Below are 114,692 nucleotides of genomic sequence, written 5' to 3'. Positions count from 1 at the left end.
GCATGGTTTACTGGAAGCTCTGGAGCAGTTAGGACGTTATTATCATGAAGGTGTTCTGGTTCAAAAAGATATTGAGCGTGCCATCCTGTATCTTCGTGAAGCGGCCTCTTCTGGGAATTTACCGGCGCAAAGACGATTTGCAGAAATTTTGTTAGCGGATAAGGGTAGTCCATATGACTACGAAAAAGCCTACCATTGGCTGCATAATGCGGTAACCTCAACTGAAAGTATCCATCGGGATATCGAGCAAAAGCTGACAAAGTTGGCTGAAAGAATGCCACCGTCGGTTGTTGAAAAAGCAAAAAGGCCACTGGAATAAGTGGCTTTTTCAATTTTTTACTTAGCTATTTAGCACTTAAGACAAGCGGTTGCGAAAATCTTCGTAACTAAATTGTCGCACACAATCAAACTGACCACTTTCCCGCAATATACCAATAGCCGGGTGCTGAACGCCGTTAAAAAACGATGTTTTCACCATGGTGTAATGCATCATATCTTCAAAGATTAAGCGGTCACCAACGGCTAACGGCTGATCAAAGCTGTATTCACCGATAACATCACCGGCTAAACAGCTGTTACCGCCCAGGCGATAACTGAACTTCTTCTCTGCGGGTAAACCGGCCCCGGTTATAGCCGGCCGGTAAGGCATTTCCAGTACGTCCGGCATATGAGCCGTAGCTGAAATGTCTAATAAAGCGATTTGCCCTTGATTCTCAACAATATCCACCACTTCGCAGACTAACGGGCCGGTTTGCCAGGCAACCGCAGAACCCGGTTCAAGTATCACTTGCAGATCATAGGTTTCGCGTAAACGCTTTAACTGTTTTATCAGGTGCTCAACGTCATAACCGGTGCGGGTCATTAAATGTCCGCCACCCAGGTTCAGCCATTTCATTTGCTTTAACTGCTCACCAAAACGGCTTTCAACAGCGTTCAGGGTGCGTTCCAGAGCAAAAGAATCGCACTCGCATAGATTATGCACGTGCAGACCTTCAACCCCGGTTAAGTCGTGTTGTTTAAGTTCGCTGGCGCGAATACCCAGGCGAGAACCCGGTGCACTGGGTTCATAAAGCTCGGTTTCGGCTTCCTGATGCTCCGGGTTAATACGCAGACCAATAGAAACACCAGCTTTAACGACTTGTTCACGGTACTTATGCCATTGTGAAATACTGTTAAAGGACAAGTGATTGACCAGTGGTACTAACTGGTCAATATCATCCTGTTTATACGCTGGTGCATAAGCATGAACCTCACGCGCAAACTCCTGAGCCGCTAATTTTGCTTCCCAGACAGAGCTGGCCGTACAGCCTTTAAGATACTGGCGAATTAACGGGAAAGTTGACCACATGGCGTAGCCCTTCAGCGCCAGAATAATATTAGCACCACTTTGCTCTTGTACCTTTTGCATCAGCTCCAGGTTTTTTCGCAGTAGCTTCTCGTCCAGCACATAGCAGGGCGACGGAATTTCCGGCGATGTATATTGACTCATGTGTTATCTTCTCTGTTACTTGCCGAATGGCTTATCGCATTCCATTACTTGCCATGGCAAGCCATATTTGCTCAGCCGTTCCATGAACTCGTCCGGGTTAAATTGCTCCATATTCCAGACACCTGGCTCCATCCATTTACCCTGTAACATTAACGACGCGCCAATCATTGCCGGCACACCGGTAGTGTAAGACACGGCCTGAGCGCCAACTTCATCGTTGGTTTGGGCGTGGTCCGTGTTGTTGTAAATGAAGATGGTTTTTTCCTGCCCGTCTTTCATGCCTGTAACGTAAGTACCAATACAGGTTTTGCCGGTGTAACCCTCAGCCAGAGAACCCGGGTTTGGTAATACGGCTTTCAGAAATTCTAATGGCACAATTTGCTGACCTTCAAACTCAACCGGCTGAATAGACGTCATGCCAACGTTTTCAAGGACACGCAAATGCGTCAGGTACTGCTCGCCAAAAGTCATCCAGAAACGCGCGCGTTTAATGGTCGGGAAGTGCTTAACCAATGATTCCAGCTCTTCGTGGAAAAGCAGGTAGGAAGGGCGTACTCCAACATTTGGGTAGTCTAGATCTTTACGCACGCTGATAGGGTCAGTTTCATGCCATTCGCCATTTTCCCAGTACTTACCTTTTTGGGTAATTTCCCGGATATTAATTTCCGGATTAAAATTAGTCGCAAACGCCTGACCGTGGTCACCACCGTTACAGTCAACAATGTCCAGATAATGCACTTCGTCAAAGTAATGTTTAGCGGCATAGGCGGTAAAGACGTTGGTAACGCCCGGATCAAAACCCGCACCCAATAACGCCATTAAACCTTTTTCTTTAAAGCGTTCCTGATAAGCCCACTGCCATGAGTACTCAAATTTGGCTTCGTCTTTTGGCTCGTAGTTAGCGGTATCCAGGTAATGTACGCCGGTTTCCAGGCAAGCGTCCATGATAGGTAAATCCTGGTACGGAAGCGCAACGTTAATAACCAGTGACGGGTTAATGCCCCGAATAAGCTCAGCAACTTCGGCTGAGTCATCAGCATCGACCTGGTAAACACTGACAACGCGATCTTTGCCGGCTTTTTCCTGCAGCGCCTGACATTTTGACAGCGTACGACTGGCTAAGTGAATTTCAGAAAATACGTCGGGTAAACCGGCACATTTTTGTACAACCACGCCAGCAACACCGCCGGCACCAATAATGAGTACTTTAGACATGAATGCTATCCTTTACAGAAAACTTTTAACGATTAAAATTGCTGCGAAAGATAGCATATTTTTCTGAAATCATCATTCAGAAGCGTTGCTTTGTACAGCCTCTGAATTCATACCTAAATACTGTTGTAAGAACGCCCAGTTTTCGGCCTGTTGTTCTATGCGCATCCAGGTAGGGGTGCCTGCGCCGTGACCGGCACGCGTTTCTACATTTAACCAGATAGGTTGATCACAACTTTGGTCACGTTGCAGTGTTGCTGCAAATTTGTAGCTGTGCCAGGGAACTACGCGGTTGTCGTGAGTCCCGGTGGTAATGAGCGTGGCCGGGTAACAGGTGTCGATCTGGGTATTGTGAACCGGCGAGTACGCATAGAGGTTTTTGAACTGCTCTTTATTTTCACTCAAACCAAACTCACTACTCCAGCCACGCGCGTTGGCACTGGGCAGATGATAGCGCAGCATATCCAGTACACCGACAGCAGGCAGTGCAGCGGCGAACAGCTCAGGGCGCTGGGTCATGGTCGCACCAACCAGTAATCCGCCGTTACTGCGCCCTTGAATTGCCAGCTTGTCCTTATTGGTGTAGTTGTTGTTTATTAGCCATTCTGCGGCGGCAATAAAGTCATCAAATACGTTTTGCTTTTTCTCTTTCGTGCCTTGCTGGTGCCACATTTGACCAAACTCCCCGCCACCACGAAGGTTTGGAATAGCTAAGACACCTCCCATTTGCAGCCAGACCACGCGAGTTGTATCGAAGTCAGGGGTGATAGAAATATTGAAGCCACCATAGCCGTATAAAAGCGTGGGGTTTTGACCGTTCAGTTCAATGTCCTTGTGGTGTACTAAAAACATCGGAACTTCGGTGCTGTCAGCACTATTGTATACTACCTGCTCAGTGGTGTACGGCTCCAGGTTGGCGGGTACTTTGGTTTCATACCATAGCGTTGTGCGCTGTTGTTCAGCTTGATACCGATAAACTTTTCCCGGCTCGGTAAAGCCCTTGAAAGTAAAGAATGTGTCGGGTGCTTTGCTGCTGCCCCTGAAGCCCTCAACAGAGCCAATACCGGGTAATGCCAGCTCTTGCAGCATAGTGCCGTCAATATCAAAAATAGCCACTCGAGAGCGGGCTGACTGCAAATAGTGAGCAACTAGTTGTCCGTTTATGGCGTTCACTTCTTTTAATGTATGAGTTTTAGCGGCAATGACTTCTGTCCAGTTTTCAACTGCCGGCTGTTTTGGGTCAACGGCAATAACGCGCCCGGTTGCTGCTTCATTAGTGGTTTTAAAGTAAAGCTGCTTTTTGTGGCTGGTGACGTATTGGTAGTGGTCGTCCCAACCTGTGAACAAACCTTCAAATGAGGCATTCTCTTGTGCTAGCGGGCGAATATATACCGCATTGGCGTCATAGCCTTTAAACACATCAATTAACAGGTACTGACCGTCGTCTGATACTTTGGCGTAGGGGTTCCAGTCTGGTTTATTATCAAAAGCGAAGATGAGTTGGTCGTCACTTTGCTCAGTGCCCAGTTTGTGGAAGTAGACGCTAACCGGTTTGGAGTCATCAAAACGGCCATCTTCGAGCTGCGGATAACGGCTGTAATAAAAACCGCGCTCATTTGGAAGCCATGCTACGTCAGTGAACTTAACACCTTTAATAATATCGGTAGTGTCTTTTCCTGACTGAATATGACGGACTTTTATTTCCGTCCAGTCGCTACCGGCATCTGATGTAGCGTAGGCAATATATTGCGCCTTGGGGGAAACACGAATGCGGGCTAATGAAACGGTTCCGTCATCACTGAGTGTGTTGGGGTTAATAAGCACATCGGGGGCGCTGTTTAAGTCCGTCTTTGTATAAAGAACGGCCTGATTCTGTAAGCCGTCGTTAGAGAAATAAAAGTACCTATCTGCATAGCGAAACGGCGTACTGACTTTTTCGTAATTCCATAACGTTGTCATGCGGTTTTTAATGTCCGCAAATGCAGGAAGTTTTTGTAATGCAGGGGTTGATAACTGGTTTTGTGCATCAACCCAGTTTTTAACCTCTTTGTTATCCTGCTCTAACCAACGGTAAGGGTCGTTAACTTGAGTGTCGTGATAGTCATCCTTTTGGTCGACAGTTTTTGTTTCTGGATAAGGGCCTTTCGGCGGCTTCTCGTCAGGTTCAAAAGAGCTGCACGCACTCAGTATCAACACCGTTGCACAAACAATAAAAGCGGAATAACGCGTCATGGTAATGGGGTTCTGTTGAGGTTCTGTGCTGATGATAGAAATTTGCTGATAAAACGACAAGGCTCATTACTGCAGTGACCGTACTTCTTTACAGAGATTTTCATTTGCCTGGCGCTGTGATTTCCCGCCCCAATAATGACCGAGGTGCTTTAGGGTAGTGTCCGGTTGGCACAGTAAGTTTGTCAGAGGGTGCTCTTTATGCTGCCAATAAAACCATTGTGCCAAAGCAAAATGAGCAGCATCGAAAGGAACTGCTTTAGCCACGTAGGATTCAATGATAGCAGTTCTGACACTACCCAGTGGCTCAGTTGAGTCTAGTGCTTCTTTACCTTTTGATAACCACTGCAGTTGTTGTTGGCCCCATAAATTGAGTAACTGGCATTGCTCATTAACTGAGGGGGAAAGAGAGTAAACATAGATGGCGGCAGGGCGTGCTGATACGCTATCAATACGACTGCTGAAGCGCCAGGGCAGGTAATTGTTTTGTCTCCAAAAGTTATCTAACTGCGATGACCAGGCGAAACTGGTCCCGAGCATTTGGTAGTTGTGTTTTTTTGCCCATAACGAAACGTCGGTCAGTAGCTTTGAACCTGCTTTATGGCGCCTTTTGTTTTCAGGCACGGCAATACGACCTACTCGCAGCCACCGTAAATCCATAGCCCATTCTTGTTGAAGAAAGTAACCAATAGCCTGCGGTAACAGATTTCCTTTTGGCCTCCGTCTGCCAAGCTTAATTTCTTCTTTTAGCGGCGAGTTGACAGGGCCCTCGCTCATCAGCCATGCAACCGCAATCACTTTACCGCGTTCACATTGGTAGGCGAGTCTATGAGCAGGTTCGGTCAGCAGCAGGTTAAGATCATTAGGGCTGCTTTGATAGTGAGCGTTGAGCAAAAGCTGGAAGCATTGTTGTAGCAGATTCTCATCAAGCTCAGAAGCGGGTTTAATAAAGGTCCCTGTTGTTGAGTCTGATGAAGCTGTTACGGCTTGTTCATGCAGAAGGAAGGTTTCCGTCAACCATTGCTCTAACGGGTCATTGACAGGCCAGCGTAGTGGCTGTGTTAATTGGTGCACACTTACCTGCGGTAAATTTTTTTTCGCCCAGTCGGTAAAATGAACAGCGAAACCCCGACCACAGCCCTCGTAACCAGCGACCGTTGTTGCAAGTAGCCAGGGCGTGAATTTTTCGCACAACTTTTCAGTTGCCCACAGCGGTAAACCGGCCGCTTCATCAATAATTAATTGAATATCAGGGTTATCCGGTTTCTGCAGTAATTTGTCCCAGGCAACGAATCGGGATTCTGGTGCTTGTTGCAGCAGAACTTTGGCATTGGCTTTTCGCGGCGCCGTTACAATAATAGTTTGCTGATCTTTGGTGTTGGCGAGAGCCTGTCCCAGTAAGGTACTTTTACCGCGCCCGCGCTCAGCTGTGATGATGTGTGTTGTTGCTTGTTGGGCTTTATCGTGTCGGGTCTTATTCAGTCTCTGTAAAATGGCTTGCTGCTCATTGGTAAGGTGCGGTGTCGTTTCAGACCCCTCTGTTTTTACAAGCATTTGCGGAGGGCGGTCATTCACCTTATTGTGATAAACCTCAGTGGTAAAATCTGCCATGCGCTGGCTCATCGGATTGTCTTCACGGGGGAGTAAGATAGATAGCAGACCGCCTGCCATTACGGTTCCGCAAAGTGCGGCAATGGCGTCGGCATGCAAACTTTCATTACAATCTATAAAGACCTGTTCAAACTCATGTCCCAGATAGTCGCGGTAACGTGAAAGTGCGGCGTCCGCTTGTTTATCGGTGTCTGATAAATAGATAGAAAGGTCAGAGCGAGCCTGGCAGTGTTGCCGCCAAAGGCTCGCAGTTTGCAGCAGTTCAAGTTTTCGGTAACCGCTGCGTTTTAGCATATTAGAAAATAGAGATTGCGAAGAACTTAGTTAGCACCGTATTAAGAAAGACTGCTGCTAATATCAATGGAATAAAGGTGCTAATGGATAAGCGCACATACTTAGCCAATAGTGTGTTCGGGTATCCCGGGTTCCCTTCGGCAAGCTCTGCATCCAGATTTTTACGGCGCCAGTGGAAGCTGACAAACAAGCAAATCAATAAGCCATTCAGTGGCAAAATAGTATCGTAAAAAACGTCATAAATGACATCAAAAACCGATTTAGGCGTGTCTGCGTAGAATGTAAACTCGGTAAAGGCCGGAACGAATCCAAAAGACGTGGCGGCAATAAGGGTTAAAACAGTAACGGCTAATCCCATAAAAAGCAGGGCTTTTTTACGGCTGATTTTAGCCTGTTCGATAACCGCTGCGGTCGGAACTTCAAGAATAGAAACCAATGAAGTAATGGCTGCAATAAAGGTCAGCAGGAAAAAGACCGTAGCAGCAATACTGGCGCCGATATAACCGACAACCCCTTCCAGGGCGATAAAGATTTGGGGGAAGAATGAAAAGATCATACTGACCGATGAGTCACTCAGCGAGTCTGGATTGGTATTCGGGTTAATAGCGAATATTGCCGGAAGCGTCATTAAACCGGCGGTAAAGGCGACCGCGGTATCCGTTAATGCGACCAATTTACCGGAAGTGACAATGTCATCACGGCGGCTAAAGTAAGAGCCATAAGTGATCAAAATGCCCATACCCAGCGACAGCGAAAAGAATGCTTGTGACAAAGCACCGTTTATCACTGAGCCGTCAATTTTTGAAAAGTCGGGGACTAAATAAAACTCCAGTCCGAGTACTGCGTTATCCAGAGAAAGGACAAAAATTACCAGCAAAATAAGCATGATAAACAAAGCTGGCATGAGGAACTTGGCGGCCTTTTCTATTCCCTGTCGGACGCCACCAATTAATATTACGTTGATGATGATAGTGACGGCCACAAGAAAGCCGACAAAACCGTAGTCGTTAACAAACTGCGAAAAGTATTCCGGGTTGGCAAGCATATCGAGATTGCCGATGATTGAATGCCATAGATAACCCAAAATCCAAACCGTGATGACCATGTAGAAAACGGCGATCATGAACGGCGTAATAACAGCCAGTAAGCCAGCAATATGCCAACCGTTATTCTTTGGCGCTAATGCTCTGTAAGAACCTAAAGGGTTTTTTTGAGCACGGCGGCCCAAACCCATTTCGGCGAGCATGACCGGAATGCAGATAAAAACAACGAACAACGCATAGATGATTAAAAACGCACCACCACCATTCTTGGTTGCAGCGACAGGGAAACCAACCAGGTTACCAATACCGACGGCAGAACCTGCCGCCGCTAATATGAAGCCAATCTTAGAGCTAAATTGATCGCGTTGTTCGCTCATTCTGAACCTTCTTTTTGGTTATTGTTTTAACGCTTTTAAAGCGCTGCTGTTCAGCAAATTTCAGCAATCCTAGCAAGGCGGCAATTTAACGGCAAGCGAGGAATGGCTGTTTGTGCGGCAGAATGCGGGAAATTTGGCCTGGAAACAAAAAATATTTTAACATTCATTACAATTGTAATATTGGAATTTGTTAGAAATAATATAACCTTTTTATAACTCAGTTTTAACACGCTGGTGAATACAGGGAATTTAGCTCTCTGGAACAGATTGGCGTCTTTTTACCAGCGTGTTTTCTTTTGCTGAATGTTCCCACTGTTGCATCTCAAAAAGCCTCGAAACACAACGCCTAAACGGGAAAGCCAGTTGTTTGGCCTGATAAAGTTTATCGATGTCGGTTTCTGCGGTAATCATCAGCAGACACCTGCGGTCATAACACTCGTCAACTAATGCAATAAAACGCCGTGCTTCGTTATCTAGCCGGCTGACAATATTTTCTTGATGTTCGCGCTGATAGGTTTCTTCAACGCCGTGTACCAGTTCTTTGTCGGGTAAATAAGTGAACGCAGGAACATGGTGCACAGCAATGGCAGAATATGTATTGGCTAATTCCATATAGTCACGTTGGCTTCTTGGGCCTGAGCAGAGTGCCATAAAGTCGAAGCCAATGACGCTATCATTTCGCCATAGGCAGTGAACCTGCCGGTTCATAACCGTAACAGACGATAATGGTTTGGTTTTGCCAAACTGCTTTTCGGCAACCGAGCGTAACTGTTTTAGCTCTCCGTGCTTCAGGTAATAAGGCCAGTCTGTGTTTTTGAGGCGTCGATAATCAATGCCGAAACCTAAATCCAGGCACTCGCACTCTTTATTCAGTAAATCTATCGTGGGTTCAAATCGGTGACGCGCCAAGCCCCCTTTGTAAAGTTCATCCGGCGGTGCATTTGAGGTTGTGACTAAGCTGACACCTTGGTGAAACAGTTGTTCCCAAAGGCGCGCTAAAATCATGGCATCACCGATGTCTTCAACAAAAAATTCATCAAGACAAATAATAGAGTAGCGACGAGCCCAGAATTCGGCTATGACCTGCATGGGGTCGGTTTCCCCTTGGTATTGGTTAAGTTCCTGATGGATCCTGGCCATAAAATGGTGGTAGTGCAGTCGTATCGCCTGACTTTTGGGGAGACGTTGATAGAACATGTCCATCAATAAAGTTTTGCCCCGGCCGACCGGGCCGAACAGATAAAGGCTTTCTACTTTGTTGCCCCGGGCAAGTTCATTCAGCCGCTGCTGCAGGGCCTGTACAGCAAGGTGTTGATAGTCATCGGCTTGCAGTACACCAGAGCGAAGCTGTTGGTTATAGGTTTCTTGCATGACTCGATTATCGTGAAAGGTCATAATAAAAAAAAGCCGACTGGGGAAGTCGGCCAAAGTTGCTGTGAACAGCCATTAATACATAGTGCTATAAAGCTTTCTACGATAGATTGCAGCCAGCGGATCACCGTCAGGCAAAGCGTTAATAATGTCCAGTGCATATTTTTTTGCGTCGGTAAAATTAACGTCTCTATTCAGTACGGTGAAAACCAATTGCAGTGCTTCTTCATCGCGGTGCGCTTCGTGAAACTTAAGAGCCAGCTGTAGCTTTAAAGCTAAATCATTGGGTTGACTGTTGACTTGCTCTTGCAGTGCTCTTAGTTCCGGCGAGTCAGCAGCATCCTCCGCTAACTCAAATTTACCTTTGATGCGTTGATAATCGCTGTCGTGCTCCACCATAGGAATTTTAGCAATGAGCTCTTTAGCCTGATCAAGTCGGCCGGCGTCCACCGAGGCTTCGGCTAAAAGTTTCAGCGCCTGCATATTGTTGCTATCAATATCGTAGGCCTGTTTGACCAGGGTATAGGCCTGATTGGCATCGCCTTCAGCCATTGCTGTCTGAGCCTGCTGAATTAAGTCATCTGATGGGCTTGGCAGGTGCTTATCAAGAATTTCCCGAATTTCACCTTCGGTTTTCACTCCGCCGAAACTGTCAACCGGCTGACCGTCTTTGAAAAAGGCGACAGTAGGTAAACTGCGAATACCAAACTGTCCGGCCAGCTCCTGTTGTTCATCACAGTTTATTTTAGCCAGAATAACTTGGTTACTGTACTGCGAGGCCAGTTTTTCAAGTACTGGCATCAACTGTTTGCAAGGCTCACACCAATCTGCCCAAAAATCGATAATAACCAGTTTTTCTTTTGAACCTTCCAGCAAAACCTGCTGGAAATTTTGCAAGTCAACGTTAACGATATTGGATTCGGACATTAGCTATGTGTGCTCCTGTTACTGTTTAATCATTTTAATTCTGGTTACCAAGGATATGCAGACACGAGCTCGGAATTTCAATGGCTAATGACTAAACCAGGACAAGATTTTGTCTTTAAATTTGCTGTAAGGCGGGTAACGCAAAGCAACATCAAACCGGAAACTGCGTTTCATTATCGGCTTTAGGTGGCTAAATGTATCAAAGCCCCATTTGCCATGATAACGACCCATACCGCTTTGACCGACACCGCCAAAAGGCATTTCATCATTGAGCATAAACATGAGTGTGTCGTTGTAACAAACATTACCGGCAGACACTTGCTGGGTAAACAAATCGAGCAGTCGCGGGTTGTTACTAAAAACGTAAAGCGCCAGTGGTTTTGGATGACAATGAATTTTTTCAATAGCATCTGCTGCCGACTTAATGGTTAACACCGGAAGTATTGGGCCAAAAATTTCTTCCTGCATCAAAGCACTATTGTTTTTTACGCCATCCACTATGGTGGGCGCAATGTAACACTCGTTTTTGTCAGAATCGCCGCCGACAACCACGTCTTCGTCTTCCAGCATTTGTGTCAGACGCTGCCAGTGATTTTGGTGAATGATTCTGCCATAACCATCGCTTTGCTGAGGATCTTTACCGTAAAAATTAATTAACTCCTGCTTCATTGCTGCAATGAGTTGTTCTTTAATACTGTCTTCTGCCAGTACATAATCCGGGGCTATACAGGTTTGGCCGGCATTGAGAAATTTACCCCAGACAATACGACGGGCCGCGACCTGAATCGGTGCATCAGCTAAAACGACAGCCGGACTTTTGCCGCCGAGCTCGAGCGTAACCGGCGTTAAATTTTCAGCGGCAGCGGCCATAATTGCTTTGGCTGCTTGTTCACCGCCGGTATAAAAAATATGGTCAAAAGGCAGTGCGGTAAGTTGTTGTGACTCAGTGACTGCTCCGGTGACTATTTTTATCGCCGAATTATCCAGGTAGTCGGGCAACTGGCGTGCGAGTAAGTCGGCTGTTGCTGTGGCGTGTTCAGAAGGTTTTATTACCGCACAATTGCCAGCGGCAATGGCAGCAATTAACGGCGCAAGCAGTAACTGTAAGGGATAGTTCCACGCACCTAAAATTAATATAGTCCCCAAAGGTTCAGGAACTAACTGACTGTTAGCGGGCCAGGCCAGTAAAGGGTTACTGACTGTTCGAGCTTTGTTCCATTTCGGCAAAGCTTTAATGGTCTGTTTAATGTCGCTTTGCAGAAATTGTAATTCGGTTAAGCGGGCTTCACTAGGGTGTTTGTTGAGGTCACTTTTGAGTGCTTTTAACAACGACTTTTCATTTTCGGTGAGAAAACGCTGAAGCTGCTCAAGCTGATTTGAACGCCACGACAGCGGACGGGTGAGCCCGCTGTCAAAATGGCTTTTTAATTGTTTGAGTGTCTTTTCAAACGGGTTCATTCAAGTCCGCCAATGGTAGTCGTTTTCAATTCCAGATACTCGTCAATACCATATTTGGAACCTTCACGGCCAACACCCGACTCCTTAATACCGCCAAACGGATTGTAAGCATGTGAGATGCCGCCCGTGTTAACACCCACCATGCCGTATTCAAGCGCTTCACTCACGCGGAAAATACGAGCGGTATCTTTCGCTGCAAAATATGACGCCAGTCCAAACGGTGTATTGTTGGCTTTTTCTATGCCTTCTTCTTCTGTTTCAAAGGTGTTGATAGCAACCACTGGTCCAAAAATTTCCTCGGCACTGATATCCATTTCCTCGGTAACGCCAGTCACGACCGTTGGGGCGTAGAAGAGATCACCCAGTTCGGTCATGACTGAACCACCGGTTACTATGGTTGCACCATCAGATTTAGCCGCAAGAACCAAGCGTTGAACTTTATCAACCGCGTCCTGATCGATAAGCGGACCTAAATCGACATTGTCTTCTGTGCCCGGTCCTACTTTTAAAGCTTTAACTTTACTGACTAAAGCATTGGTGAATTTTTCAGCGACGGACTGCTGCACCAGCACTCTGTTTGCCGATACACAGGTCTGCCCGCCATTGCGGAACTTGCAGGCAATTAACTGCTCAGCGGCCTGTTCAACATCAGCATCGTCAAAGACAATAAACGGCGCGTTGCCGCCAAGTTCAAGTGATAACTTGGTGATGTGCTCAGAACATTGTTGCATCAAAATTTTGCCAACGCCGGTAGAGCCGGTAAAAGATAGTTTACGAACCTGAGGTGACGTGGCTAAACGTTTGCCGACGGTTTTCGCATCGCTGGTTGGAATGATATTAATGACGCCATCGGGAATGCCGACTTCGCTGGCCAGTTGCGCCAAAGCAAGACTGGAAAGCGGGGTCAATTGTGGCGGCTTAACCACGATAGTGCACCCTGCCGCTAATGCTGGCGCAATTTTGCGGGTGATCATGGCATTGGGAAAGTTCCAGGGAGTAACAGCGGCACAAACGCCAACAGGCTCTTTGGTAACCAAAACCTTCTTGCTGCTATCGGTTAGCGGTAGAACATCACCATTGATGCGCTCTGCTTCTCCGGCAAACCAGTCCACAAAACTGGCTCCGTATTCAACTTCGCCCACTGCCTCGGCAACGGGTTTGCCTTGTTCGGCACTCATTAATTCGCCCAGCGCCTGCTTGTTTTCCATCATGGCTTCGTACCAGTTACGCAGTAACAGTGCACGTTCGCGGGCCGTGGTTCTGCGCCATTTTTGCAACGCCGTTTCGGCACTATTAATGGCGCGTTGAGTTAGGTCGTCGTCAGCGTCGGCAACTTCGGCTAATACTTCGCCGGTTGCGGGGTTAGTCACTGAGAAACGGTTGTCTGTTGGAACCCAGTGACCGTCAATAAAGCAGTCGTTCATGGTCAACGATGACATAGAATGTGCTGACATAATGCCTCCAAATTTGAGAATAACTCTATTAATGTAGGCAATATAAGCAGGAATGGTTCAATTTTTTCGATAATTTTGACGGAATTATCGGTGTTTGATGAAAAAAACTCAAATGCGTTGCTTTTCAGATAAAAAAAAGTATAATTCGCGGTTCCTCAAGGAACACCGCATAACTGATGAGGCAGCGGTCACCCTTGATTCGTGGGGTTGCAGCGCCTGATTTCAGTCCAGCCAGTTTAGAGACTGAACACTGATTCCTGTTGCCGGGCCATACCCCTTTTTTGTTGTGTTTGCCAATGGGCAAACGGGAATAAAGTGAGATAAATATGTCAGATATCCAACCGGGTCTGTCGTTTAACGACATGGCTCTACCCAGTTCTGTGCTTGAACAATTAAACGAAATGCAGTTTCTAACGCCGACTCCTATTCAGTTGCAAGCTATTCCGGCCTTGCTTGACGGTCAGGATGTACTGGGCGAAGCTCAGACCGGTACTGGTAAAACCGCTGCGTTTGGCTTACCTGCACTGGCAAAAATTGATGCATCGGTTAAACAAACTCAGGTACTTGTGGTTACCCCAACTCGTGAGCTGGCTATTCAGGTAGCTGAAGCGCTGGAAGGTTTTGCTGCGAAAATGCGTGGCGTTGGTGTCGCAACTGTTTACGGTGGTGCACCATTTGGACCTCAGGTTAAAGCGTTGAAACAGGGCACCTCGATTGTCGTCGGTACTCCGGGTCGCCTAATCGATTTATTAAATAAAAATGTTCTGCAGCTGGATGGTTTGAAAGTTGGTGTTCTGGATGAAGCCGACGAAATGCTGAACATGGGCTTTGTTGAAGATATCGAAACCATACTGAAAGCTGTGCCGGGTCATGCGCAACGCGCATTATTCTCAGCAACCATGCCAAATGCGATTCGTAAACTGGCAAAAACCTTCCTGAAAGATCCGCTGAACATTCAGATTGAAGCCATTGCCCGCGAAAAAGCGACCATTAAGCAGAAAGCCTGGAAAGTCCAGGGAATGACTAAAATGACTGCGCTTACGCGCTTATTAGAAGTGACGCCTTATCAGCGTGCGTTAATTTTCGTACGTACCCGTCAGGACACCATGGATGTGGCTGAGCTTCTGCAACGTAACGGCTTTAAAGCGGCGCCATTAAGTGGTGATTTAAACCAGGCTCAGCGTGAGCAGACGGTCAGTCAGTTACGCAGCGGACACATTGAAATTCTGGTCGGAACCGATGTGGTTGCCCGTGGTTTAGACGTTCCTGAAATTACGCATGTTATTAACTACGACTTACCGAGTGACACTGAATCATACGTGCACCGTATTGGGCGTACAGGCCGCGCAGGTCGTTCAGGCGAAGCCATTTTGTTCTTCCGTGCAAAAGAGCGTCATTTGTTACGTCATTATGAGCGCTTAACCAATGCACCGGTTGAGTTTTTTGACGTGCCAAACGCAAATGAATTAAGCAAGTATCGTCAGCAGCAATTACTGGAAAAACTGCAAGCATCATTGGCTCCGGAAACCGCGAGCGCTGATAAACCTAAGTTAGAGAAATTGTTAGCCCAGTGGCTGGAGCAGTCAGAGTTAAATGCTGAAGAAATTGCATTAGCGTTATTGGCTCAGCATAACGAACAGCGTCCATTGTTCCTGAAAGAAGACCGTCAGGTACGTGAAGCACGCAGCGAGCGTAGCGAACGTTCTGGTCGTAATGAACGCAGTGAGCGTGGTGATAAGCGCAAACCTCGTGCAGAGCGCACCACGAGCCGTGCGGCAGACGTAGACTTTGAAACCTACAAAATTCAGGTAGGCCGTGAGCATGGTGCTCGTCCGGGGGATATCGTTGGCGCTATTGCTAACGAAGCTTCAATGGACAGCAAGTATATTGGTCAAATTCAGTTATTTGATAATCACTCTTTGGTGCAACTGCCAAAAGGTATGCCAAAAGACATTGTGCATGTACTGAAAAAAGCCCGCGTGCGCCAGCAGCCAATGGGTATTGAGCTAAGTGATGAGCAAGTTAAACGAGCACCGCGTCCACCGCGTGACCGTGATGCCCGAGGCGGTCCTAAGCGCAACTCCGGTAAAGGTGCTGCGCGCCGCTTTAATTAATTAGCGCTTCTTAATTCGGCCGGATGATCAACCCTGATCATCTGGTCGATGTTATAGCCCCATTGATGAGCCTTTGCTAAAGCGTAATCTATATCTTCCTGTGCAACGTCCGGCGTTCGGGATAATAACCAAAAATACTCGTGTGAATCACTAGTGACTATTGCCAGTTGATAATTATCATCTAACCAACTGACATAATACCCACCATAAAAAGGCCAAAAGAAAGTGACCTGATAGGCGGCTTTCATATTCTCAACCGGCTCAGCCAGACCAATAGCGGTCTGCCATTCTTCATCTTTAGTATGATAACCGCGGTTTGTGACCTCTAATGTACCATCACCGTTTAAACGGTATTCCGCTGTAACACTTTGTAAGCCTTCTTCAAAACTGTGTGGCATGCGCGCAATTTCGTACCACTTGCCTAAGTAACGCTCGGCGTCAAAGTCTTCAACAACCCCGGCAACCGGTGTTGGTTGCGAATTACAGGCACTGAGGAGAAACGTAAAAAGTAATGACAGGATCCATTTATTCATTTTTTTCTCTCTATAATTCATTAATACCATTCAAGTAAGTTTCTGCTTGCTCTATGAGCGCTTGCTGCTGTTCTTTGGTCTTTTTGTTCCAGACCTGATACATCATGCTCATTCGATGATTATTTTTAAAGTTCTGTTTATGACGTTCGATAAAGTGCCAGTATAAGCTATTGAAAGGGCAGGCTTTATCTCCGGTCTTTTTCTTGGGGTCATAATAACAGCTTTTACAATAATGCCCCATTTTCTGCATATAGTTAGCACTGGCAATGTATGGCTTTGTGGCAATTAGGCCGCCGTCAGCGTACTGACTCATGCCTCGGGTGTTGGGCATTTCCACCCATTCAATCGCATCAATATAGATACCGAGATACCAGTCGTCCAACGCATCCGGTGAAACCCCTGCCAGTAATGCAAAATTTCCTGTCACCATTAGCCGCTGTATGTGATGCGCGTAAGCATAGTCTAAAGACTGCTTAATAGAATGATGCAGGCAGTTCATCTTGGTCTCTGCGGTCCAGTAGAATTCCGGTAAAGCACGGTTGTGGTCAAGTTCATTAAGGTTTTTATAGCCCGGCATATAGGCCCAGTAAATGCCTCGCACAAACTCGCGCCAGCCGATAATTTGCCGGCAAAATCCTTCTATCTGAGCGAGTGAAATGTCGTCCTGATTGTCAGACCAGGTATTAATCGCCGCTCTGACCACTTCCAGCGGGTGCAGCATTTTAGTGTTTAGCGAAAAGGAGAGCCTGGAATGATATAAGCTCCAGTGTGTTTCATTAAACGCATCCGCTGTAGCCATGGTGTCCTGATAACGACCAAAATCAGGCAAACCGAACTGACAAAAATGCTCAAGCAACTGCTTTGACTGTTGACGGTTTACTGGCCATAGCAGTCGCGTTGGGTCTGCTTTTCCCATTGTTTTGACATCGCATTTTTTCAATAAAGCGTCGATGTCTGATAGATCATTGGAAAACACCAGTGGCGGCTCTACTTGCTGGGTAACAGGAATTTTCTTCTGGTTCTCTTTATCGTAATTCCATTTACCACCTTCGGGTTTTCCCGAATTCATCAGAATATCGTATTGCTTACGTACCTGCCGGTAGAATGTCTCCATCAGGTAGTTTTTATGGTCGGGGAAATATTCATTTAATGAGTTACGGCCGGTAAGAAAGTGCTCGGTATCAAACCATTTTACAGTAATGTTATTGGCCCCGGCCCAACTCTTAATTTGGTGATCCAGCCGATATTCGTCGGGTTGCTGACACTCCAGAAGCGGACCATCGTGTTGCTCAATGATACGCTGAAGATTCTGTGTCAGGCTCTGCTGATTATTACTGTCATCAAGTTTAATGTAATGAATGCGGTGTCCGGCAGAATCTAATGCTTTAGCAAAGGCTCGCATTGCGGCAAAAAAGGCTAAAACCTTCTGTCGGTGATGAACGACATAGTCGGTTTCTTGTTTGAGCTCCATCATAACATAAAGCACGCCGGGGTCCTTCTGCCTGAACCAGGAGTGTTTGGGATTGAGTTGATCGCCCAGTATTAAACGCACGGTATGCATGGTCATGGTCACTAAAAGTTAAAGACATACAAGCAAGATACGCTCATTTGGACAATTCAGATCGGCATACCTAAATGAGTTAAAATATGGCATGATGCGCGGTAGTTTAAGATCCAGGAGTAATTATGAGTCAGGTTGCAGATAACGGCGGTTCTTCAGAGCAAAAAACAGTCAATGTAATTTGCATTAAATGGGGTAAAAAGTACGGCGCAGATTACGTCAATACTTTGCATTCTATGGTCAGTCGGCATCTCAGTCGACCCTTCCGCTTTGTGTGTTTTACCGATGACTTTGACGGCATTAATGACGACATCGAAGTAAAAGCCATTCCCAAAATTGGTTTTAAAGATTTTGATGAGCAAGTGCCGTGGAGCAAAGGTCACGGCTGGTTAAAGCTAACCTGTTTTGCAAAGCCCTTGTATGATCTGGAGGGGCCGACGCTGTTCCTGGATTTAGATATTATTATTGTTGGTAGCCTGGACGAGTTCTTTGAGCCGGAAGGTGACTTCATGGTGATTAAAGAGTGGGACAAATCAGACGCTACCGGTAATACCTCAGTGTTCCGTTTTAATATTGGTGCGCATGAGGACGCTTTAGAGCATTTGAAGAAGGACCCGGAAGCGGCTACAGCTGAAGTACGGAATGAACAAGAGTACATTACTCACTTCGTCGACCGTCAGAACAAGCTGGAATACTGGCCGGAAAAGTGGTGTCGTAGCTTTAAGCGTCATTGCTTGAGACCTTTTCCGTTAAGCTTTTTCCAGGAGCCCCGTATACCTGAAGAAGCAAAGGTGATTATTTTTCACGGCAAACCACACCCGGATGATGCGTTGGAAGGCCGCAGTGGTAAATGGTATCGCAGGGTTCTGCCAACTCAGTGGATCGCCGAATACTGGCGTTAACAAAGATGAAACTGTGGCTCTATGGCATACTATTGCGGCTGGTGACTCCAGCCGTTTTTGTCTGGTTGTGGCTGCGTGGTCGAAAGGATAAACGCTATCGCCAAAACTGGTCAGAAAGGCTGGCATTAGATTCCTTTGATAAAAACTTACAGGGCTGCCTGGTTATCCATAGCGTGTCGGTTGGTGAAACTTTAGCGGCTAAACGGCTAATTGAGCAGTTATTGCACAAAAAGCCCGGGCAAAAAGTGCTTATTACCTGTATGACCCCTACCGCGAGAGCATTGATACAGCAGCATTTTGGTGGTTCAGTTGATAGTCGCTATTGGCCGCTTGATACACCGGGTGCGGCGCAGCGTTTCCTGCGAAAATTAAAGCCTGAAGCTGTATGGATAATGGAAACAGAGCTTTGGCCGCAAATGCTGAATCAGCTTTCCACAGCCAATATACCGGTTAGCTTATTGAATGCGCGGCTGTCGGCACGCTCGGCTAAGGGTTATCGACGCTTCCATTGGCTTATGAAGCCTATATGGAAACAACTGATTTTAATTTCTGTTCAGAATAAAGAAACCTTTCGCCGAATGAAAGTTTTGGGTGTTCCGCACAGTCGTCTCTTTGTCGATGGTAACCTCAAATACGACATTGAACTTTCCAATAACGATATTGATAGAGCTCTGCCCTGGAAGCAAAGTTGCCAGGCAAGAAAGGTCTGGTTGGCTAGCAGTAGCCACCCCGGCGAGCATGAAATTTTACTGCAAGCCCACAAATTGGTTCAGCAAGAGCAACCCGATGCTTGTCTTATTATTGCACCGCGGCACCCGGAGCAATTTGAAAAGGTTGCTCAGCTGATTCAGCAGTCGGGGTTAAACTGGGCCCGACGCAGCGATAATAAAACGATACCGGCAGACTGCGATGTCTTTCTGGCTGACAGTATGGGGGAAATGATGCTGTGGGGACAACTCGCTTCGGTCAGCTTTGTCGGAGGCAGTCTTATTGAGCGGGGAGGACACAACCCCCTTGAAGTTATTGCTGCAGGCTCCAATATTATGTCCGGGCGGCATGTTTTTAATTTCCCGCAAGTTTACGGTGAATTGTCAAAAGCTGGTGCTCTACGCTGGGTAGACAATGCCGATGACATTAAGAACGCTGTGACTCTAATGCAGCAGGATGCTGTCGTGAAAGCGCAACATGAAGCGGCTAAAAGCGTTTTACAAACGCACCAGGGTGCTACGTTAAGGATATTAAAACGGGCACTGGAATGTACTCTGACAGGAAGCGGTATGATAAAAACAGAGCAGAGTCCCCGAGGGCTTTTTCGTTACGATAGCGACATAATTGAAACCATTGAAGATAAATACTTTAAAGCCCAGTACTGGCAACAACAAAAAGCGATTGCAGGCAATTCAACGGGGCGCGCAACGGTCTGGTTTATTCAGCAAGGCGATTTAGGTCTGTTGTTGCGTCACTATTACCGTGGTGGGCTGGTCGGAAAAATTAATAAAGATCGTTTTTTACGAGAGCCGGCAGACAAGAGCCGGGCGATTCATGAATTCGATTTGCTACTGAAGTTAAGGGAACTTAAATTACCGGTTCCAAGACCAGTAGCAGCACGAATGGAAAAAACAGGTGTTTTTAGTTACAAAGCCGATATTTTGGTGGAAGTGATTCCCGGCGCAGTTGATGTTTATCGTTTATTGAAAGAAAGGCAGTTATCAGCAGAGCTTTGGCAAAAGCTTGGAAACGTGATCAAACAGTTGCACGATACCGGCGTTTATCACTCAGATTTAAACTGCCACAATCTTATGTTGGATGATAATGACAAAGCCTGGATTGTTGACTTTGATAAATGCGACTTTCGTGAAAACGGCGACTGGAAAGAAGCCAATATACAGCGTTTGTTGCGCTCTTTACGCAAAGAAAAAGAAAAAAATGAGACCTTTTACTGGAAGGAATCGCGGGACTGGCCAGAGTTACTGACGGGGTATCGGCGGTAATTTCAGGTATAAAAAAAGCCCCGGCTGAATTAGCCGGGGCTTTTTATGTTAAGCGCTGAGTTAGTCGCGGATTTGACCGGTGCCGGTTACCACGAATTTTTCAGTGGTTAATGCTTCAAGCCCCATTGGGCCGTAGGCGTGCAGTTTACTGGTAGAGATACCAATTTCAGCACCTAAGCCTAACTGACCACCATCTGAGAAGCGAGAGGATACGTTCGCCATAGTCACGGCTGAATCTACCTCACGAATGAAACGTTTGGCGGTTTTGTCGTTTTCAGTAATGATAACTTCTGTATGGCCACTACCAAACTCTTGAATATGCTCAATAGCACCTTCGTAGTTATCTATCGTACGAACGGCAAGTTCAAGCGCAAGGTATTCCTCACCAAAAGCGTCATCGGCTATTTCATCAGCGCCGTCAAAGTAACTCAATGAGCGTTTGTCGGAATGAATGGTGACATCCTTCTCAGCCAATGCTGTAGCTGCCATTGGTAAGAACTTATCTGCTACGTCCTGATGTACTAATAAGCACTCCAGTGCATTACAAACGCCGGTACGCTGGGTTTTACCGTTAAGCAAAATAGCCAGGGCTTTATCAAGGTCGGCGTCTTTGTCTACGTAGAGGTGACAAACACCTTTATAGTGCTGAATGACCGGTATTTTACTGGTATCGCTGACAAAGTGAATGAGACCTTCACCGCCGCGAGGAATAACCAGGTCAATATAGTCTTTTTGTTGCAGAAGCTCGGTCATCAGTTCGCGGTCCGGTGTTGGTACCACGGTAATAACGTCTTTCGGTAAGTTGCTGGCTGCTAATGCTTCGTGAAGTGCTTCAGCAATGGCTTTGCTGCTTTCAATGGCTTCGCGGCCACAACGTAAAATTACAGCATTACCCGACTTGAAGCATAGTGCTCCTGCATCGGCAGTAACATTAGGGCGAGCTTCGTAAATCATGCAAATAACACCCAGCGGAATGCGCATTTTTTCAATCTTCATTCCGTTAGGACGTTCATCAAACAGGTAGCTGTCGCCGACCGGATCTTTTAATGCAATAATTTCCTCAATGGCTGAAGCCATTCCTTCAACACGTTCTGGTGTTAACTCAAGACGATCCATCATCGAATCGCTCAGGCCTTTTTCTTTACCAGCTACCAAGTCTTTCTTGTTGACTTCAATAATTTTGTCCTGGCGTGCCCGAATGGCGTCTGCCATTTTCTGCAATACGCTATTTTTGTCTGCTTCAGATAAGGTTGCAACAGCGCGTGCGGCTTTTGCAGCGCGTTGTGAAATTTCTTGTGCTAATTGCTGGCTCATGCGTCCTCCAAAATCATTAAATCGTCACGGTGAATGACTTCTGTAATTGGGCTATAGCCAAATTGTTCTGCTATATCTTCGGTTTGTTGCCCTTTAATGTGCATCAGTTCGTGCGCGCTGTACTGACAGATACCTTTAGCAATAGCATCAGTATCGTTGGCGCTGCGAACCAAGACGGCGTCACCGCGATCAAAATCGCCTTGTACATCAACAATGCCTGAACTTAAGAGTGAGGCACCATTTTCAATTAATGCTTTTTCAGCACCTTCATCAACTAATATTTCGCCCTGGGCGACCAGAGTATGTCTTAACCAATGCTTTTTATTACTGATTGGGTCAGACTGGCGACGGAATAATGTGCCCGGGATGTCTCCCTGCAATAACGACTCAAAGGTTTCACCTTTGCGACCGTTGACAATGTATGTGTCGATACCGTGTGACGTTGCTTTCTCAGCGGCTTCCACTTTGGTTCGCATGCCGCCGGTGCCGACCGAACTGACCGAACCGCCGGCCAGTGAGTAAATGCTTTCGTCAATTTGTTCAACTACCGGAATTTTTTTCGCGTCCGGGTTCAGGTTTGGATCGGAGTCATATAGACCATCAATGTCAGAACAAATAAACAGCGCGTCGGCATCAACAAGTGTAGCAACCATGGCCGATAAGTTATCGTTATCACCGACCTTCATTTCGTCAGTGGCTAGCGCATCGTTTTCGTTTACTACCGGTAAAATGTTGTGTTCTAACAATCTGTTTAACGTGTTTTTAATGCTGACGTAACGTGCTCTGTCGCGTAAATCGCTGTGTGTCATTAACAACTGGGCGCAGGGGGAATCGAAAAAGCGCGACCAGTAGCCCATCATTTCATTCTGACCAACAGCTGACATTGCTTTGCGTACAGCAACAGGTACTTTTTTATGTTCAAAGTGAAAGTGTTTACGGCCGGCGGCGACACTGCCTGATGAGACTATGACAACTTCTTGTCCGCGTTCTCTGCATTCGTTGATAAAACGAGCTATGGGTAACAGATATTTAGTGCTAACCCCAGTTTCATCTGGCGCAATGAGCGCACTTCCCACCTTCAGTACGGCTCTCCGCCAGGATGGCGCTTTCATAGAGACTCCCTTTTTTTGAATTCATTAATAGTCTAACAGATTGGCTGTCTAAGCTCCAGCGAGACTCATAAGGCATACCTATTGTCAATATGTTAGGTCGTAATTTAAATTTACCAGAAATAAGCGCTACTTTTAAAAATTGATAGATTGATAAGTTAACTTTCCGGGGGCGTGTAGCCCTCAATTTGAGGTTCTTTGCCGTCAAATAAAAAAGCTGTCATTTGCTGTTCAAGAAAAGCCCGATCAGTCGGGTCCATCATATTTAAACGCTTTTCGTTTATCAGCATGGTTTGCTTTTGCTGCCATTGAGCCCAGGCTTGTTTAGAAATATGATTAAAAATGCGTTCGCCTAATTCTCCCGGATAAAGCTGAAAGTCCAGGCCTTCGGCGTCTTTCTGTAGATGCTCGCAAAATACGGTACGGCTCATGGCGTGCTCACTTATTGGTTATTAATTGTTTCATCAGTTTAACGGTTGGTGCAGCAAAGCCCAAGTCCTTATTAGTGTCAGCTTTGACCCATAAGTGATGATTCTCGTTGAGTGAATGGTCAGCGGGAGTAACGTCAATTAGCAGTGGATAACAGTCCAGATGAAAATGACTGAATGTGTGGCGAAAGCCGGGAAGTTGCTGGCGAGTCTGTTCGCTCAAGCCATAATGTCTTATGAAAGAAGCTATTTGATTTTCTTCTTCACTTTGAGGAAACCCCCAAAGCCCGCCCCAAATACCGGTTTGTGGCCTTTTTTCCAGTAAAAAATGTTCGTTGTAACGGAAAAGTAGCATATGAGTTGCTTTGACCGGCTTAACCTTTTGCGGTTTTTTCCCCGGGTAATGTGCGATTGTATCTGTTTCTCTAGCGGTACAGGTGCTGTTAACCGGGCATTGTTCGCACAATGGCTTACTGCGTGTGCATATCATTGCACCTATATCCATCATCGCCTGATTATAGGCGGCGGAATCTTTTTCGGGAGTGAGCTGTTCGCTCAGTTGCCAGAGCTCTTTTAATACCTTGGTTTTACCGGGCCAGCCAGCAACAGCAAAGTGACGCGCTAAAACACGCTTAACATTTCCATCCAGAATTGGAGCGTACTCTCCATGTCCAAGCGAGCGTATAGCACCAGCGGTTGAGCGACCAATCCCCGGTAATTGCTCAAGTTCATGAACTTTTTCAGGAAATTCACCGTTACATTGTTCGCAAACAAGTTTTGCCGTTTTATGAAGGTTACGGGCCCGGGCATAGTAACCTAACCCCGTCCATAAATTCAGTACCCGGTCTTGTGGTGCCGCGGCTAGGTCCTGAACGGTAGGAAAGGTTGTCATAAAACGTTCGAAGTACGGAATGACGGTAGTGACCTGGGTTTGTTGCAGCATAATTTCTGATACCCATACCCGGTAGGGAGTGACATTTTTTTGCCACGGCAGATGTTTGCGCCCGTACTGCTGAAACCAACTGAGAACCTGAGAGCTAAATGTTTGAGTCAATTGTAAATCTCTGCAAATTAAAATGACTTAACTGAGGAATGTAGTACTATTAGTAACATATGTAGTGTCTCATATTCTGAGCATGATTGTTATTGCAGTCAAAAGGAGCTTTGCAATGAAAACTTTAAATTTAGTGACTCTGTCTTTGCTAACCGCTGGATTAACCGCTCCAGCTTTCGCACAACAAACCGAGGTTGAGCAAAACGACTTTTACTTAGGCGCGCGCTTAGGTGCATTCGCCGCTGATGATGACCGCGTCGCGGTAAAAAATGGACAAGTATTCTCCGTTGAAGATGGTCTGGAAACCATAACTTCGGGTATTGAAGCGGGCATGATGTTCACCGAGGCATGGGAAGCCCGCATTTATTATGACTATATGGACGCTGATTTAGTTGGTGGCGGTGGTAGTTATGGTGATAGTTACGGTGTCGATGCGCTCTATCATTTTAACAACAATTTCTATGCTGGCTTAGGTGTGAATAATACTGAAATTGGTGATGTCACCGATGTTGCTGCCCGACTGACGTTAGGTCACCGGAGCTTTATTAACGATAACCTGGCATGGCGTATAGAAGGTGGAGCTCAGCGTGGCTGGGAAGAAGACTACACTGAAATGTTTGCCAATGTCGGTTTGCAATGGTTCTTTGGTGGTCGTGACACCAGTCCTGAACCAAGAACCCGTCCGGAACCACGCCCTGAGCCTCAACCAGCGGCTCCGCAACCTGAGCCTAAGTCGGTAGACTCTGACGGTGACGGCGTGGTGGACTCGAAAGATAAATGTGCCAACACACCGAAAAACTATTCCGTCGATGAAACGGGCTGTATTCTTTATGAAAACGAGACCATTACTGAAGAGTTACTGGTTGAGTTTGACTTAAATTCGTCAAATATTCGCGGTGGTGAGCGTTCGCACATTACCGAAATGGCTGAGTTTATGAAGGAACACCCACAACTGACTATTACCATTCATGGACATACCGACAGCACGGGGGAAGCGAAGTATAATCAATGGTTATCAGAGCGTCGTGCGGAAGTTGTTGCTAATGCGCTGGTTAAGCAACATGGTATTGAGAAAAGCCGCGTTGATTTTAAAGGACATGGCGAATCACAGCCTAAAGTTCGTGAAAACAACGCAGCGGATCGCCAGACAAACCGTCGCATTGAAGCAACATTAAAAGTCGTTAACCGGGTACCTAAAACTCGTTAGTACGGATTGTATTGATTGCATGAAATAGCGATAATAGCGTAACTATAAACAGGCCTGATTTTTCAGGCCTGTTTTTTTCGTATTAGCTAATTTGTCATTTGCAGGAACGTCATGAGTCATTTTAAAAGCGCCGAAGAAGCCGCTGCGGCGGGTAAATATGTCCGCACAGTGCGCAGTTTTGTGAAAAGAGAAGGCAGGCTGACCAAAGGGCAAGCTGCTGCAATTGAACGGCTATGGCCAACTGTTGGGCTAACGCTGGAAAAAGGTCCGTTGGATCTTGTCAGTGTCTTCGGGCGTAAAGCTCCGGTGACTCTGGAAATTGGCTTTGGCATGGGGCATTCATTGGTTGAAATGGCATCCAAAGCCCCTGAACGTGACTTTATTGGTATAGAAGTGCATGAACCCGGGGTGGGTACCTGCCTTATGGCCGTTGAGGAAACCGGGGTAGATAACCTCCGATTATTTCATGAAGATGCCGTTGAAGTACTTAAGCAGTGCATACCGGATCAAAGTCTTAATTGTGTTCAAATTTTCTTTCCGGATCCCTGGCATAAAAAACGGCACCATAAACGTCGTATAGTGCAACCCGGGTTTGTGCAGTTGTTAGCCCAAAAAATTGAGCCGGGTGGCACTATTCATCTGGCAACAGACTGGGGGAATTACGCAGAACATATGTTAGAAGTAATGAACGGTGCTACTCACTTAAGTAATTTGTCGCCTACGGAAGACTATGTGCCGCGCCCTGACAGTCGCCCCAAAACAAAATTTGAGCTTCGAGGAGAAGTTAAGGGGCACGGTGTGTGGGATTTACAGTTTCAGGTAAAATAAAGCAGCCGCTTGCGGGCTAATCCAGAAGCGTATCCAAAACCGAGTTTAAGAACCGCTGTCCTCGCGGCGTCAGTTGCCAGTTGTGCTCATCTTCAATGACCAATTGCAGCGATTTTGCTTCGCTTAATTGTTGTGATGCTAAACTGGCAGGGAGTCCGGTGGTTTTTTCACAGTTGGTTTTACTAACCGGCTTTAACAGACGAAACTGATTCATAAAAAACTCAAACAGCCTTTCATCCATTGGTACTTCTTTCAGCTGATAACGTAAGGCCTTGGTTAAGTCTAAATAGCCTTTAGGGTGTTTTACCTTCTCGCAACGTAAAATTTGGTTTTGTTGCGGGAGTGTCACTTTGCTGTGTGCACCACAGCCAACGCCTAAATAATCGCCGTATTGCCAATAATTTCTATTATGACGGCTTTGGTGACCGGGTTTTGCGTAAGCACTTACTTCGTACTGCCGATAACCTGCCGCTTCCAAAAGTTGGTGACCCTGCTGATAAATCTCCCACAGAGTGTCGTCATCCGGTAACTCCGGTGGCTGGCTGGCAAATAAGGTATTAGGCTCGATAGTCAATTGATACCAGGAAATATGCGGCGGGTTTAAGGCAATAACCTGACGTAAATCATCCAGCGCCATTTCAACTGTTTGATCGGGCAACCCATGCATAAGATCCAGATTAAAGCTGGACAGAGGCAGTTCACTGGCATGTGCTGCGGCCTCTTTTGCCTGCTGTGGGTTATGAATACGGCCAAGACGCTGTAGCTGATGTTCTTGTAAGCTTTGAATACCAATAGACAATCGGTTGATACCGGCAGCAACGAAGGCAGAAAACTTTTCGGTTTCGAAGGTACCCGGGTTGGCTTCCATGGTCACTTCACAGTCGGCAGTCAATGGCACTATGTCTCTGACACCATCCATTAATTGCTGTATCGCTGGCGCAGACAATACACTGGGTGTTCCGCCACCAATGAAGATGGATTGTATTTGCCGGTCTTGCATCCATTCGCTGTCAGCCCGTAAATCTTCCAGAAGTCGGCCGACATAGCTTGCCTCTGGCACGTCACCGTTCAGCTTATGTGAGTTAAAGTCGCAATAAGGACATTTCTGAATACACCAGGGAATGTGTATATAGAGTGATAATGGCGGTAACGTCAGCAAAGAATTCATTACGTAAGCTGCTCCAGCAACTGGGTTAAGGCTTGACCGCGATGGCTGAGTGCTTGTTTTTCGGTTTTACTTAATTGTGCCGCAGAGCAACTTTTTTCTGTAACCCCAAATACCGGGTCGTAGCCGAAGCCTTGTTCGCCAATTGGTTTAGTTAATATGTGCCCGTCCCAGCGGCCCTGACAAATAATAGGGGTTGGATCTTCCGCACTTTGCATATAAACCAGCACGCAATGAAAACTGGCGTGTCGCTGGTTTTCTTCAATGCCTTCTAAAGCTTGTAATAATTTATTGATATTATCGGAGTCTTTAGTGTTGCTACCAGCGTAGCGGGCTGAATAGACACCAGGCGCGCCATTTAAAGCCGCAACAGCAAGACCTGAGTCATCGGCAATGGACGGCAGCCCGGTTTGCTGACAAGCGTGGCGCGCTTTAATAATAGCGTTTTCGACAAAGGTGGTGCCGGTTTCATCCGCTTCAGCAAAACTCCAGTCTGACTGTGGCCGAACTTCCCAATCTGCTGTAACGGCTGTTTCACCGAACATATGGCGCAGCTCGGCGACCTTACCTGCATTACCGGTAGCCAGCACTAAGGTTTTTTGTGACTTCATAAAACGAACCTGTACACTCAGTATTAAGAAGCACAGGATAAAGGGTTTTGGTGGGATTTGAAATCTAACATTAGCCTCTAAGTTAAACCTGTTATGATTAATAGGCAGAGATAAAGATAAGGAGATTCCGTTTGGATTCGGCTAACACTCTGATTTTATTGTGTGGTTTGCTGTTGGTTGTCAGCATTTTAGCGGCTGTTGCATCCAATCGACTAGGAGCCCCTGTGTTACTGACCTTTTTGTTAATTGGCATGCTTGCCGGTGAACAAGGGGTGTTAGGTATCGAATTTAACAATCCAGACGTTGCATTCTTTATTGGCTCCTCGGCCCTGGTCATAATACTTTTTGACGGGGGGATGCGAACCCACCCGGAGCGTTTTAGGGTCGCGCTGTGGCCGGCTATTAGTCTTGCCACTGTGGGCGTTGCATTAACCTGTACGTTAGTTGCTTCTCTTGCGGTTTATTGGTTCGGTTTACCCTGGCCGGCCGCCTTGCTAATGGGAGCAATACTCAGCTCAACAGACGCCGCTGCGGTATTTGGCATATTCCAGTCGCGCGGGCTACAGATTAAAGAGCGGGTTGCTTCAACACTTGAGATAGAGTCGGGCAGTAATGACCCAATGGCGGTTATTCTGACTTTAACCATGACCGGTGCCGTAGCCAGTGGCAATTTCCCCGATTGGTACTGGATTGGGCTGGATATTGTCTGGCAGCTCATTGGTGGTCTGACGATAGGCTGGTTAGGCGGGCGGTTGTTTATTCTTGCGGCTCGCAAGCTACCGCTGAGCTTTAGTTTCTTTCCCTTACTGGCTGTTGCCTCGGCTATCTCCATTTATGCACTAACAGCGAAACTGCACGCGAGTGGTTTTTTGGCTGTTTATTTAATGGGTTTTGTTATTGGTAATGCGCGGCTGCCTCAACTGGTGCATATACTGCAGGTGCAGGACGGACTTGCCTGGTTAAGCCAGATAGCAATGTTTTTGATTCTGGGGCTGCTGGTCGTTCCTTCTCACTTAGTGGCTAACGCTCCCGTAGCAATTGGTATTGCCTTTACCTTAATTTTTATTGCCCGCCCTTTTGCCGTGGTGGTGAGTTTACTGCCGTTTAGTTTCCCCTGGCGTGAGCAGGTATTTATCAGTTGGGTCGGGTTGAGAGGCGCGGTTCCTATCATATTGGCTTTGTTCCCATGGCTCAGTGGCGTACCGAATCAAGAACTTTATTTTGATATTGCTTTTGTGGTGGTGATGATTTCGCTTGTTATTCAGGGCTGGAGTATTGCACCGGTCGTGCGTTGGTTAGGGTTAGAAGTGCCATTAAAAGCCCGGCCGCAGCAGCGTATGCCATTATCTTCTATTCCAAGTAAGGAAGCTCTGGAGGTTTGGCTTTACCGCATTGATAAGAATTCACCTGCCTGTGACCATACCTGGAAAGAGTTAAAATTAACGGCGCCGGCAACCTTTGTCGGGCTGATTCGTGACGGTGAGTGGCTGCAGCCGGAAACTCAACCGACAGTAGAAGAAGGTGATGGTTTAATGGTGGCCGCAACGGTAAAAGATATCGATGAGGTAAGCAGAATTCTGGCCTCTGGCGGTAAAGGCTTAAAAGTTTCTGAAAAAGACTTCTTCGGTGACTTTACGTTACGCGGAGACTTAACCCTTGCCGATGTTGGTAGCTTTTACCCTCTGGGACAGTTGGATGACCGCTTATTGAGCACGACCATTGCTGATTATTTCTTACAGAAGTTTCACCGACGTGTGGTTATCGGTGACATGATACGCTTAGGCGATGTCATCTTAACCGTACGGAAAATCAGCGATAAAGGTGACATCGAATCCATTGGTGTAAAGCCAGTTAAAACCTAATCGTTATTGACCTTGGTGGGGCTTCTTCCTCACGACTCTTGTCTATCGTATTTATCGGAAAACTGAACTAGATTAGCGAGCTATTGACAGCTCGGGGTCTATCTTTATAATACAAATCATTCTCATTACAGGCCCCGGTATTTATATGCATACTTTTAAAGATTTTTCGTTCGTTTCAGGGCGGCGTTGTGCAATGGCTATGATTTCAGCAACACTTTTAACTGGAAATGCAATGGCACAGTCGCTGGAAGAAACTCATTCCAACGCCGAATCAGCGGCGGATGTGATGGAGACAATCACCATAGTGGGGGGCATCGAAACTTCGGCTCAAGAGGCGATGCGGCTGAAAGCTGACGCACCCAACGCAATGGAAGTGATTGACGCTGAGCAGCTAATGCAATTCAACGAGCAGGCACTCGGCGACGCGCTGCGACGGTTGCCCGGCGTTACGTTCGACGGCGCCAACCGCTCGCGCGAGGTTCGGGTACGTGGGTTGCCCGGCGAATATACGCAAGTACTGATTAACGGCAGACCGATGATTGACGGCGAGTCTCGACGCAGTTTCGAGGTCGACCGAATTCCCACTGGCTTGGTTGAGCGCGTGGAAGTGATCCGCTCACCGCGGGCGATTTACAACGCTCAGGGTGCGGCAGGCACCGTCAACATCGTGCTGAAGAATGGTGTGGACTCATTGTCGGACACTGAGTTGGCGGTCGGCGCAGGCTATCTGGAAGATAACGGTGAACAGGGCGAGGCGTCGTTCTCGCACGGCGAAAGAATCGGCGCACTGGAAGTAGCGCTGGCGGGTTCATTGCAGCGCTTTCGGCGCAGCGAAAGCAAAGATGAATTTGAATTCGGCGCCGGCGGCGTGGCCGACGGTGGCGTGCTCGAACTCAATGAACGGCGCTTCGACCAAGTTAACTTCATTCCGCGGTTTGCTTTGCAAACCGAGCGCGCCGGCCGCTTTGAATTCGATCCGTTCTATTTGCGCACCAAGGAATTCCGGGACGATATCGAGACCGACCTGGAAGATGACCAGGCGACTATTGACCGAGTCAGCGACGAGCGGCGCGAAAGGGTTCGCGAAAGCTACGGCTTTCGCGCTGACTGGAAGCGTGCGGTCGGGGAGTCCGCGCGACTGCGTGCGGGCTTCGACTGGCAGCAGGGTGAAACCGACACCGGGCGCGATGAAACCCGTTTTAATGCGGACGACAGTATCGACCGCGAGCGTCAGCGTACCGAGCTGATTGACCTGTCATTGATCCGACCTGAAGTCGCCCTGAATATTGCCGCCGGCGCCCACGACCTCAGATTCGGTGCTGGTGCAGAGCTGCGCGAACATGACGAAACCAATTCCGAGATTCGTAACGGTGAATTACGGTCGCCACGGGAGGACCGTGTATTCGGGATTAATGAAGACGTGTTATTCGCGTATGCGGAGGATGTTTGGCAGGCGAACGAGCGTCTAGGTGTAACCAGCGGCTTGCGCCTGGAAAGCTCGGATACCGAAACGACTGATTTTTTCGGTACGACTATCTCTGAGGACGTCACATTTCTGCTGCCTTCAGTTAACCTGGTATTCTCAGCCACACCCAATACTAATCTGCGCCTGGGCGTTGCGCGGACCTTGCGTCGACCCGATCTTAGGTCGCTTTCGCCAGCTATTGATGAAGAGGACGGCACTCCTGCAGAACCGGATGAACAGGGCAATCCGAACCAGCAACCCGAATCAATCTGGGGGCTGGACATCGGCGTGGACCATTATTTCACCAATGATAGGGGCTACGTTTCACTGAATCTTTTTGCGCGTAAATTTGAAGACAAAATCGAATTGCTGACCGAGCAAGTTAACGAACGTTTCGTCGCCTCGCCGAGGAATGTTGGAGATGCGCGTGCTTCAGGAGTCGAGCTTTCAGGCCGTATGCCGCTTGATTTGTTCGGATTAAGCAAAACCACACTATGGGGCAATGCGACCTATATCGATTCCAGCGTCGACCAGATCAACGGTGGATCCAGACGTTTTCTGAATCAGCCGGACGCGGTCGCAAATCTGGGCATCGACTACTTTTTCGTGCCCTGGCAAACGACCTTCGGACTTTCTATCAACCATACGACTTCGGTTGAGCAGATTCAAAATCTAGCCAATGACGGGTTTCTTGATCAATCAATCGAGGAACGGACCCGGCTGGATCTGTCAATTAAAAGTCATGTGACTGAAAAGCTAGAGCTGTCTCTCAGCGCGACCAATCTTCTGGGGCAGACCGAAGATCGGATCGATAGAGTGCTCAATGAAGCGGGTGTGGTTAACGCTGTGACGCGTACCCAGGAACCTACGTATCGTAACGTGTTTGCACGCTTGAAGTGGCGCTTTTGAGTCAGTCCGTTTTGAAAAAGCTGCATCGGTGGATCGGTCTGGCACTGTTTATGGTTCTTTTCCTACAGTGCCTGACCGGTTCGTTGCTACTTTTCGAAGACGAGCTGGAGCCCATTTTTCTTGATGTTCAAGTTAAACATCGATCGGAAGATACGACGCGCTTGCTTAGTCTGGATGAACTTGCACATCGCATTGTCAAACAACGGGGTGCGGAGGAGGTTACGCGGATTTATCCGCCAATGTCGCCAAATTCTCCCGCACGGGTTCGTGTCTACAGCAGGCATGATCCTGAGGACGAAATCGAACGTTTCGTTGACCCCTCCAGCGGCCGGGTACTTGGTGAGCGCCCACACAAAGACATTGGACTGACTCGCGCCAGCATAATCCCCACGATCAAGGGATTGCACACCAAACTTCTGGCCGGTGATATTGGTGAAATCGTCCTTGGCGTAGTAGCTATTCTGTGGCTGCTTTGTGGTGCGCTGGGAATTATCCTCAGTCTGCCGCGCAGACGCTCCGGATGGAAATGGCCGCGCGGATGGCGCATTACACGCTTGCGTTCGAGCTATCAACTGCACCGCGGCGGCGGCTTGTGGCTATCCGGTGCGGCCATCGTCTTTTCTGCCAGCGCTATTATTCTTGTCTTTGAAGACTGGCTCTTCATCGAACCCAGCGTAATGCCTGCAACGCAGGTCGGTCACTCAATCGGTTTCGATGCCGCTGCAACCGCTGCACGGTCGAAGCTGCCCGCGAAAGGAAGGGACTATCAGCTCGAATCAATTCGTATTGAAAGCGACGAATCGCGTTACAGGGCTGATTTTAGGCACAATCCCGACAACGGCATCTGGCACCGACCGGAGGAACAATTCTATATTGACGCCTCTAATGGTGATTTGTTAGGTCGCAAGGGATGGCTTGCCGAAAATGGGTTGAACCATGTCAAAAACCTCGCCCTGCCGTTGCACACCGGCGCAATGCTTGGTGCGCCGGGCAGAATTGCCGCCCTGATTGCTACAATGCTGCTGGCCGTACAAATTATCGCGGGTATTTGGCTGTGGCTACGCAAGCGCGTCCGGCAAGCGCGAAGGCAATATTAATTGATTCCGCGAAGAGCAACAAACCCTAATCGTTTAGCCAAAATTCCTGGTTAAACTTTAGTGTTTGCTGCTCACCAATTTGAATGGTAAAGCGCAATGTTTCGGCATTGGTGTAGCCAAACTGTGCCAGATAATAACTGGCATCGCCTTCTGTCACCTGCTGAAATTCAAGTTCCTGAACTTGCCCCAGCGGATTAGCAACTTGTCCGCTAACGCCGGGAGTTTGCGCTTTTTGCGTGTTCTTATCTAATACCGCGATATTAAGCACACCTTTCGATGCGCTTCGGGTCAGATCATATTGCGACGCAATTTGCGGCGCTAATGAAGTGGAGTTAAAAGCGCTGTAATGAACATGCCAGTCACCCAGGGTTTCTTTTTGCTCAGCCATGAGGGTTGCTGAGAATAAGAGTGATACAGCTATTACTGCTTTCATAAAGAATGTTTTATTCATGGCTTTTCCTCCACCAGTCGTTTTAAACGCCAATTAATATACGCAAAAATTGCAGTGCGATAATGACAACCAGAACGGATAAATCCAGACCCCCAATGGGCGGTATGACTTTACGGACAGGTGCCAATAACGGGTCTGTAATTTGATGCAACATAGCCTCTATTGGGTTGTAGCCCTGTGAGAACCAGCTGAGTATGGCGCGAATAATGAGCACCCAGAATAGCATCGACAGTAAGCTGCTAATGGCCGTCAGTATGCCCGGGCCAACGGCGATGTTATTCAACCAGACTAAAGCAGCTACTTTAAGCATTCCTAAGATGAGCGCGAGCAGTAAGCTGGCGGTATCCAGCTTACCCATCATTGGCATAAAGCTGCGCAGCGGGCCAACAATGGGTTGTGTTGCTTTATAAACAAACTGACTGACCGGATTGTAGAAATCAGCCTGAGTTAACTGCATCCATAGTCGTAACAATACAATGATCAAATACAGATCAATGACAGTTGCAACCAAAAATGTAAGGGCGTTATTCATAGTGACTCCTAAAAGAGTTTCGCCATTTCCTGATTACGGTTGACCGCCGCTTTCACAGCTTTTTCCGAAATACCGTGTAAATCTGAATCCTGATACGCTTCAACACCTTTAGCGGTTGAGCCGCCTTTACTGGTGACCTGCTTGCGCAGATTTTCCAGCGACAGTTCACTTTCTTTGGCCATTTGTGCAGCGCCTAAACAGGTCTGCTGAACCATGGCGCGAGCCTTTTCGGCATCAAATCCAAGCTCGGTTGCGGCCTTAGCCAGACTGTCCATAAACTCAAAAAAGTAGGCCGGACCACTGCCTGCCACAGCGCCAAGGATATCAAGCTGATCTTCATCACTGACCCAAAGTGTCTCGCCGACACCATTAAAGGCTTCGGTGACAAAGTTTTTATCGGCATCGTCCACGGAGTTGTCCGTGACTAACCCCGACATACCCTGACCAACCAGTGACGGTGTATTGGGCATAACCCGAATAATACGGATGTTTTCACCTAAGTATTCGCGGTACTTAGCAATACGAATACCGGCTGCAATGGTGATAATGAGCTTGTCCGTCAAATTGTGAACGTTTTCACGTAAGTGAGCGCAAACTTCCGCCATTAACTGAGGTTTGACGGACAGCACGATAGCATCCGCGTTGTTGACCACTTCCAGGTTGTCATTACTGGTATTGACACCCAGTTCGGACTTCATTTTCTCTAATTTGGCATCGCTGGGGTTACTCACCCAAACTTTGTCAGCAGGGTAACCGCTTTTGCACATACCACCGACAATACTTTGTGTCATGTTACCGGCGCCGATAAAGGCAATATTGCGAATGTCGTTCATTAGGACTCCCGTTCTCCAAAAATTGCTGTTCCAATACGTACCATGTTAGCACCCTCACGCACCGCTTGTCGCATATCAGCCGACATGCCCATGGATAAGGTATCAATCTGTTCACCATAAATTTGCTGAAGCTGCTGGTAAAGAGCAAACATACGTTCAAAGCTTTGCTGGCGTTGCTGCTGTGTTGTATCGGCTTTAAGAATGGTCATAAGGCCGCGTAATTTTAGCTTAGGACAGCTCATAACATAATCCGCCAACGCGTTGACCTGCTCTGGCTCTAAGCCGGACTTGTTGTCGTCGTCATCAATGTTCACCTGCAACAACACGTTGAGTTGTTCGAGGTTGTCGGGGCGTTGTTCGTTTAAACGGCGTGCAACTTTTTCCCGCTCGACGCTTTGTACCCAATTAAAATGCTGAGCGATATCCTTGGTTTTGTTGGACTGAACCGGGCCAATAAAATGCCACTGAACCGGCTCAGTTATTTGGTCTTTAAGCTGATTTATTTTATCGACGGCCTCCTGAACATAGTTTTCGCCAAAATGCATCTGTCCGGCAGCAATAGCGACCTTTATGGCCTCTAAAGAATGCTTTTTGCTCACGGCAAGCAACTGTACTGACTGCTCCTGTGGTGACTGTTCGGCTAAAATCTGCAATTGCTGACGTACTTCAGCAAGATTATTTGTTATCTTTTCTGATACCTTAGTTGTCATTGCTAGCGTCATCTCACTGATTCAGGGATAAGAAATATGAATGTTAACGAATTACTGGCCTTTAGTGTGAAACAAAATGCCTCAGATTTACATTTGTCTTCCGGCAGTGTACCCATGATTAGAGTGGATGGGGACATTCGTCCGCTAAATCAACCGGAACATAAGCCGGATGAGTTAAAGGATATGCTAGCCGAAGTTATGACGAAAAGTCAGTGGCAGGAGTTTGAAGAAAAGTTTGAGTGCGACTTTTCTTTCGAAATTGAAGGCGTCGCGCGCTTTCGTGCCAATGTTTTTACGCAGCGCAAGGGCATTGCCGCGGCATTTCGTATGATCCCTGCGGAGGTAACAACCTTAGAGCAACTGGATGCTCCGGCGATATTTAAAGACATTGTCAGCGCGAATCGTGGACTGGTACTGGTGACCGGTCCGACCGGTTCGGGTAAATCAACGACCTTGGCGGCAATGGTGAACTATTTAAATCAGACCCGCTCGCTGCATATTTTGACGATTGAAGACCCCATTGAGTTTGTGCACGACAACCAGAAAAGTCTGGTCAGCCAGCGTGAAGTGCATCGCGATACGCGCAGCTTTGGTGCGGCGCTTCGTTCAGCTTTGCGCGAAGATCCCGATGTCATTCTGGTCGGGGAAATGCGGGATTTAGAAACTATTCGTTTAGCCATGACCGCTGCTGAAACCGGACATTTGGTGTTAGGCACGTTACATACAACCTCAGCGCCTAAAACCATTGATCGCATTATCGATGTCTTCCCGGGGGACGATAAACCCATGATTCGCTCCATGTTGTCGGAGTCTTTACGTGCCGTTATTTCGCAAAGCTTGCTGAAACGCGTTGGCGGCGGGCGAGTCGCCGCGCATGAAATTATGTTGTCCTCTCCGGCAATCAAAAACCTCATTCGTGAAGATAAAGTAGCGCAGATGTATTCATCTATCCAGACCGGGTCAGAGCGGGGAATGCAAACCCTCGATCAGGCACTCAAGAAATTGGTTGGTCGTGGCGATATAGAGGCAGAAGAAGCTCAACATTGCGCGGTCAATAAAGAGGATTTCTAATGCTTATACGGAGCGCTTGGCTGTTTTTGTTACTGATGGTTGCCTGCGGTGTGTCAGCACAGCAAACCACACGGGTGGCGTTTGGGTGTTGCATTGACCATAGTAGCCGGCAGGATGTGTGGGATGCGATTAATCACGCCCAACCTGAGGTATTTGTGTTTCTCGGTGATACTGTCGATGTCAACGCGGATGATATGGATGACTTACTGGATGCCTACGAGGTGTTCAACCGTTATCGGGGCCCCAGAGTTTTACGTCGAAACTCTGCCGTCATGTCCGTCTGGAACCTTAATGATTACAGCCTGGATGGCAACAGTGGGAAGAACAACCCTAATCGCTTCGCCGTTCGTAACCACTTTCTGACCTTCTGGCGAGAGCCGGCAACGTCGGAACGACTGTTCCAGAAACATGGCATTGCTAAAAGCGTTATTTTCGGCAATGAACCCCAGCGGGTACAGGTTATTGTGTTAGATGGCCGCTGGAATCGGGACTCACTCAGCAGCGTGGGCTGGATAGAGCGCCAAACGCGTAGGTTTAATGCGGATTTAGGCCCTTACCAACCCAATAATACCGGTGACTTACTCGGTGATGCTCAATGGCAATGGTTGGCTGAGCAATTACAAAAGCCCGCTGAGGTGCGCATCATTATGAGTGCAACGCCGGTATTGGCACCGGCAAATGGTTATGACAGCTGGGCACTTTATAAACGGGAACAAAAACGCTTAAAAGAACTGTTAGCTGAGCTGAAACCTTCAGGTTTACTGTTAGCTAGTGGCGATCGGTTTTTTGGTGAATTTGCAACGTCTGATGAATTCCTTCCCTACCCACTATGGCAGGTAACGCCGGGTACCATCAATCTGGGCGGGGATACACCTTACCCGTCAAGTTACCGTGACGGAGAAGCCTTTGCTGAAAGCCGATACGGCCAGATTGAGGTAGTGTGGAAAGAGCAGCCGGAGTTAGTTTTGACACTCAGAGATGTCGATGGCCGGCCGCTCGATAGTCGTCGTCTTAGCCTTAGTCAGTTACAACCAGATTAGGTGGTTTACGGTGTTTCGTTGCCTGCTCATAAGCGAACGCGGCTTCTATCAGCTCTGCTTCAGAACGAGCCGTACCGAAAAAGCTGAGTCCAACGGGTAAGGCGGGTTCACTGCCTATTTGAATATAACCCATAGGTACCGTTATGTGCGGGTAGCCGGCCACCGCCGCTGGTGAGCTGGCTGAGCCTGAATAGTTATCACCAAGTACAGGGTCAATTTTCCAGGCAGGGCTTGTTGTTGGAGCTATCAGCACATCAATGTTATTTTCGCTGAGCATAGCGTCTATGCCTTCTTTTCCCGCCAGTCTTTTGCTGTTAGCCAGGGCCTGTTGATAAGCTTCTTTGTCATTCTGAGCGTTGGCCATTTCAAAAAGCTCCTGACCAAATAGTGACAACTCTTGCTCAGAGAGTTTGTTGTTTCCGGCTATCAGGTCTTCCAGGTTTTTGTAGGGAAGGTTGGCGCTCTTGAGATAATCGGCCATATCCTGCTTGAATTCGTATAAAAGGACGGTAAATTCATCGCTGCCGTAGTGACCATAGGTCGACATTTCAACATCGACGACCTCAGCGCCCTGAGCGTCCAGAATACTGATCTGTTGCTCAAATTGCTCATCTAATAAATCGTTGTAACCCATCAAATTGCGGACGACACCAATGCGCTTTCCGTTTAGACCATCGGCTTTTAAATGCGAAGCGAAGGTTGTTTCAGTGGGGTAACCGGCGGAGTCTTCAATATCCTGAGCTTTCATGGCGTCTAACAGTAACGCAGCTCCCGTTACGCTACGTGCCATTGGACCTGCGGTATCCTGACTGTGCGAGATTGGGATAATGCCATCACGACTAACAAGACCCAGGGTAGGTTTTATGGTCACAATACCATTAACCGCCGCAGGGCAGATTAGCGAACCGTCAGTCTCGGTGCCCACGGCTAATGTGATGAAATCAGCAGCAACGGCGGCGGCAGAGCCTGCACTAGATCCACAAGTTGAACGGGTGCGGTCGTAAGGGTTTACGGCCTGTCCGCCAATGGCGCTCCAGCCTGAACTGGAACGCGTTGAACGAAAGTTAGCCCATTCACTCAAATTGGCTTTACCGAGAATAATGGCACCGGCGTCACGCAATTGTTGTACAAAAAACGCATCAGCTTGCGGATAATTTTCCGCAAATAGTAACGAGCCGCCGGTATTTGGCATGCCATCTGCAGTATCAATGTTGTCTTTCAGAAGAACCGGGATACCGTGCAATGGTCCGCGGATCTTACCCTGCTGGCGCTCTCTGTCGAGCCGTTTAGCGTCAGCCAATGCGTTTTCGCTTAGGTTATTTACCGCCCGCAACTTGGCTCCTTGTTTATTGTGGGCATGGATACGCTGTAAATAATACTGGGTAAGCTGTTCGGCACTAAGATCGCCGTCAGTCATCGCCTGTTGAAGTTCAGTGACAGAGGCATACTGCCAGGCGAATGTTGTTTGATGTTCCGGTGCTGTCTGACAAGCCGATAAGGTCAGAATAAACAGCAATGCAATAAGTTGTCTCATACTAAAGCCCTTGTTGTTTTTATGTTTATCTAAAGTGGCATAACTTTGGCAGTAAGGCGAGTCACGCGGCTAAAAATCAGGTAAAATGCCACTAATTATCGTTAAAGAATAAAAATGGTTAGCATTATGCGCGTACTGGGTATTGAAACCTCTTGTGATGAAACGGGAGTTGCGGTTTACGACACCGAAAAAGGATTACTGGCACACCAGCTCTATTCGCAGGTTAAATTGCACGCTGACTACGGTGGTGTCGTGCCGGAGCTTGCTTCCCGCGATCACGTGCGTAAAACCTTGCCGCTTATTAAGGCCGCGCTGAAAGAAGCAGGAATGACTCATCAGCAGCTGGATGGTGTTGCTTACACTAAAGGGCCGGGGTTGATCGGCGCTTTGTTGGTCGGTTCGTGTATTGGGCGCAGCCTGGCTTTTGGCTGGAACTTGCCGACCGTGGGGGTGCATCATATGGAAGGTCATTTGCTGGCACCCATGCTGGAAGAGAATCAGCCCGAGTTTCCTTTTGTGGCTTTACTGGTTTCGGGCGGTCATACCCAATTGGTGCAAGTGAAAGGCATTGGGGATTATAAGTTACTGGGAGAATCGGTTGACGACGCTGCCGGCGAGGCTTTTGATAAGACTGCTAAGCTGATGGGACTGGATTATCCGGGCGGACCGCGATTAGCAGCATTAGCCGGGCAGGGTAACAGTGATCGCTTTACTTTCCCGCGACCAATGACAGACCGGCCGGGACTTAACTTTTCCTTCAGCGGACTTAAAACCTTTGCCGCCAATACACTGGCCGCAAAAGACAAAGATGAACAGACTTTAGCGGATATCGCCCGTGCCTTCGAAGATGCAGTGGCAGACACTTTGGTGATTAAATGTCGCCGGGCGTTGAAGGAAACCGGCTATAAGCGCTTAGTGGTTGCCGGCGGTGTCAGTGCCAACAAACATTTGCGCGTCAAACTGGAAGCGTTATTACAACAACAAAATGGTCAGGTGTTTTACCCAAGGACAGAGTTCTGCACCGACAATGGCGCAATGATAGCTCTGGCAGGAGCGCTGCGTTTAGAAGCCGGAGAGCGTGAATCACTGGCAGTAAAAACCCACCCAAGGTGGCCAATGACTGACTTAAAGCCAATGGCAGAGATTACCGCCGACGTTTAAAGGCTTTTTCTTCACCGGATGACAACCGTAAAATATTGGCTTGATGACGCCACAGTATTAAGAGTGAAATCATAATAACGGGTACTGTGTATTGAGGTTTTATCCAATAGGTATAAAAGGGTGCCAGACAAACGGTTACCAATGCTGCTAAAGAAGATACCCGGCTGATGCGAAAGACCAATAGCCAGGTGACGATAAGCAGCAAGGCCATCTGCCAGGCAACCGGGAACATAGCACCTAAAGCTGTGGCAACCGCTTTGCCGCCACGAAAATGAAAGTAAAGCGGAAAAATGTGTCCTAAGCAGGCCGCAACAGCAATTAACCCCAGAAAAAACGGCTCTATGCCTAAGAAGTAAGAGCCCCATACCGGAATCATACCTTTTAAAACATCAAAAAATAATGTGAGCAGTGCCGGGATTTTGCCACCAACCCGATAAACATTGGTTGTTCCCGGGTTGCCGGAACCTTCTTTACGTGGGTCGGAAAGCCCAAAAAGCCGACAGATAACGACTGCGCTACTGATAGAGCCCAGCAGGTAGGCTGAAAGTATCATCAGTAAAGTAAGCGCTGTCATGGGGTACGAATCCTTTGTCGGTTAAGGTAGACTGCGATTAAAAATTTCATGCTCATAGAATAAGCGGTTTTTAGAGTAATTACCACGGGGTAACATAAATGGAACAGGCGGATATTGATGTCGTTAGCATAGAAGGTTTAACTATCGATACCATCATTGGGGTCTATGACTGGGAACAAGAAAAAAAGCAGCCGTTAGTACTGGATATTCAAATGAGCTGGGACAATCAACGCGCAGCAACTACGGACGATCTTGACGACGCCCTGGATTACGCGCTGGTGAGTGAACGAGTTTCGGCCTGGGTTGAGGAAAAGCCACGACAGTTAATTGAAACCGTCGCTGAGGGTGTCGCTACTTTAATTGTTAATGAGTTTGGTGTGCAGAACGTTGAAGTGCGGGTTGCTAAGCCAGGCGCTGTGGCTAATGCAAAGACCGTTGCCGTAACCGTTCGCCGAAGTGTTTTCGACACGCCTTTTGGTGAATGAGGGAAGGTTTGTGGCCAGAGTTTTTCTCGGAATAGGCTCTAATACGGATCGTGAAAAACACATTCGGGCTGGTTTAAAGGCTATTGCTGACAGCTTTAGCTGGTGTCGGCGCTCGCGACTATTTCGCAGTGTATCGGTCGGGTTTTCCGGCAGTGATTTTTACAATTTGGTGGTTGAAGTTGAAACCAACCGCTCTGCTACAGAGGTGTTAGCCGAGTGTAAGCGAATAGAACAGCAAAACGGGCGAGTGCCGGGGAGTGCCAAGTACAGTCCACGGACATTAGATATTGATGTGCTGTTATATGACGACATGATACGGGAACAACAACCACAATTACCCCGCGGTGAGATCCTTGAAAATGCCTTTGTGCTCTGGCCGTTAGCTGAAATTGCGGGAAATCGCCTGCACCCGTTATTAGAAGTCAGCTATCAGCAGCTGTGGCAGCAATATCAGGAAATGCACAAACACGCGCCGCAGCAATTAGAACCCATTAGTGATACCAGCTGGCTGGACAATTAGTCCTGCGCTTGCGCTAAGATTTTTTCACGTTGTTGGTGTAAGGCGTTACCCAGTGCTTTGCCAGTGAAACCTTGTTGTTGCAAAGTTTGTGTATTAAGTGCTGCGGCTTTTTCTGCTGCGAATTGCAATTTACGGTGCTGCTGAGCAATGTTTTGTTGTTGCTCAGACTGGTTAAACTCGGCTTGCCGCAACTGCAGTAATTGCTCAAGTTTCTCCGGGCGGCGCCAGTAATCAATTTGTTTGAGCATGTCTGCTAGACTTTCTTTACCGGGAAGCTCGGTAGCGGTAATAAAATCTTCATTATTTCTGGCCAGTAAAGCACAGTCCCGGTAATGATTTGGAATAGCCAGTCGCCGGCAGAATTGCTTTACATTTTCAGGTGTTGCTTGTTTTATAAACAGACAAGCAAAACGCAAGTGAGCGGACTCCGAAAAGTCAGACATTTTCTGCAGTCTGTGCAATTGCGTATCACTGGCCGTGACTCCGGGTAACACCTGCGGCAGAGCATCAATATCTTTTAATAACGCTAAGAATACGGCGGGTGTTTCGCTTAATAACGCCTTTTCCCATTCTTTCCAGACTCTTTCAGGAACTAAGTGGTTAAGTTCTCCGCTGGCCGACATATGCTGCAGCAGCTGCTGTGTCTCGGTTGCAACCGTAAAACCTATATGCGCAAAGCGAGCCGCGAAGCGGGCAACTCTTAATACTCGCAAAGGGTCTTCAATAAATGCCTCTGACACATGGCGCAGTTTACGCGCTTCAATATCTTTTACGCCCTGGTAAGGGTCAATGATGGTTCCATTTTCGCTCTCTGCAATAGCGTTAATGGTGAGGTCACGGCGGGCGAGATCATCTTCCAGTGTCACATTTGGGGATGCAAAAACATCAAAATTGGTATGGCCTTTGCCGGATTTCCGCTCTGTTCGTGCCAGTGCGTATTCTTCACGGGTATTGGGGTGCAGAAATACCGGAAAGTCTTTGCCTACTTGCTGAAACCCTTGCTTCAGCAGTTCTTCTGCGCGCGCACCGACCACCACCCAGTCGTGTTCATGTACCGGCAATTGCAGGAGTTTATCGCGCACCGCGCCACCGACTAAGTATACTTCCACTGTTCACCTCAACTTTGTTTGGCACGATCATGTCGAATCACTGGTCGATGTGCAAGCAAGTCGTTACACTGTTGAACAAATAATAACATCAGTACAGTAACGGACCGATATGTATCAAAACTATTTTGGTCTTCAGGCAGAGCCTTTTTCCATTGCCCCGGACCCCAACTACCTCTACCTGAGTGATCGTCATCAGGAAGCTTTAGCACACCTGACTCAGGGGTTGCAGGGCAGTGGTGGTTTTATTTTATTAACCGGGGAAGTGGGCACCGGTAAAACAACGGTATCGCGGGCTTTGCTGGAACAGTTACCTGAGTCTACGGAAACGGCATTTATTCTGAACCCGATGCTGAATGAGGACGAGTTACTTGCCAGTTTGTGCGATGAGTTTGGCATTCGTTATCAAAAGCGCGCGGCAACTCGTAAAACCCTGACCGATAAGCTCAGCCAGTTTTTTCTGAAAGCCAATGATGACGGCCGCCAATGTGTGGTGCTTATTGATGAGGCGCAACATTTACGGCCTCAGGTACTGGAACAACTGAGGTTACTGACCAATTTAGAAACGCATGACCGAAAACTGTTGCGAGTGATATTAATTGGTCAGCCAGAGCTTCAGGATTTACTGCGTCGGCAGGAGCTTCGTCAGTTGGCGCAGCGTATTACCGCTCGCTACCATATTTTACCGCTGACAGAACAAGACACTCAGCGTTATATCGCGTACCGGCTACAGGTGGCCGGAGCAAACCGACCTTTATTCAGCGCCGCGGCAGCCCGCAAGGCACATCAGTTAACTCAGGGTATTCCCCGGCTGTTGAATTTATACTGTGACCGCGCGTTATTGGCGGCTTATACAGAGTCGAGTACGGAAGTACTGCCAAGGCATTTACAGCAAGCGCACATTGAGTTGAGCGGCACTACGGGAACCAAAACTCGCAAACCGCGCTCGGTTGTTTGGCAATGGGCTGGTGCTTTAGCGCTACTAATAGCCAGTGCAGCCGGTAGTTATAACCTGGTTAACAACGCCGAGAAACAGCCGGAAGCCGACGCCGTTAATCAATATCAGGCAGCGAATGCCCTGTCCCGCGCATGGGGGCTGCCTGAACCACCGGCGGAAGCCAATTTTTGTCAGTGGGTTCAGCAATATGCTCTCGCCTGCCTGGAATTGAATCAAAGTTTGCAGCAATTGCGCAGCATCAATTATCCCGCGTTACTTTATAAGCGTGATAAAGCAGCAGACTTGATAACTGACGGTACGGCAATAGACACCAATGGCTGGAATGGCGCTTTTCTAATTTTGTACCAGCAGCCAGCGACTGATAATTCAGAAGCGCATAAACAGTGGGTTAAAGAGCAGCTAAAGAGACATTTAAGTTCCGAGTGGCATAAAAAATCTTCTACAGCGCAGTTTAAAGCGCTGCAGAAAAGCCAGGGGTTACGGATAACCGGAAAGCTGGATAAAGCGACTATGGCATGGCTGGCGTCGAGAGCTTCTGATTTTGGGCCAAGACTGAGCAAAGAGAGCTAATCAATGTCATCTTTATTAAAAGCATTAAAACAGCAACAGTCACCGTTATTAAAGCAGACCTCTATACTTGATGCTTCTTTAATGGCTAGCCAAACCGGGAGTCGCCGTTGGGGGTGGTTAGTGTGGCCTGCAGCATTGATTCTGGGGGGTGCTGTGGGGGCTGGGGCTACCCGTTGGAATGAAGCGCCATCCGCTTCAGATGCACTTGTGGCAGAGCGTTTTAGCTGGGGCCAAACGCAAAGCGTTGAGCCCATAAGCTGGGACGCGGAACCGGCACAAGAAATTCAGCAAACTGCAGCGGTAAATAGCCAGCAGCAACGCTCTGAAGAGAATCAGACGAATTGGACAGAGAAAGCGGAGGTGCAGCGTGAAGCACTTGACTTATCTTCGGTATCGCCAGACTTGTTACAGCGCTTTGAAGCGGCAGTAAATGACACCAGTGGGAATGATAACACTCAAGCCCGTGCAAGCGTGATTCCGCCACTAAGTGAGCTTTCGCAGTCATTTCAGCAACAAGTACCGGCGTTTAGTTACGATAGCCATATGTACCGTTCCAGTGCCTCGCAACGGTGGGTTGAACTCAATGGCCTGCGGCTGTACGAGGGCGATGCGTTAAATCAGCTGACTATTTTGAGAATAGAACCGCAAAAAGTGGTGCTGGTGATGGACTCAGAAGCGTTTTCACAAGCCGCTTTAGAAGACTGGCGACCATAGAAATTATTGACATCGCGCTAAGGGATTCTTACTCTTGTGCAATAAAGTTTAAACGGGCGTTTAAATTACCAGTTTGAACACCTGTATAATTCCTACAAGAGGTAATGATATGGCTGACTACAGAACCCCCCGTGATGACATGGATTTTGTTCTGCATGATGTATTCCGTGTTGCTGACGACTGGCAACAAACCCCGGAACTCGCTGACATGATGGACGTTGAAACCGCTGGCGCTATTCTTGATGAAGGCGCAAAAGTGGCTGAAAACCTGGTTGCACCTAATGCCCGCGAAGCGGATGAGCAAGGGGTTAAATTTGAGGATGGCGTTGTAACCACACCTAAAGGTTATAAAGAAAACTTTCGTCAGTTAGCTGAAGGCGGCTGGGTTGGTGTAACCGCAAATCCAGATTTTGGCGGTATGGGTTTACCTAAGTCACTGTCTGCCCAGTACGAAGAAATGCTGTGCAGTGCCGATATTGCGTTTTCCCTGTATTCGGGGCTCACCTCCGGCGCCATTATGGCAATTGATTCTCACGGCAGTGATGAACTGAAAAAACATTATTTACCGCGGATGGTATCGGGTGAGTGGACCGGAACCATGTGCCTGACAGAATCTCATGCCGGAACCGATTTAGGTATTATTCGCAGCAAAGCGATGCCGGCTGAAGACGGCAGCTTCTCCATCAGCGGCACGAAGATATTTATTACGGGCGGTGAACACGATTTAGCCGAGAACATCGTTCATTTGGTGTTGGCTAAACTGCCTGATGCGCCGGCAGGTACTAAGGGTATTTCACTGTTCGTGGTGCCTAAATTTTTATCTGATGAACAAGGTAACCTGACCGAACGTAATGCCGTTGGTTGTGGCTCAATTGAACATAAAATGGGAATTCACGGTTCGGCAACCTGCGTGATGAATTTTGACGGTGCAAAAGGCTACCTGGTAGGAGAGCCGCACAAAGGTTTGCCGGCTATGTTTACTATGATGAACTACGAGCGTTTAGGTGTGGGTATTCAGGGGCTTGGCGCTGCGGAACGTTCCTATCAAAACGCTCTGGAATACGCAAAAGACCGCATACAAGGGCGTGGTGCTAAAGCAACCCGCGATGACAAGGCAGAGGCAGATTCTCTCCTGGTTCATGGCGATGTACGGCGCACGCTACTAACCATGAAGTCGTTAACCGAAGGTGGCCGTGCATTTTCAACCTGGGTTGGTCAGCAGCTTGACCGTGCGAAATACGCCGAAGATACTCAGAACAGACAAAAAGCCGATGCTATGGTGGCGCTATTGACGCCTGTCGCTAAAGCGTTTTTAACCGACACCGGGCTGGAATCGACCATTCATGGTCAACAGGTTTTTGGTGGTCATGGCTATGTCAGAGAGTGGGGACAGGAACAGTTGGTTCGCGACACTCGTATTGCACAGATCTATGAAGGAACCAACGGCATTCAGGCACTGGACCTACTGGGGCGCAAGGTGTTTGGTTCGCAAGGCAAGTTATTAAAACCTTTTAACGATGAAATTCAGGAATTCTTAGATAATACCGCAACCGGTAGAAGTTGGATAATCCAGCGTGACCAATTGCAGCAGGCGCTGAATACACTTAATGGTGTCAGCGAAGAAGTTCTGCAAAAAGCTGCCGGTGATGAAAACTTAGTTAATAGTGTGGCTGTTGAGTATCTGCACCTGTTGGGTTATGTTTCGTACGCTTACTTGTGGTTAAAAATGGCGATAGCGGCCGAGCCGCTGGTCGATCAGAAACCCTATCTTGCCACTAAGGAAAAAACCGCTCGTTTTTATTTTGCACGTATTCTGCCACGTATTCATAGCCTGGCAGCAGCAATTAAAGACGGCAGTGAGAGCCTTTACTTACATAGCGATGATGACTTCTAAAAACGAAAAAACAGAAGACAATGTATTGACGTTTTATCGTGACAGTCGCCGCCCTCAGGCATGGGGCGGCTTCTTTTTAGCGATATGGATGGCAATCTATATTGGTGAAGCAGTTTCTTTATGGATTATTATTGTGGGCGCACTATTGACCATGGTAGCTGTGATGGGAATTGTGGTTAAGTTCAGACCGCTGCAGCCTGCGGCTTTTTACCGAGACCTTGAGCTAACAGAAAAGCGTTTGATTTTGCCGCCACGAACGCATCAGTTAACAAGTCCACCGGTATTAAATCAGTACGAAGAAGATTTAGCCGGATTAACCTTCACTGATGAAAAAGGGCATCGGCACGAAATAGTTGTGGTGCTTAGTGAGCAACTGAGTGAGCAATTGGGTGGTTACCAAATAACGTTTAACAATAATGACGCATAAAAAAGCCAGCGATAAAATCGCTGGCTTTTTTGTATCTCGCTACTGTTAATCGTCTAAAGACAACAGCGTTGCGTTACCACCAACGGCGGTAATGTTATCACTGCGTGTTTTCTCAGTAACGAAGCGAGTTAGATAGTGAGGACCACCGGCTTTCGGTCCGGTGCCTGACATACCGCGTCCGCCAAATGGCTGCACTCCGACAATGGCGCCGATCTGGTTACGGTTGATGTAGACGTTACCAACATCAATACGGCTCGCAACATCGTAAGCGAAGGTTTCATTACGGCTGTGAATGCCAAAGGTTAAACCAAAGCCGGTATTGTTGATGCTGTCGATAACCTGATCAATCTCGCTGGTTTTGTAGCGAATAACGTGCAAAATGGGACCAAAGTTCTCTTTTACCAACTGACTGATACTGTCAATTTCAATAGCTGTTGGTGCCACAAACGTACCACCCATGGCGTAATCTGGCAGTGGTGTCCGGGCAATTAAACGACCCGCCTGCTGAATATCAGAAATATGCTGTTCCAGGTTGGTTTTTGCAATACCGTCGATAACCGGACCGACATCGGTTTCATGCAACAATGGGTCACCTACCTGTAACTCTTCCATAGCGCCACGCAGTAAGTCGATAACACGGTCTGCGACGTCATCCTGCACAAACAGTACCCGAAGCGCAGAGCAGCGTTGTCCGGCACTTTGGAACGCACTGGCGACAACATCGGTCACTACCTGTTCAGGCAGGGCAGTGGAGTCAATCATCATGGCGTTTTGTCCGCCCGTTTCGGCGACGATGGGAACAATGGGGCCAGTACGTGCCGCTAGTGCACGATTAATCGCCTGCGCAGTGTAAGTTGAGCCGGTAAAGCAGACACCGGCAATATCTTCCTGACTGGTCAGGTAGCTACCCACTTCAGCGCCGCTTCCCGGCATAAAGTGCAATACGTTGCCAGGGATACCGGCTTCTAAAGCTAACTGAACAGCGCGGTAAGCAATTAGCCCGGTTTGCTCGGCTGGTTTTGCAATAACTGAGTTACCGGTAACCAAGGCTGCGGCAATCTGACCGACAAAGATAGCGAGGGGGAAGTTCCAGGGGCTGATACAAATAAAGGTACCACGGCCTTCAACAAACAGCTGATTGTCTTCGCCTGTTGGTCCCGGTAACTGAATAGGTTTACCCATCAGCTCGCGTGCCTGATTGGCGTAATAACGACAAAAATCAACCGCTTCGCGAACTTCGTCGATACCATCCTGCAGGCCTTTACCAGCCTCGACTGAACATAGAGCGATCAGTTCGTTGCGGTTGGCTTCCATCAAGTCAGCAAATTTCTCTAAGCTTTGGGCGCGTTCTTCGGTCGGTACCTCACGCCATGCTTTGTAAGCTGCGTTAGCACTTTGCAGAGCTTGTTCAGCTAGCTTCTTATCACCCCAGTAAATACTACCGGCTTGCTTAGCCGTTTCCTGAGGGCTGGTAATACTGACATGGTGTTCTGTTTCAACCGTTTTTCCATCAACGATGGGGCCACCTTGCCATTGTTTGTCGCGGTATTGTTGAACCGCAGCAATGAAATCATCTGCTTGTGAGTGAATATTCATATTCAATCCTAACGAATTTGTGCGATCCCCATACATTTGCGGGGGAAGTGGAATTTTGCCATTGGCGTATTTTTCGTAACCAGACGCGGTTTCCATTGGATGCTTAACCAGTTCATTAACTGGTGTATCTGCGTCCAGCAGTTTATGAACAAATGATGAGTTAGCACCGTTTTCTAATAACCGGCGGACTAAATACGGTAGCAAATCTTTGTGCGGGCCTACCGGTGCGTATATGCGCACAACCATACCCGGGTTTTGCTCCATGATAGTGTCATATAAACTGTCACCCATACCATGCAGGCGTTGATACTCAATACGGCGCTGATGAGTTTCATTCATTCGTTGAATGGCCATAAAGGTCTGCGCATTATGGGTCGCAAATTGCGGATATATGGCACCATCTGTGTCATCGCTTATTAAATAGCGAGCGCAGGCCAGATAAGATATATCGCTGTGTGATTTTCGGGTGAATACGGGATACCCGGGCAGACCGTTTTCCTGAGTCCACTTAATTTCGTTATCCCAGTAAGCACCTTTTACCAGTCGCACCGGAATTTCGTCCCCACACTCTTTTGCCAGAGCCGTTATCCAGCATAGCGTCGGTAAAGCACGCTTGGAATACGCCTGGACGACCAGCCCAAACCGTGGCCATCCTTTACAGACACCGCTACGATAAACTTTTTCAAACAGTTCCATCGATAGTTCGTGGCGATCCGCTTCTTCGGCGTCAATGGTCACGCCAACATCGGCTTCTTTCGCTAACTTAACCAAATCGGTCAGAGTCGTGGCAAGCTCAGTCAGCACCCGCTTATGATTCGATGCTTCATAACGAGGGTGCAACGCCGACAATTTTATTGAAATGGTCGGTCGTGGAGCGTCCGGGTTATTAAATTCTTCTTTGGTAATGGTCTTGATTGAGTTGACGTACTGCTGCTTGTAGTAGTCGGCATCATCCATAGTCAATGCGGCTTCGCCAAGCATATCGTAAGCATGAGTGTAGCCTTTGTCGCGGTTGTCGCGACTTTCTTTCAAGGCTTCTTCAATAGAGCGGCCTAACACAAACTGTTTACCCATAATTTGCATTGCGGTGTAAGTCGCTTTGCGAATCATTGGTTTGCCCAGTTTGCGCATCAGGCGCCGGAAAGCACCACGAGGGGTTTCCATTGGTTTTCCGGTTGGATTAGTCACACTGTTTGTCAGTGCCAGACTCCAGGTTCCGGAGTTGACTAACCAGGATGCGCTCTGACCCATATGCTTTTGCCAGTCACCGCCGGAAAGCTTGTCCTGAATTAATGCGTCTGCGGTATAACCATCGGGTATCCGCAATAGTGCCTCGGCAAGACACATTAAAATGATACCTTCTTTCGTATCCAGACTGTATTCTTGCAGAAATGCGTCAACGACACCGTTATCTGTCTGTTCCCTTACTTGCTCAACTAATTTAGCTGTGCGCTCGGTAACTGCACTAACCGTGTCATCATCGGCAGGAACCAGCGGCAGTAGCTCACGCATATATTGGTCTTCATCAACAATATAATTGTCAGTAATTGCCTGCTGTAAGGACTTTAGGTCCTCAGCCTGATGCTGTTTGGATAGCACCTCACTCGCTTTGAACATAGCATCTCCTGTCTAGCCAGGCCGAAGCTCGGCGTGCTTCCCCAACGTTGGGAATTGGCGCAAGTATAAGCTTATTTTCGCTTGGGTAAAGACCCTTTGTGGTCTGATCTCACGATGCAACTTTTGACCGGTAGTGTCAAGTGAACTAAATGCCCGTGATTGTTGACCGCTAGCCGCCAAGCCAGTACCTTTAGTCTAACTTATTAAACCTATCGGAATCGATTTATGTCACAAGAAGTTGAGCTCAAATTACTGATTGCTCCGGGGCAGAGAAGCAAAGCGCTCGAAGTGTGCCAGTCGCTGGCAGATACTAACCAGGCAAAACCCGGTAAAGAGCAGTTTGAACTCAAAAACGCATACTTCGATACGTCCGATTTACGTTTACGTCAGTTTGATATTGGATTACGGATTCGCACCAACAAAGATCATAAAGAACAAACGATTAAACTGGCCGGTAGAGTCATGGGCGGTATGCATCAAAGGCCAGAATACAATATTGAAGTGGAAAGTGATAAACCGGATTTAACACTATTTGATAATGAAATTTGGCCGGATGATTTTCCGGTTTATGACATTCAGCGTGATTTGGACACTTTGTTTGTAACGGACTTTACCCGAACCCGTTGGCGCTTGCCCAGCGGTGAAGGTGTTATCGAGATGGTTTTTGATGAGGGTCACATTGAAGCCGGAGAGAAACGTGAACCGATAGCTGAAATTGAACTGGAGTTGCAGGGTGGTTCTGCGACCGAAGCCTACCGGCTTGCCAACGAACTCGTCAAAAAAGCGGGGGCAAGAGTCGGCTCCTTAAGCAAAGCCGCCAGAGGCTATTTGCTTGCCGGGAAAAGTATTCTCGAGCCTTTTACGCAAATACATTACGTGCCCATACATTCAGACCAGAGTGTCGGTCAGGCGTTGTATCGCTCATTGGAATCGGGGTTACGTCACTGGCAGCACAATGAGGCTTGTCTGGATTTACAGCCCAGTGTAAGGGCTGTTCAGGGAGTGGCAGATGGTATTCAGATGGTGCGGGTTGTACTGGAGCAGATTATTGAAAATGGTGTAGGTGAACGTCGGTTATTGACGGGCATCTCGCAAATAGCATCCAAGCTTCAGTGGTTAAAGCGCTTTGAGGGGCTGGATGAATTGACTGCTGAGGATGGTGCCTACCACCGGGCGTTGAAGCGTTACAATAAGCTGTATGAGTCATTGGTTAATAGTCAGGAAGATGTGATTAGGCTGAACGAAGTGGCCGAACTGGTTCATTCGCCAACCTATCAAAAAACCGTGCTGGAATTGTCTGAGTTTCTGTTAAAGGAAGAAATGACAGAAGAACTGGAACAGCCGGTATTACCCTGGAGTAGCCAACTTTTGAAAAGCGACTGGCAGTTAGTGCAAACCGCCTTTTCTGAACATGAGCGACTGAATGAAGAAGGTTATCTGAAGTTATTGACGCCATTGCAAAATAGTTTGCTTATGGGAACTTGTTTTGGGCATTTGTTTGATGCCGATTTGAGAGAACGTTTTCGGTTGCCATGGCAGGACTTAGCCAGAGGCATTCGTGAGATTACTGCATTGCACATTTTGCATGAAAAAATTAAAGAACGTGATGATGAAATTGATGAAAAGTTAATGGATTGGCAAAAACTACAGCGTGAATCCTTATTAAAGGCACTGGAATACTCACGCAAAGCTGCACTGAAACGTGAACCCTACTGGTTGAATTAAAGGTGGTTATGCTGACGGCTGACGCTAAATTAATGGATGAGAGCGATGCTGCATGGCAGCGTTATCAAGAGGTTTCTGCTGACATTACCCTGACCAGCGAGCAGCAGCAACAACTGCGGACGTTAGTTGCTGTTAGCCCTTTCATTGGTCGCGTTGCGGAAAGCTACCCAGAACATTTGCTGGCTGACTTTTTTGTTGGCAACGAAACCACGGTTAAGCTTCCTGCAACCCGTGAATATGATGCCTGCCTTGCAAAGGCATTATCTGAGCAGGACAGCGAAGACAGCGCCAAAAAGCGCCTGCGTCAGTTACGCCACTGCTGGATGGCAAAGCTTGCCGCAGCAGACATATTGCAGCAGATTTCACTCGAGGAATCTTTAGCTCATTACAGCGCATTTGCTGACGCAGCAATAAGTAAAAGTTTTGAATGGTTATTTGAGCGTTTTATCAGGCGCTATGGCAAGCCGCTCAATACTGAAGGGGAACTCCTGCCTTTATTAGTTATTGGTATGGGAAAGCTGGGCGGTGAAGAGCTCAACTTTTCCTCCGATATTGACCTGATATTTGCCTTTCCTGAGCAAGGTGAAACGCAAGGGCCGGGTCGTAACCTGGAACATGATGTTTTTTACAAACGCCTGGCGCAGTCATTTATTGCCTTGCTCGATGAAACAACAGCTGACGGGCAGGTATTTCGTGTCGATATGCGCTTAAGACCCTTTGGTCAGTCCGGACCTTTAGTGGCCAGCATTAATGCGCTGGAACATTATTATCAGGAACAGGGCCGTGACTGGGAACGTTACGCTATGGTTAAAGCTCGTATGATAGGTGCTGAAGAACAATACCAACAAGCTTTTCAGCAGCTGATACGACCTTTTGTTTACCGTCGCTACATTGACTTTGGAGCCATTGAAGCGCTGCGTAAAATGAAGTTGCTCATCACCCAGGAAACCCGGCGGCAGGGCGTAAAGAATAATATCAAGCTAGGTGCCGGCGGCATCAGGGAAGTCGAGTTTATTGTTCAGGCACATCAGCTTATTCGCGGTGGTCAGGAAAAATCATTGCAGACGCGGTCGGTTTATAAGGCCATGAATGAATTGACTGAACTGGATTTAATTGGGCAAAAGCAAGCTCAGCAGTTGCTGCAAGACTATGAGTACTTGCGGGTTATTGAACATAGGCTGCAACAAATCGATGATCAGCAAACTCAGCAACTGCCGTCAGATGAAATAGGTCGCGCACGCTTATGTGCAATGTTAGATGAGCCTGACTGGGAAACTCTGCAAGAGAGAGTTGATCAGTGTATGGCGCGTATTCATACAGAGTTTCAGCAGGTTGTTGGAGCAGAGTCCGAAGACGACGAAGACGAACAAAGCTTGCAGGTTTTATGGCAAGACATGCTGGATGACGATGCGGCGATAGAAATTATAGAAAGTGAAGGGGTCAACGAGCCTCGGGCTTTATGGACACAGATTAAAAACTTCCGGCAGGAAAGTCGACGCCGCAGTTCTGGTCCCAGAGGCCGCTCAGCTTTAGCCAGATTGATGCCTATGATGTTACGTCATGCCATTCAACACCAGCACCCGGAACGCCTGCTGGAAAGGTTGTTATCCATTATAAAAGCGGTGATGAGCCGGACCGCTTATATCGAACTTTTGGCGGAAAACCCCGGCGCACGAGATCAGGTGTGTAAGTTATGCATGGCAAGTCCATGGATATCGGAACAGTTGGCTTTGCACCCGATATTGCTGGATGAATTAATTGATCCGCAACAGCTCTATAGTTTGCCGGAATCCAAAGATTACGCGGCTGTACTGCGGGAATATTTAGTACGTATTCCGGAGCAAGATTTAGAAACTCAAATGGATGCTTTACGGCAGGCCAAGCAGGCGTTGCAATTAAAAATTGCAGCGGCGGATATTGGCGGGGTGTTGGAACTGATGAATGTGAGCGATCACTTAAGCGCGCTTGCTGAAGCTATTATCTCTGAGGTGGTTGGCCTTGCCTGGCATCATCTAACCCAAAAACATGGTAAGCCGGCCGGAACCAGTATTGATAATACCGGCTTTGCTGTGTTGGGTTACGGCAAGCTGGGCGGGCAGGAGTTGGGTTATGGATCTGATCTCGATTTGGTTTTTGTCACTGATGCTGATTATCAGGGGCAGACAGATGGTCAACGACCCATTGAGGTGCAACAATTTTACCTGCGACTGGCACAGAGAATTCTGCATTTGTTCACCACACGCACCGTTGCCGGTATTTTGTATGATGTAGATTTACGTTTGCGCCCGTCCGGGCAGGCTGGTTTACTGGTTACTCAAGTCAGGTCTTTTGCGCGGTATTTAAGGGAAGATGCCTGGACCTGGGAGTTGCAGGCACTTGTTCGTGCCCGCCCGGTATTTGGCGTGCCTGCGTTACGAGACACTGTAATGGATATTCGGCAGAGTATTTTGTCACAACCAAGAGATGAGACAGAACTGCGCGAGAGTATCGTCAAGATGCGTAAGAAAATGCGTAAGCACCTGACCCAAAGTAACCGTAATATGTTCGATTTAAAGCAAGATACGGGGGGAATAGCCGATATTGAGTTTATTACTCAATACCTGGTTTTACGCTACGCACACGAATATCCGCGGCTTTGTGAATATAGTGACAATGTCAGGCTTTTAACTGAAGCTCAACAGCTTCACTTATTATCCGACGTGGACGCACAGAATTTAATCAATGCTTTTCAGATCTTTCGGTGTGAAAGTCACGCCTTGGCTCTGCAAGGAGAACAGTTGCTGGAGGAACACAATCTGGACACCGAGCGTCAGGCTGTATCCAGCTGCTGGAATCATTTATTGTCGGATGACTGATAATAGCTTGGCATATCAGGGTCGGGCCGGGTTTTGAATCGGCGATGAACCCAGAGATACTGTTCAGGTGCTTTGCGTATGGCATCTTCTACTAAGCGGTTAACCCGCTCGGCGTCTGCTTTGTTGTCATTACTTGGGAAGTTCTCAAGGGGGGCTTCGTAATAAAGATCATATCCACTACCATCGGCCCGTCTTACGCAGCGACTGACCAGTACTTTACAGTTAGGATTACGAGCAAAGAGTATAGTGCCTAAAGTCGTGGAGGTATCCGGAACATGGAAGAATTTGACGAATTCGACGCGACGCCGACCATAGTCCTGGTCAGGTAGATAGCCGGCGATATCCCCTTGAGTCAGTGCGGCCATCATGGCTTTAACATCACGCCGTTGGATCATATATTTATTTGACCGTCCGCGGCCCCGGGTCTGAAGGAACTCCATAACAGCATTATTATGCGGTCGATATAAACCGACCGCAGGCTCCACGAATCCGTGCATACGCGCATGAACTTCAAGACTGAGAAAGTGAAACAGCAACAATAGAATACCACTGCCGTCTGCTTGTGCCTGACGAAGATTCTCTTCCCCATGAACGTGCAGTTTGCGCTTTATTCGCCAATTGGGCCACCACCAGGCCATGCCGACTTCGAAATAGGCGATGCCTGTGTTTTTCATGTTTTCGGTCAGCAGCGTCTCAATTTCTTTATCGGTATACTCGGGGAAGCAAAGCTTCAGGTTAGTGCGCGCAATACCAACCCGTCGGGGCATGACTTTTTTAAACAGCAAGCCCAGACCTCGTCCCATAGCAAGCTGCAACCGGTAAGGTAACCAGGAAACGCTGTATAGTATGAACACACCAAACCAGGTTAGCCAAAACTTCGGATGGAGAAAATAGAACTTAAATTTGGGAGGTTCGATCACAACAGATGCCGTTTATTATTCGTTATTTATTGTGGATAGTAACATAAAACCTTTACAACAAGGCACTGCCGATAAGCAGCAGTGCCTTGGTCTGCGCAGTTAGTCGGCAGCGGTACCTTCTATGTTTTCAGAGAGGCTGCTGTTTATTGCCAACAGGTTTTGCTCCTGCAGCTGACCGGCAGCTTGTTCCAAACGAAGGATTTGGCGAATGTAGCCATAACGCGCTTCCGATAAGTTACGTTTTGCATTGTACAAATTACGGGTGCTATCCAGTACATCTACAATGGTACGGGTACCGACTTCAAAACCGGCTTCAGTTGCTTTTAGAGCACTTTCGGCGGAAACAACGGACTGTTGAAACGCATTGATGCTGGCAATAGAGGCTGTAACTTCGTAGTAAGCGTTACGTACTTCGCGTTCAATGCTGCGTCGTGTCTGCACCATTTGCTGGCTACTGGCAACATAGTTGTCACGCGCCTGAGCAATTTCAGATGAGGTACGGAACCCTGAGAAAATCGGTACGCTCACATTTAAGCCGATTGACTGACTATCAATACGCGGTAAATTTACTGGATCTTCGTTACCAATGGTACTTTCGGTATCTTGAGTTGAGTAGCTCGCCTGAAGCGACACCGTTGGATAATGACCCCCCTGGCGCAGTTTGATACGTTGCTCGGCAATCTCAACCTGAACCTTATTTCCTAGGAGATTCAGGTTACCATTCTCAGCTTTTTTAACCCACAGACGAACATCATCCGGTGCCGGGCTGCTGGGTGAAAAAGTTTCAGTATTTAATGCCGCCAGAGTTTGTGGGTATTGGCCTGTGATTTCCCGAATACTTTCCAGTGCGATTTCCACTGCATTACGTGCCTGAATTTCACGGGCGATGGCGCTGTCATATTGAGCTTGTGCTTCATGGACATCAGTAATGGCGGTTAAGCCTACCGAAAAGCGTTGCTTGGTTTGCTCAAGCTGGCGCTCAATTGCTTTCTTTTCAGCCTCTGCGAATGACAAATCGTCGCGGGCCTGAAGTGCCTGGAAGTAAGCGTTGACAACACGTAGCATTAAATCCTGTTGAGCATTGCTGTAAGCAACTTCAGCCTGATACGCTTGTTTCTCTGCAATATCTGAGTTCTGCCAAACACTCCAGTCAAAAATACTTTGATTGAGAGTAATACCTGCTTGCCAGCCACTGCTGTCACGGTCAAAAACCTGAATACTAGAGTTTACAAATTCCGGAGACTCGCGGGTAGACTCGCTGTATCCGGCTTCACCTGTAACTTGCGGCAGGAATCCTGACTTGGCAATATCAATACCTTTTTGTGCCGCATTGCGTTCTGCTTCAGCGCGTAATAAGGTCGGGTCGTTATCAACCGCTAAACGGTATATTTGAGCCAAATCTTCAGCATTTGACGTAAAAGTGACTGTGGTCAATGCCAGACCGACAGTTGCCGACAAAAGATGCTTTTTCATGGTAGTCAGTTTCCTGTTACTTGACATGCTGTTGTTCAATGATTGCCTATAGTTTACATACAGCGTTGAATGATTACCAGTGTAAATGATTTGCGAAAATACTTTAAGAAAAACATGGTTTCAGAATTCGCTCAAGTGTAACAGAATGTTTGTTTCTGGTTACTCTTAATAAAGGACACTACAAGTATGGCAGTTCGTTTTCACCGGCATGATGTGAAAGTAAAGGAAAAGATCCCGCTTTATCAAGGTTTTTTGTCGGTTTATCGGTACTCTTTACAACACCGTCTGTTTTGCGGTGACTGGAGTCCGGTAATTGACAGAGAATTAATGGAAAGAGGACACGCGGTCGTGGTTATTCCTTATGACCCTGTCAGAGATGAACTGGTGGTTCTGGAGCAATTCAGGGTCGGCGCACTGGATGATAAAAATAGCCCTTGGTTGTTTGAATTTGTCGCTGGTATGTTCGACGCTGATGAGAGTGCCGAAGAAGTGGCAAATCGGGAGCTGGAAGAAGAAGCGGGATTAAAAGCCAAACGTTTGATTTACGCGACAAGTTACTACTCCAGCCCCGGTGGTACAGACGAGAAGCTAACCATTTATATTGCTGAAGTAGACAGTCAGTCCGCTGCTGATTTCGGCGGGTTAGTCGACGAAAATGAGGATATCCGAGTGCATGTAATGCCGCGGGAACAGGCTTTCGCTATGCTTGAGTGCGAAGAAATCAACAACGCCGCCAGCGTAATTGGGTTACAATGGTTGTTATTGCATCGTGATAGAGTGTTCTCTGAACAGGGGTAAACTGAGGTTTAATTATGCAACAGCGCTATGTTGTCGACGTTGCGGAACTGCATCGACTGAACGAACTGAACTATGCCGGGGTGATGCCTTTGTTGTCTCAGCTGGAGGCTCAGACTGAAGTCACCATTTATGCTGGCGAACATCTGGCATTCAGCTTGCGTTTAGTCAGTGAGGCGCGTTATACCTCAGACATTGAAATTGAACAGTTAAAACCCGATTGGGCAGATTACTTACACGCCAAAATGACGGTGCGATTATACCATGATGTTCGTATGGCGGAGATCATGTCCAGTCAGGGGGTTACCCGGTTAGCGGCTCGTTATCAGCAGCCTAATCCTGATATGCGACACCAGGATGAGAAACGTCAGGTGAATCAGTTTTTGGCTGACTGGCTGACGCTATGCCGGAAACAGGGCTATATTCACCCCCGGTTGAGTGAATCTATTCAGAAATTTATGCCTGACGACTTCAAATAACCGGCAGTTAACGGTAAATTGAAGCACACTTACGGTGACCAGGCCAATAATAAAAACAGGGACTCATGACAGACTATAAATCCGATTCCATTGAGGTGCTGAACGGGCTGGAACCGGTTCAGCGCCGACCCGGTATGTACACTGACACCTCCCGACCGAATCATATGGGTCAGGAAGTGATTGATAATAGTGTCGATGAAGCGCTGGCGGGGCATGCCAAGTCGTTACTGGTTGTTCTGCATCCTGATCAGTCGTTAGAAACAACCGATGACGGTCGTGGAATGCCGGTGGACATTCACCCGGAAGAGGGGGTTTCCGGTGTAGAGCTGATTATGAGTAAACTGCATGCCGGCGGTAAGTTCTCTAATAAAAGTTATCAGTTTTCAGGTGGCTTGCATGGGGTTGGTATCTCGGTTGTTAATGCACTGTCGAAACGTGTTGAGCTGACCATAAAGCGCGATGGCCAAGTCTATGAAATGGCTTACGAAAACGGCGATAAAGTTAGCGAACTGGAAGTCACCGGAACTGTGGGTAAAAGGAACACTGGTACCCGGGTTCATTTTTGGCCCGATCCTCAGTACTTTGACGCTGCCAAGTTCTCGGTTACAAAGTTAAAGCACATATTACGGGCCAAGGCGGTACTTTGTCCCGGGCTCAAAATAACCTTCCGCAACAAAATTGATAACACCGAAGATACCTGGTTCTACAAGGATGGCCTGACTGACTATTTGGTCGAGGCGGTAAAAGATGTGCCAACCTTACCGGAAGACCCGTTTGACGGAAGTTTCAGCTCACAGACTGAAGGCGTTGACTGGGCGGTTACCTGGCTGCCAGAAGGTGGCGAAGGGGTGTCTGAAAGTTACGTGAACTTAATACCGACGACGCTGGGCGGTACTCATGTCAATGGGCTCAGGCAAGGTTTGCTGGAGGCTATGCGTGAGTTTTGTGAGTTCCGTAACTTGTTACCCCGGGGGGTTAAGTTAACCCCGGAAGATGTCTGGGAACGTTGCAGTTATATTTTGTCGACAAAAATGCAGGACCCTCAGTTTGCCGGGCAGACGAAAGAGCGCCTGTCATCCCGTCAAGCGGCCAGCTTTGTTTCTGGGGTTGTCAAAGACGCATTTAGTCTATGGTTAAATGAACATACCGATCAAGCAGAGCTATTAGCCGATGTTTGTATTAGTAATGCGCAGCGGCGCTTGAAAGCCAGCAAAAAAGTTGTTCGAAAAAGAGTGACTCAAGGTCCTGCTCTACCGGGTAAATTGACCGATTGTTCAAGTCAGGAGCCCGGTCGGAGTGAATTATTTTTAGTGGAAGGCGATTCAGCAGGCGGTTCTGCAAAGCAAGCTCGTGATCGGGAATTTCAGGCGGTAATGCCGCTGCGTGGAAAAATTCTGAATACCTGGGAAGTCGATCCGGAACAGATTTTAGCGTCGCAGGAAATTCATGATATTGCGGTGGCGGTTGGGGTTGACCCGAACAGCGTCGATTTAGACAAACTGCGTTATGGAAAAATTTGTATTTTAGCGGATGCCGATTCTGATGGTCTGCACATTGCCACATTGTTGTGCGCTTTGTTTGTAAAACACTTCAGGCCCTTGGTTGAAAACGGCCATATTTTTGTAGCCATGCCACCTCTCTATCGGGTTGATGTGGGGAAAGAGGTGTTCTATGCACTCGATGAAGCTGAAAAACAAGGTATTCTGGATAGAATTGAAGCAGAAAAGCGTAAAGGCAAAGTGAATGTGCAGCGTTTCAAAGGGTTGGGTGAAATGAACCCGTTAACACTCAGGGAAACCACTATGGATCCTAATACCCGGCGATTGGTGCAATTAACCATTGACGATGGCGAAGTAATGGAAGAATTAATGGATATGCTGTTAGCGAAAAAACGTGCCGGGGACCGGCGGGTCTGGCTGGAAAGCAAAGGCAATATGGCCGATTTGGCTGAACTGTAAGCACTTGTGAGCAAGGAGAAGTCCGAATGTCGACGGAAGTTACAGAAACCCGCCCACTGAGTCGCTTTACCGAAGAAGCCTACCTTAACTATTCCATGTACGTGATCATGGACAGGGCGTTGCCGAACATTGGTGACGGGCTGAAGCCGGTACAGCGACGCATTGTTTATGCGATGTCGGAGCTGGGTCTTTCAGCACTGGCAAAATATAAAAAATCGGCTCGTACCGTGGGTGATGTTCTGGGTAAGTTTCACCCCCATGGTGATGCGGCATGTTATGAAGCGATGGTACTCATGGCGCAGCCCTTTACTTACCGCCATCCGCTGGTTGATGGTCAGGGTAACTGGGGCTCTCCAGATGACCCGAAATCTTTTGCTGCCATGCGTTACACCGAAGCTAAGCTGTCTAAATTCAGTGAAGTTTTGCTGAGCGAACTGGGTCAGGGCACGGTCGACTGGATTCCTAACTTTGACGGCACAATGAGAGAACCGCAGGTGCTGCCTGCGCGGCTACCTCATATTTTACTTAATGGCGTGACCGGCATTGCGGTGGGAATGGCAACCGATATTCCGCCGCACAATGCCCGTGAAGTCGCTAATGCCTGCGCCATGTTACTGGAAAAGCCCGGTAGTCAGCTGGAAGATATTATGGCGGTGTTAAAGGGGCCGGATTATCCGACTGACGCTGAAATTATCACGCCTGTAGAAGACATCACCAAACTGTACGAAACCGGTCGTGGCAGCATTAAAATGCGTGCTTGTTATAGTATTGATGATGGTGAGATTGTTATTACAGCATTGCCGCACCAGGCATCAGGTGCGCGGGTTTTAGAGCAAATAGCGCATCAAATGCAGGCGAAAAAGCTGCCGCTTGTTTCCGATTTGCGAGATGAGTCTGATCATGAAAACCCGACTCGATTGGTTGTGGTTCCTCGTTCTAATAGAGTGGACACCGAGCAATTGATGAACCACCTGTTTGCCACCACCGATTTGGAAAAGCAGTATCGGGTTAATCTGAATATCCTGGGCTTAGATGGCCGCCCCAAAGTCAAGCCGCTAGTGGGCATTCTTAAAGAATGGCTGGAGTTTCGGCAGACTACAGTGACCCGGCGTTTGCAGCACCGTTTAGATAAAGTGCTGGCACGATTGCATATTCTGGAAGGTTTACTCATTGCTTATCTGAATATCGATGAGATTATTGAGATTATCCGTACAGAAGATAAACCTAAAGAAGAGCTGATAAGTCGTTTTGGGTTAACCGATAAACAAGCTGAAGCTATTCTGGAGTTGAAGTTACGCCATTTGGCGAAACTGGAAGAAATGAAGCTGACTGGTGAGCAGGATGAACTCAATAAAGAACGCGAGAAATTGCAGACTTTACTGGGATCTGATCGTCGTTTGAAAACCTTGATTAAGAAAGAACTGTTAGCCGATGCCGAAAACTATGGTGATGAACGTCGTTCACCTATTGTTGAGCGCACTGAAGCTAAAGCTTTAAATGAGCGCGACTTAACACCAGCAGAAGCTGTTACCGTTGTGCTATCGACAAAGGGTTGGGTACGCTCTGCTAAGGGCCATGATATTGAAGGCAATAAGCTCAGTTACAAATCAGGGGACAGCTATCTTGCGTCAGCGGAAGGTAAGAGTAATCAGCCGGTTGTCTTTCTTGATAGCTCGGGTAAAAGCTTCTCATGCGAAGCACATCTGCTTCCCTCGGCACGTAGTCAGGGTGAACCGCTGACCGGACGTTTTAATTTAGTCGCGGGTGAAAATGTTGAGCATGTTTTAATGGGCAGAGACGAAAGTCACTTGTTGTTAGCGTCGGACGCGGGTTACGGCTTTGTCTGTCAATTTAGTGACTTAGTTAGCCGCAATAAAAACGGTAAGTCGATTATTACGCTGCCGACAGGCGCTAAGATACTGCCGCCGAACACAGTGAATAACTTACAAGATGATAAAGTGATTGTTATTTCAAATGAAGGCCGGATGTTGGTCTTTCCGGTAGCTGACCTGCCGCAATTGAGTAAAGGTAAAGGCAATAAGCTGATTAGTATCCCGGCATTAAGAGCACAGTCACGTGAAGAATATGTGGTTACACTGGCAACGGCAGCGCCTGATACCGCAATTACGTTGATTGCGGGTAAACGTAAACTTACGCTCAAACCGGCGGACTTAGAACACTATTACGGAGAACGGGGTCGCAGGGGCAATAAGCTGCCGAGAGGACTGCAACGTGTTGACCATATAGTGGTTGAAGAGAACAAGGATTAATTGGGGAGTTTAGATGTTAGCCTTGTTGCGATGGTTGTTTCTTGGCATTTTTGTTGTTGTGTTTGGTGTGGTTGGTTGTCTTTTTTGCATAATACGACCTTTTCACCGCAATAACACTTATCGATTTGCCCATGTTTTTGGTTGGGCGATACGTGCCTTAGGTATGCGGATAGAAGTGAGTCGCCACCCGGATATAGAGAAAGATGGGCCTTATGTTTTTGTCTGCAACCACCAGAACAGTTGGGAGATTTTTACGATTGCGGCAATGCTGCCAAGAAATACCGTTACTGTGGGTAAAAAGAGTCTACGCTGGATACCGTTTTTTGGTTGGCTTTACTGGTTGTCAGGTAATATTCTGATTGACCGAAAAAATGCCGGCAGGGCGCACGGCACTATAGGGCAAACAGCCGCCGCAATAAAACAACGTGATATCTCTGTGTGGATGTTTCCGGAAGGAACCCGCAGCAACGGACGAGGCCTTTTGCCGTTTAAAAATGGAGCTTTTCATACTGCGTTTCGGGCACAGGTGGATGTGGTTCCGGTATGTGTCTCAGAGCTGCACGGCAAAGTGAAAATGAACCGCTGGAACAATGGTGTGTTGAAAATTGCTTTTCTGGAACCGTTAAAGATAGCAAATTACCAGCGTGAGAATTTGCGTGAATTAAGTGGTCATTGTCATCAATTAATGGATGATAAAATCAAGCAATTAAATGCCAGTATTGAGCAAGCACAGACAGAAAAGGATAAATCATGAGCCGAGATCTTAATGATTTGCTACAGCAGAGTGAGGAAACCGTCTCAGCGTTGATTGCTGACGGGGCAGAAACTGAACTGCTTTATGAAATAGAACACCATCTGGCCTGTCAGGACTTTACTAAGCTGGAAAAAGCAGCTGTTGAACTGGTTAAGCAAGGCTATCATGTCGATGATGCTGATGAGTTTGAAGACGAACGCGGTAAGCGTTGGTTTGCATTTATGGCAGTGACAGGCGCCAGGCTCGACAACGATATTTTAAACCGTCAGGTAAGAGAAATAGCTGCGATTGCCGCTCAATGTGAGGTTGAATACGACGGCTGGGGTACCATGATTGAAGATGATGAGCTTGAAGATGACGAAGATTTTGATGACGCGGAGGAATAATCTTCGCCTGAGTTGATAAAACTTTTGCGCTGGTTGAAAAAAAGCCCGAATCATTAGATTCGGGCTTTTTTGATGGTTTGCTAAACACGACGAGCACGTTATAACGCTTTAATCTTCTCGTGCTGGTCTTGCAGTTGCTTTAACAGTGTTTCAGCTTCAGTCAGCTTTTCGCGCTCTTTCGCAATAACAGCTTCAGGGGCTTTACTGACAAAGTTGTCGTTGCTCAACTTGCCGTTCAGACGTTGCCATTCCTTATTCGCTTTTTCGATGGCTTTTTGCAAACGCTGGAGTTCAGCGTCTTTATCAATTAAGCCGGCCATTGGAATGTGCAGCTTCAAGCTGTCAACAAGCGCCGTCATGCTGGCCGGAGCATCGTCGTCATTATCAATAAACTCAATGGATTCCAGCTTAGCCAGGCTACTCAGGAAGCTTTGATTATTTTCGATACGGCCTCTGGCCATGGCTTCGGCATTTGAAAGCAATACTGGCAGGGGCTTATTCGGCGATAAATCCATTTCACCACGAATATTACGAATAGCCAGAATAACCCGCTTTAGCCACTCCATATCTTGCATGGCCTGATGACTGACATTGTCCTCAACCTGCGGGAATGGTTGCAGCATAATGGTATCATCGGTATTGCCGACTAAAGGTTTTACGCGTTGCCAGATGGTTTCGGTAATGTATGGCATAACCGGGTGTAGCAGCCGAAGTAACTGCTCCAGAATGTTGACCAGCGTGTGACGGGTGCCACGCTGCTGAACGTCAGTACCGTTTTGCAGAATCGGTTTAGTCAGTTCCAGATACCAGTCACAGAACTGGTTCCAGGTAAACTCATAAGCAATGGCTGCTGCCTGGTCGAAACGATAGCTATCCAGTGCCTGCCGGAAGTCTTTGACGGTGCTGTTAAAGCGGGCAATGATCCATTCATCGGCCAGTGACAAGGTCATATCGTCATTTTCAAGGCCACAGTCATACTCTTCCGTATTCATTAAGACATAGCGGCTGGCATTCCACAGTTTGTTACAGAAGTTACGGTAACCTTCCAGGCGCTTCATGTCCCAGTTGATATCGCGACCGGTCGACGCCAATGCCGTCAAAGTGAAACGTAATGCATCGGTTCCGTGGGCGGTAATACCTTCCGGAAACTCATTACGAGTGCGCTTCTCGATTTTCTCACGCATTTTTGGCTGCATCAGGTTCGCTGTGCGTTTAGCCACCAGCTCATCAGCGCTAATGCCATCTATCATGTCCAGCGGATCTAATACATTACCCTTGGACTTAGACATTTTCTGACCTTCTTCGTCGCGAATAAGGCCGGTGACATAAACTTTCTTGAAAGGAACCTGTGGTTGACCTTCGTCGTCTTTCATAAAATGCATGGTCATCATGATCATGCGGGCTACCCAGAAGAAAATAATATCAAAACCGGTGACCAATACATCGGTCGGGTGGAAGGTTTTCAAATCATCGGTATTTTTAGGCCAGCCCAGAGTAGAGAATGTCCACAACGCAGAAGAGAACCAGGTATCCAGTACATCTTCGTCCTGTTGCAATTGGGTGTCGCCCAGGTTGTGCTTTTCCCGCACTTCCGCTTCGGAGCGACCAACATAGACATTACCCTGTTCGTCATACCAGGCAGGAATACGGTGTCCCCACCACAGCTGACGAGAGATACACCAGTCCTGAATATCATTCATCCAGCTAAAGTACATGTTTTCGTACTGCTTCGGTACGAACTCAATACGCCCGTCTTCGACCGCTTGCGTTGCCTGTTTAGCCATAGGTTCAACACGCACATACCATTGGTCGGTTAAATGCGGCTCAATAGGAACGCCGCCACGGTCACCGTAAGGAACTTTATTGGTGTGTTTCTCTATTTTCTCTAATAGCTCAAGCTGTTCGAACTCAGCGATAAGCTGTTTACGTGCCTGGAAGCGTTCCTTACCGGCGTATTGCTCCGGCAGAGTACCATCAAACCCATCGAGCTCTTGCAGAGCTTCACCGGTGCTGGTGTATAGTCCGGCTTTTGCCATGACATGAGCGGTGTCATCAAAAATAGAGATCATGCCAGTTTGATGACGCTTGCCAATTTCGTAGTCGTTAAAGTCATGAGCCGGGGTAACTTTTACGCAACCGGTACCGAATTCACTGTCAACGTGGTGGTCGGCAACAATGGGAATGCGACGGTTAACAATTGGCAATTCGACGTGTTTACCCACCAAAGGACCGAAACGTTCATCGTCAGGGTGAACCGCGATACAAACGTCACCCAGCATAGTTTCAGGACGAGTGGTTGCTACCACTAAATGGTCTTTGCCATCTTCGGTTTTTGCGCCGTCAGCCAACGGATAACGCAGGTACCAGATAGACCCTTGTTGTTCTTTGTTTTCAACTTCTAAGTCAGAAATCGCAGTTTGCAGTGCCGGATCCCAGTTAACTAAGCGCTTACCCCGATAAATAAGGCTTTCTTCATGAAGTTTGACGAACACTTCCCGGACGGCGTCCGAAAGTCCCTCATCCATGGTGAAGCGCTCGCGATCCCAGTCAACCGAATCGCCTAAGCGACGCATCTGCTGAGTAATGGTGCCACCTGACTGTTTTTTCCACTCCCAGATTTTATCAATGAAAGCGTCGCGGCCAAGTTCCTGACGAGTTTGTTCCTGAGCCGCGAGTTGACGCTCAACAACCATCTGGGTAGCGATGCCTGCGTGGTCAGAACCGACCTGCCAAAGTGTATTGCGGCCATCCATACGCTGATAACGGGTGAGTGTATCCATAATGGTATGTTGGAAAGCATGACCCATATGGAGGCTGCCAGTTACATTCGGCGGCGGAATCATCATTGAGTAGGAATCGCCTTCACCGGAAGGCTTGAAATAGCCCTCATCTTCCCAGTGTTGGTAGAGATCTTGTTCTATCGCGGCAGGGGAGTATGTTTTGTCCATAGTAACCTTACTTCTGTTCGGATGTCAGGGGCTCGGTGCGCATTTGGCAACCGCGCGCTCTGTAATGTTTGTAACGCTCGCGAGCTATGTTTTTGCCATTATCATCAGCAGGAACAATATCGTACAGCTGTTGGCTTTGTTGAGCTTGTACCGGAATGTCTTCAGCCAAATTAAATAGCGCATACCCCGGTCGGCTTTTTACCGCGTCAGCCTCGGGCCAGCAAAATTCAACCGGGGCACCTGTAGCCGGCCCCTCACCATGCAAGTTGTGCGGAATAAATGCATCGCTCGGCTGTTGCCACAATAACTCGTCCAGCGCTTCAGCCTGCTGTTGATTGCGAGCCCATACCCGCACTTTTTTATGCTTGCGGTACAAACTTGCTATCTTAACGCAAATAAGGCGATTTTGCTCGCTTTCAGCTTCGTCCGGCATTAAGAAAAAAGTGGCTGACGGCATTTTATTCTGCCGCCTCAGCGCTGCACCGGTTAATTAAAAACTGTGTCAGTAAAGGTACCGGACGACCGGTAGAACCTTTGTCTTTACCGCCTTGCCAGGCTGTTCCCGCTATATCCATGTGCGCCCAATGATACTTCCTGGTGTAACGTGACAGGAAGCAAGCGGCAGTAATTGTGCCTGCATCGCGGCCACCGATATTCGCCATGTCGGCAAAAGGACTGTCCAGCATTGACTGGTACTCATCCCAGAGCGGCATGCGCCAGGCTTTGTCGCCACTTTGTTGGGCGGCATTGAGAATTTCATGCGCTAATGGATTGTGCTGGCTGAGTACGGCTGAAGCATGGCCACCTAAGGCTACAACGCAGGCGCCTGTTAACGTCGCCAAGTCAATGACCGATTCAGGTTCAAAACGCTCAATATAGGTAAGCGTATCGCATAGCACTAGCCGGCCTTCGGCGTCGGTATTGAGTACTTCAACAGTCTGACCACTCATGGTGGTTAAGATGTCACCGGGGCGATAGGCTTTGCCATCCGGCATGTTTTCACAGCCAGCAATGGCAGCAACGACGTTTATCGGTAATTGCAGTTCGGCCAGGGCTTGCATCGCCCCTAAAACGCCCGCTGCACCGCCCATGTCGTATTTCATTTCATCCATGTTGGCGGAAGGCTTTATTGAAATACCACCGGAGTCAAAGGTCAGGCCTTTACCCACAAGCACAACAGGTGCCTGGTCATCAGGTGCACCCTTATAATGCATCAAGGTTAAAACCGATTCCTGCTCTGAACCACGACCAACCGCTAAATAAGCGTTCATTCCCAGCTTTTCCATCTCGGCTTCTTCAACGGTTGTGACGCTTACATTGTCGTAGTTATCGGCCATTAATTTGGCCTGGTCGGCTAAATAACGGGGGGTACAGATGTTAGGCGGCATATTCGCTACGTTACGGCAAACATCCATACCCGTAGCAACGGCCAATGCGTGTTGCACAGCCTGTTCACCTAAAGTGAGCTCTTTACGGCTCGGGACATTAAAAACCAGCTTACGCAATGGGCGACGAGGTTCTTCTTTTTTACTTTTTAGCTCATTGAAGTTGTACAATGTTGCCCGCGCAGCTTCCACTGCCTGACGTACCTTCCAGTAAGTGTCACGGCCTTTAACGTGTAATTCACTAAGGAAGCAAACGGCTTCCATTGAACCGGTTTCGTTCAAAGTGTTCATAGTGCGGGCAATAATTTGACGATACTGGCGCTCGTCAAGCTCGCGTTCTTTACCGCAGCCGACCAGCAAAACCCGTTCGGCAAGAATGTTAGGGACATGATGTAACAGCAGAACCTGGCCTGATTTGCCTTCAAGGTCTCCGCGGCGCAATAAATTGCTTAAATAACCATCACTGACTTTGTCTAATTGTTCGGCAACGCCCGACAGACGACGAGGTTCAAACACGCCAACAACGATACACGCTGAACGCTGCTTTTCCGGATTACCACTTTTTACGCTGAACTCCATGACAGTGCTCCTGTTTCAGGTGGCTTCAATGCCTGCTATAGTTTCGCTATAAAGACACTTTGTTGTTAAAATAACAAGTTTACTTAAAAATCACAGCTATTCCAGTAAAAACCTAAGTTATGAGTGAACACCAGTGCGCATATTCCGATATTTGATCAGTGAAACCCTGAAGTCGCAGCTTGCTGTGCTTTTTATTCTGATGACGATTTTTGTCAGTCAGAAATTTGTCCGTGTTTTATCGGATGCGTCAGAAGGAGATATTCCCGGAGCGATTATTTTTCAGCTGTTGTCGCTGAACCTACCGGCGCTACTGTCGCTAATTTTGCCCCTTAGCTTGTTTCTCGGGATTTTACTGGCTCATGGGCGCATCTACGCAGACAATGAAATGACGGTTTTACATGCCTGCGGAGTGAGTGAGTGGTATGTGACCCGAGTCACTCTGGTGTTGTCATTGGTGCTGGCGCTGGTCACTGCATCTTTCACGTTATGGCTGGTGCCATGGTCACTCGAGCAGGAACAAAAACTGGAAGATAAGGCGCGTTCAGAAAGTGGGTTAACGGCATTAATGCCAGGCCGTTTTCAGCAGGCGAGCAACCGCAAAGCTGTTATTTTCGTACAGGGTGTTGGCGATAATGGTGATCTTGAAGAAGTGTTTGTTGCGCAACACTCTCATAGCCAGGGCGAACTTCAGTCGGGCAGCGTGGTTATGGCTAAAACGGGGAAAGTGATTAGTGAAACAACTGGTTCGCAATGGTTAGAGCTTGGACAAGGAAAGCGGTACGCCGGCGATAACGACAGTTATCAGATGATGTTGTTTGACCGTTACCAATTACAGATTAAAGAACAACAGACGAGCCAACAATTAAGAAAACTAGAGGCTTACCCTACGGTTGAGCTGATGTCGCAAAGCGAGCCTGCGGCCGTTGCTGAATTGCAGTGGCGCATTGCCATTCCTCTGGCAATGCCGCTATTAACGCTTATTGCCGTGCCCTTAAGCCGGGTGAACCCCCGACAGGGAAAGTTTGGTCGAATGGCTCCGGCTTTATTAATTTACCTGGGCTACTTTTTATTGCTAATGGCGGCCAAGTCGGCCATTCGTGATGGCGTTATTCCGCCTGCTATTGGTTTATGGTGGATACACTTTATTTTGCTTGTGTTTGGATGGGTATTGGTAGGTAAAGACCGGCCGCTCGGTTTGAGATTATTGGCAAACTTGCGCTTTGGCGCGTCCCGGGGGCATTAATGTTTAGTATATTAGATAAATACATTGGTCTTGCGGTACTGCGCACATCACTTTTAAGTTTAGCGGTGCTGACTGGCTTATCCTCATTAATTCGTTTTGTTGAGCAATTAAAGTCTGTCGGCCGGGGCGATTACGATGTTACCGATGCAGCGCTATTCGTGTTTTACAGTTTGCCGCGAGACGTTGAAACCTTTTTCCCAATGGCTGCTTTACTTGGGGGGCTCATTGGTGTCGGTATGCTGGCTAGTAGCTCTGAGTTGGTGGTAATGATGGCCGCCGGGCGCTCCAGGCTGAACATTATTGGTGCTGTGATGAAATCAGCCATCATTATGATGGTGGCAGTTATGGCTATTGGCGAATGGATAGCGCCGCCAATGGAGTCTCAGGGGCGGGCAATTCGCTCACAAGCTATTTCAGGTGGTAGTTTAATTTCAGCGCAACAAGGTGTCTGGGCAAAAGATGGTTCTGATTTTATTAATATTGGTGAAGTTGAAGACACGGGTCGTCTGAACGATGTGCTGGTTTACGATTTTAACGACAACCGCGAGTTGCGACAGGTGACTTATGCTCGTACGGCGAGTTTTAGCGGCGATAAATGGCGAATGCAACAGGTGACCGTGACTAAACTGAGTGACAACCAAATGGTAAAGGATGAAAAATCGAGTATGGTTTGGCAGTCAAGTTTAACGCCCGATAAGCTCGGCGTTGTCACCATTAAGCCAGAGTCGCTTTCTATTACCGGTTTACTGGATTACTTAACCTACCTGGAAAGTAACCAACAATCTGCAGAACGTTATGAATTGGCACTATGGCGTAAACTTTTTGCACCAATAACTGTGGCGGTTATGCTTTTAGTGGCTTTGTCCTTTATCTTTGGACCTCTTCGTTCTACTACGATGGGAGCAAGAGTTTTGCTGGGCGTTATTACCGGTTTTGGCTTTCATGTCAGTAATGAGATTTTCGGCCCGCTGGCGCAGGTTTATCAAATACCGCCTGTTTTGGGCGCTTTATTGCCCAGTCTGTTGTTTGCCGGTATTGCAGTGTATTTTATGCGAGGGCGTAATGCCTGATAACAGGTCTTACTGATAGGTTAGAGCTCGTTCCAATAAAACAGTTGGTTGGCTTCTTTTGATAAGGTAACAACGTCTGTTCCGGCAGCATAATCCTGCCACGCACGGCGGTGTTTAAAATCAACCAAAACCCAGACATTGCCGAGTCCCGCACAACATGTCAGGAGTCTTATTAACACCTGGCGGTTCGTCAAACGTGAACCATCGCGGTTTTGAAGTTTTAAGCGCCAGGCCCGCATGCCTAACGTTTGTCCTGAACGTTTCCAGAACCAGCCGAAAAAACCAGCGACAATAGCAACAAGATATAAACTGTACCAGGGACCTTGAGCCAGCCATGCCGCATGATCCATTCCTTCGGGTAAGACCAGCCAGTTAAAAGCAGTTAGCAGTGCAGAGAACAGCAAGGCCAGAGCTGAAGCCAGCATGATAATAGCAACGGCTACCAGAAAGTCGTAAACCCAGGAGACAAAACGTCTTGGAAAGCTTGCGCTGGGGAAACTGGCGTGTAGTTTTTGTGCTTCGGAACTCATCTGGAACTCGTTTAAATCAGTCGTAGTGTGATCATACCATGAGCAAAGTGCAGTGACATCTGGATTAGCTGTACAAGGAATCAACAGTTGGAGAGGTTCTAAGGTATTTTCGTGAATTATTGCTTGATTAGCGAGGGTTGACGGGTATAATCCTGTCCCGTTGCTTTGTTGCGCAACGCATTCACCTTATCTGCATGGCGCTGTGGTGGAATTGGTAGACACGCCTGATTCAAAATCAGGTTCCTTCTGGGAGTGACGGTTCAAGTCCGTCCAGCGCCACCAAACCTCTCTTTCTCAATAGTTCAATTGAGGTCAAATTAGCGGGCTTATAAGACACGCTTGTCAAAGTGAGAATAGTTTAGTTTGAGAAACATTAACTAATTTGCCCTGCTAAATAGCATCAATCTTTGGATGAGTTTTCTAAAGCTAATTCAGCAGGCGAGATTCTCAGTCCGTTGAATTAGCTTTAAAAATTATAAAACCTAGATTCAACTAATAACTGCAACACTCGCTCATAGCCTGTTGCAATTGCTCTTTAAAAATTATGTCTGGCTGAATAAAGCCCAGGGTTTTCCTGGGACGTAAATTCAAGCGCTGCTGATATTTAGCCATCAGCTTGTTGGTTACCGAGCGTAAGTCAGTGCCTTTTGGCACGTATTGACGCAATAACCCGTTCGCATTTTCGTTCGCGCCGCGCTGATACGAAGCATACGGATCTGCAAAATAAACGTCGGTATCCAGCGATTTTGCTATGCGCTCATGATCAGCGAATTCTAGGCCATTATCGGCCGTAATGCTGTGTGCCAGAGCTTTAAAGGGCTGCAGCATTTCTATAGTTGCTTCAGCAACGGCATCAGCCTGTTTGCTTGTGACTTTTTTCACAACATAAAACCGGCTTTTACGCTCTAAAAGCGTAACGATAGCACCGGTTCCACGCTTGCCGATAACGGTATCGATTTCCCAGTCGCCATAGCGGGCCCGGTCATCAATAATTGCTGGCCGGTCGTGTATAGAGCGACGGCCTAAAATGCGACCTCGTTGCTTATGCAGGCGCTTTTTATAGCGTCTTAACCGGTGGTGAAGGTGAGTAAATAAACCACCACCGCCGTAAAAATCAGCCAGGATATAATTGTAAATCCACTCGTGACTGACTGGATAACTTAAGCGTTTGCAGATAGCCGATATCTGCTCCGGGCCCCAGTCCATCTCGAGCATAAGCTCTACGGCGTTTCGGGTATTCTCGCAAACCCGTTTGGGCTTTGGCTTTGAACGCCGTTTTAACGTGCGCTCCTGAGCCAGTTGAGGGTCATAAGACCCACACAAATTGTTGTTACGCCGCAACTCTCGATGGACGGTCGAGGGCGCAATGTTCAGCTTTTTTGCAATCTCTCGTTGTGAAAATTCTTCTGAGAGCAACGCAGAAATCTGGTATCGTTGTCCTTCGGTCAGCTGCCGATAACTCATGTTGGAACTCACTTTTTTGGTCGAAAAGTAAGACTACCACATGTTGGTAGCTGACCTCCTTGCGACCTATCCCATTACATGAGTGTTGCGGTTATTATCTGAATTCAGGAAATATTATTCAATAAATGGCTCTACTTCTGATACATGATAATATCCTCTTGAATTTTTAAATAATTTAAATATTACTTTTTCTGGATCAACATCATCAAGATAGGTAATTGTTTCTTCATCTGTTATCCTATAGTCGGATTTATGATTATCGCTGATCTTGTCAATCCACCACTGACCACTAGTTTTTCTCACGGTGCTAACGATTTCACCTTGTAGAATATCACCATTTTCATAGGTTTTACCGACCTCTACTGTGGGTGTTATTGAATTTGCAAGTAGGAAACTGTTTTTTCCGGAACTTAGCCTGAAATAAACTCTTAAGCCTTCAAATAAACTATCTTGATAATCAGGTTCGACACAAGACACTTTAAACCCATAATCGAAAGGGTAATTCTTTCTTAAAGGAGCAACTTTGTTGATCATATTAAAGCTTTCGGTTCCTCTATAAATTTTAATGTGAGATTTAAATTTAGTATTGAACACTTCTTCTTTTGAACTAGCGATGTCTTTTGCTGTTTTAATAGCTACGCAGATATCGTCTTGATTCTCACTGAGAGAATAGATTTCTAGAGGAGTCTTAATGCGAGGATTAGTGTATTCACCTTTTTTAGTGAAGATTGCTTGAGCATCTGCATCCTTCCTTTTTATCCGGCCACTTGAACCTAGCCCCATAGTAGAAAATAAATCTAAATAGCGATTAGGGCCAACACCTGTAAATGATAAAAAGGTTACCTTACCAGGGGTACATTCTTCAATGGATATCGCGTCATCGTGAAGTTCTGTTGCTTTACTTTTCGCGTATGGTTCTATATAGACAACTTTGCTTACACCACTTGCGATAATGTGTTTTGCACAGTTGTGACAAGGAAAAGTAGTACAGAACAAAGTTGTACCTTTTACGTCAGCACCAATTCGCAACGCACTCATTAAAGCTGACATTTCAGCGTGAACAACTCGGCCGAACTCTGTAAGATCTTTTAACCTTGTTTTTTCACGTAGTACTTTAACAATTTCTTCTTCTTTTAAACTGGCATCTGCCTCAGAAGTTTTTATTCGTGAATTAAAGATTAACGATTGGGCTATTTGTTTCGATAACTCATAGATTTCTCTTGAGTTAGCGTCATAGCCTAGCGCTGCGTCTCTTTTGTCGTTAAATACGTTGGTATTTTCTTCTGTTAAAGGTAGATAAGTTTCATCCGGCCAATACTTTCCGCCACCACTTTTTTGGACGTCATTTGAACCTGTGGCAATGATGTCATTCTCTTTCGAGGTAATGACTGCTCCAACTTGGCGCGAGAGATCTGCGGAGTTCACAGATGACATAAAAGCCATAAACATCGAGTGTTCCTCTGCTGTAGGGCTTATATTTGGAGCTCCGAGTATGAGGTCAATAAAGCGTTCGATAGTCGACTTTAAGTTTTCTTCTGTATTTACGAAAAAGTCGGATTGGACAAAAACTTTTGATATTTCATTTTTTTCTAAACTCTCGGCGACCTTATTAGCAAATTCATTTTCTGGGTTGGTCGAATATTTTAAAGAGTCGAGAACTCGATTTAAGTTTTTTCTTCTACTTTCTGGTGAACTGGTTAATCCAAATTGGAAAAAACCTTCCTTGTATAAAGATTTCAAGCAATCGGAATCTTTGGATTCGCTCAAATTGGTTACAAGATAAACAGTTCCTGGTTTTGCGTTCTCCTTGCAAAATTTTTGATTATCTTCCCTGCTGCTTTTAATCCTGTCGATAGCGAGAGATGCGCTAATTGAATTGAAAGGATTCTCTTTATTTAGTTTTTTTTGATATTTTTTTTGTTTTTCCAGTAAACGGAATGCTGTGCAGCCTGCCTCAGGCAAGTAATTTTCAGCTTCGCTAGGTTTATTCAGAATTAAGTTAGAGGTGGAGACAACTTGATAATGCCAATTGTGGTCTTGAAGAAGCGACTTTAGGCAATTAATCGTCTCTTCTTGGCTAACCCCGATCGGAGACGTCAACCCAAAAACAAGTTCATAGTAACTGGTGGTGAATTTCATATTTTTCCGTAAGTTTTTTGTAAAAAACTAAAGTTAACAGACTAGTTTGTCACACGACAACATCTTAGTTATGAAATAAGTATGAATAATATATACTATCTTTGACTGGCAGCACCATCGCGATCAGGAAAGTATGAAACGCGCCTTCTATAGGTAGCTGGTAGCTCGTTAGTTGCCAGAAGCACAAAAGCACTTCTGACATGCAGCCTGTTTTAGTCAATAATCTCATGATGATTTATTGCTGAAATAATTTCAGCAAAAGTTGAGGGTAGGTGATAGACGTTCACAGATTCACCTGTTAATTCAGCTATTTTAAGTGATGACACAACGCCACATACTTCTCCATCGTTAATCACGAGAAGAAAGTCGCGCCCACTGGCTTTGAGCGTTGCCGCTGCGTCACCGATTTTAGCTTTCTTTAAATCCTCAAGTTTTACCTGTGGTAGTGCGACCAGAGGTAACATCAACTCTTTTACCGCTAATTCGTGCCATCTAACTCGCTTGACTGCACTAAGTTGGGTCGCTTTGCGTCCATGAAGCTCTCTAAGTGCTAGTAAACCTGTCATCTCTCCGTTTGGGTTTTCTATGCAGGCATAGCGACGACTGGCACCTCGAAGCTTCTGCTCAGCGTCGTCAACCAGGGTGCTTTCCCTCATTTCGAGGGCAGACATTTTGGTAAAATCATCGACAACCTGCATAGCACTATCGTGCCAGCTAACTACTGGCTGGTGATCATAGTTGTGGCGTATTGCAATTGTATCGGCTGCAGAAGACCATTGAATTTCTTTAAACTCACTCATGACATACTCCTTTAAAAATTAGAAAACAACAGAATTTTTAAAGGTGAGCGGGTGGTCCGCGAACGAGATGCCAGTTCCACCGAGTGAGTTTCCGCTTACTTTGCCCCTGAGCAAGAGGAGCAAGCGACGGAACGCTTTGAAACACTCTTGCTGAAACATCTATTGCTTCATCGAATTCAGGTTCTTCAGCCTGAACCTCAAAAACAGGTGACGAGAAATCGGCAACGAAAACTGAGTCAGGGGCCGGCTGATTTGTGACATGTTTATCGCCGCTTTCGGCGGATGCCACATAGCTGGCGGTATTAAGTAGGATAAGCAACAAGCACAGCACTAGCTGATAGCATCCTTTTTGGAGCCAGTTTAAGTTAGCTTTATGTACTGCGTGTTTTTGCATGTCTTTGATCGTAGTAAATGTTTCAGCTCTCAAATTAGAGTATACAAGACAATTCGACAACTCATTTTTATCAATTAGATAGAATATGGGTACCTTTTGTTCAAAATACAAGCTAAGCACTGACATTATGAAATTCAACACGTATACTGTTGCCCATCGGTCCTCCTTAACCGTAAAACTACAATAGGATTCTATGTCAGATAATCAACAGCACAACAGTACGCCAGAATATGAAGTTGAAATTCCAGGCCGTGAGCAATTACTCGAACTCGTCACGTCAAACAATAAGCCGGTCCATTTTGACGAGTTTATTAGTCATTTTAGCTTAGACGATGAACGTCAGGCAGTTGGTCTGAAACGTCGCTTACGCGCTATGGAGCGTGACGGGCAGCTTATATACAGTAAAGCCAATGCGTATGGTTTGCCTGAGCGTATGGATTTGATTAAAGGTCGTATTATTGGTCATAAAGACGGTTTTGGGTTCTGTCAGACCGAAGACGGCGGCAAAGATCTTTTCATTCCACATCATCAAATGTATTCGGTATTACATGGCGACAGAGTGTTGGTGAAAACCAGCGGGAAAGACAGCCGCGGCCGCACTGAAGGGCGTATCGTGCGAGTCACTGAGCCCCGTGACAGTAATATTGTCGGGCGTTACTTTATAGAGCATGGCTTAGGTATTGTGGTTCCTGACGACGGCCGTATCAGTCAGGATGTTCTGATTCCGGATGCCGATAAGAATGGCGCTCGTCATGGTCAGTTGGTAGTGGTTGATATTACCCGTAGACCCAATCGACGCACCAGCCCTATTGGCCGGGTGAGCGAAGTGTTGGGTGAGCACATGGCACCGGGCATGGAAATTCAGGTTGCTATTCGAGAACACGATATACCGACTGAATGGCCTGCGGAAGTCGATGAAGAATTGAAGAAATACAGCGAAGAAGTGCCTGCTGAGGCCTATGAAGGGCGTAAAGATTTACGCGACTTACCATTAATTACTATTGATGGTGAAGATTCACGTGATTTTGACGACGCAGTCTGCTGTATACCAGAAAATAAAGGCTGGCGCTTATGGGTAGCCATTGCCGATGTGTCTTACTATGTGCGACCTGATACAATGCTTGATAAAGCGGCAACTGAGCGTGGTAATTCGGTGTACTTCCCGAGCAATGTTATTCCGATGCTGCCGGAAAAGTTGTCTAACGGATTATGTTCTTTGAATCCTGATGTTGACCGCTTGTGCATGGTTGCAGAAATGGAGTTAGGTCCACGCGGTAAGCTAAAATCTACTCAGTTTTACCCGGCGGTCATGAAAAGCCATGCACGGCTGACTTACGGTAAAGTGAAAAAGCTGCTTGATGGCGATGAAGAGTTACAGCGTCAGTACCAGCATGTGATGGACAATGTGCAGGAGCTGGAGCGACTTTACAATGCGTTAAGTGCAGCTCGTAAGCGCCGCTCAGCTATTGAGTTTGATACGCAGGAAACGCGCTTTATTTTTAATGCTGAGCGTAAAATTGAAAATATCGAACCCGTTAAGCGGCATGTAGCCCATAAAATCATTGAAGAATGCATGATTATGGCAAATGTCGCGTCTGCTCAACTTATTGAATCCGATAAAGAAGTGGGTGCCTTGTTCCGTGTGCATGAAACTCCGGCTGATGAGCGACTTAATAACTTTCGGAGCTTCCTTGGTGAGCTGGGTCTGAATCTGGAAGGTGGTGATGAGCCGTCTCCAAAGGATTACGCGATACTGCTGGAACAAGTTAAAGAACGCCAGGATCATGAATTGATTGAAACCATGTTGTTACGTTCTATGCGCCAAGCGGTTTATCAGGCCGAGAATAAAGGGCATTTCGGGTTATCGCTAAAGTCTTATGCTCACTTCACCTCACCTATTCGTCGTTATCCGGATCTCATTTTGCATCGGGCAATAAAGGCGATTCTGCACAAGCGCGAGAGTGAAGAAAAAGGATTAGTTGGCGCATGGGCATACTCAGAGAAGCAGTTAGATGAGTTGGGTGTTCATACATCGATGACCGAGCGTCGTGCCGATGACGCAACTCGTCAGGTTGATGAATGGCTGAAATGCGAGTTTATGCTCGACCATGTGGGGATGGAGTTTGAAGGGGTTATTTCATCGGTCACTAATTTTGGTCTCTTCGTGCGCTTAAGTGATTACCAGATTGATGGACTTATTCATATCAGTAACCTTGATAATGATTACTATAACTTTGATCAGCAAAAAGGCATGTTGGTTGGAGAAAATAGCCACAGCGTTTTCCGTCTGGGTGACAATGTAAAAGTCAAAGTAAAAGACGTCAATCTTGATGATCGTAAAATAGATTTAACCTTACTCGAAGCAACCAGTCCGGGGGGGAAGAAACGCACTATGCCAGATAAAGGTTCAGCAAAGGGTAAAAGGAAAGGACAACCCCGGGGCAAAGGAAGTCAACGAAAAGGCAACAACCGCGGCGGCAAAGGGCATAATAAGTCATGAGTCAAAAAGTGACAGTGTTCGGCTTGCATGCGGTGCGCGCAATATTAAAAAAACACCCTGATCGTCTGGTTGAATTATATGTTTCCAAAGAGCGCCAGGACGACTCCGTGCGGGAGATTGTCAATCAATGCCATTCGGTAGGAATTCGACCGCAATGGGTGCCTAAGCAGGCTTTGGAAAAACGTGCCGAGGGCGGTAATCACCAGGGAGTTGTAGCAACGGTGCATTCGCCTCCTACCTTAACCGAGCATGATTTACCCGAACTGCTGGAGGAAAGTCAGCAAGCGGGATTGTTTTTGGTGCTCGATGGTGTGACAGACCCGCATAATTTGGGAGCCTGTTTACGTACCGCTGATGCGGCGGGAGTTACTGGTTTTATTGTGCCAAAGGATAAGTCCGCTCAGATTACACCGACGGTTCGTAAGGTCGCATCCGGCGCTGCTGAAAATGTGCCTTTGATTGTTGTGACCAATTTAGCCAGAGCTCTGCGGGACTTACAAGAGCTGGGTGTCTGGGTTTATGGCACAGCCGGGGAGGCAACTCACTCTGTTTTCGACGTTGACTTCACCGGGGCGGTGGCGCTGGTAATGGGGGCTGAAGGTAAAGGTATGAGACGCCTGACTCGCGAAACCTGCGATGACTTAGTGTCCATCCCTTTATCCGGTAGTGTCAGTAGCTTAAATGTTTCCGTCGCCAGTGGCGTCTGCTTATTTGAGGTTGTCAGACAACGAAATGGATCTTAAACGCCGCCTTTTGCCAATAGCTATTGCTCTGGCTGTGATTGCTATTTTGTTCATTAGCTGGACGCCCAACTGGGAATCTTCTACCTGGCTGCGTTCAGAAAAGCCTTATGTCGCTTTCCGGTTTGAATTGGAGAGCAATGCCGCCAAGTCGGTAGAAAATATGGCTTTTGATATCAGCAATCGGCTGGATGTAAGACATGAATGGCATCGAGTGGAAGATGGTGCCGCACAGTGGCAGGTCACTCTGGTGTTCAAGGAACAGCAGAACAGGGTACAAATTGACGCCACCGTGAGACGCCGGGAGAAGATTGTAGACCATATTGTCGTGCGCGGCGAAACAGCGGTCGCTAACGAATTAGCTGACCGAGTTGTCGCGTTACTCAGTTCCCGCATTGAAAAAGCCCATAAAAACACCGATTAATTTGCAATTGGTATTCATTTTAGTTAGTATCTCGCGGCTTAAATCAGCCATATTTTAATTTTACTGAATGTGTTCCTTGCTTCTATGTTAGTGCGGCTGAGCTAAACTGAGGCTATACGAACCAAAAGGAAACTGTAATGCGTCATTACGAAATCGTATTTATGGTCCACCCGGACCAAAGCGAGCAAGTACCTGGCATGATCGAACGCTACAGCGAAACGATCAAGCAAGGTGGTGGTCAAATCCATCGTTTAGAAGACTGGGGTCGTCGTCAATTGGCTTACCCAATCAACAAGCTGCACAAAGCGCATTATGTTCTTTTGAACATTGAAGCGTCGACAGAAGTTGTGGAAGAGCTTGAAACTGCATTCCGTTTTAACGATGCAGTATTACGCAACATGATCATGCGTAAGAAAGAATCTGTTACAGAGCCTTCGCCGCTGACTAAGCCGAAGGAAGATCGTAAAGGTGACAGTGAAGCAGCGTAAGCTTGCTGACCTTCTATAAACTCTATGAATCGACTGCATTTAACCGGAACGTTAAGTAAAGTACCTAAGCTGGAAACCAGCCCTTCAGGTATTGAGCATTTACAATTGGTGATTGAACATCGGTCTATGCAACCGGAAGCTGGTATGAATCGCCAATCTTATGTGCGTATTCAAGTCGTTTTAAGTGGTGAAGGTTTACAACACTGGATAGAAAAATTGACGGTGGGTTGTGAAGTTCTGGCAGAAGGTTTTCTGCACCGACACGAGGATAGCAGTGGCTCACCTCGTTTGGTACTTCATGCTCAGCATCTCGAATTGATTTAAGGAGACCATCATGGCTCGTTTTTTTCGTCGCCGCAAATTCTGCCGCTTTAAAGCAGATGGCGTAAAAGAAATTGATTACAAAGATATCGCTACGCTTAAGAACTACATTACTGAAACTGGTAAAATCGTTCCTAGCCGTATTACTGGAACATCCGCTAAGTATCAGCGTCAGTTAGCGCGCGCTATCAAGCGTGCTCGTTATTTGTCACTGCTGCCTTATACTGATTCACATCAGTAAGCTAGCACCGGTTCGATTACCAAAAGTAGAGGTAGCGAGAAATGAATGTCATTTTGTTAGATAAAATTGCTAACTTGGGAAGCCTTGGCGATCAAGTCAGTGTGAAATCAGGTTATGCACGTAACTTTTTGTTCCCTCAGGGGAAAGCAGTACCAGCAACAAAAAGCAACGTTGAATTATTTGAGCAACGTCGTGCTGAGTATGAAGCAAAAGTCGCTGATCAATTAGCGGCTGCTGAAGCTCGTGCTGAGAAAGTTAATGCTTTAGATACAATTACTGTTGCTTCTAAAGCGGGTGATGAAGGTAAGTTATTTGGTTCTATCGGTACTCGCGATATCGCTGATGCAGTGACTGCTGCTGGCGTTGAAGTTAAGAAGAGCGAAGTATTAATGCCAAATGGTACATTACGTGAAGTGGGTGAGTTTGATATCGAACTGCACTTGCATTCCGATGTATTTGCAAACATTACGTTGAAAGTTGTAGCGGCTTAAGTCATTACACTTTTTGAAGAAGCTGCCTTTTGGCAGCTTTTTTTTTGCAAATTTTCCGCGGTGTAAACCTTCTTTGTCTGATGTCGTCTAAACTCACAAAGCAATACTGCCATTGTCATTATTGTCACTTGCCATACAAGAAATCTAAGCAGGAGTTAAAAATGAACAAGATATTTGGCTTCGTCGGATTATCGCTGCTGATGCTGAGTTCTGTTGTTGCAGCACAAGATAAAGTAGATGAAACATTGAGTGTCTCTCCGGGGGCCAGGGTTTCCATTGATAATATGAGAGGAAAAGTTGAACTCATCGTGAACGATAAAGATGAAGTTCGAGTCGTTGGTAAACTTGATGAGAAAGCTGAAAGTTTCATATTTGAACAACGGGGGAGTGGCGTTCACATTAATGTTAAGACGCCTGAGCAAGGCGGTTTTAATTTCTCGTCGAGCGATTCGGAAGGTTCTGATCTAAAAATTTACTTGCCAGAAACTATGGATATTCGTGTAAATGGTGTTTCTATGGATGTGACGGCAAACGCATTTACTGGCGGTTTGGAAATTCGCTTAGTCAGTGGGAACATTGACGTTAAAGAAATTAAAAACCAAGTCTTGCTGAAGACGGTAAGCGGCGATATAGACGCTGAGGCAGTTGAAGGTACAGTTCGTTTTGAAACGGTTAGTGGCGTTATTATGGATGTTAATAATGGCTCAGAATCGGCTACTTATCAGTCGGTAAGCGGGGGTGTAACAAGCCAGTCAGATTCCATTGCTGAACTGACCGTGCAAACTGTATCTGGCGATATTGATGTAAAAGCCGGTATGTTACGTGAAGCCAAACTGACAACTGTCAGTGGTGATGCCATATTGACTTCCGCTTTACACCGTAGCGCAAAACTCGAATCCAGCTCGGTGAGTGGTGACTTAACTTTTAAATGGATAGGTGAAATTGACTCAAGCTTTACTATAAAGTCGAATGCCGGTGGTGAAATTACCAACCGCTTAACAGAGGATACACCGAGTGAAGCTGAAAGGGGGCCATCTTCTCAGTTGGACTTTTCGGTAGGTGAGGGTAGTGCTAACGTGTCGGCAACAACGGTAAGCGGACAAATTACGCTGGAAAAACAGTAAATACTTTGGTTAAGTCTCGCTTTGCTTTCTAAATAAGAGGGGATTTTGTATAGTAACGCCTCTTATTCAATTCCCTTGGCGAGACAACTTTCCTCATGGCAGAAAAGTCAAAAAACCGCGATGCTTCAGTAGAAGCACTGCGCTCAGCTCCACATTCAATTGAAGCAGAACAATCCGTTCTCGGCGGCTTAATGCTGGATAATGACGCTTGGGATAATGTCGCTGGCAGTGTTATAGCAGAAGATTTTTACCATCGATCCCATCGACTGATTTTTAAGGCGATGCACGAACTCTCTCAGCGTAACCAGCCGATGGATTTGGTCACCGTATCAGAGAATCTCGAAACCTCCGGAGAGTTAGATCAAATTGGGGGCTTTGCGTACCTTGGCGAGATAGCTAAAAATACACCCAGTGCGGCGAATATATTAGCTTATGCCAATATCGTCAGAGAGCGGGCGGTGTTGCGAGAAATGATTGGCGCGGCGAATGACATTGCTGAGTCCGGATATGATACCCAGGGGCGAAATAGTGCAGAGCTGCTTGATTTAGCTGAATCAAAAGTTTTTCAAATAGCAGAAAAACGGGTCAGTTCAAGTGAAGGCCCACAGGGAATAAATCTTATTCTGCAACGTACGGTGAGCCGTATTGAGCAGTTAAGTAAACTGAAAAATAATAATGGTGTAACAGGGGTTTCTACTGGCTTCACCGACTTAGACCAGGTGACAGCAGGTTTGCAGCCTTCAGATTTGATTATAATAGCGGCCCGGCCCTCAATGGGTAAAACCACATTTGCGATGAACCTGGCGGAGAATATTGCTCTGAATGATGATCGTCCGGTGTTGGTGTTCAGCCTGGAGATGCCGGCCGAACAGTTAATGATGCGTATGCTGGCATCTTTGAGCCGGGTTGATCAGAATAAAGTGCGTACCGGTAAGCTTGAGGATGATGACTGGGCGCGTATTGCGTCCGTTATGAACATGCTAAACGAGAAAAATAATATTTATATCGATGACTCTTCAGGCTTAACGCCTACCGAAGTTCGTTCCCGGGCGCGTCGTATTCACAGAGAGCATAAAGGTATATCTATGATTATGGTGGATTACCTGCAGCTTATGACGGTGCCCGGTATGTCGGAAAACCGAACTCTGGAAATTGCTGAGATTTCCCGCTCGTTAAAATCTTTAGCGAAAGAGCTGGAAGTGCCGGTTGTGGCGTTGTCGCAGCTTAACCGCTCATTAGAACAACGCTCGGATAAACGCCCTGTCAATTCAGACCTGCGTGAATCAGGCTCTATTGAGCAGGACGCAGATGTCATTATGTTTATCTATAGAGACGAGGTTTATCATCCTGATTCGGCGGAAGAAGGTTTAGCCGAAATTATTATCGGTAAGCAGCGTAACGGACCTATTGGCAAAGTCGAACTTAAGTTCCACGGCCAGCTATCAAGATTCGATAATTATGCCCGAAACTTCAGCGACGATCGTTACTAATCGTCGCTATTTGATTTTATCGAAACAAATTTCAATATAGGCTTTTCCAGCGACATGGTTGAAGGGCATAATCAGTTTTGAGCCTTCAGATTTGTGCGAAATGCTATGATCTTTTCCCGACACGACAATAGGGGTTGCCATCTCAAAATCGTAGCCTTTCTCGCCTAATGTTTTTTTGGCTCCGCCGGTAACCATATTGGTAATTTCACCGACCATGTCACAGACGTCTTCATTAATTGAGTCCGGTAATTCGCCTAGCATTTTATTCATAATTTCACAGGCTAAGTTTTCTTCAAAAGAAATGGAAAATGAGCCTTTAACTTGTGGACCAACCATGCCTATGACGCCGGATACATCGCCTCGAGCGTACTCATCTTTTTTAAGCTGCGCCTTACCGGGTTTCAATTCCATTTGTGCCATCATCGACAAGACATTTTGCAGTGCCTGAAGAAATGGGTTTACGAACTCGGCATTCATCTTTTATCCCTTTATATCTTTCTGACACTTAATTGTGCCTGATGTGTTTTCAATGGTTAAAGTGAGACTACGGTTACCATAATCATCAACAACGTTGATCGTATTGATTTGCGCTGAGAAGCTATTCATTAAAAGCGTATTGGATAACTCCCAACGACACAAGTTATCACGCTCAGGGATTTCCTGATAAATCCAAATTTTCTGATAGTCAGCTTCAAAACCGACCCAGCTTGGTACAACTGCTTCTCCTGCAGAATCAGTGAGTTCAAACTTTTCATTTACCCAGTCGCGAATTTGCTGTTCTGCATCACTTTGTTCCAGCCTAAACGCTTTACCCAGGCGTTTCTTCAACGCCTGCTGAACGTCGTGCAAAGTATACTGATGCACAATTTCAACGGCATGCGTATTTGGGTTGGTGCTTATTTCTGTTAGCCCAAAAAAGTAACGATGCGCTGATACCGAGGGTACCAGCGCTAAAATCACAGCAAGAGTCGCAATAACTTTAGTCATTACTATCAGACTCCAGCTCCTGATTAAAATCTTCCATCATGCTCTTATTACGGTCTTCACGTTTAAAAAGCTCAATTCTTGATGGAACAGCCCGTGCAGGCCAATAATTATTCTCTGTATCAACGTCAGCCGTTTCCCAGTTTGGGTCAACAACGACCTGAGTCAGGGTTTTATCACGAATTAACAATTTACTGACGTTATCTGGTGAACGGCGCCAAACCTCTGCAGGAATACGGATATGCTCTTTACTACCATCTTCATAATGAAGGTCGAGTAAAATGGGCATAACTAAGCCGCCTTTGTTAGCAAAGTCGAGCACGTAAAAGTTGCGGCTATTTTGCAGCATCTGCTGTTGTTCTTCATTTAAGCCGTCAATGAGTTCTTTATACTTATTACGGTCAGCGTTGGTCACCGTAAATTCATCGTTTTCATTATAAAAATCAGTTAGATGCGGTTGCTGATGAATTTTGTAATTAACATTGGCGTTGCGCTGGGTCGTTAACGACTCGGGCTCCGCATCATGTTGCTTTTCTGCCCAGGCTTTTTCAACGTCCGGATCCTGCGTATCAATGGTTAATTGATGGACTTGCTCTAACGAAATGTCGACATGGTCAGTAGAGTAGAACCAACCACGCCAGAACCAGTCTAAATCAACGCCTGAAGCATCTTCTAAGGTTCTGAATAAATCTTCAGGTGTAGGGCGCTTAAATTTCCAGCGTTGTGCATATTCGCGGAATGCAAAATCGAACAGGTCGCGCCCAACGATAGTCTCGCGCAATATGTTCAGAGCTGTTGCCGGCTTCCCGTAAGCGTTATTACCAAACTGCAGAATAGATTCCGAGTTAGTCATAATAGGCATCTGGTCACTGCTTGCCATATAACGGGTAATGTTACGAGGTTCACCGCGCCATGAAGGGTAGTCTTCTTCCCATTTTTGCTCAGCCAGGAATTGCAGATAGGTGTTTATGCCTTCGTCCATCCAGGTCCACTGGCGCTCGTCCGTATTGACTATCATCGGGAAGTAAATATGGCCAATTTCATGAATGATTACCGAAATAAGACCGTATTTTGTACGTTTGGAGTAATACTTCTCACCGGAGTCTTCGTCAACATATGGACGAGGACCGTTAAAGGTGATCATCGGATATTCCATACCACCAACCGGGCCATTCACTGATATAGCTACAGGATAAGGGTAGTCGAAGCTGTAGTCATTATAGTGTTCAATAGTATGAATGATAGAAGCCGTTGAATAACGCTCCCATAAAGGATTCCCTTCTTCAGGATAAAAAGACATCGCTAAAACATCGGTGCCGTTATTTTTATAACCTTGTGCATCCCAGATAAATTTACGTGACGATGCCCAGGCAAAATCACGAACCTTTTCTGCTTCGAAAATCCAGGTTTTGGTGTCGCTGCTGCCTTCTTTTTGATTTTCCAGAGCTTCTTCTTCGGTGACAATTTTCACTGGTTGTTCTGAATTGCGGGCGAGTTCCAGGCGCTGACGTTGAATTGAAGTGAGTACGTCATTAGGATTTTGCAGAACGCCGGTAGAAGCAACAATGTGATCGGCAGGAACAGTTATTTCGACACGGTAGTCACCAAATTCCAGAGCGAACTCACCATTACCAATGAACTGTTTATTCTGCCAGCCTTGGGCATCATAGTAGGCGGCCATACGCGGGAACCACTGAGCCATCTCATAAAGGTAATTACCGTCGTCTTCGAAATATTCGTAACCACCACGGCCGCCAAGCACTTCGGCTTCAATAATATTGAACTGCCAGCCAATATTGAAAGTAACGCTGCTGCCACTTTTTAACGGCTTATCGAGATCGAGCCGTAGCATCGTATCGTTAACGTAATGCTCAAGCGGTTCACCATTTTCTAGACTAATTTCGGTAAGTTCATATCCGGCAGGGAAGCTTTGCTGGGTTAACATACTTTCCATACGAGAAAAGCTAACGCGCTCTAACTCGTCTGAGGCACGGCTTTTGGGCCCTATGGATTCTTTATTAAAGCGGTTCTGATCAAGCTGCACCCATAAATAGCGCAAAGTATCCGGTGAGTTATTGGTATAAGTAATGGTGCTTTTGGCGGTAATGCTTTGATTTTCGTCATCTAAAGCAACCTGAATTTTATAGTCGGCTTCTTGCTGCCAGTATGCGTGGCCTGGTGCTCCTGAAGCTGTCCGGTAGATATTGGGACTGCGAAATTTATCGTCATTAAGTTGACGGAATTTGTCGTCAAAGGCTTGAGCGGTTGCTGCCTGACTAACGGTAAAATAAACTGCTGCTGTAGCAATAGCATGACTGAATTTCATTCTGTTACCTATTGTTATTTTTAATGGCGCTATTTTGAATGGCACTTAGTGCATAAACCATGCGCCTCTATGGTCTGATTTTGAACTTTAAAGCCTTGATCTTCAGCTTGATGTTTCAGTTCCTCGTAAACCCCTTCGGACTGTATTTCCTGAACATCGCCGCAAGAATTGCAAATTAACATTTGAACGGGATGCTGGTGGTCGAAATGCGAGCAAAGGACGAAACTATTAGACGAAGTGATTTTATGGACAAAACCTTGCTCTTGTAAAAAGTCCAGAGCACGATAAATGGTTGGAGGTTTTGCATTTGGCATAACCTCGCGCAGTTGATCCAGTAAATCGTATGCGCCGACGGCTCCAGAATGTTCTGCAAGAATAGCGAATACCTCACGACGAGCGTTTGTCAGCCTGGCGCCGCGTTGTTGGCAAAGCTTTTCTGCTTTATGTATCAGTCGTTGAGATTCTTGAGCTGTCATTAGTTGCTACAGTTTTAAAATCAATTTAGCCATTGTAGAGAGTTTTACAGGCGAGGAAAAGGGTTTTACGGAAGAGGCTGCTTAGTGTTGCATTCTGAGTTAAAATAAGTCACGCAATTGCAGGCTTTATCGATTAACTTTTGGGTGGATGTTTTGGCTTTACCATATTATTACAGGCTTTCTGTAGCCCCGATGCTCGACTGGACTGACCGTCACTGCCGGTATTTTCATCGTTTACTAACGCAAACCACCCTTCTTTATACCGAGATGGTAACGACGGGGGCTATCATTTATGGCCAGCAGGACTTTCTGGGATTTAATCCAGAGGAACATCCCGTAGCCCTGCAACTAGGTGGCTCCGAACCGGACGCGATGGCACGTTGTGCTGCTTTGGCGCAAGAACGCGGTTATGACGAAGTGAATATCAATGTTGGATGTCCTTCCGACAGAGTTCAGAATGGCAGTTTTGGCGCCTGTTTAATGGCGCAACCTTTAAAGGTCGCTGATTGTGTAAAAGCGATGAAAGCAGTTACTGATATTCCAATAACAGTAAAGACCCGGCTCGGTATTGATGATCAGGATTCCGATGACTTTCTCTATGAACTAACCGATGCCGTTGTTGCTGCGGGTACAGACCAATTAACCTTGCACGCCCGTAAAGCTTGGCTGCAAGGGCTTAGCCCTAAAGAAAACAGAGACATTCCGGAGCTGCAATATGAACGTGTTTACCGGGCACAACAGAGATACCCCGATATTCCAATCTCTATGAATGGTGGAATCGCGACTATCGATGACGTCAAAGCGCATTTAACTCAGGTTCACGGTGTGATGATAGGGCGGGCGGCTTATCAAAATCCTTGGTTGTTAACTCAACTGGACCGGTTAAATACTCAAGAATGTTCTACTATGACCCGGGAAGCCGTGGTTACTGCCATGATCCCTTACATTGATAATCATATTCGTCAGGGCGGCCGTGCATGGCATGTTGCCCGCCATATGCTGGGGTTATTTCAGGGAATGACGGGCGGCAAACGGTGGCGTCAGTATTTGAGCGTCAAAGGGCCGCGAGCCAATAGTGCTGAGCAATTACTTTATGGCGCGCTGACGTTTCGTGATGACCACAGCCAACATGTTTCTTCATTAACTTCATAAACCCGCTAAAATTTAGCGAAAAACACTAACTTAAAAAGTAGATGGTTTTTTCGTTGCAATAGAAAAAACAATGAAATTAGGGGCTTAACAAATATTTAAAAGATGGCACAACCTTTGAATTAGTTGGTGCGACTTAACTAACGCACTGTCATTTATTCAAAGGAGAAAATCATGAAAGCGTTCGGTAAATATAAGGTGTCTGAACAAGAAAGCCAGAAAACTCAGTAAGGAGTCCCCATGATTTTATTGGATCAATGGTGGCTCATTTGGTTGACCGCGCCGGTATTAGGAACGTTAGTCGTCGGCGCTGTCATAAGTTTCAGCGCATCACTGATGCGGCATAGCTAGACTTTTGCTACTCTGCGTACATCTCGTTATAACAATAAAAGAGGAATACGTATGTTTAAGTCTCTGATAACCGCTTCCGTGCTGGCCGTAATAACGGGTTGCGCAACGGCTGCGCCATCAACCGAAAGCGACGCTGAAACAGCGAAGTATACTGCGAGTGATAAAGCCAATAGATTAGCGCAAGAGTATCTTCTAATCGACACACATATTGATGTGCCATATCGAATTCACAATAAATGGGAAGACGTTACCGAAGCTACCAAAGAGGGTGATTTTGATTACCCCAGAGCAGCGCAAGGCGGGCTTAACGCGCCTTTCATGTCAATTTATATCCCGGCTTCCTATGAAGAAAGCGGTGGCAGTATACAGCTTGCTCATGAGCTCATTGATGGCATGGAAGCACTGGTTGGGCGTGCTCCGGACAAGTTCGCACTGGCTTACAGCACCGATGATATTCGTCGTCATAAAGAGCAGGGCTTAATGTCGATAGCTTTAGGTATGGAAAATGGTACGCCAATTGAAGGTAATTTGGATAATCTGCATATGTTTTATGAGCGGGGAATTCGTTACATTACTCTGGCGCATTCATTATCAAACCACATTTCTGATTCTTCGTATGACATTCGCCGGCAATGGGATGGCTTGAGTCCTTTTGGTAAGGAACTGGTTAAAGAAATGAATAAAGTCGGCGTTATGGTCGATGTTTCTCACATTTCCGATGATGCGTTTTATCAGGCTGTAGAGATTAGCGAAGTACCAGTGATTGCATCGCATTCATCACTGCGTTCTTATACTCCGGGCTTTGAACGTAATATGAGCGACGACATGCTAAAGGCTTTGGCAGAAAATAAAGGTGTTATCCAAATCAATTTTGGCTCGTCATTTTTAGCGGAGCAGGCAAATCGCTATCGTGACATGATGAAAAAGCGGATTAACGCAGTAAAAGAGCAATATGGTGAAGAAAGTGATGAAGCGAAGCGCCGTATCAAGGATATTGAAGCTAATAACCCTTATCCGTTCGCAACGTTAGATACCGTATTGGACCACATTGACCATGTTCGTGATTTAATTGGTGTTGAGCATATTGGTATTGGTTCTGATTACGATGGTGTAGGCGATTCATTGCCGGTAGGGTTAAAAGACGTATCCACGTATCCAAACCTGGTGCAGGGTTTGTTAGACAGAGGATACTCAGAAAAAGAAATTGAAATGATTCTGGGTGGTAATCTAATGCGTGTCTGGGAGCAAGTGGAAGACTACGCTAAAGTACATTAAAGCCTTGACACCCGGCCGTGAATCGGTATAATTCGCGGCCTCGTCTTTTGAGTTTATCGGCTTTTGCCGTGTGAAAGACGTTCGACAACAGTCCCGATTGGGGACTGAACGGTTGACGTAGAAAATCGCACCCCCGGTATGTGCCAGGGAGGTTGCGATTTTCTGTGCTCTTTTTTAAATGCTCTTTTATTGAGGCTTTGATTTATTTATGGCTAATCAAAGAATTCGGATTCGTTTGAAAGCGTTCGATCACCGTCTGATCGACCAGTCGACTGCAGAGATAGTTGAAACTGCAAAACGCACTGGTGCTCAGGTACGTGGCCCTATCCCACTGCCAACTCGGAAAGAACGCTTCACCGTGCTGACTTCTCCACACGTGAATAAAGACGCGCGTGACCAGTACGAAATCCGCACCCACAAGCGTCTGATTGATATCATGGACCCTACTGACAAAACGGTTGACGCGCTTATGCGTTTAGACTTGGCAGCTGGCGTTGATGTTCAGATTAGTTTGGGTTGAGTGGGCAGTAATAGGATTACACACGAGAGGTTTTAATAATGGCTATAGGTCTAGTCGGTCGTAAAGTAGGAATGACGCGTGTCTTCCAGGAAGACGGCGCTTCTGTTCCTGTTACTGTGATCGAAGTGCTGGCAAACCGTGTGACTCAGGTTAAATCTGATGACACTGACGGTTACCGTGCTCTTCAAGTGACCACAGGCGAGAAGAAAGCGAGCCGTGTAACCAAGCCTTTAGCAGGTCATTTTGCTAAAGCTGGTACAGAGGCAGGTCGTGGTCTTTGGGAATTCCGCCTGAAAAACGGCGAAGGCGACGATTACGCAGTTGGTTCTGAACTAACTGTTGATATTTTCGCAGAAGTTAAGAAAGTAGACGTTACTGGTACTTCAAAAGGTAAAGGTTTTGCCGGCACCGTGAAGCGCTGGAACTTCGGCATGCAGGACGCTACTCATGGTAACTCATTGTCTCACCGCGCACCGGGTTCAATCGGTCAAAACCAGTCGCCTGGTAAAGTATTTAAAGGTAAGAAAATGGCTGGTCAGATGGGTAATGAGCAAGTCACTACGCAATCACTTGAATTAGTTCGGGTTGATGCAGAACGCAGCTTGTTGTTAATCAAAGGTGCGGTCCCGGGTGCAACCGGTAGTGATGTGATCGTTAAACCAGCGGTCAAGGCGTAACGTCTGAGGAGAATAGTGATGGAATTAACATTGAAAGACGCAAAAGGCGCTCTTGAGGTTTCCGAAGCTACCTTTGGACGTGAGTTTAATGAAGCCCTTGTCCATCAAGTAGTTGTAGCTTACGCTGCAGGTGCTCGACAGGGCACTAAAGCTCAGAAAACTCGTTCTGAAGTAGCCGGTGGTGGTAAGAAGCCGTGGCGTCAAAAAGGTACTGGTCGTGCCCGTGCAGGTACAATCCGTAGTCCTATCTGGCGTTCTGGTGGTGCGACTTTTGCAGCTAAACCGCAAAATCACAGCCAGAAAGTTAACAAAAAAATGTACCGCGGTGCGATTAAAAGCATTTTGTCGGAACTGATTCGTCAGGAACGTTTGATTGTTGTTGAAAAGTTTGGTGTTGAAGAACCAAAAACGAAGCAATTGGCAGCCAAACTGAAAGAAATGGATCTGCACGACGTTTTGATCGTGACCAAAGAAGTTGATGAGAACTTATTTTTAGCGTCTCGCAACTTGCATAAAGTCGACGTGCGTGATGTTCAGGGCATTGACCCTGTCAGTCTGATTGCTTTCGAGAAAGTGCTGATGACTGCTGACGCCGTCAAGCAGCTTGAGGAGGTGTTATCATGATGCGCGAAGAACGTTTGCTTAAAGTGATTTTAGCACCTCACGTTTCGGAAAAATCGACCAATACTGCTGAAAATAACAACACGGTTGTTTTTAAAGTAGCTGTTGATGCGACTAAAACCGAAATCAAAGCGGCTGTCGAAAAATTGTTTGAAGTTGAAGTCAAAAACGTACGTACAGTGAACGTGAAGGGTAAAGCCAAGCGCACTGGTTCTCGCTTCGGGAAACGCAGTGACTGGAAAAAAGCGTATGTTGCCTTAAATGAAGGTGCTGACATCGACTTCTCTGGCGGCGCTGAGTAACAGGAGGAATAAACATGGCTGTAGTTAAAAGTAAGCCTACGTCTCCGGGTCAACGCCACGTCGTTAAAGTCGTCGGTCAGGACCTGTACAAAGGCAAGCCTTACGCACCATTGCTGGAAAAAAACAGCAAATCTGGTGGTCGTAACAATAACGGTCGTATCACGGTTCGTCACATTGGCGGTGGTCATAAACACCACTACCGTGTTATTGACTTTAAACGTAATAAAGATGGTATCCCTGCAAAGGTTGAGCGTATTGAATACGATCCTAACCGTTCAGCGAATATCGCTTTAGTTTTGTATGCTGACGGTGAACGCCGTTACATTCTGGCTCCGAAGAGCCTATCAGTAGGCGATCGTGTTCAGTCTGGTGTTGATGCACCAATTAAGCCTGGTAATAGCCTGCCAATGCGCAACATCCCTGTGGGTAGTGTTGTTCACGCGGTAGAGTTACAGCCTGGTAAAGGTGCTCAGATGGCTCGTTCAGCGGGTGCTTATTGCCAGCTTCTTGCTCGTGACGGTGCTTATGTTACCGTTCGTTTACGTTCAGGCGAGATGCGTCGCATCCAGTCTGAAGGTCGTGCAACTATCGGTGAAGTCGGCAACGCAGAACACATGCTGCGTCAATTGGGTAAAGCTGGTGCAAACCGCTGGCGTGGTATTCGTCCAACCGTTCGCGGTGTGGCGATGAACCCAGTTGATCACCCTCACGGTGGTGGTGAAGGCAGAAGTTCTGGTGGACGTCATCCGGTGACGCCATGGGGCATGCCGACCAAGGGCTACAAAACCCGTAAAAACAAGCGTACTGATAAATTCATCGTACGCCGTCGCAACAAATAAGAGTTGAGGATAAAACATGCCACGTTCTCTTAAAAAAGGTCCATTTATTGACCTTCACCTGCTAAATAAGGTGGAGAAAGCGTTGGAAGCCGGGGAGAAAAAGCCAATTAAAACCTGGTCCCGTCGTTCAATGATCATCCCAGATATGATCGGCCTGACTATCGCTGTTCACAACGGTCGTCAGCACGTTCCTGTCTACGTGACAGATGAAATGATCGGTCATAAACTAGGCGAATTCGCGCCAACCCGTACTTATCGCGGCCATGCTGCTGATAAGAAAGCGAAGAAACGGTAAGAGGTAGAGAGTGATGGAAGCAATTGCTAAACACCAATTTGCCCGCGTTTCAGCGCAGAAGGGCCGTTTGGTCGCAGACCAAATCCGTGGACTTTCAGTAGAAAAAGCACTGGATATCCTGGCATACAGCCCCAAAGCATCTGCTGTCTTAATCAAGAAAGTGCTTGAGTCAGCAATCGCGAACGCGGAACATAACGAAGGTGCGGATATCGATGAGTTGAAAGTAGCTCGAGTCTTTTTAGACGAAGGTCCTACTATGAAACGCATCAAGCCACGGGCGAAAGGCCGTGCCGATCGTATCTTTAAGCGCACCAGCCACATTACTGTGGTCGTGTCAGATAGCTAGGAGATAAATTATGGGTCAGAAAGTACATCCTAATGGTATTCGCCTAGGTATCTCCAGACCATGGAATGCAACCTGGTATGCGAATACAAATGAGTTCGCTGATAACCTGCACAGTGACTATCAGGTACGTAAGTTCCTGACAAAAGAACTGCGCAACGCATCAGTTTCTCGTATCGTTATCGATCGTCCTGCTAAGAGTGTTCGTGTGACTATTCACACTGCGCGCCCTGGTGTGGTTATCGGTAAAAAAGGCGAAGACGTAGAAAAACTGCGTAAGAAAGTATCTAAGTTGACAGGTTCACCTGCGCAAATCAACATATCAGAAGTTCGTAAGCCTGAGTTGGATTCGCAGTTGGTAGCTGACAATATTGCTGGTCAGTTGGAACGTCGTGTCATGTTCCGTCGTGCAATGAAACGTGCTGTACAAAACGCCATTCGCTTGGGTGCCAAAGGCATCAAAGTTGAAGTCGGTGGCCGTTTAGGCGGCGCAGAGATTGCACGTACTGAGTGGTATCGTGAAGGCCGTGTACCGCTGCACACATTACGTGCAGACATTGACTACTCGACCTCAGAAGCGAACACCACTTACGGTATCATCGGTGTTAAGGTCTGGATTTTCCGTGGTGAAGTTCTTGGTGAACTTCCAACTGAAGAAAAGCCAGCTCCTAAGCGCGGCAAGAACCGTAAGTAAAGGAGAGACGATATGTTACAACCTAAGCGTACAAAATTCCGTAAGGTTCACACAGGCCGCAACCGTGGTCTGGCGCAGTCTGGTAACAAAGTCAGCTTCGGTACTTTTGGTTTAAAAGCTACTGACCGTGGTCGCATGACCGCGCGTCAAATCGAAGCAGGCCGTCGTGCAATGACTCGTCACGTTAAGCGTCAAGGTAAAATCTGGATCCGTGTATTCCCTGATAAGCCTATTACCAAAAAGCCTTTAGAAGTTCGTATGGGTAAAGGTAAAGGTAACGTCGAATACTGGGTTGCTCAGATTCAACCAGGTCGCGTTCTGTATGAAATGGACGGTGTTCCTGAAGAGTTGGCACGTGAAGCGTTCCGCCTTGCGGCACGTAAACTGCCTTTCAAAACCACTTTTGTGACTCGGACGGTAATGTGATGAAAGCAAGTGAACTGAAAGAAAAAACCGTTGAGCAGCTGCAGGAAGAACTGCTGGGCTTGCGTCGTGAGCAGTTTAATCTGCGCATGCAAGCAGCGACCGGTCAGCTGAATCAGACTCACATGATGAAACAGGTGCGTCGTGATATCGCACGTGTTAAAACCATCTTAAATGAGAAGGCAGGTGCGTAATGACTGAAGAAAGCCGTGTTCGTACTCTGCAAGGCAAAGTTGTCAGCGATAAGATGGATAAAACCATCACTGTAGCTATTGAACGCCGTGTAAAGCATCCCGTATACGGGAAGTACATCACGCGTACAACTAAAGTACATGCGCATGACGAAGACAACCAGTGTAAGACTGGCGACACCGTGCTTGTTCGCGAATGTCGTCCGCTGTCTAAGAATAAATCTTGGGCTCTGGAAGAAATCGTAGAGCGTGCTACTGTTGTCTAAACGCAGATAACGATAAAAAAATTAGAAGGCCTCCCTTGCGGAGGCCTTTTTTTTGATCTAAACCTTTATAGGTTGTGTACAAATACCTGAAATTAAATAATTTATTATTTTTGAATAATTAATAATAAAAACGTACACCTGTGCGTGATACTCAGAGGGAATCAACCTATGTCAAAGAGTTTAATCTTCGCAGCTACGGTACTTGCCGCAAGTCCGGTAGTTGTTTCTGCTCAGGGAGCTAACTCAGTCGAACAGGAAATTCAGGCATTAAAAGAACGGTTGGCTGAACTTGAAAAGCGTCTTTCTGAAAAACAAGAACGAGAAGAAAAAGTTGTTATTGTAGAGAAACGAAAAATAGAAAAGGATGAAACGTCGGGTAAAGATGCGAAGAGACAAACCTTAGTCTATGACTCAGGAGCACATGCGCGTTTAGAGGAATTAGAGCAGAAAACTCAAGAAAATGAGAACTGGCCAATAAAAGTTCATGGCGCCATTCGTTTTCAGTACGAGTACAACAACTACGACTCAGATAATGAGAACCGGACAGGAGATCTCGACTTTGATATCTTCCGCCTGAATTTTGATGGAGAAATGGGTGGGGTTATTTTATCGGCTGAGTATCGTTGGTTTAATTACCAGGATGTTGTAAAGCATGCGTGGTTTGGCTATGACTTTACGGACAAACTCCAGGGACAAGTCGGCGTTGTTAAAATACCCTTTGGTAACATGCCTTATAATTCCCATAGTTATTTCTTCAACAGTACCTTTTATGTCGGTTTAGAAGATGAACACGACAATGGTATCCGTTTTAAATATCGTGGAGATGACTGGGATTTCGATCTGGCTTATTTAAAGTCTGATGAACAAGGTGGTATCGACGGTGCGACCTCTGACAGAACCGCTCGTTACAACTACGACACGGTCGGTATTCGGCTACCGGGACAAGGTGCTTTTGACGAACCAGGATTATCTGTCGGAGAAAGTAATAGTTATGCGTTCCGTACGGCACGTAAGTTTAATTTCAGTGACAAAGAAAACTTAGAGCTGGGAGTTTCGGTTCAGGGTGGGAACTTATATTCGGGAACAGCGGCTGATGGTTTTACCGAAGCACAAGCTTTTGAGAACCAAAATGTTGGTAACCGTTTAGCCTGGTCCGCACATGGTATTTACAATAACGGACCGTGGAATGTTCAGCTGCAATATTCAGACTATGACTATGATATTAAGCTAGAGAACCGTGGTGTTTATATGGCGGCTTATGCGTATTATGACGCTATTCCTGCAGAAGCAAAGTTATATACCGCTAACGTTGCTTATACAATGCCGGTAGACATTGGTCCACTGACAAGCTTAACTTTCTATAATGACCACAGCTTAATGACCGATAAAATGGGCTATCAGGACGATACCTGGATGAACGTATTAGGGGTAGCTGTTGCCGCCGGCGGTGGCTTTTATACTTACGTTGATTATGTAAGAGCTAAAAACCAGCCGTTTATTGGTGGTAATACGGCAACAGATGGTGGCGAGGTTAATGACCGTTTCAATATCAACTTCGGTTATTACTTTTAAATCTAAAGTTTCTGCGCGTTAAAATAAGAAAGACATGGTTCCCGGCTAGGGTTCCATGTCTTTTTCTTTGGGTAGTATATGTTCGTATGAATCACCTTCTTGCCGAAAGTCTTTTGTCCGGTTAAACATTTTTAGCTCTGTATGCAGTGCCGCTTTGGCCATGATGTGGGCGCTGATAGGGGCTGTTAAGAATAAGAAAATGGCAATCAATAACTCGTTTAAGTTTATTGTGCCTTGAACTGACGTAATTATGATGGATGCAATAACAATACCGCCAATGCCAATTGTCGTGTTTTTAGTGGGAGCATGTAACCGGGTAAAAAAGTCGGGTAGTATGGCTAACCCTAATGATCCGATAAAGGCAAATATAGCCCCTAACAGAATAAAGAAGGAAGCTAACCATTGGGCCCACTCGGGTAATTGATTCAATGTTTCCATAATTTTTACCTCTTATTCTATTAAGTCGCCACGCAGTAAAAACTTACCTGCTGCGATAGTGCCGACGAAACCAAACATAGCGATGAGTAGTGCCGCCTCAAAATAGGTTTGGGTGTTTTGATACATTCCCAGCAATAGTAATAAAGCCAGTGAATTAATATAAACGGTATCCAGTGCCAGTATTCTGTCTGGTAAATCCGGGCCTTTAGCGAGTCGCCAAAAGTTCATTAACACCGATAAGCTGAATAATAAAAAAGCAATGTGCAGTACCGTGGTTAACATTGAAAAATCTCCTTCAGACGGCGCTCGTAACGGTTTCTAATGGTATTAATTAAGTCTTCCGGGTTTTCCTCAGAAAAGGCGTGGATGAGAATACCTTTACGGCCACGAGTGATTTCGCAGGATACCGTTCCGGGGGTCAGCGTTATAGTGCTGGCCAGAATGGTAACCGGGAGTTCTTCTTTCATATCCAGTGGAAAAACAAAAAGAGCGGGTCTAATTGAACGCGGTTTCCTCAGAATGAGGGCGGCGACTTTAAAGTTGGCAACAACGATGTCTTGCAAAAGAATTAGGAAGTAAACGACAGCAAGGTCCGGCCGTTTAACTTTTGCAAAGTAGGGCCAAGCGCCCCGGAATAAAAACGGAATAAACCACGCAAATAGTGCTCCAAGCACCATTACGCCGGGAGCAACTGAGTTAAACAGTAAAACCCAGACGATTAATAAAAACAGTGACAACCAGGGCGTCGGGAAAATATTTTTCATAATCATTACTCCTTCCCTTCGGTCAGTACACGTGATGGATACTGCTCTATATCGTAAAGCTGTTCTGCAACAGCCTCGGTGTAATTTCTTATGGGATTAGCAAAGACCGTCATCAGTAATGATAAAGCCAGTAGCATTGCGACTGCAGCGCGTTTCCCAAAGGGAGCTGACTGGTCGTTGGCTTTACCTGAGAGGGTATGCCAAAGCATCTTGCTGCCCGCTCGGGTTACTGCAATCAGCATAATAAGAGTAGCGGTCAATAGGGCTCCCCAGAGCCAAAAGCTCATCAGATTTGGACTGGTCGATTCCATAATCATTAATTTTCCGACAAAGCCGGACAGTGGTGGTAAACCAATAATCGCAATTGCGGCCACCAGAAACATAACTGAATAAGTAGAATGGTTAGCCATTTTCTTGCCGGAAACAATACGCGACGCTGTTTTGCCTCGTTCAAATGCAATAAGGTCGACCAACAAAAATAATGCACCGGTAATGAAAGTTGAATGAATTAAATAAAACAACATGGCACCAGTTGTCGCCGTTCCATTTAGGCTGTAGGTCGCGATAAGTGTACCAATGGATATCACAACTAAATAGGCTACAAGCAAACGTAAATCGCGTGCCCCAAGGATACCAATAGCTCCGGCAAGCATAGTAATGAGCCCCATTACCCACAGCCAGTCATGTACAATTAGTGCAAGCTCGTTAGCTTCTGGACCAAAAATTAAGGTATATACCCGTACTATTGAGTAGACCCCAACCTTGGTCATTATGGCGAACAGAGCCGCGACCACACCGGTTGTCGTGGAATAAGCCTGAGGCAACCAAAAGTGTAGTGGTAAAATAGCGGCTTTTATACCGAATACAATCAGCAACATCATACCGCCAGCTTTAGCCAGCGCCGCCTGATCGCCACTGAGTTGCTGTATTTGCGTGGCAAGGTCGGCCATATTGAGCGTACCAGTAACGCCATACAAGGTACCGATACCGATTAAGAAGAGTAAAGAGCCTAAAAGGTTGATGAGCACATAATGCAAGGTGATACGTAAGCGGAACTTTCCTCCGCCGTGCATCAGTAGTGCGTAGGACGAAATTAACAGCACTTCAAAAAATACGAATAGGTTGAAAATATCACCGGTCGCGAAAGCTCCCATTATACCCATTATCTGAAACTGAAATAACGCCTGAAAGTGAGAGCCAAGGTTATCTTCCGCATAGCAACCATAGATAAGCACTGGTAGTGCCAGTATGGCTGTTATTAGCATCATCAGAGCACTAAGCTTGTCTACCATCAGCACAATGCCGAAAGGCGCAGACCAGTCACCCAGAGCGTAAACTATCATTCCGTCCTGATTAACCTGAAGGAGTAGGGCAACACTCAATATCAAGGTCAATAGACTGGCAAGCAGGCCTATTGCTCTGCGCTTGGGCTGAGGCTTGTCACCCCAGGGCAAAAGCTGTAATAAAGCAGCCAGCAACGGCACTAAAATAGGAAGTATCGCCAAATGTTGTTGCCACATCAGCGGTTGCCCTCCGTACTGTTATCTTGTTGATTAACTTCATCCGTACCCAATTCGCCGCGAGCGCGGACAGCTAAGATAATTGAATAGGCTGTCATTGCGAAACCGATAACGATAGCGGTAAGAACCAAAGCCTGCGGCAAAGGGTCGGCATAGATTTCCTGGGTGCCGTAAATGGGTGCGCCATCTATGGTCAGGCGACCCGTCGAAAATAGAAATAAGTTAACGGCATAAGACAGCATTGTAATGCCGACCACTACAGGAAAAGAGCGGCCGCGCAAAATGAGAAAAACACTGCATGCGGTTAAAATACCAACGGTTACGGAATATAAAGTTTCCATTAATGTCCCTCATGCGTTGGGCGATGACGTGTGGTCATTTTTCCAAAGTTACTTAAAATCATCATCGTAGCGCCAATAACGGTTAGGAAAACGCCAAGATCGAATAATAAAGCCGTAGCAAATTCAAATTTACCGACTACTGGCCAGTCTAAATAAGTGAACCATGATGTCAGGAATGGCTTGTCAAATATCCAGCTGCCAACACCAGTCAGTGCCGCCGTCATAACACCAAACGACATAAGAGACTGGTAGTTTACATCGAAGCGTTCTTTTACCCAGTCGACACCATTAGCGATGTATTGCAGGATCATGGCTGACGCAACTATGAGACCAGCGATGAAACCACCACCGGGTAAGTTATGGCCTCTAAAGAAAATATAGACGGCGACTACCATAGCCATCGGCAGGATAATGTTAGACACAGTAGTTAACATCAGCGGATGTTTAATTCGATGCCAGGGACGCCCGTCAATATCACTTGAAGGCATAAATGGCTTGAGTTTGTTTAATAGCTTATGAATCCCCGCTGCTGCTATCGCCAATACGGTAATCTCCCCTAAGGTATCGAAGCCACGGAAATCTACCAGAATAACGTTAACGACATTGGTTCCGCCACCGCCTGACTTGGCATTAGCAAGGAAGAAGTCTGAAATACTTTCAAAAGGCGAAGTGAGTATTGCGAAGTTTAGTGTGGCGACAATACCGCCTATAAAGCTGGCAATAATAATATCGCGGAAGACTCTATGACCAGAAGACGCACGATTGGTCTTTTGTGGCATAAAGAACAAAGCCAGTATCATCAGAATGATGCTTACCACCTCGACCACAAGTTGAGTCATGGCTAAGTCAGGTGCAGAGAAATGAGCAAAGGCTAAAGAAACAATAAGCCCCACAACAGACAGCATGGTCAACATAACGAATCGATTACGATGCAAGGTTGCAGTCGCGAAAGCGGCTCCAATCAGCACCAATGCACCAACCATACTGACCATATCGACAGGCAGTTGAGGCTTGCCGCCGGTAACGACATTTAAATCGCTTAACGAAGGAATGAGAACCACGATAACGCTGATAAGCACAAATGCAATGTAGCGCTGCAGTGAGCCTGTATCTAACCGTTCATAAAAATTTGCTGCGGCATCTGATATTTTTTGAACGATGATTTCAAAATTATGTTTAGCATCCTGACCATCAAATTGACGGTTGAACGTAAACAGTTGATCCCGCGCCATGTATATCAGAATACCGCCAATGACAGCGACCGCACTCATTAATAAAGGTAGGTTGAATCCATGCCAAAGAGATAGCTTAACTTGAACCTGAGTCGCTGTAACGGCTGAAGCAGCCTGGTCGAGTATACCGGACACCATAGTCATAGGTGCCAGCCCTATAGCAATACACAGTAAAGCAAGCACTACTACAGGCGCAGACATCATGCGTGGCGGATCATGAGGCTTCGTGGGTAGCTCTTTGTACTCACCATTAAAGAAAACATCGTGAATAAAGCGGATAGAGTAAGCAACGGAGAGCATAGCGCCTACGGTTGCCAAAACGGGAATAAACCAGGATAACCCGCCAAATAAATGTTGCTGCAGAGCTTGATCCAGGAACAGCTCTTTGGACATAAATCCATTAAAGGGCGGTATACCTGCCATTGAAGCCGCTACAATCATTGCCAGAGTTGCTGTAATTGGCATCAGGCTCATGAGGCCTTGTAGCTTTCTCATATCGCGTGTGCCTGACTCGTGGTCTATGATACCGGCGGTCATGAATAGTGCCGCTTTAAAGAAGGCGTGGTTAATTACATGAAACAGCGCTGCTATAACAGCACCTTGTGTGCCTATCCCCAGAAGCATACAAATGAGGCCCAGGTGGCTTATTGTCGAGAAGGCGAGCAAACCTTTCAAGTCATGTTTTAACAACGCAAAGTAAGCACCAACTAACATCGTAATTAAGCCGGTAAGAGTGACTAACGTAAACCACAATTCAGTTTCGGCTAATACGGGGTGAAATCGTGCTAATAGAAATATACCGGCCTTCACCATAGTGGCCGAGTGTAAGTACGCACTGACAGGTGTTGGTGCCGCCATGGCATGGGGCAACCAAAATTGAAAAGGGAATTGAGCCGACTTAGTAAAAGCACCCAATAACATTAATATCAACGCTGGTACATAATAGGCGTGGGTTTTTATTTGTTCTGCTGCAGCAAACACAGTATCCAGTTGATAGCCACCGGCTATGTGGCCGATAATAAGCAGCCCGGCCAAAAGAGCCAGTCCGCCGGCCCCCGTTGTCGCTAATGCCATACGAGCACCGCGACGGGCATCACTGCTGTGGAACCAGTAACCAATCAGCAAGAACGACGAGATACTGGTTAATTCCCAAAAAACCCATAACAATAGAATGTTGTCGGCCATAACAATGCCAAGCATTGACGACATAAATAACAGTAAGCAGGCATAAAAACGGGATTCATCATCGTTACTGCTTAAATAATAGTGGGCATAAGCGATGATTAGTAAACCAATTCCTAAGATTAATCCGACAAAAAGGAGGGATAGACCATCCAGACGTACGGCAAAATCGAGCCCTATGCCGGGTAGCCATTCGACCATTTGTTTCGGTACCTCACCTGCTAACGTAGCAGGCGCATACTGAAATAAAACGATTAAACACAAAATAGGAACGAGTAACGTAATCCCAGTCTTTATCGGTCGCGAGGCTTGCTTAAAAATAAGCGGTAAGAGCGCACCAAAGAATGGGGCAAAAATAATGAATAACAGATTCATACTATAGAAGTCCCAAGTCAGCCTATGCTCTTATATAACAGGTATACTTATTAGAGCAACGTAAAGTGTTGAATTTACCATTGGTTCTGTTTTTATCCAACTGAACTTGGCCCTAAACATAGTAAGTTCATCGTACACCTACGAAAAATTCTGAGATTACCCTACCACTTACAAATTTTATCTGTTACACTTCGCGACCCTTTTTATAAGGGAAAAACCAAAGGCAGCACGACCCGAGAGGGTCTGTTTTTTTAACTAAGCGGGGCACTGAAATGATCCAAATGCAAACTACCCTGGACGTTGCCGATAACTCCGGCGCGCGCAGCGTACAATGTATTAAGGTTCTAGGTGGTTCGCACCGTCGCTACGCAAACATCGGCGATATCATCAAAGTTACTGTCAAGGAAGCAATTCCGCGCGGTAAGGTGAAGAAAGGCGATGTAGTGAATGCGGTGGTCGTTCGCACCAGAAAAGGCGTCCGTCGACAAGACGGGTCGGTCATCCGTTTTGACCGCAACTCGGCTGTGTTGTTGAATAACAACCAACAGCCCATTGGCACACGTATTTTCGGGCCGGTAACTCGTGAGCTGCGTTCAGAGCAGTTTATGAAGATTATCTCGCTGGCACCAGAAGTACTATAAGGAGTCAATTATGGCGGCAAAAATTAAACGTGATGACGAAATAGTCGTCCTGGCAGGTAAGGATAAGGGCAAGCAAGGTAAAGTCCTTAAAGTTCTTACTGATAAAGATCGCGTGATCGTGGAAGGCGTCAACGTAGTCAAGAAACACCAAAAGCCAAATCCTGGCGCAGGTGAATCTGGCGGTATCGTTGAACAAGAAGCTGCCATCCACATTTCGAACGTAGCGATCCTTAACCCAGAGACAGGTAAAGCAGATCGTGTTGGATTTCGTATTGAAGATGGCAAGAAAGTTCGCTTCTTCAAATCGAACAACGCAATCATTTAATTCAAACTTGGAGTTTTACGATGGCGAAACTGCATGATTTTTATAGAGAATCAGTAGTTCCTGGACTGATGAAAGAGTTCAGCTACAACAGCGTCATGCAAGTCCCTCGGATTGAAAAGATCACCCTTAACATGGGTGTTGGTGAAGCTCTGGCTGACAAAAAAGTACTTGATAACGCAGTGGCTGACTTAGAGGCTATCTCTGGTCAAAAGCCAATTCGTACTGTGGCACGCAAGTCTGTCGCCGGTTTCAAAGTCCGTGAAGGCTTCCCGATTGGCTGTAAAGTAACTCTGCGCGGCGAGCGCATGTGGGACTTTTTGCAACGCTTAATTTCGATTGCAATCCCACGTATCCGTGACTTCCGTGGCTTGAACGCTAAGTCGTTCGATGGCCGAGGTAATTACAGCATGGGTGTTCGTGAGCAGATCATCTTTCCGGAAGTCGACTATGACAAAGTCGACAAGGTACGTGGTCTGGATATCACCATTACCACTAATGCTGGCACAGATGACGAAGCTCGTGCTTTGCTAGCTGCCTTTAACTTCCCGTTCAGAAAGTAAGGTGTAGAGTTATGGCAAAACAGTCAATGAAAGCGCGTGACGTGAAGCGAGCTAAAATCGCTTCAAAATACGCAGAAAAACGCAACGCACTGAAAACGGTCATTAATGACCCTAAAGCATCAGACGAAGAGCGTTGGGAAGCCGTACTTAAATTGCAACAGCTCCCACGTGATGCCAGTCCGACGCGTCAACGTAACCGTTGTCGTATAACTGGTCGTCCTCATGGTTTCCTTCGTAAATTCGGTATGAGCCGAATCAAGGTCCGTGAGATGGCGATGCGCGGTGAAATTCCTGGCTTGAAAAAAGCTAGCTGGTAAGCCACGAATCACGGGAGAAAGCAAATATGAGCATGCAAGATCCAATTGCGGATATGTTCACACGCATTCGCAACGCTCAAGGTGCTAACAAAGTAACGGTTAAAATGCCGTCTTCTAAGCAGAAAGTGGCGATTGCTCAAGTTCTGAAAGAAGAAGGTTTTATTACTGCTTATAGTGCTGAGAGTACTGTTAAACCTGAGCTTGAAGTCGAATTGAAATATTTCGAGGGCAAGCCAGTAATCGAATCAATCGAGCGCGTTAGTCGCCCTGGTTTGCGTATCTATAAGAAACGCAACGAGTTGCCTAACGTAATGGGTGGCCTTGGCATCGCAGTAGTTTCGACGTCTAAAGGCCTGATGACTGATCGTGCCGCTCGCCAAGCTGGCCTTGGTGGCGAAATCATTGGTTACGTAGCGTAATAGGAGGTAGGAAATGTCACGTGTTGCTAAAGCACCTATTGAAATTCCTGCTGGCGTTGAAGTTACGCTAAATGGCCAGGAAGTCACGATTAAAGGTGCCCAAGGCTCGCTGAGTCGTGTTGTTAACAATGCCGTTGAACTGGTGAAAGAAGAGAGTGAGTTACGCACTAACGCTCGCGAAAGTGTCGCAAACTCAACTGCTCAAGCTGGTACGGCGCGCGCATTGTTGCAAAACATGGTGGTCGGAGTTACTAAGGGATTCGAACGTAAGTTACAGTTGATGGGTGTTGGTTACCGTGCGCAAGCGCAGGGTAATAAACTGAACCTTACTCTGGGCTTCTCGCATCCTGTGGAGTTCGAGATTCCGGAAGGAATCACAATCGATACTCCGACTCAGACTGAAGTCGTCGTTAAAGGTGCAGATAAGCAGTTAGTCGGTCAAGTTGCCGCTAACATTCGTGCATACCGTAAACCTGAGCCGTATAAAGGCAAAGGTGTCCGTTATGCTGACGAGCAAGTGCGCCGTAAAGAAGCCAAGAAAAAGTAGGGTAATACGATGGACAATAAAGCAGCTCGCTTACGTCGTGCTACTCGCGCACGTAAACAAATTAAAGAGTTGGGTGCAAATCGCCTGGTCGTTCACCGTACACCACGGCATATTTACGCGCAGTTGATCGCACCTAACGGTTCTGAAGTGCTGGCAGCCGCATCGACTGCAGAGAAGACTATTCGCGACGCGCTGAAAGCTACGGGTAACGTAGATGCAGCTAAAGTCGTGGGTAAAACTATCGCTGAACGAGCGATTGAAAAAGGCGTTAAAAGCGTATCTTTCGATCGTAGTGGTTTTAAATACCACGGTCGCGTAGCCGCATTAGCGGACGCAGCTCGTGAAGCCGGACTTCAGTTCTAGGAGACGAACATGGCAAATGTAGAAGCTCAAACCGGTGAACTGATAGAGAAGTTGATTACAGTTAATCGTGTAGCAAAAGTTGTTAAAGGTGGTCGTATCTTTAGCTTCACTGCACTGACTGTGGTTGGCGACGGTAAAGGTAAAGTCGGTTTTGGTTATGGTAAAGCGCGTGAAGTACCCGCTGCTATTCAAAAAGCAATGGAAAAAGCACGTCGCAATATGGTGACCGTTCAACTGAAAGGCGAAACTTTACAGCATCCTGTTAAAGGACGTCATTCAGGTTCACAGGTATACATGCAACCTGCTTCAGAAGGTACAGGTATCATCGCTGGTGGTGCAATGCGTGCAGTTCTGGAAGTTTCAGGTGTACATAACGTGCTGTCAAAAGCATATGGTTCAACCAACCCAATCAACGTTGTTCGCGCGACTATAAAAGCGTTGAACGGCATGAAATCGCCGGAGCAAGTTGCTGCGAAGCGTGGATTGCGCGTTGACGAAATACTGGGGTAGTGAACAATGGCGAATAAGACAATCAAAGTAACACAGACGCGTAGCTCTATCGGTCGTTTGCCGAAGCATAAAGCTACACTACGTGGCTTGGGTCTCCGCCGCATTGGTCACACAGTAGAGTTGGAAGACACTGCTGCAGTCCGCGGTATGGTGAACCGAGTTAATTACATGATAAAGGTGGAGGGATAACGCATGGATCTTAATACACTTGCTCCCGCACCTGGTGCAAAAAGCAGCAAAAAGCGCGTTGGGCGCGGCATTGGTTCTGGTCTTGGAAAGACTGGTGGGCATGGTCACAAAGGGCAGAAATCTCGCTCTGGTGGTACCGTTAAGCCAGGTTTCGAAGGCGGACAAATGCCAATTCAGCGTCGTCTGCCAAAATTTGGTTTTACTTCTCGCAAGGCAATGGTCGCTGCAGAAGTAAACTTGGCAGAAATCGCGAAAGTCGACGGTAATACCGTTGAACTGGCGACTTTGAAAGCAGCAGGTCTCGTTCGTAAGAACGTACTACAGGCTAAAGTCATCAAATCAGGTGAATTAAGTCGTGCTGTGACTATAAAAGGTCTTAAAGTCACCAAAGGCGCTCGCGAAGCTATTGAAGCTGCTGGCGGCAAAATCGAAGGATAGAGCAAATGGCTAAACCAGGATTGGAATCAAATCGAGCGCAAGGTGGCTTGTCGGAACTTAAGCGTCGCCTGTTGTTTGTGTTAGGAGCGATTATCGTTTTCCGAGCGGGCTCCTTTGTGCCTATTCCTGGTATAGATGCCGCTGTATTAGCTCAGTTATTCGAACAGCAGAAAGATACCATCGTTGCCATGTTTAACATGTTTAGCGGTGGTGCCTTGGAACGTGCTTCAGTATTTGCATTAGGTATTATGCCGTATATTTCGGCTTCGATTATTATGCAATTGGCCAGTGTCGTACATCCGCGCCTGGCTGAGCTTAAGAAAGAAGGTGAATCTGGTCGTCGTAAGATAAACCAGTATACACGGTGGGGTACTTTAGTACTGGCTACATTTCAGTCGATAGGTATAGCTACAGGCTTACCGAATTTAATGCCCGGGCTCGTAATAGACCCTGGTTTCGGCTTCTATTTCACTGCTATCGTGAGCTTAGTCACGGGAACAATGTTCCTAATGTGGTTAGGTGAACAAATAACTGAGCGTGGTATAGGCAACGGTATCTCTATCCTGATCTTTGTGGGTATTGTTGCAGGATTACCTTCCGCTGTCGGCCAAACAGCCGAACAAGCGCGTCAGGGTGACTTGCACCTGTTATTGTTGTTATTAATTGGTGTTGTAGTTTTAGCAGTCACTTACTTCGTTGTTTTTGTCGAGCGTGGTCAACGTCGTATCGTCGTTAACTATGCAAAACGTCAACAAGGCCGTAAAGTATTTGCTGCGCAAAGTACGCACTTGCCGTTGAAGGTGAATATGGCGGGTGTTATTCCACCAATTTTTGCGTCGAGCATTATTTTATTTCCGGGTACCATTGCCACTTGGTTTGGCTCTGGTGAAGGTATGGTTGCAGACTTTTTGCAACAGGTATCGATGACATTGTCTCCCGGTCAGCCGTTATATGTGTTATTGTATGCGGCTGCGATAATCTTCTTTTGTTTCTTCTATACCGCTTTGGTTTTTAACCCTCGCGAAACGGCAGATAATTTGAAGAAGTCAGGGGCGTTTATCCCGGGCATACGTCCAGGCGAACAAACCTCTAGATACATCGATAAAGTAATGACGCGTTTAACTTTAGCAGGCGCACTGTACATTACCTTTGTCTGTTTGGTTCCGGAGTTCATGATGATTGCATGGAATGTGCAGTTCTACTTCGGCGGTACATCATTATTGATTATCGTGGTTGTAATTATGGACTTTATGGCACAGGTTCAGACTCATATGATGTCACATCAATATGACTCTGTCTTGAAAAAAGCCAATCTGAAAGGCTATGGCCGGTAAGATTGGGTAGAACGGAGAGTAGCAATGAAAGTTCGTGCTTCCGTGAAGAAAATCTGTCGTAACTGCAAGATCATCAAGCGTAACGGTGTAGTTCGCGTTATTTGCACTGATGCTAAGCATAAACAACGACAAGGTTGATTCGAAGGAAAGACTGGCGGCTTAACGGCCGCAGTCTTTGAAGTATTTGCAATTCGGCAATCGGTTGAGTATCCTAACGGGCTTTTCAACTGAAGCCTACAAATTAAAGGAGACGTGTTAGTGGCCCGTATCGCTGGCATTAACGTTCCTGACAATAAGCATGCAGTCATAGCTTTGACTGCAATCTACGGTGTTGGGCATACCCGTTCACAGCATATTCTTGCTGCGGCCGGTATCGCTGAAGACACTAAGATTGGTTCATTGTCAGAAGACAAACTGGACGCGCTTCGTGACGCTGTATCTAAGTTCGCTGTAGAAGGTGACTTGCGTCGTGAAGTATCTATGAACATTAAACGTTTGATGGACCTCGGATGTTTCCGTGGACTTCGTCATCGTCGTAGCCTACCTCTACGTGGACAGCGCACTAAAACAAATGCGCGCACTCGTAAAGGTCCGCGCAAACCAATTAAGAAATAGGGGGATTGAGTAATGGCTAAAACACCGACTCGTTCTCGCAAGCGCGTTAAAAAGCAAGTCGCCGATGGCATGGCTCACGTGCATGCATCTTTCAACAACACCATTATTACTATTACTGATCGTCAGGGTAACGCATTGTCTTGGGCTACTGCTGGTGGATCAGGGTTCCGTGGTTCACGGAAATCAACGCCGTTTGCAGCGCAGGTTGCAGCAGAACGTGCGGGTGAGATGGCGAAGGAATACGGACTGAAAAACCTGGAAGTATTTGTGAATGGTCCAGGCCCGGGACGTGAATCATCGATTCGTGCCCTCAATGCCCTTGGATATAAAATTACAAATATTACCGATGTGACACCTATTCCTCACAACGGTTGTCGTCCGCCTAAGAAACGTCGCGTTTAAGGCGTGAATCGATAGTTGGAGAAAGATCATGGCTAGATATTTGGGTCCAAAGCTCAAGCTGAGCCGTCGCGAAGGAACCGATTTGTTCCTGAAAAGCGGCGTTCGCGCAATCGATTCTAAATGTAAGATCGAGACTGCACCAGGACAACACGGCGCTCGTCGCGGCCGTTTGTCAGACTACGGTGTTCAGTTGCGTGAGAAACAGAAAGTTCGTCGTATGTACGGCGTTCTGGAAAAGCAATTTCGTAACTACTACAAAGAAGCTGCACGACTGAAAGGCAATACCGGTGAAAACCTGTTGCAGTTGCTGGAACAGCGCTTGGATAACGTAGTGTATCGCATGGGTTTTGCGTCAACACGCGCAGAAGCTCGTCAGCTGGTCAGTCACAAAGCAGTTGTTGTGAATGGTCAGGTAGTGAACATTCCATCGTTCAAGGTTCGTCCTGAAGATGTCGTTTCTGTTCGCGAAAAAGCGAAGAAGCAGGCACGTATCGGAGCAGCACTGGAACTTGCAGAACAGCGTGAGAAACCAGTCTGGATAGAAGTAGACAACAACAAATTGGAAGGTGCATTCAAACGTCTTCCAGAACGTAGTGATTTGTCTGCTGAAATTAACGAACAGTTGATCGTAGAGCTTTACTCCAAGTAAAGCTTAAGCATAGAGAGAGGACACAATGCAGGGTTCTGTTACCGAATTCCTAAAGCCGAGGTTAGTCGACATCGAGCAAATCAGCCCGACTCATGCCAAGGTGACACTGGAGCCTCTGGAACGTGGCTTTGGTTATACACTAGGTAATGCGTTACGTCGCATTTTACTGTCGTCAATGCCAGGCTGTGCAGTGACTGAGGTTGAAATCGATGGCGTGCTGCACGAATACAGCAGCAAAGAGGGTGTTCAGGAAGATGTCATTGAAGTTTTGTTGAACCTGAAGGGGCTGGCAGTCAGCGTCGAAGGTAAAGATGAAGCGACTTTGACTTTGAATAAATCCGGAGCAGGTCCTGTAACAGCAGGCGATTTCACTCACGATGGTGATGTGGAAATTGTTAATCCTGAGCACGTTATCTGTCATCTGACAGGCGACTATGAACTCGTTATGCGGGTAAAAGTTGAACGTGGTCGCGGTTACGTGCCTGCGGCATCACGTCAGTCAACTGATGATGATGAACGTCCAATCGGTCGTCTACTTGTCGACGCGTCGTTCAGCCCGGTAGAACGCATTGCATATTCTGTAGATGCCGCGCGTGTTGAACAACGTACAGACTTGGATAAGCTGGTTATCGAAATGGAAACCAATGGTACATTGGATCCAGAGGAAGCTATTCGTCGAGCAGCTACAATTTTAGCTGAGCAACTCGATGCTTTTGTCGAACTTCGTGATATCAGTGAACCGGAAGAGAAAGAAGAGAAACCGGAATTTGATCCGATTCTTCTGCGTCCGGTGGACGACTTGGAATTGACTGTTCGATCTGCGAACTGCTTAAAAGCAGAAGCGATTCAGTACATTGGTGACTTAGTGCAACGTACCGAAGTTGAGTTGTTAAAGACTCCCAACTTAGGTAAGAAGTCGTTGACTGAAATCAAAGACGTGTTGGCTTCACGTGGTTTATCTCTGGGCATGCGCCTTGAGAACTGGCCACCAGCTAGCTTAATTGATAACGACTAAGGTCACCTTAGTAATAGATTTACTGAGAAGGGTATAGGTATGCGCCATCGTAAGAGTGGTCGTCAACTAAATCGAAACAGCAGCCATCGCCAGGCAATGTTCCGCAACATGGCAAGCTCTTTGGTGCGTCATGAGATAATCAAGACGACTTTGCCTAAGGCAAAAGAGTTACGTCGTGTTGTTGAGCCGTTAATCACAATGGCAAAGCAAGACAGCGTTGCGAACCGTCGTCTGTCTTTCTCACGCACACGTGACAAAGAGGTTGTTGGCAAGCTGTTTAATGAATTAGGCCCGCGTTATGAAGAACGCCTAGGTGGTTACACTCGCATTATTAAGTGTGGCTTCCGTACAGGTGATAACGCTCCAATGGCTTACATTGAATTAGTTGGTCGCCCAGAAGTTGAAGAAGTAGCTGAAGAAGTTACGGAATAACAGCTTTAAGAAGAAAAAAAGCCGACTGCTTGCAGTCGGCTTTTTAGTGTTTGAAATGATGAAAATTTATCGATTTATTTTTTTTGTCATTTCATCATCAAAAATTTGCGCAAAGGTTTTCTGTTTCAGATAACCTGCTTTGACCAACCATTCAAGTTCTTCACGAGTGACACCAGATTGCTTGGCTTCAAGCGTAAGTAGTCTCCAATCTTCCTGATTTAACTCGTAAGAATTTGCATCTTTTGATCCTACAAAAAAGTTTTTAAGGGCAGCAACAAGTGATGTCGCCGCTTCTGGTAATGCTTTTATTGATTCCGTTATTGAGGAAAGAATTGAATTAGGTGCTTCTTTGACTGCGGTTCTCAAAACTGACTCGGTAAAATCAGGATGAGATGCTATAGCCTTACCTAAAATATTTTCAGCCTGGTCAGGCTGTCGGCTTAGTGCAATAGCAATAATATCGTCGATATAAGCGGGCTCGGTTTGGATTGCTGCTTCTACAATAGTGTCACACAAATCAGGAAAGCGGCTTATAGCAGTATCTACGACGATGTAAGTAACGGCCGGTTCAGCCTGCATGGCTGCGACAACAATAGCCTTAACTCGACTCTCTTTGGCGTCAAAAGCGGCATTAACAATATAAGCTGCATGTTCTGGGTAATTATTTATTAGAATGCGTACGGTGCGCATAATTGAGAAGTTCTTCTGAAGGTGGTTATCAATTATATTTCGGTAGGTGCTTTTTAAATTGGATTCAGAGTTTTGCGTGTTGACCTCATAAGCCATAGCGTAACTCGTTTGTATTGCGCTAGGGTTGAAAGTTGCAACTATTAGACATGTAAGCGTTAGTAATTTCCAGCGCATAAAATTGAAGCTCCTCAATAGGTCTATTTTCTATTAGAGTGTTCAAATATAACAATAGTTCAAATAAAGCACAAAAAAATAACAAGGACGCTCTAAAAACCAACAAATAAAAAGCAATTAATCATCGTTGAACGGTTTTTAAGCAGTTAAACGGTTTGTCTGAAAAAAGATCTTGCAAGGCTCACAGAGATCACTATAATTCGTCGCCGTTGTCATGACTTATCCGCAAGGAATTCTGGCAACGGCGTTTTGTTTTAACCAAGCTTAAAAAGCTGATAAAAAATGGTTGACGAAACGTTCGGGAAGTGTAGAATACGCCTCCCTGCTTCGGAAGAAGCAACGCTCTTTAACAATACTATCAAGCCAAGCAAACTGTGTGGGCACTTGCAGAAGTGAGCAAACAAGAAATATTGTATTGCAACTTTTGAATGAGTGTTCAGCAAGCTTCAGAAATGAAGTGAGCAAAAACGCGTAATTCATTGAGTTGATTGAACTACTTTTAATTGAAGAGTTTGATCATGG

Annotated in this window: 114 protein-coding genes and 1 tRNA gene (1 of these 115 running past the window's edge); 69 read left to right on the top strand and 46 right to left on the bottom strand. The window is 46.7% G+C overall.

Translation table 11 applies throughout. The annotated features are described in order from the left end of the window. A protein-coding gene (locus L8G48_RS07110) for a tetratricopeptide repeat protein (protein ID WP_248263910.1) crosses the window boundary here: on the top strand, window positions 1-319 show its 3' portion. Its footprint begins 308 nt before the window's first position; 319 of the gene's 627 nt are visible here — the last part of the coding sequence; the start codon falls outside the window, past its left edge; its stop codon occupies window positions 317-319. 36 nt (window positions 320-355) lie between these two features. On the opposite strand, the gene nspC is transcribed toward L8G48_RS07110, so the two are convergent. The 9 genes from nspC to L8G48_RS07065 form a co-directional block, all read right to left on the bottom strand. Next, window positions 356-1,489 carry a carboxynorspermidine decarboxylase gene (nspC, locus tag L8G48_RS07105; protein ID WP_248263909.1) on the bottom strand — a complete coding sequence of 378 codons (1,134 nt, stop codon included), beginning with the start codon at window positions 1,487-1,489 and terminating at the stop codon, window positions 356-358. A gap of 15 nt (window positions 1,490-1,504) precedes the next feature. Next, window positions 1,505-2,704: a saccharopine dehydrogenase family protein gene (locus tag L8G48_RS07100; RefSeq protein ID WP_248263908.1), complete on the bottom strand. Its 1,200-nt coding sequence runs from the start codon at window positions 2,702-2,704 to the stop codon at window positions 1,505-1,507. 72 nt (window positions 2,705-2,776) lie between these two features. Continuing rightward, window positions 2,777-4,933, bottom strand: a complete 2,157-nt coding sequence (locus L8G48_RS07095) for a prolyl oligopeptidase family serine peptidase (RefSeq protein WP_443986715.1) — start codon at window positions 4,931-4,933, stop codon at window positions 2,777-2,779. 66 nt (window positions 4,934-4,999) lie between these two features. Next, the gene (locus L8G48_RS07090; protein ID WP_248263906.1) at window positions 5,000-6,835 is read right to left on the bottom strand and encodes a tRNA(Met) cytidine acetyltransferase TmcA domain-containing protein; all 1,836 of its coding nucleotides are present in this window, start codon (window positions 6,833-6,835) and stop codon (window positions 5,000-5,002) included. Between the two features lies 1 nt (window position 6,836). Next, complete coding sequence (locus L8G48_RS07085; RefSeq protein ID WP_248263905.1) at window positions 6,837-8,255, bottom strand: sodium-dependent transporter; 1,419 nt, start codon at window positions 8,253-8,255, stop codon at window positions 6,837-6,839. Between the two features lie 249 nt (window positions 8,256-8,504). Next, window positions 8,505-9,626, bottom strand: a complete 1,122-nt coding sequence (gene zapE, locus L8G48_RS07080) for a cell division protein ZapE (protein ID WP_248263904.1) — start codon at window positions 9,624-9,626, stop codon at window positions 8,505-8,507. 75 nt (window positions 9,627-9,701) lie between these two features. After that, on the bottom strand, window positions 9,702-10,553 hold the full coding sequence (trxA, locus tag L8G48_RS07075; protein ID WP_248263903.1) for a thioredoxin: 852 nt from the start codon (window positions 10,551-10,553) through the stop codon (window positions 9,702-9,704). A gap of 84 nt (window positions 10,554-10,637) precedes the next feature. Next, complete coding sequence (locus L8G48_RS07070) at window positions 10,638-12,011, bottom strand: aldehyde dehydrogenase family protein (RefSeq protein ID WP_248263902.1); 1,374 nt, start codon at window positions 12,009-12,011, stop codon at window positions 10,638-10,640. Continuing rightward, window positions 12,008-13,450, bottom strand: a complete 1,443-nt coding sequence (locus tag L8G48_RS07065) for an NAD-dependent succinate-semialdehyde dehydrogenase (RefSeq protein ID WP_248264181.1) — start codon at window positions 13,448-13,450, stop codon at window positions 12,008-12,010. Before L8G48_RS07065 ends, L8G48_RS07070 begins: the two co-directional genes overlap by 4 nt. 341 nt (window positions 13,451-13,791) lie before the next feature. Between L8G48_RS07065 and L8G48_RS07060 the strand changes: the two genes are divergently transcribed. Next, window positions 13,792-15,579 (top strand): DEAD/DEAH box helicase, encoded by a 1,788-nt coding sequence (locus tag L8G48_RS07060; RefSeq protein WP_248263901.1) that lies wholly within the window; start codon window positions 13,792-13,794, stop codon window positions 15,577-15,579. Here L8G48_RS07060 and L8G48_RS07055 read toward each other — a convergent pair. Beyond that, complete coding sequence (locus L8G48_RS07055; protein WP_248263900.1) at window positions 15,576-16,112, bottom strand: lipocalin family protein; 537 nt, start codon at window positions 16,110-16,112, stop codon at window positions 15,576-15,578. The two genes, L8G48_RS07060 and L8G48_RS07055, sit on opposite strands and share 4 nt — an antisense overlap. Window positions 16,113-16,122: 10 nt before the next feature. Next, entirely contained in the window at window positions 16,123-17,679 is a 1,557-nt protein-coding gene (locus L8G48_RS07050; protein ID WP_248263899.1) for a cryptochrome/photolyase family protein, read from the bottom strand. Window positions 17,680-17,798: 119 nt separating this feature from the next. Between L8G48_RS07050 and L8G48_RS07045 the strand changes: the two genes are divergently transcribed. Together L8G48_RS07045 and L8G48_RS07040 are read left to right on the top strand one after the other, a co-directional pair. Continuing rightward, entirely contained in the window at window positions 17,799-18,575 is a 777-nt protein-coding gene (locus L8G48_RS07045; protein ID WP_248263898.1) for a glycosyltransferase, read from the top strand. Between the two features lie 5 nt (window positions 18,576-18,580). Then, window positions 18,581-20,566: a 3-deoxy-D-manno-octulosonic acid kinase gene (locus tag L8G48_RS07040; protein WP_248263897.1), complete on the top strand. Its 1,986-nt coding sequence runs from the start codon at window positions 18,581-18,583 to the stop codon at window positions 20,564-20,566. A 60-nt stretch (window positions 20,567-20,626) separates the two neighbouring features. Here L8G48_RS07040 and L8G48_RS07035 read toward each other — a convergent pair whose 3' ends face one another. The 4 genes from L8G48_RS07035 to mutY form a co-directional block, all read right to left on the bottom strand. Then, window positions 20,627-21,880, bottom strand: coding sequence for a glutamate-5-semialdehyde dehydrogenase (locus L8G48_RS07035; protein ID WP_248263896.1), 1,254 nt, complete (start codon window positions 21,878-21,880; stop codon window positions 20,627-20,629). Next, complete coding sequence (gene proB, locus L8G48_RS07030; RefSeq protein WP_248263895.1) at window positions 21,877-22,992, bottom strand: glutamate 5-kinase; 1,116 nt, start codon at window positions 22,990-22,992, stop codon at window positions 21,877-21,879. Before proB ends, L8G48_RS07035 begins: the two co-directional genes overlap by 4 nt. A 155-nt stretch (window positions 22,993-23,147) precedes the next feature. After that, window positions 23,148-23,420: an oxidative damage protection protein gene (locus L8G48_RS07025; protein ID WP_248263894.1), complete on the bottom strand. Its 273-nt coding sequence runs from the start codon at window positions 23,418-23,420 to the stop codon at window positions 23,148-23,150. Window positions 23,421-23,427: 7 nt separating this feature from the next. Continuing rightward, window positions 23,428-24,471, bottom strand: coding sequence for an A/G-specific adenine glycosylase (mutY, locus tag L8G48_RS07020; RefSeq protein WP_248263893.1), 1,044 nt, complete (start codon window positions 24,469-24,471; stop codon window positions 23,428-23,430). Between the two features lie 115 nt (window positions 24,472-24,586). Here mutY and L8G48_RS07015 point away from each other — a divergent pair, with 115 nt between their 5' ends. After that, complete coding sequence (locus L8G48_RS07015) at window positions 24,587-25,678, top strand: OmpA family protein (protein WP_248263892.1); 1,092 nt, start codon at window positions 24,587-24,589, stop codon at window positions 25,676-25,678. A gap of 111 nt (window positions 25,679-25,789) precedes the next feature. Further along, entirely contained in the window at window positions 25,790-26,506 is a 717-nt protein-coding gene (trmB, locus tag L8G48_RS07010; RefSeq protein WP_248263891.1) for a tRNA (guanosine(46)-N7)-methyltransferase TrmB, read from the top strand. 16 nt (window positions 26,507-26,522) lie between these two features. Here the strand turns inward: trmB and hemW are convergent, their stop codons facing one another. Together hemW and rdgB are read right to left on the bottom strand one after the other, a co-directional pair. After that, window positions 26,523-27,674: a radical SAM family heme chaperone HemW gene (gene hemW / locus L8G48_RS07005; protein ID WP_248263890.1), complete on the bottom strand. Its 1,152-nt coding sequence runs from the start codon at window positions 27,672-27,674 to the stop codon at window positions 26,523-26,525. Further along, a complete protein-coding gene (gene rdgB, locus L8G48_RS07000) occupies window positions 27,674-28,282 on the bottom strand; it encodes an RdgB/HAM1 family non-canonical purine NTP pyrophosphatase (protein WP_248263889.1) in 609 nt (202 codons plus the stop codon). The genes hemW and rdgB overlap by 1 nt, the downstream gene beginning before the upstream one ends. A gap of 131 nt (window positions 28,283-28,413) precedes the next feature. Between rdgB and L8G48_RS06995 the strand changes: the two genes are divergently transcribed. The 3 genes from L8G48_RS06995 to L8G48_RS06985 all read left to right on the top strand — a co-directional run bounded on the left by L8G48_RS06995 (window position 28,414) and on the right by L8G48_RS06985 (window position 33,615). After that, window positions 28,414-30,144, top strand: a complete 1,731-nt coding sequence (locus L8G48_RS06995; RefSeq protein WP_248263888.1) for a potassium/proton antiporter — start codon at window positions 28,414-28,416, stop codon at window positions 30,142-30,144. 193 nt (window positions 30,145-30,337) lie between these two features. Further along, window positions 30,338-32,518 carry a TonB-dependent receptor plug domain-containing protein gene (locus tag L8G48_RS06990; RefSeq protein WP_248263887.1) on the top strand — a complete coding sequence of 727 codons (2,181 nt, stop codon included), beginning with the start codon at window positions 30,338-30,340 and terminating at the stop codon, window positions 32,516-32,518. Further along, complete coding sequence (locus tag L8G48_RS06985; RefSeq protein WP_248263886.1) at window positions 32,515-33,615, top strand: PepSY-associated TM helix domain-containing protein; 1,101 nt, start codon at window positions 32,515-32,517, stop codon at window positions 33,613-33,615. The genes L8G48_RS06990 and L8G48_RS06985 overlap by 4 nt, the downstream gene beginning before the upstream one ends. Before the next feature lie 25 nt (window positions 33,616-33,640). Here L8G48_RS06985 and L8G48_RS06980 read toward each other — a convergent pair whose 3' ends face one another. From L8G48_RS06980 to L8G48_RS06965, 4 genes are read right to left on the bottom strand one after another with little or no spacing between them, the layout of a single operon-like run. Next, window positions 33,641-34,066: a DUF4426 domain-containing protein gene (locus L8G48_RS06980; protein WP_248263885.1), complete on the bottom strand. Its 426-nt coding sequence runs from the start codon at window positions 34,064-34,066 to the stop codon at window positions 33,641-33,643. Window positions 34,067-34,088: 22 nt separating this feature from the next. Beyond that, on the bottom strand, window positions 34,089-34,598 hold the full coding sequence (locus tag L8G48_RS06975; protein WP_248263884.1) for a YggT family protein: 510 nt from the start codon (window positions 34,596-34,598) through the stop codon (window positions 34,089-34,091). An 8-nt stretch (window positions 34,599-34,606) separates the two neighbouring features. Continuing rightward, window positions 34,607-35,431, bottom strand: a complete 825-nt coding sequence (gene proC / locus L8G48_RS06970; RefSeq protein WP_248263883.1) for a pyrroline-5-carboxylate reductase — start codon at window positions 35,429-35,431, stop codon at window positions 34,607-34,609. Further along, window positions 35,431-36,141 carry a YggS family pyridoxal phosphate-dependent enzyme gene (locus L8G48_RS06965; protein ID WP_248263882.1) on the bottom strand — a complete coding sequence of 237 codons (711 nt, stop codon included), beginning with the start codon at window positions 36,139-36,141 and terminating at the stop codon, window positions 35,431-35,433. The genes proC and L8G48_RS06965 overlap by 1 nt, the downstream gene beginning before the upstream one ends. A gap of 36 nt (window positions 36,142-36,177) precedes the next feature. Here L8G48_RS06965 and L8G48_RS06960 point away from each other — a divergent pair, with 36 nt between their 5' ends. Next, window positions 36,178-37,212 (top strand): type IV pilus twitching motility protein PilT, encoded by a 1,035-nt coding sequence (locus L8G48_RS06960; RefSeq protein ID WP_248263881.1) that lies wholly within the window; start codon window positions 36,178-36,180, stop codon window positions 37,210-37,212. Continuing rightward, window positions 37,212-38,252 carry a metallophosphoesterase family protein gene (locus L8G48_RS06955; RefSeq protein WP_248263880.1) on the top strand — a complete coding sequence of 347 codons (1,041 nt, stop codon included), beginning with the start codon at window positions 37,212-37,214 and terminating at the stop codon, window positions 38,250-38,252. The genes L8G48_RS06960 and L8G48_RS06955 overlap by 1 nt, the downstream gene beginning before the upstream one ends. On the opposite strand, the gene L8G48_RS06950 is transcribed toward L8G48_RS06955, so the two are convergent. After that, window positions 38,230-39,786, bottom strand: a complete 1,557-nt coding sequence (locus tag L8G48_RS06950) for an amidase (protein WP_248263879.1) — start codon at window positions 39,784-39,786, stop codon at window positions 38,230-38,232. The two genes, L8G48_RS06955 and L8G48_RS06950, sit on opposite strands and share 23 nt — an antisense overlap. A 126-nt stretch (window positions 39,787-39,912) precedes the next feature. On the opposite strand from L8G48_RS06950, the gene tsaD reads away from it, so the two are divergent. Then, on the top strand, window positions 39,913-40,947 hold the full coding sequence (gene tsaD, locus L8G48_RS06945) for a tRNA (adenosine(37)-N6)-threonylcarbamoyltransferase complex transferase subunit TsaD (RefSeq protein ID WP_248264180.1): 1,035 nt from the start codon (window positions 39,913-39,915) through the stop codon (window positions 40,945-40,947). Here the strand turns inward: tsaD and plsY are convergent. Continuing rightward, window positions 40,931-41,521, bottom strand: coding sequence for a glycerol-3-phosphate 1-O-acyltransferase PlsY (gene plsY / locus L8G48_RS06940; RefSeq protein ID WP_248263878.1), 591 nt, complete (start codon window positions 41,519-41,521; stop codon window positions 40,931-40,933). The two genes, tsaD and plsY, sit on opposite strands and share 17 nt — an antisense overlap. A gap of 98 nt (window positions 41,522-41,619) precedes the next feature. On the opposite strand from plsY, the gene folB reads away from it, so the two are divergent. Continuing rightward, window positions 41,620-42,006, top strand: a complete 387-nt coding sequence (folB, locus tag L8G48_RS06935) for a dihydroneopterin aldolase (RefSeq protein ID WP_248263877.1) — start codon at window positions 41,620-41,622, stop codon at window positions 42,004-42,006. 10 nt (window positions 42,007-42,016) lie between these two features. Further along, the gene (folK, locus tag L8G48_RS06930) at window positions 42,017-42,526 is read left to right on the top strand and encodes a 2-amino-4-hydroxy-6-hydroxymethyldihydropteridine diphosphokinase (RefSeq protein WP_248263876.1); all 510 of its coding nucleotides are present in this window, start codon (window positions 42,017-42,019) and stop codon (window positions 42,524-42,526) included. Here the strand turns inward: folK and L8G48_RS06925 are convergent. Then, complete coding sequence (locus L8G48_RS06925; RefSeq protein ID WP_248263875.1) at window positions 42,523-43,635, bottom strand: tRNA nucleotidyltransferase/poly(A) polymerase-related protein; 1,113 nt, start codon at window positions 43,633-43,635, stop codon at window positions 42,523-42,525. The genes folK and L8G48_RS06925 overlap by 4 nt on opposite strands. Before the next feature lie 109 nt (window positions 43,636-43,744). Between L8G48_RS06925 and L8G48_RS06920 the strand changes: the two genes are divergently transcribed. The 4 genes from L8G48_RS06920 to L8G48_RS06905 all read left to right on the top strand — a co-directional run bounded on the left by L8G48_RS06920 (window position 43,745) and on the right by L8G48_RS06905 (window position 48,195). Next, window positions 43,745-45,160 (top strand): ExeA family protein, encoded by a 1,416-nt coding sequence (locus L8G48_RS06920; RefSeq protein WP_248263874.1) that lies wholly within the window; start codon window positions 43,745-43,747, stop codon window positions 45,158-45,160. Between the two features lie 3 nt (window positions 45,161-45,163). Then, a complete protein-coding gene (locus L8G48_RS06915) occupies window positions 45,164-45,874 on the top strand; it encodes a general secretion pathway protein GspB (protein ID WP_248263873.1) in 711 nt (236 codons plus the stop codon). 109 nt (window positions 45,875-45,983) lie between these two features. Continuing rightward, entirely contained in the window at window positions 45,984-47,768 is a 1,785-nt protein-coding gene (locus tag L8G48_RS06910) for an acyl-CoA dehydrogenase C-terminal domain-containing protein (RefSeq protein ID WP_248263872.1), read from the top strand. Then, window positions 47,755-48,195 (top strand): hypothetical protein, encoded by a 441-nt coding sequence (locus L8G48_RS06905; protein WP_248263871.1) that lies wholly within the window; start codon window positions 47,755-47,757, stop codon window positions 48,193-48,195. Before L8G48_RS06910 ends, L8G48_RS06905 begins: the two co-directional genes overlap by 14 nt. A 45-nt stretch (window positions 48,196-48,240) precedes the next feature. On the opposite strand, the gene putA is transcribed toward L8G48_RS06905, so the two are convergent. Next, on the bottom strand, window positions 48,241-51,408 hold the full coding sequence (putA, locus tag L8G48_RS06900; RefSeq protein ID WP_248263870.1) for a bifunctional proline dehydrogenase/L-glutamate gamma-semialdehyde dehydrogenase PutA: 3,168 nt from the start codon (window positions 51,406-51,408) through the stop codon (window positions 48,241-48,243). A 225-nt stretch (window positions 51,409-51,633) separates the two neighbouring features. Here putA and L8G48_RS06895 point away from each other — a divergent pair, with 225 nt between their 5' ends. Together L8G48_RS06895 and glnE are read left to right on the top strand one after the other, a co-directional pair. Continuing rightward, window positions 51,634-53,133 carry a CYTH domain-containing protein gene (locus tag L8G48_RS06895; protein ID WP_248263869.1) on the top strand — a complete coding sequence of 500 codons (1,500 nt, stop codon included), beginning with the start codon at window positions 51,634-51,636 and terminating at the stop codon, window positions 53,131-53,133. A gap of 8 nt (window positions 53,134-53,141) precedes the next feature. Continuing rightward, window positions 53,142-55,988 carry a bifunctional [glutamate--ammonia ligase]-adenylyl-L-tyrosine phosphorylase/[glutamate--ammonia-ligase] adenylyltransferase gene (gene glnE / locus L8G48_RS06890; protein ID WP_248263868.1) on the top strand — a complete coding sequence of 949 codons (2,847 nt, stop codon included), beginning with the start codon at window positions 53,142-53,144 and terminating at the stop codon, window positions 55,986-55,988. Here glnE and lpxL read toward each other — a convergent pair. Together lpxL and tolC are read right to left on the bottom strand one after the other, a co-directional pair. Next, a complete protein-coding gene (gene lpxL, locus L8G48_RS06885; protein ID WP_248263867.1) occupies window positions 55,967-56,908 on the bottom strand; it encodes an LpxL/LpxP family Kdo(2)-lipid IV(A) lauroyl/palmitoleoyl acyltransferase in 942 nt (313 codons plus the stop codon). The genes glnE and lpxL overlap by 22 nt on opposite strands. A 99-nt stretch (window positions 56,909-57,007) precedes the next feature. Next, a complete protein-coding gene (gene tolC / locus L8G48_RS06880) occupies window positions 57,008-58,381 on the bottom strand; it encodes an outer membrane channel protein TolC (protein ID WP_248263866.1) in 1,374 nt (457 codons plus the stop codon). Between the two features lie 186 nt (window positions 58,382-58,567). Here tolC and L8G48_RS06875 point away from each other — a divergent pair, with 186 nt between their 5' ends. From L8G48_RS06875 to rraB, 6 genes are all read left to right on the top strand, one after another. Then, window positions 58,568-59,179 carry an NUDIX domain-containing protein gene (locus L8G48_RS06875; RefSeq protein ID WP_248263865.1) on the top strand — a complete coding sequence of 204 codons (612 nt, stop codon included), beginning with the start codon at window positions 58,568-58,570 and terminating at the stop codon, window positions 59,177-59,179. Between the two features lie 14 nt (window positions 59,180-59,193). Next, a complete protein-coding gene (locus L8G48_RS06870; protein WP_248263864.1) occupies window positions 59,194-59,655 on the top strand; it encodes a DUF1249 domain-containing protein in 462 nt (153 codons plus the stop codon). Window positions 59,656-59,720: 65 nt separating this feature from the next. Continuing rightward, window positions 59,721-61,613: a DNA topoisomerase IV subunit B gene (parE, locus tag L8G48_RS06865; RefSeq protein ID WP_248263863.1), complete on the top strand. Its 1,893-nt coding sequence runs from the start codon at window positions 59,721-59,723 to the stop codon at window positions 61,611-61,613. Between the two features lie 26 nt (window positions 61,614-61,639). Beyond that, window positions 61,640-63,883 (top strand): DNA topoisomerase IV subunit A, encoded by a 2,244-nt coding sequence (parC, locus tag L8G48_RS06860; protein ID WP_248263862.1) that lies wholly within the window; start codon window positions 61,640-61,642, stop codon window positions 63,881-63,883. A gap of 13 nt (window positions 63,884-63,896) precedes the next feature. Then, window positions 63,897-64,637 carry a 1-acylglycerol-3-phosphate O-acyltransferase gene (locus tag L8G48_RS06855; protein WP_248263861.1) on the top strand — a complete coding sequence of 247 codons (741 nt, stop codon included), beginning with the start codon at window positions 63,897-63,899 and terminating at the stop codon, window positions 64,635-64,637. After that, complete coding sequence (rraB, locus tag L8G48_RS06850; RefSeq protein WP_248263860.1) at window positions 64,634-65,023, top strand: ribonuclease E inhibitor RraB; 390 nt, start codon at window positions 64,634-64,636, stop codon at window positions 65,021-65,023. Before L8G48_RS06855 ends, rraB begins: the two co-directional genes overlap by 4 nt. Window positions 65,024-65,121: 98 nt before the next feature. Here the strand turns inward: rraB and L8G48_RS06845 are convergent, their stop codons facing one another. Genes L8G48_RS06845 through pepA form a run of 3 tightly spaced genes read right to left on the bottom strand, consistent with a single transcriptional unit; the run spans window position 65,122 to window position 69,935 of the window. Next, window positions 65,122-67,971 (bottom strand): valine--tRNA ligase, encoded by a 2,850-nt coding sequence (locus tag L8G48_RS06845; protein ID WP_248263859.1) that lies wholly within the window; start codon window positions 67,969-67,971, stop codon window positions 65,122-65,124. A gap of 7 nt (window positions 67,972-67,978) precedes the next feature. Then, window positions 67,979-68,428: a DNA polymerase III subunit chi gene (locus L8G48_RS06840; RefSeq protein WP_248263858.1), complete on the bottom strand. Its 450-nt coding sequence runs from the start codon at window positions 68,426-68,428 to the stop codon at window positions 67,979-67,981. A gap of 1 nt (window position 68,429) precedes the next feature. Further along, the gene (gene pepA / locus L8G48_RS06835) at window positions 68,430-69,935 is read right to left on the bottom strand and encodes a leucyl aminopeptidase (RefSeq protein WP_248263857.1); all 1,506 of its coding nucleotides are present in this window, start codon (window positions 69,933-69,935) and stop codon (window positions 68,430-68,432) included. 133 nt (window positions 69,936-70,068) lie between these two features. Between pepA and lptF the strand changes: the two genes are divergently transcribed. Together lptF and lptG are read left to right on the top strand one after the other, a co-directional pair. Further along, window positions 70,069-71,178: an LPS export ABC transporter permease LptF gene (gene lptF, locus L8G48_RS06830; RefSeq protein WP_248263856.1), complete on the top strand. Its 1,110-nt coding sequence runs from the start codon at window positions 70,069-70,071 to the stop codon at window positions 71,176-71,178. Further along, on the top strand, window positions 71,178-72,248 hold the full coding sequence (gene lptG, locus L8G48_RS06825) for an LPS export ABC transporter permease LptG (RefSeq protein ID WP_248263855.1): 1,071 nt from the start codon (window positions 71,178-71,180) through the stop codon (window positions 72,246-72,248). Before lptF ends, lptG begins: the two co-directional genes overlap by 1 nt. Before the next feature lie 20 nt (window positions 72,249-72,268). Here the strand turns inward: lptG and L8G48_RS06820 are convergent, their stop codons facing one another. Then, complete coding sequence (locus L8G48_RS06820; RefSeq protein WP_248263854.1) at window positions 72,269-72,778, bottom strand: RDD family protein; 510 nt, start codon at window positions 72,776-72,778, stop codon at window positions 72,269-72,271. Window positions 72,779-72,974: 196 nt separating this feature from the next. Between L8G48_RS06820 and L8G48_RS06815 the strand changes: the two genes are divergently transcribed. Next, window positions 72,975-73,060 (top strand) — tRNA-Leu (locus L8G48_RS06815). A gap of 210 nt (window positions 73,061-73,270) precedes the next feature. Here the strand turns inward: L8G48_RS06815 and L8G48_RS06810 are convergent. The 4 genes from L8G48_RS06810 to L8G48_RS06795 all read right to left on the bottom strand — a co-directional run bounded on the left by L8G48_RS06810 (window position 73,271) and on the right by L8G48_RS06795 (window position 77,575). After that, window positions 73,271-74,242, bottom strand: coding sequence for an IS30 family transposase (locus L8G48_RS06810; RefSeq protein ID WP_248263853.1), 972 nt, complete (start codon window positions 74,240-74,242; stop codon window positions 73,271-73,273). 114 nt (window positions 74,243-74,356) lie between these two features. Further along, complete coding sequence (locus L8G48_RS06805; RefSeq protein WP_248263852.1) at window positions 74,357-76,381, bottom strand: deaminase; 2,025 nt, start codon at window positions 76,379-76,381, stop codon at window positions 74,357-74,359. Between the two features lie 212 nt (window positions 76,382-76,593). Beyond that, entirely contained in the window at window positions 76,594-77,181 is a 588-nt protein-coding gene (locus L8G48_RS06800) for a CBS domain-containing protein (protein ID WP_248263851.1), read from the bottom strand. Between the two features lie 37 nt (window positions 77,182-77,218). Then, window positions 77,219-77,575, bottom strand: coding sequence for a hypothetical protein (locus tag L8G48_RS06795; RefSeq protein WP_248263850.1), 357 nt, complete (start codon window positions 77,573-77,575; stop codon window positions 77,219-77,221). A gap of 193 nt (window positions 77,576-77,768) precedes the next feature. Between L8G48_RS06795 and rnr the strand changes: the two genes are divergently transcribed. The 9 genes from rnr (at window position 77,769) to dnaB (ending at window position 85,394) form a co-directional block, all read left to right on the top strand. Continuing rightward, complete coding sequence (gene rnr, locus L8G48_RS06790; protein ID WP_248263849.1) at window positions 77,769-80,075, top strand: ribonuclease R; 2,307 nt, start codon at window positions 77,769-77,771, stop codon at window positions 80,073-80,075. Then, window positions 80,072-80,818, top strand: a complete 747-nt coding sequence (gene rlmB / locus L8G48_RS06785; protein ID WP_248263848.1) for a 23S rRNA (guanosine(2251)-2'-O)-methyltransferase RlmB — start codon at window positions 80,072-80,074, stop codon at window positions 80,816-80,818. Before rnr ends, rlmB begins: the two co-directional genes overlap by 4 nt. Further along, window positions 80,808-81,239 (top strand): signaling protein, encoded by a 432-nt coding sequence (locus L8G48_RS06780; RefSeq protein WP_248263847.1) that lies wholly within the window; start codon window positions 80,808-80,810, stop codon window positions 81,237-81,239. The genes rlmB and L8G48_RS06780 overlap by 11 nt, the downstream gene beginning before the upstream one ends. A 137-nt stretch (window positions 81,240-81,376) precedes the next feature. After that, complete coding sequence (gene rpsF, locus L8G48_RS06775) at window positions 81,377-81,727, top strand: 30S ribosomal protein S6 (RefSeq protein WP_248263846.1); 351 nt, start codon at window positions 81,377-81,379, stop codon at window positions 81,725-81,727. A gap of 24 nt (window positions 81,728-81,751) precedes the next feature. Beyond that, window positions 81,752-82,051, top strand: a complete 300-nt coding sequence (gene priB / locus L8G48_RS06770; protein ID WP_248263845.1) for a primosomal replication protein N — start codon at window positions 81,752-81,754, stop codon at window positions 82,049-82,051. Between the two features lie 10 nt (window positions 82,052-82,061). Beyond that, a complete protein-coding gene (gene rpsR / locus L8G48_RS06765) occupies window positions 82,062-82,289 on the top strand; it encodes a 30S ribosomal protein S18 (RefSeq protein ID WP_011235166.1) in 228 nt (75 codons plus the stop codon). Window positions 82,290-82,330: 41 nt separating this feature from the next. Further along, entirely contained in the window at window positions 82,331-82,780 is a 450-nt protein-coding gene (rplI, locus tag L8G48_RS06760; RefSeq protein ID WP_248263844.1) for a 50S ribosomal protein L9, read from the top strand. Between the two features lie 161 nt (window positions 82,781-82,941). After that, entirely contained in the window at window positions 82,942-83,904 is a 963-nt protein-coding gene (locus tag L8G48_RS06755) for a DUF4097 family beta strand repeat-containing protein (protein WP_248263843.1), read from the top strand. A gap of 95 nt (window positions 83,905-83,999) precedes the next feature. Continuing rightward, window positions 84,000-85,394: a replicative DNA helicase gene (dnaB, locus tag L8G48_RS06750; protein ID WP_248263842.1), complete on the top strand. Its 1,395-nt coding sequence runs from the start codon at window positions 84,000-84,002 to the stop codon at window positions 85,392-85,394. 6 nt (window positions 85,395-85,400) lie between these two features. Here dnaB and L8G48_RS06745 read toward each other — a convergent pair whose 3' ends face one another. From L8G48_RS06745 to zur, 4 genes are read right to left on the bottom strand one after another with little or no spacing between them, the layout of a single operon-like run. Then, on the bottom strand, window positions 85,401-85,871 hold the full coding sequence (locus L8G48_RS06745) for a chemotaxis protein CheX (RefSeq protein ID WP_248263841.1): 471 nt from the start codon (window positions 85,869-85,871) through the stop codon (window positions 85,401-85,403). 3 nt (window positions 85,872-85,874) lie between these two features. After that, complete coding sequence (locus L8G48_RS06740) at window positions 85,875-86,381, bottom strand: DUF6702 family protein (RefSeq protein WP_248263840.1); 507 nt, start codon at window positions 86,379-86,381, stop codon at window positions 85,875-85,877. Continuing rightward, window positions 86,374-88,704 (bottom strand): M1 family metallopeptidase, encoded by a 2,331-nt coding sequence (locus tag L8G48_RS06735; RefSeq protein WP_248263839.1) that lies wholly within the window; start codon window positions 88,702-88,704, stop codon window positions 86,374-86,376. Before L8G48_RS06735 ends, L8G48_RS06740 begins: the two co-directional genes overlap by 8 nt. A gap of 29 nt (window positions 88,705-88,733) precedes the next feature. Then, the gene (gene zur / locus L8G48_RS06730; RefSeq protein ID WP_248263838.1) at window positions 88,734-89,180 is read right to left on the bottom strand and encodes a zinc uptake transcriptional repressor Zur; all 447 of its coding nucleotides are present in this window, start codon (window positions 89,178-89,180) and stop codon (window positions 88,734-88,736) included. Between the two features lie 153 nt (window positions 89,181-89,333). Here zur and dusA point away from each other — a divergent pair, with 153 nt between their 5' ends. The 14 genes from dusA (at window position 89,334) to L8G48_RS06660 (ending at window position 98,698) form a co-directional block, all read left to right on the top strand. After that, entirely contained in the window at window positions 89,334-90,332 is a 999-nt protein-coding gene (gene dusA, locus L8G48_RS06725; RefSeq protein WP_248263837.1) for a tRNA dihydrouridine(20/20a) synthase DusA, read from the top strand. Window positions 90,333-90,731: 399 nt separating this feature from the next. Next, window positions 90,732-91,955, top strand: a complete 1,224-nt coding sequence (locus L8G48_RS06720; protein ID WP_248263836.1) for a dipeptidase — start codon at window positions 90,732-90,734, stop codon at window positions 91,953-91,955. A gap of 208 nt (window positions 91,956-92,163) precedes the next feature. After that, window positions 92,164-92,475, top strand: coding sequence for a 30S ribosomal protein S10 (gene rpsJ, locus L8G48_RS06715; RefSeq protein WP_053954198.1), 312 nt, complete (start codon window positions 92,164-92,166; stop codon window positions 92,473-92,475). Between the two features lie 38 nt (window positions 92,476-92,513). Continuing rightward, window positions 92,514-93,152 (top strand): 50S ribosomal protein L3, encoded by a 639-nt coding sequence (gene rplC / locus L8G48_RS06710; RefSeq protein ID WP_248263835.1) that lies wholly within the window; start codon window positions 92,514-92,516, stop codon window positions 93,150-93,152. An 18-nt stretch (window positions 93,153-93,170) separates the two neighbouring features. Next, window positions 93,171-93,776 carry a 50S ribosomal protein L4 gene (gene rplD, locus L8G48_RS06705; RefSeq protein ID WP_248263834.1) on the top strand — a complete coding sequence of 202 codons (606 nt, stop codon included), beginning with the start codon at window positions 93,171-93,173 and terminating at the stop codon, window positions 93,774-93,776. After that, window positions 93,773-94,075, top strand: coding sequence for a 50S ribosomal protein L23 (gene rplW / locus L8G48_RS06700; protein WP_248263833.1), 303 nt, complete (start codon window positions 93,773-93,775; stop codon window positions 94,073-94,075). Before rplD ends, rplW begins: the two co-directional genes overlap by 4 nt. Window positions 94,076-94,089: 14 nt before the next feature. Next, entirely contained in the window at window positions 94,090-94,914 is an 825-nt protein-coding gene (rplB, locus tag L8G48_RS06695; RefSeq protein WP_248263832.1) for a 50S ribosomal protein L2, read from the top strand. Between the two features lie 16 nt (window positions 94,915-94,930). Continuing rightward, a complete protein-coding gene (gene rpsS, locus L8G48_RS06690; protein WP_011235149.1) occupies window positions 94,931-95,209 on the top strand; it encodes a 30S ribosomal protein S19 in 279 nt (92 codons plus the stop codon). Between the two features lie 13 nt (window positions 95,210-95,222). Continuing rightward, complete coding sequence (gene rplV / locus L8G48_RS06685) at window positions 95,223-95,555, top strand: 50S ribosomal protein L22 (RefSeq protein WP_248264179.1); 333 nt, start codon at window positions 95,223-95,225, stop codon at window positions 95,553-95,555. Between the two features lie 10 nt (window positions 95,556-95,565). After that, the gene (gene rpsC, locus L8G48_RS06680; protein ID WP_248263831.1) at window positions 95,566-96,246 is read left to right on the top strand and encodes a 30S ribosomal protein S3; all 681 of its coding nucleotides are present in this window, start codon (window positions 95,566-95,568) and stop codon (window positions 96,244-96,246) included. Window positions 96,247-96,258: 12 nt separating this feature from the next. After that, window positions 96,259-96,672, top strand: a complete 414-nt coding sequence (rplP, locus tag L8G48_RS06675) for a 50S ribosomal protein L16 (protein ID WP_011235146.1) — start codon at window positions 96,259-96,261, stop codon at window positions 96,670-96,672. Continuing rightward, window positions 96,672-96,863: a 50S ribosomal protein L29 gene (rpmC, locus tag L8G48_RS06670; RefSeq protein WP_248263830.1), complete on the top strand. Its 192-nt coding sequence runs from the start codon at window positions 96,672-96,674 to the stop codon at window positions 96,861-96,863. Before rplP ends, rpmC begins: the two co-directional genes overlap by 1 nt. Next, window positions 96,863-97,126, top strand: a complete 264-nt coding sequence (gene rpsQ, locus L8G48_RS06665; RefSeq protein ID WP_248263829.1) for a 30S ribosomal protein S17 — start codon at window positions 96,863-96,865, stop codon at window positions 97,124-97,126. The genes rpmC and rpsQ overlap by 1 nt, the downstream gene beginning before the upstream one ends. A 168-nt stretch (window positions 97,127-97,294) precedes the next feature. Continuing rightward, window positions 97,295-98,698, top strand: coding sequence for a carbohydrate porin (locus L8G48_RS06660; RefSeq protein WP_248263828.1), 1,404 nt, complete (start codon window positions 97,295-97,297; stop codon window positions 98,696-98,698). 45 nt (window positions 98,699-98,743) lie between these two features. On the opposite strand, the gene L8G48_RS06655 is transcribed toward L8G48_RS06660, so the two are convergent. The 6 genes from L8G48_RS06655 to L8G48_RS06630 are packed head-to-tail and all read right to left on the bottom strand — an operon-like array spanning window position 98,744 to window position 104,550. Further along, entirely contained in the window at window positions 98,744-99,136 is a 393-nt protein-coding gene (locus L8G48_RS06655; protein ID WP_248263827.1) for a Na+/H+ antiporter subunit G, read from the bottom strand. 12 nt (window positions 99,137-99,148) lie between these two features. Then, window positions 99,149-99,418, bottom strand: coding sequence for a K+/H+ antiporter subunit F (locus tag L8G48_RS06650; RefSeq protein ID WP_248263826.1), 270 nt, complete (start codon window positions 99,416-99,418; stop codon window positions 99,149-99,151). After that, window positions 99,412-99,900, bottom strand: coding sequence for a Na+/H+ antiporter subunit E (locus L8G48_RS06645; protein WP_248263825.1), 489 nt, complete (start codon window positions 99,898-99,900; stop codon window positions 99,412-99,414). Before L8G48_RS06645 ends, L8G48_RS06650 begins: the two co-directional genes overlap by 7 nt. Before the next feature lie 5 nt (window positions 99,901-99,905). Continuing rightward, window positions 99,906-101,420, bottom strand: coding sequence for a monovalent cation/H+ antiporter subunit D (locus tag L8G48_RS06640; RefSeq protein WP_248263824.1), 1,515 nt, complete (start codon window positions 101,418-101,420; stop codon window positions 99,906-99,908). Then, window positions 101,420-101,761: a Na+/H+ antiporter subunit C gene (locus L8G48_RS06635; RefSeq protein WP_248263823.1), complete on the bottom strand. Its 342-nt coding sequence runs from the start codon at window positions 101,759-101,761 to the stop codon at window positions 101,420-101,422. The genes L8G48_RS06640 and L8G48_RS06635 overlap by 1 nt, the downstream gene beginning before the upstream one ends. Then, window positions 101,761-104,550, bottom strand: a complete 2,790-nt coding sequence (locus L8G48_RS06630; protein ID WP_248263822.1) for a monovalent cation/H+ antiporter subunit A — start codon at window positions 104,548-104,550, stop codon at window positions 101,761-101,763. Before L8G48_RS06630 ends, L8G48_RS06635 begins: the two co-directional genes overlap by 1 nt. A 272-nt stretch (window positions 104,551-104,822) precedes the next feature. On the opposite strand from L8G48_RS06630, the gene rplN reads away from it, so the two are divergent. The 17 genes from rplN to rplQ all read left to right on the top strand — a co-directional run bounded on the left by rplN (window position 104,823) and on the right by rplQ (window position 113,306). Continuing rightward, complete coding sequence (rplN, locus tag L8G48_RS06625) at window positions 104,823-105,191, top strand: 50S ribosomal protein L14 (protein WP_248263821.1); 369 nt, start codon at window positions 104,823-104,825, stop codon at window positions 105,189-105,191. 10 nt (window positions 105,192-105,201) lie between these two features. Next, window positions 105,202-105,516: a 50S ribosomal protein L24 gene (rplX, locus tag L8G48_RS06620; RefSeq protein ID WP_248263820.1), complete on the top strand. Its 315-nt coding sequence runs from the start codon at window positions 105,202-105,204 to the stop codon at window positions 105,514-105,516. A gap of 20 nt (window positions 105,517-105,536) precedes the next feature. Further along, window positions 105,537-106,076 (top strand): 50S ribosomal protein L5, encoded by a 540-nt coding sequence (gene rplE / locus L8G48_RS06615; RefSeq protein WP_126782946.1) that lies wholly within the window; start codon window positions 105,537-105,539, stop codon window positions 106,074-106,076. A gap of 11 nt (window positions 106,077-106,087) precedes the next feature. Next, window positions 106,088-106,393: a 30S ribosomal protein S14 gene (rpsN, locus tag L8G48_RS06610; RefSeq protein ID WP_011235134.1), complete on the top strand. Its 306-nt coding sequence runs from the start codon at window positions 106,088-106,090 to the stop codon at window positions 106,391-106,393. Between the two features lie 26 nt (window positions 106,394-106,419). After that, window positions 106,420-106,812 carry a 30S ribosomal protein S8 gene (rpsH, locus tag L8G48_RS06605; RefSeq protein ID WP_248263819.1) on the top strand — a complete coding sequence of 131 codons (393 nt, stop codon included), beginning with the start codon at window positions 106,420-106,422 and terminating at the stop codon, window positions 106,810-106,812. Between the two features lie 13 nt (window positions 106,813-106,825). Beyond that, a complete protein-coding gene (gene rplF / locus L8G48_RS06600; RefSeq protein ID WP_248263818.1) occupies window positions 106,826-107,359 on the top strand; it encodes a 50S ribosomal protein L6 in 534 nt (177 codons plus the stop codon). A gap of 9 nt (window positions 107,360-107,368) precedes the next feature. Continuing rightward, window positions 107,369-107,722: a 50S ribosomal protein L18 gene (gene rplR, locus L8G48_RS06595; protein ID WP_248263817.1), complete on the top strand. Its 354-nt coding sequence runs from the start codon at window positions 107,369-107,371 to the stop codon at window positions 107,720-107,722. Window positions 107,723-107,731: 9 nt separating this feature from the next. Then, window positions 107,732-108,232: a 30S ribosomal protein S5 gene (gene rpsE / locus L8G48_RS06590; protein WP_126782943.1), complete on the top strand. Its 501-nt coding sequence runs from the start codon at window positions 107,732-107,734 to the stop codon at window positions 108,230-108,232. Between the two features lie 6 nt (window positions 108,233-108,238). After that, window positions 108,239-108,421: a 50S ribosomal protein L30 gene (rpmD, locus tag L8G48_RS06585; protein WP_126782942.1), complete on the top strand. Its 183-nt coding sequence runs from the start codon at window positions 108,239-108,241 to the stop codon at window positions 108,419-108,421. Window positions 108,422-108,424: 3 nt separating this feature from the next. Then, window positions 108,425-108,859 (top strand): 50S ribosomal protein L15, encoded by a 435-nt coding sequence (rplO, locus tag L8G48_RS06580; protein ID WP_248263816.1) that lies wholly within the window; start codon window positions 108,425-108,427, stop codon window positions 108,857-108,859. Window positions 108,860-108,864: 5 nt separating this feature from the next. Next, window positions 108,865-110,193, top strand: coding sequence for a preprotein translocase subunit SecY (gene secY / locus L8G48_RS06575; RefSeq protein ID WP_248263815.1), 1,329 nt, complete (start codon window positions 108,865-108,867; stop codon window positions 110,191-110,193). A 24-nt stretch (window positions 110,194-110,217) separates the two neighbouring features. After that, complete coding sequence (gene rpmJ / locus L8G48_RS06570; RefSeq protein ID WP_006956433.1) at window positions 110,218-110,331, top strand: 50S ribosomal protein L36; 114 nt, start codon at window positions 110,218-110,220, stop codon at window positions 110,329-110,331. Window positions 110,332-110,451: 120 nt separating this feature from the next. Next, a complete protein-coding gene (gene rpsM / locus L8G48_RS06565; RefSeq protein ID WP_248263814.1) occupies window positions 110,452-110,808 on the top strand; it encodes a 30S ribosomal protein S13 in 357 nt (118 codons plus the stop codon). A 12-nt stretch (window positions 110,809-110,820) separates the two neighbouring features. Further along, complete coding sequence (gene rpsK / locus L8G48_RS06560; RefSeq protein WP_248263813.1) at window positions 110,821-111,210, top strand: 30S ribosomal protein S11; 390 nt, start codon at window positions 110,821-110,823, stop codon at window positions 111,208-111,210. 28 nt (window positions 111,211-111,238) lie between these two features. Then, on the top strand, window positions 111,239-111,859 hold the full coding sequence (rpsD, locus tag L8G48_RS06555; RefSeq protein ID WP_011235124.1) for a 30S ribosomal protein S4: 621 nt from the start codon (window positions 111,239-111,241) through the stop codon (window positions 111,857-111,859). A 25-nt stretch (window positions 111,860-111,884) separates the two neighbouring features. After that, entirely contained in the window at window positions 111,885-112,874 is a 990-nt protein-coding gene (locus L8G48_RS06550; protein WP_248263812.1) for a DNA-directed RNA polymerase subunit alpha, read from the top strand. A gap of 39 nt (window positions 112,875-112,913) precedes the next feature. After that, window positions 112,914-113,306 (top strand): 50S ribosomal protein L17, encoded by a 393-nt coding sequence (rplQ, locus tag L8G48_RS06545; protein ID WP_248263811.1) that lies wholly within the window; start codon window positions 112,914-112,916, stop codon window positions 113,304-113,306. Between the two features lie 66 nt (window positions 113,307-113,372). Here the strand turns inward: rplQ and L8G48_RS06540 are convergent, their stop codons facing one another. Continuing rightward, a complete protein-coding gene (locus L8G48_RS06540; RefSeq protein WP_248263810.1) occupies window positions 113,373-114,170 on the bottom strand; it encodes a hypothetical protein in 798 nt (265 codons plus the stop codon). Window positions 114,171-114,692 lie beyond the last annotated feature (522 nt).

The organism is Idiomarina aminovorans, assembly GCF_023155095.1.
GTDB classification, from domain to species: Bacteria; Pseudomonadota; Gammaproteobacteria; order Enterobacterales; family Alteromonadaceae; genus Idiomarina; species Idiomarina aminovorans.
Note: the sequence above shows the minus strand (reverse complement) of the source record. Positions and strands in the feature narration are given on the sequence as shown.

Excerpts from the sequence above, each read along its gene's own strand:
- rpsJ (WP_053954198.1), top strand. The coding sequence starts at position 92,164 with ATGGCTAATCAAAGAATTCGGATTCGTTTGAAAGCGTTCGATCACCGT.
- L8G48_RS06635 (WP_248263823.1), bottom strand. The coding sequence starts at position 101,761 with ATGGAAACTTTATATTCCGTAACCGTTGGTATTTTAACCGCATGCAGT.
- L8G48_RS06950 (WP_248263879.1), bottom strand. The coding sequence starts at position 39,786 with ATGAGACAACTTATTGCATTGCTGTTTATTCTGACCTTATCGGCTTGT.
- L8G48_RS06550 (WP_248263812.1), top strand. The coding sequence starts at position 111,885 with ATGCAGGGTTCTGTTACCGAATTCCTAAAGCCGAGGTTAGTCGACATC.
- L8G48_RS06905 (WP_248263871.1), top strand. The coding sequence starts at position 47,755 with ATGATGACTTCTAAAAACGAAAAAACAGAAGACAATGTATTGACGTTT.
- rpsK (WP_248263813.1), top strand. The coding sequence starts at position 110,821 with ATGGCTAAAACACCGACTCGTTCTCGCAAGCGCGTTAAAAAGCAAGTC.
- rplI (WP_248263844.1), top strand. The coding sequence starts at position 82,331 with ATGAATGTCATTTTGTTAGATAAAATTGCTAACTTGGGAAGCCTTGGC.
- zur (WP_248263838.1), bottom strand. The coding sequence starts at position 89,180 with ATGACAGCTCAAGAATCTCAACGACTGATACATAAAGCAGAAAAGCTT.
- rpsQ (WP_248263829.1), top strand. The coding sequence starts at position 96,863 with ATGACTGAAGAAAGCCGTGTTCGTACTCTGCAAGGCAAAGTTGTCAGC.
- L8G48_RS07060 (WP_248263901.1), top strand. The coding sequence starts at position 13,792 with ATGTCAGATATCCAACCGGGTCTGTCGTTTAACGACATGGCTCTACCC.
- rpsS (WP_011235149.1), top strand. The coding sequence starts at position 94,931 with ATGCCACGTTCTCTTAAAAAAGGTCCATTTATTGACCTTCACCTGCTA.
- L8G48_RS07015 (WP_248263892.1), top strand. The coding sequence starts at position 24,587 with ATGAAAACTTTAAATTTAGTGACTCTGTCTTTGCTAACCGCTGGATTA.
- L8G48_RS06780 (WP_248263847.1), top strand. The coding sequence starts at position 80,808 with ATGGATCTTAAACGCCGCCTTTTGCCAATAGCTATTGCTCTGGCTGTG.
- L8G48_RS07065 (WP_248264181.1), bottom strand. The coding sequence starts at position 13,450 with ATGTCATCGTTGACCATGAACGACTGCTTTATTGACGGTCACTGGGTT.
- L8G48_RS06855 (WP_248263861.1), top strand. The coding sequence starts at position 63,897 with ATGTTAGCCTTGTTGCGATGGTTGTTTCTTGGCATTTTTGTTGTTGTG.
- rlmB (WP_248263848.1), top strand. The coding sequence starts at position 80,072 with ATGAGTCAAAAAGTGACAGTGTTCGGCTTGCATGCGGTGCGCGCAATA.
- L8G48_RS06915 (WP_248263873.1), top strand. The coding sequence starts at position 45,164 with ATGTCATCTTTATTAAAAGCATTAAAACAGCAACAGTCACCGTTATTA.
- L8G48_RS06740 (WP_248263840.1), bottom strand. The coding sequence starts at position 86,381 with ATGACTAAAGTTATTGCGACTCTTGCTGTGATTTTAGCGCTGGTACCC.
- plsY (WP_248263878.1), bottom strand. The coding sequence starts at position 41,521 with ATGACAGCGCTTACTTTACTGATGATACTTTCAGCCTACCTGCTGGGC.
- rpsE (WP_126782943.1), top strand. The coding sequence starts at position 107,732 with ATGGCAAATGTAGAAGCTCAAACCGGTGAACTGATAGAGAAGTTGATT.
- L8G48_RS06645 (WP_248263825.1), bottom strand. The coding sequence starts at position 99,900 with ATGAAAAATATTTTCCCGACGCCCTGGTTGTCACTGTTTTTATTAATC.
- rplO (WP_248263816.1), top strand. The coding sequence starts at position 108,425 with ATGGATCTTAATACACTTGCTCCCGCACCTGGTGCAAAAAGCAGCAAA.
- L8G48_RS06800 (WP_248263851.1), bottom strand. The coding sequence starts at position 77,181 with ATGAGTGAGTTTAAAGAAATTCAATGGTCTTCTGCAGCCGATACAATT.
- rplN (WP_248263821.1), top strand. The coding sequence starts at position 104,823 with ATGATCCAAATGCAAACTACCCTGGACGTTGCCGATAACTCCGGCGCG.
- rnr (WP_248263849.1), top strand. The coding sequence starts at position 77,769 with ATGTCAGATAATCAACAGCACAACAGTACGCCAGAATATGAAGTTGAA.
- L8G48_RS06955 (WP_248263880.1), top strand. The coding sequence starts at position 37,212 with ATGCTTATACGGAGCGCTTGGCTGTTTTTGTTACTGATGGTTGCCTGC.
- rplF (WP_248263818.1), top strand. The coding sequence starts at position 106,826 with ATGTCACGTGTTGCTAAAGCACCTATTGAAATTCCTGCTGGCGTTGAA.
- L8G48_RS06720 (WP_248263836.1), top strand. The coding sequence starts at position 90,732 with ATGTTTAAGTCTCTGATAACCGCTTCCGTGCTGGCCGTAATAACGGGT.
- L8G48_RS06870 (WP_248263864.1), top strand. The coding sequence starts at position 59,194 with ATGCAACAGCGCTATGTTGTCGACGTTGCGGAACTGCATCGACTGAAC.
- rplB (WP_248263832.1), top strand. The coding sequence starts at position 94,090 with ATGGCTGTAGTTAAAAGTAAGCCTACGTCTCCGGGTCAACGCCACGTC.
- L8G48_RS07090 (WP_248263906.1), bottom strand. The coding sequence starts at position 6,835 with ATGCTAAAACGCAGCGGTTACCGAAAACTTGAACTGCTGCAAACTGCG.
- trxA (WP_248263903.1), bottom strand. The coding sequence starts at position 10,553 with ATGTCCGAATCCAATATCGTTAACGTTGACTTGCAAAATTTCCAGCAG.
- tsaD (WP_248264180.1), top strand. The coding sequence starts at position 39,913 with ATGCGCGTACTGGGTATTGAAACCTCTTGTGATGAAACGGGAGTTGCG.
- L8G48_RS06660 (WP_248263828.1), top strand. The coding sequence starts at position 97,295 with ATGTCAAAGAGTTTAATCTTCGCAGCTACGGTACTTGCCGCAAGTCCG.
- rpsC (WP_248263831.1), top strand. The coding sequence starts at position 95,566 with ATGGGTCAGAAAGTACATCCTAATGGTATTCGCCTAGGTATCTCCAGA.
- L8G48_RS06630 (WP_248263822.1), bottom strand. The coding sequence starts at position 104,550 with ATGAATCTGTTATTCATTATTTTTGCCCCATTCTTTGGTGCGCTCTTA.
- L8G48_RS06655 (WP_248263827.1), bottom strand. The coding sequence starts at position 99,136 with ATGGAAACATTGAATCAATTACCCGAGTGGGCCCAATGGTTAGCTTCC.
- L8G48_RS06895 (WP_248263869.1), top strand. The coding sequence starts at position 51,634 with ATGTCACAAGAAGTTGAGCTCAAATTACTGATTGCTCCGGGGCAGAGA.
- rplC (WP_248263835.1), top strand. The coding sequence starts at position 92,514 with ATGGCTATAGGTCTAGTCGGTCGTAAAGTAGGAATGACGCGTGTCTTC.
- L8G48_RS07025 (WP_248263894.1), bottom strand. The coding sequence starts at position 23,420 with ATGAGCCGTACCGTATTTTGCGAGCATCTACAGAAAGACGCCGAAGGC.
- L8G48_RS06910 (WP_248263872.1), top strand. The coding sequence starts at position 45,984 with ATGGCTGACTACAGAACCCCCCGTGATGACATGGATTTTGTTCTGCAT.
- L8G48_RS06745 (WP_248263841.1), bottom strand. The coding sequence starts at position 85,871 with ATGAATGCCGAGTTCGTAAACCCATTTCTTCAGGCACTGCAAAATGTC.
- rplV (WP_248264179.1), top strand. The coding sequence starts at position 95,223 with ATGGAAGCAATTGCTAAACACCAATTTGCCCGCGTTTCAGCGCAGAAG.
- parC (WP_248263862.1), top strand. The coding sequence starts at position 61,640 with ATGTCGACGGAAGTTACAGAAACCCGCCCACTGAGTCGCTTTACCGAA.
- rpsN (WP_011235134.1), top strand. The coding sequence starts at position 106,088 with ATGGCAAAACAGTCAATGAAAGCGCGTGACGTGAAGCGAGCTAAAATC.
- pepA (WP_248263857.1), bottom strand. The coding sequence starts at position 69,935 with ATGGAGTTCAGCGTAAAAAGTGGTAATCCGGAAAAGCAGCGTTCAGCG.
- proC (WP_248263883.1), bottom strand. The coding sequence starts at position 35,431 with ATGAACGACATTCGCAATATTGCCTTTATCGGCGCCGGTAACATGACA.
- L8G48_RS06795 (WP_248263850.1), bottom strand. The coding sequence starts at position 77,575 with ATGCAAAAACACGCAGTACATAAAGCTAACTTAAACTGGCTCCAAAAA.
- rplR (WP_248263817.1), top strand. The coding sequence starts at position 107,369 with ATGGACAATAAAGCAGCTCGCTTACGTCGTGCTACTCGCGCACGTAAA.
- L8G48_RS06755 (WP_248263843.1), top strand. The coding sequence starts at position 82,942 with ATGAACAAGATATTTGGCTTCGTCGGATTATCGCTGCTGATGCTGAGT.
- rpsF (WP_248263846.1), top strand. The coding sequence starts at position 81,377 with ATGCGTCATTACGAAATCGTATTTATGGTCCACCCGGACCAAAGCGAG.
- rplW (WP_248263833.1), top strand. The coding sequence starts at position 93,773 with ATGATGCGCGAAGAACGTTTGCTTAAAGTGATTTTAGCACCTCACGTT.
- rplD (WP_248263834.1), top strand. The coding sequence starts at position 93,171 with ATGGAATTAACATTGAAAGACGCAAAAGGCGCTCTTGAGGTTTCCGAA.
- trmB (WP_248263891.1), top strand. The coding sequence starts at position 25,790 with ATGAGTCATTTTAAAAGCGCCGAAGAAGCCGCTGCGGCGGGTAAATAT.
- hemW (WP_248263890.1), bottom strand. The coding sequence starts at position 27,674 with ATGAATTCTTTGCTGACGTTACCGCCATTATCACTCTATATACACATT.
- L8G48_RS06920 (WP_248263874.1), top strand. The coding sequence starts at position 43,745 with ATGTATCAAAACTATTTTGGTCTTCAGGCAGAGCCTTTTTCCATTGCC.
- priB (WP_248263845.1), top strand. The coding sequence starts at position 81,752 with ATGAATCGACTGCATTTAACCGGAACGTTAAGTAAAGTACCTAAGCTG.
- tolC (WP_248263866.1), bottom strand. The coding sequence starts at position 58,381 with ATGAAAAAGCATCTTTTGTCGGCAACTGTCGGTCTGGCATTGACCACA.
- L8G48_RS07035 (WP_248263896.1), bottom strand. The coding sequence starts at position 21,880 with ATGAGCCAGCAATTAGCACAAGAAATTTCACAACGCGCTGCAAAAGCC.
- L8G48_RS06805 (WP_248263852.1), bottom strand. The coding sequence starts at position 76,381 with ATGAAATTCACCACCAGTTACTATGAACTTGTTTTTGGGTTGACGTCT.
- L8G48_RS07055 (WP_248263900.1), bottom strand. The coding sequence starts at position 16,112 with ATGAATAAATGGATCCTGTCATTACTTTTTACGTTTCTCCTCAGTGCC.
- glnE (WP_248263868.1), top strand. The coding sequence starts at position 53,142 with ATGCTGACGGCTGACGCTAAATTAATGGATGAGAGCGATGCTGCATGG.
- rpmJ (WP_006956433.1), top strand. The coding sequence starts at position 110,218 with ATGAAAGTTCGTGCTTCCGTGAAGAAAATCTGTCGTAACTGCAAGATC.
- rplQ (WP_248263811.1), top strand. The coding sequence starts at position 112,914 with ATGCGCCATCGTAAGAGTGGTCGTCAACTAAATCGAAACAGCAGCCAT.
- L8G48_RS06540 (WP_248263810.1), bottom strand. The coding sequence starts at position 114,170 with ATGCGCTGGAAATTACTAACGCTTACATGTCTAATAGTTGCAACTTTC.
- L8G48_RS06810 (WP_248263853.1), bottom strand. The coding sequence starts at position 74,242 with ATGAGTTATCGGCAGCTGACCGAAGGACAACGATACCAGATTTCTGCG.
- L8G48_RS07045 (WP_248263898.1), top strand. The coding sequence starts at position 17,799 with ATGAGTCAGGTTGCAGATAACGGCGGTTCTTCAGAGCAAAAAACAGTC.
- L8G48_RS06650 (WP_248263826.1), bottom strand. The coding sequence starts at position 99,418 with ATGTTAACCACGGTACTGCACATTGCTTTTTTATTATTCAGCTTATCG.
- L8G48_RS06990 (WP_248263887.1), top strand. The coding sequence starts at position 30,338 with ATGGCTATGATTTCAGCAACACTTTTAACTGGAAATGCAATGGCACAG.
- zapE (WP_248263904.1), bottom strand. The coding sequence starts at position 9,626 with ATGCAAGAAACCTATAACCAACAGCTTCGCTCTGGTGTACTGCAAGCC.
- rpsD (WP_011235124.1), top strand. The coding sequence starts at position 111,239 with ATGGCTAGATATTTGGGTCCAAAGCTCAAGCTGAGCCGTCGCGAAGGA.
- rpmD (WP_126782942.1), top strand. The coding sequence starts at position 108,239 with ATGGCGAATAAGACAATCAAAGTAACACAGACGCGTAGCTCTATCGGT.
- L8G48_RS06735 (WP_248263839.1), bottom strand. The coding sequence starts at position 88,704 with ATGAAATTCAGTCATGCTATTGCTACAGCAGCAGTTTATTTTACCGTT.
- L8G48_RS07070 (WP_248263902.1), bottom strand. The coding sequence starts at position 12,011 with ATGAACCCGTTTGAAAAGACACTCAAACAATTAAAAAGCCATTTTGAC.
- L8G48_RS06875 (WP_248263865.1), top strand. The coding sequence starts at position 58,568 with ATGGCAGTTCGTTTTCACCGGCATGATGTGAAAGTAAAGGAAAAGATC.
- L8G48_RS07095 (WP_443986715.1), bottom strand. The coding sequence starts at position 4,933 with ATGACGCGTTATTCCGCTTTTATTGTTTGTGCAACGGTGTTGATACTG.
- rplE (WP_126782946.1), top strand. The coding sequence starts at position 105,537 with ATGGCGAAACTGCATGATTTTTATAGAGAATCAGTAGTTCCTGGACTG.
- secY (WP_248263815.1), top strand. The coding sequence starts at position 108,865 with ATGGCTAAACCAGGATTGGAATCAAATCGAGCGCAAGGTGGCTTGTCG.
- L8G48_RS07050 (WP_248263899.1), bottom strand. The coding sequence starts at position 17,679 with ATGACCATGCATACCGTGCGTTTAATACTGGGCGATCAACTCAATCCC.
- rraB (WP_248263860.1), top strand. The coding sequence starts at position 64,634 with ATGAGCCGAGATCTTAATGATTTGCTACAGCAGAGTGAGGAAACCGTC.
- L8G48_RS07100 (WP_248263908.1), bottom strand. The coding sequence starts at position 2,704 with ATGTCTAAAGTACTCATTATTGGTGCCGGCGGTGTTGCTGGCGTGGTT.
- rplX (WP_248263820.1), top strand. The coding sequence starts at position 105,202 with ATGGCGGCAAAAATTAAACGTGATGACGAAATAGTCGTCCTGGCAGGT.
- L8G48_RS06840 (WP_248263858.1), bottom strand. The coding sequence starts at position 68,428 with ATGCCGTCAGCCACTTTTTTCTTAATGCCGGACGAAGCTGAAAGCGAG.
- rdgB (WP_248263889.1), bottom strand. The coding sequence starts at position 28,282 with ATGAAGTCACAAAAAACCTTAGTGCTGGCTACCGGTAATGCAGGTAAG.
- L8G48_RS07085 (WP_248263905.1), bottom strand. The coding sequence starts at position 8,255 with ATGAGCGAACAACGCGATCAATTTAGCTCTAAGATTGGCTTCATATTA.
- L8G48_RS06820 (WP_248263854.1), bottom strand. The coding sequence starts at position 72,778 with ATGAGTTCCGAAGCACAAAAACTACACGCCAGTTTCCCCAGCGCAAGC.
- parE (WP_248263863.1), top strand. The coding sequence starts at position 59,721 with ATGACAGACTATAAATCCGATTCCATTGAGGTGCTGAACGGGCTGGAA.
- L8G48_RS06980 (WP_248263885.1), bottom strand. The coding sequence starts at position 34,066 with ATGAATAAAACATTCTTTATGAAAGCAGTAATAGCTGTATCACTCTTA.
- L8G48_RS06845 (WP_248263859.1), bottom strand. The coding sequence starts at position 67,971 with ATGGACAAAACATACTCCCCTGCCGCGATAGAACAAGATCTCTACCAA.
- L8G48_RS06640 (WP_248263824.1), bottom strand. The coding sequence starts at position 101,420 with ATGTGGCAACAACATTTGGCGATACTTCCTATTTTAGTGCCGTTGCTG.
- rpsH (WP_248263819.1), top strand. The coding sequence starts at position 106,420 with ATGAGCATGCAAGATCCAATTGCGGATATGTTCACACGCATTCGCAAC.
- rplP (WP_011235146.1), top strand. The coding sequence starts at position 96,259 with ATGTTACAACCTAAGCGTACAAAATTCCGTAAGGTTCACACAGGCCGC.
- L8G48_RS06965 (WP_248263882.1), bottom strand. The coding sequence starts at position 36,141 with ATGACAACTAAGGTATCAGAAAAGATAACAAATAATCTTGCTGAAGTA.
- folB (WP_248263877.1), top strand. The coding sequence starts at position 41,620 with ATGGAACAGGCGGATATTGATGTCGTTAGCATAGAAGGTTTAACTATC.
- L8G48_RS07040 (WP_248263897.1), top strand. The coding sequence starts at position 18,581 with ATGAAACTGTGGCTCTATGGCATACTATTGCGGCTGGTGACTCCAGCC.
- L8G48_RS06960 (WP_248263881.1), top strand. The coding sequence starts at position 36,178 with ATGAATGTTAACGAATTACTGGCCTTTAGTGTGAAACAAAATGCCTCA.
- nspC (WP_248263909.1), bottom strand. The coding sequence starts at position 1,489 with ATGAGTCAATATACATCGCCGGAAATTCCGTCGCCCTGCTATGTGCTG.
- putA (WP_248263870.1), bottom strand. The coding sequence starts at position 51,408 with ATGTTCAAAGCGAGTGAGGTGCTATCCAAACAGCATCAGGCTGAGGAC.
- L8G48_RS06975 (WP_248263884.1), bottom strand. The coding sequence starts at position 34,598 with ATGAATAACGCCCTTACATTTTTGGTTGCAACTGTCATTGATCTGTAT.
- proB (WP_248263895.1), bottom strand. The coding sequence starts at position 22,992 with ATGAAAGCGCCATCCTGGCGGAGAGCCGTACTGAAGGTGGGAAGTGCG.
- rpsR (WP_011235166.1), top strand. The coding sequence starts at position 82,062 with ATGGCTCGTTTTTTTCGTCGCCGCAAATTCTGCCGCTTTAAAGCAGAT.
- rpmC (WP_248263830.1), top strand. The coding sequence starts at position 96,672 with ATGAAAGCAAGTGAACTGAAAGAAAAAACCGTTGAGCAGCTGCAGGAA.
- lptG (WP_248263855.1), top strand. The coding sequence starts at position 71,178 with ATGTTTAGTATATTAGATAAATACATTGGTCTTGCGGTACTGCGCACA.
- dnaB (WP_248263842.1), top strand. The coding sequence starts at position 84,000 with ATGGCAGAAAAGTCAAAAAACCGCGATGCTTCAGTAGAAGCACTGCGC.